This window comes from Ignavibacteriota bacterium (assembly GCA_016713565.1).
GTDB lineage: Bacteria > Bacteroidota > Ignavibacteria > Ignavibacteriales > Melioribacteraceae.
The window spans coordinates 57,672-173,014 of sequence record JADJOX010000006.1; the positions used below are offsets into that span (position 1 = coordinate 57,672).

The 115,343-nt window shown below is 31.5% G+C and carries 114 protein-coding genes and 2 pseudogenes (2 of these 116 cut by a window edge); 55 read left to right on the forward strand and 61 right to left on the reverse strand.

Annotated features, from left to right (window positions below; translation table 11 throughout):
* From IPK06_06465 to IPK06_06530, 14 genes are all read left to right on the forward strand, one after another.
* A protein-coding gene (locus IPK06_06465) for a S41 family peptidase (protein MBK7979636.1) crosses the window boundary here: on the forward strand, positions 1-1,386 show its 3' portion. 219 nt of this gene lie to the left of the window's left edge; 1,386 of the gene's 1,605 nt are visible here — the last part of the coding sequence; its start codon lies off the left edge, out of view; it ends in the stop codon at positions 1,384-1,386.
* Positions 1,387-1,411: 25 nt separating this feature from the next.
* Positions 1,412-1,945, forward strand: a complete 534-nt coding sequence (locus IPK06_06470) for a gamma carbonic anhydrase family protein (protein MBK7979637.1) — start codon at positions 1,412-1,414, stop codon at positions 1,943-1,945.
* A 2-nt stretch (positions 1,946-1,947) separates the two neighbouring features.
* Positions 1,948-2,403, forward strand: coding sequence for an rRNA maturation RNase YbeY (gene ybeY, locus IPK06_06475; protein ID MBK7979638.1), 456 nt, complete (start codon positions 1,948-1,950; stop codon positions 2,401-2,403).
* Positions 2,393-2,851: a DUF494 family protein gene (locus IPK06_06480; GenBank protein ID MBK7979639.1), complete on the forward strand. Its 459-nt coding sequence runs from the start codon at positions 2,393-2,395 to the stop codon at positions 2,849-2,851. The genes ybeY and IPK06_06480 overlap by 11 nt, the downstream gene beginning before the upstream one ends.
* Positions 2,852-2,861: 10 nt before the next feature.
* A complete protein-coding gene (gene topA, locus IPK06_06485) occupies positions 2,862-5,072 on the forward strand; it encodes a type I DNA topoisomerase (protein ID MBK7979640.1) in 2,211 nt (736 codons plus the stop codon).
* Between the two features lie 12 nt (positions 5,073-5,084).
* A complete protein-coding gene (locus IPK06_06490) occupies positions 5,085-5,975 on the forward strand; it encodes a tyrosine-type recombinase/integrase (protein ID MBK7979641.1) in 891 nt (296 codons plus the stop codon).
* Between the two features lie 9 nt (positions 5,976-5,984).
* Complete coding sequence (gene raiA / locus IPK06_06495) at positions 5,985-6,287, forward strand: ribosome-associated translation inhibitor RaiA (GenBank protein ID MBK7979642.1); 303 nt, start codon at positions 5,985-5,987, stop codon at positions 6,285-6,287.
* A complete protein-coding gene (locus IPK06_06500; GenBank protein MBK7979643.1) occupies positions 6,288-7,298 on the forward strand; it encodes an HPr kinase/phosphorylase in 1,011 nt (336 codons plus the stop codon).
* 178 nt (positions 7,299-7,476) lie between these two features.
* Positions 7,477-8,337: a peptidoglycan DD-metalloendopeptidase family protein gene (locus IPK06_06505; protein MBK7979644.1), complete on the forward strand. Its 861-nt coding sequence runs from the start codon at positions 7,477-7,479 to the stop codon at positions 8,335-8,337.
* A 15-nt stretch (positions 8,338-8,352) separates the two neighbouring features.
* On the forward strand, positions 8,353-8,583 hold the full coding sequence (locus tag IPK06_06510; protein MBK7979645.1) for a DUF2795 domain-containing protein: 231 nt from the start codon (positions 8,353-8,355) through the stop codon (positions 8,581-8,583).
* A 17-nt stretch (positions 8,584-8,600) separates the two neighbouring features.
* Positions 8,601-9,713, forward strand: coding sequence for a hypothetical protein (locus IPK06_06515; GenBank protein MBK7979646.1), 1,113 nt, complete (start codon positions 8,601-8,603; stop codon positions 9,711-9,713).
* Entirely contained in the window at positions 9,710-10,183 is a 474-nt protein-coding gene (locus IPK06_06520; GenBank protein ID MBK7979647.1) for a hypothetical protein, read from the forward strand. Before IPK06_06515 ends, IPK06_06520 begins: the two co-directional genes overlap by 4 nt.
* Positions 10,184-10,194: 11 nt before the next feature.
* The gene (locus IPK06_06525; GenBank protein MBK7979648.1) at positions 10,195-10,536 is read left to right on the forward strand and encodes a hypothetical protein; all 342 of its coding nucleotides are present in this window, start codon (positions 10,195-10,197) and stop codon (positions 10,534-10,536) included.
* A gap of 67 nt (positions 10,537-10,603) precedes the next feature.
* Positions 10,604-11,455 carry a 3-hydroxybutyryl-CoA dehydrogenase gene (locus IPK06_06530; protein ID MBK7979649.1) on the forward strand — a complete coding sequence of 284 codons (852 nt, stop codon included), beginning with the start codon at positions 10,604-10,606 and terminating at the stop codon, positions 11,453-11,455.
* 41 nt (positions 11,456-11,496) lie between these two features.
* Here IPK06_06530 and IPK06_06535 read toward each other — a convergent pair whose 3' ends face one another.
* The 19 genes from IPK06_06535 to IPK06_06625 all read right to left on the reverse strand — a co-directional run bounded on the left by IPK06_06535 (position 11,497) and on the right by IPK06_06625 (position 27,733).
* Positions 11,497-11,706 carry a hypothetical protein gene (locus IPK06_06535; protein MBK7979650.1) on the reverse strand — a complete coding sequence of 70 codons (210 nt, stop codon included), beginning with the start codon at positions 11,704-11,706 and terminating at the stop codon, positions 11,497-11,499.
* The gene (locus tag IPK06_06540) at positions 11,707-12,633 is read right to left on the reverse strand and encodes a hypothetical protein (protein MBK7979651.1); all 927 of its coding nucleotides are present in this window, start codon (positions 12,631-12,633) and stop codon (positions 11,707-11,709) included.
* Positions 12,634-12,688: 55 nt separating this feature from the next.
* Positions 12,689-13,069 (reverse strand): holo-ACP synthase, encoded by a 381-nt coding sequence (gene acpS / locus IPK06_06545; protein ID MBK7979652.1) that lies wholly within the window; start codon positions 13,067-13,069, stop codon positions 12,689-12,691.
* 15 nt (positions 13,070-13,084) lie between these two features.
* Positions 13,085-13,999, reverse strand: coding sequence for an MCE family protein (locus tag IPK06_06550; GenBank protein ID MBK7979653.1), 915 nt, complete (start codon positions 13,997-13,999; stop codon positions 13,085-13,087).
* The gene (locus IPK06_06555) at positions 13,992-14,348 is read right to left on the reverse strand and encodes a hypothetical protein (GenBank protein ID MBK7979654.1); all 357 of its coding nucleotides are present in this window, start codon (positions 14,346-14,348) and stop codon (positions 13,992-13,994) included. Before IPK06_06555 ends, IPK06_06550 begins: the two co-directional genes overlap by 8 nt.
* Positions 14,349-15,617, reverse strand: coding sequence for an HlyC/CorC family transporter (locus IPK06_06560; protein MBK7979655.1), 1,269 nt, complete (start codon positions 15,615-15,617; stop codon positions 14,349-14,351).
* Positions 15,618-15,648: 31 nt separating this feature from the next.
* Positions 15,649-16,089 (reverse strand): single-stranded DNA-binding protein, encoded by a 441-nt coding sequence (gene ssb, locus IPK06_06565; protein MBK7979656.1) that lies wholly within the window; start codon positions 16,087-16,089, stop codon positions 15,649-15,651.
* 19 nt (positions 16,090-16,108) lie between these two features.
* Complete coding sequence (locus IPK06_06570; protein MBK7979657.1) at positions 16,109-16,579, reverse strand: SPOR domain-containing protein; 471 nt, start codon at positions 16,577-16,579, stop codon at positions 16,109-16,111.
* Positions 16,580-16,638: 59 nt separating this feature from the next.
* Positions 16,639-18,027 carry a hypothetical protein gene (locus IPK06_06575; GenBank protein ID MBK7979658.1) on the reverse strand — a complete coding sequence of 463 codons (1,389 nt, stop codon included), beginning with the start codon at positions 18,025-18,027 and terminating at the stop codon, positions 16,639-16,641.
* A gap of 14 nt (positions 18,028-18,041) precedes the next feature.
* Complete coding sequence (locus IPK06_06580; protein MBK7979659.1) at positions 18,042-19,304, reverse strand: outer membrane protein transport protein; 1,263 nt, start codon at positions 19,302-19,304, stop codon at positions 18,042-18,044.
* A 29-nt stretch (positions 19,305-19,333) separates the two neighbouring features.
* Positions 19,334-19,834, reverse strand: coding sequence for an acetyl-CoA carboxylase biotin carboxyl carrier protein subunit (locus IPK06_06585; GenBank protein ID MBK7979660.1), 501 nt, complete (start codon positions 19,832-19,834; stop codon positions 19,334-19,336).
* Positions 19,827-21,329 (reverse strand): acetyl-CoA carboxylase biotin carboxylase subunit, encoded by a 1,503-nt coding sequence (locus tag IPK06_06590; protein ID MBK7979661.1) that lies wholly within the window; start codon positions 21,327-21,329, stop codon positions 19,827-19,829. Before IPK06_06590 ends, IPK06_06585 begins: the two co-directional genes overlap by 8 nt.
* 70 nt (positions 21,330-21,399) lie before the next feature.
* Complete coding sequence (locus tag IPK06_06595; GenBank protein MBK7979662.1) at positions 21,400-23,748, reverse strand: endonuclease MutS2; 2,349 nt, start codon at positions 23,746-23,748, stop codon at positions 21,400-21,402.
* Positions 23,738-24,310 (reverse strand): CvpA family protein, encoded by a 573-nt coding sequence (locus IPK06_06600; GenBank protein MBK7979663.1) that lies wholly within the window; start codon positions 24,308-24,310, stop codon positions 23,738-23,740. The genes IPK06_06595 and IPK06_06600 overlap by 11 nt, the downstream gene beginning before the upstream one ends.
* 12 nt (positions 24,311-24,322) lie before the next feature.
* Positions 24,323-24,769 (reverse strand): GatB/YqeY domain-containing protein, encoded by a 447-nt coding sequence (locus tag IPK06_06605; GenBank protein ID MBK7979664.1) that lies wholly within the window; start codon positions 24,767-24,769, stop codon positions 24,323-24,325.
* Between the two features lie 83 nt (positions 24,770-24,852).
* Positions 24,853-25,266, reverse strand: a complete 414-nt coding sequence (locus IPK06_06610) for a biopolymer transporter ExbD (protein MBK7979665.1) — start codon at positions 25,264-25,266, stop codon at positions 24,853-24,855.
* A gap of 23 nt (positions 25,267-25,289) precedes the next feature.
* Positions 25,290-25,829: a biopolymer transporter ExbD gene (locus tag IPK06_06615; GenBank protein MBK7979666.1), complete on the reverse strand. Its 540-nt coding sequence runs from the start codon at positions 25,827-25,829 to the stop codon at positions 25,290-25,292.
* Between the two features lie 24 nt (positions 25,830-25,853).
* Complete coding sequence (locus IPK06_06620) at positions 25,854-26,537, reverse strand: MotA/TolQ/ExbB proton channel family protein (protein MBK7979667.1); 684 nt, start codon at positions 26,535-26,537, stop codon at positions 25,854-25,856.
* 146 nt (positions 26,538-26,683) lie between these two features.
* Complete coding sequence (locus tag IPK06_06625; GenBank protein MBK7979668.1) at positions 26,684-27,733, reverse strand: endonuclease/exonuclease/phosphatase family protein; 1,050 nt, start codon at positions 27,731-27,733, stop codon at positions 26,684-26,686.
* Positions 27,734-27,807: 74 nt separating this feature from the next.
* Here IPK06_06625 and polA point away from each other — a divergent pair, with 74 nt between their 5' ends.
* Entirely contained in the window at positions 27,808-30,570 is a 2,763-nt protein-coding gene (gene polA / locus IPK06_06630) for a DNA polymerase I (GenBank protein MBK7979669.1), read from the forward strand.
* 202 nt (positions 30,571-30,772) lie between these two features.
* Here the strand turns inward: polA and IPK06_06635 are convergent, their stop codons facing one another.
* The gene (locus IPK06_06635; protein MBK7979670.1) at positions 30,773-31,414 is read right to left on the reverse strand and encodes a peptidylprolyl isomerase; all 642 of its coding nucleotides are present in this window, start codon (positions 31,412-31,414) and stop codon (positions 30,773-30,775) included.
* A 101-nt stretch (positions 31,415-31,515) separates the two neighbouring features.
* The gene (locus IPK06_06640) at positions 31,516-33,048 is read right to left on the reverse strand and encodes an aldehyde dehydrogenase family protein (protein MBK7979671.1); all 1,533 of its coding nucleotides are present in this window, start codon (positions 33,046-33,048) and stop codon (positions 31,516-31,518) included.
* A 195-nt stretch (positions 33,049-33,243) separates the two neighbouring features.
* On the opposite strand from IPK06_06640, the gene rsmI reads away from it, so the two are divergent.
* The 8 genes from rsmI (at position 33,244) to IPK06_06680 (ending at position 39,937) form a co-directional block, all read left to right on the forward strand.
* Positions 33,244-33,927 (forward strand): 16S rRNA (cytidine(1402)-2'-O)-methyltransferase, encoded by a 684-nt coding sequence (gene rsmI / locus IPK06_06645; GenBank protein MBK7979672.1) that lies wholly within the window; start codon positions 33,244-33,246, stop codon positions 33,925-33,927.
* Positions 33,928-34,062: 135 nt separating this feature from the next.
* Positions 34,063-34,227, forward strand: coding sequence for a lysine biosynthesis protein LysW (gene lysW / locus IPK06_06650; GenBank protein ID MBK7979673.1), 165 nt, complete (start codon positions 34,063-34,065; stop codon positions 34,225-34,227).
* On the forward strand, positions 34,228-35,397 hold the full coding sequence (locus tag IPK06_06655) for a 2-isopropylmalate synthase (GenBank protein ID MBK7979674.1): 1,170 nt from the start codon (positions 34,228-34,230) through the stop codon (positions 35,395-35,397). It begins immediately after the preceding gene.
* Between the two features lie 64 nt (positions 35,398-35,461).
* The gene (gene lysX / locus IPK06_06660; GenBank protein ID MBK7979675.1) at positions 35,462-36,307 is read left to right on the forward strand and encodes a lysine biosynthesis protein LysX; all 846 of its coding nucleotides are present in this window, start codon (positions 35,462-35,464) and stop codon (positions 36,305-36,307) included.
* 1 nt (position 36,308) lies between these two features.
* Positions 36,309-37,355, forward strand: coding sequence for an N-acetyl-gamma-glutamyl-phosphate reductase (locus IPK06_06665; GenBank protein MBK7979676.1), 1,047 nt, complete (start codon positions 36,309-36,311; stop codon positions 37,353-37,355).
* A 1-nt stretch (position 37,356) separates the two neighbouring features.
* Positions 37,357-37,995, forward strand: coding sequence for a class II glutamine amidotransferase (locus tag IPK06_06670; GenBank protein ID MBK7979677.1), 639 nt, complete (start codon positions 37,357-37,359; stop codon positions 37,993-37,995).
* The gene (locus tag IPK06_06675) at positions 37,995-38,786 is read left to right on the forward strand and encodes a [LysW]-aminoadipate kinase (GenBank protein MBK7979678.1); all 792 of its coding nucleotides are present in this window, start codon (positions 37,995-37,997) and stop codon (positions 38,784-38,786) included. Before IPK06_06670 ends, IPK06_06675 begins: the two co-directional genes overlap by 1 nt.
* Positions 38,783-39,937: an acetylornithine/succinylornithine family transaminase gene (locus IPK06_06680; protein ID MBK7979679.1), complete on the forward strand. Its 1,155-nt coding sequence runs from the start codon at positions 38,783-38,785 to the stop codon at positions 39,935-39,937. Before IPK06_06675 ends, IPK06_06680 begins: the two co-directional genes overlap by 4 nt.
* A gap of 5 nt (positions 39,938-39,942) precedes the next feature.
* Here the strand turns inward: IPK06_06680 and IPK06_06685 are convergent, their stop codons facing one another.
* Genes IPK06_06685 through IPK06_06710 form a run of 6 tightly spaced genes read right to left on the reverse strand, consistent with a single transcriptional unit; the run spans position 39,943 to position 44,808 of the window.
* Complete coding sequence (locus IPK06_06685) at positions 39,943-40,614, reverse strand: glycosyltransferase family 2 protein (GenBank protein MBK7979680.1); 672 nt, start codon at positions 40,612-40,614, stop codon at positions 39,943-39,945.
* Complete coding sequence (locus IPK06_06690) at positions 40,589-41,410, reverse strand: TIGR00159 family protein (GenBank protein MBK7979681.1); 822 nt, start codon at positions 41,408-41,410, stop codon at positions 40,589-40,591. The genes IPK06_06685 and IPK06_06690 overlap by 26 nt, the downstream gene beginning before the upstream one ends.
* A complete protein-coding gene (gene folP, locus IPK06_06695; protein MBK7979682.1) occupies positions 41,403-42,242 on the reverse strand; it encodes a dihydropteroate synthase in 840 nt (279 codons plus the stop codon). Before folP ends, IPK06_06690 begins: the two co-directional genes overlap by 8 nt.
* Positions 42,242-43,414, reverse strand: coding sequence for an N-acetylglucosamine-6-phosphate deacetylase (gene nagA, locus IPK06_06700; protein ID MBK7979683.1), 1,173 nt, complete (start codon positions 43,412-43,414; stop codon positions 42,242-42,244). The genes folP and nagA overlap by 1 nt, the downstream gene beginning before the upstream one ends.
* A gap of 3 nt (positions 43,415-43,417) precedes the next feature.
* The gene (locus IPK06_06705; protein MBK7979684.1) at positions 43,418-44,074 is read right to left on the reverse strand and encodes a ribulose-phosphate 3-epimerase; all 657 of its coding nucleotides are present in this window, start codon (positions 44,072-44,074) and stop codon (positions 43,418-43,420) included.
* Positions 44,075-44,076: 2 nt separating this feature from the next.
* Entirely contained in the window at positions 44,077-44,808 is a 732-nt protein-coding gene (locus tag IPK06_06710) for a PASTA domain-containing protein (protein MBK7979685.1), read from the reverse strand.
* Positions 44,809-44,936: 128 nt separating this feature from the next.
* On the opposite strand from IPK06_06710, the gene IPK06_06715 reads away from it, so the two are divergent.
* The 14 genes from IPK06_06715 to ispE all read left to right on the forward strand — a co-directional run bounded on the left by IPK06_06715 (position 44,937) and on the right by ispE (position 56,183).
* The gene (locus IPK06_06715) at positions 44,937-46,439 is read left to right on the forward strand and encodes a peptide MFS transporter (GenBank protein ID MBK7979686.1); all 1,503 of its coding nucleotides are present in this window, start codon (positions 44,937-44,939) and stop codon (positions 46,437-46,439) included.
* Positions 46,440-46,455: 16 nt separating this feature from the next.
* The gene (gene nagB / locus IPK06_06720; GenBank protein ID MBK7979687.1) at positions 46,456-47,220 is read left to right on the forward strand and encodes a glucosamine-6-phosphate deaminase; all 765 of its coding nucleotides are present in this window, start codon (positions 46,456-46,458) and stop codon (positions 47,218-47,220) included.
* 17 nt (positions 47,221-47,237) lie between these two features.
* Positions 47,238-48,491: a glucose-1-phosphate thymidylyltransferase gene (locus IPK06_06725; GenBank protein ID MBK7979688.1), complete on the forward strand. Its 1,254-nt coding sequence runs from the start codon at positions 47,238-47,240 to the stop codon at positions 48,489-48,491.
* Positions 48,492-48,509: 18 nt separating this feature from the next.
* Positions 48,510-50,129: a DUF814 domain-containing protein gene (locus tag IPK06_06730; GenBank protein MBK7979689.1), complete on the forward strand. Its 1,620-nt coding sequence runs from the start codon at positions 48,510-48,512 to the stop codon at positions 50,127-50,129.
* 18 nt (positions 50,130-50,147) lie between these two features.
* Positions 50,148-50,645, forward strand: coding sequence for a rhodanese-like domain-containing protein (locus tag IPK06_06735; GenBank protein ID MBK7979690.1), 498 nt, complete (start codon positions 50,148-50,150; stop codon positions 50,643-50,645).
* The gene (locus IPK06_06740; GenBank protein MBK7979691.1) at positions 50,638-51,084 is read left to right on the forward strand and encodes a DoxX family membrane protein; all 447 of its coding nucleotides are present in this window, start codon (positions 50,638-50,640) and stop codon (positions 51,082-51,084) included. The genes IPK06_06735 and IPK06_06740 overlap by 8 nt, the downstream gene beginning before the upstream one ends.
* 166 nt (positions 51,085-51,250) lie before the next feature.
* Complete coding sequence (locus IPK06_06745; protein MBK7979692.1) at positions 51,251-52,189, forward strand: glycosyltransferase family 9 protein; 939 nt, start codon at positions 51,251-51,253, stop codon at positions 52,187-52,189.
* Entirely contained in the window at positions 52,155-52,631 is a 477-nt protein-coding gene (locus IPK06_06750) for a hypothetical protein (protein MBK7979693.1), read from the forward strand. The genes IPK06_06745 and IPK06_06750 overlap by 35 nt, the downstream gene beginning before the upstream one ends.
* Before the next feature lie 41 nt (positions 52,632-52,672).
* Positions 52,673-53,047: a DUF393 domain-containing protein gene (locus tag IPK06_06755; protein ID MBK7979694.1), complete on the forward strand. Its 375-nt coding sequence runs from the start codon at positions 52,673-52,675 to the stop codon at positions 53,045-53,047.
* On the forward strand, positions 53,029-53,424 hold the full coding sequence (locus tag IPK06_06760) for a RidA family protein (GenBank protein MBK7979695.1): 396 nt from the start codon (positions 53,029-53,031) through the stop codon (positions 53,422-53,424). The genes IPK06_06755 and IPK06_06760 overlap by 19 nt, the downstream gene beginning before the upstream one ends.
* Before the next feature lie 15 nt (positions 53,425-53,439).
* The gene (locus tag IPK06_06765; GenBank protein MBK7979696.1) at positions 53,440-53,883 is read left to right on the forward strand and encodes a hypothetical protein; all 444 of its coding nucleotides are present in this window, start codon (positions 53,440-53,442) and stop codon (positions 53,881-53,883) included.
* Between the two features lie 15 nt (positions 53,884-53,898).
* Positions 53,899-54,489 (forward strand): hypothetical protein, encoded by a 591-nt coding sequence (locus IPK06_06770; protein MBK7979697.1) that lies wholly within the window; start codon positions 53,899-53,901, stop codon positions 54,487-54,489.
* Complete coding sequence (locus IPK06_06775; protein ID MBK7979698.1) at positions 54,479-55,366, forward strand: homocysteine S-methyltransferase family protein; 888 nt, start codon at positions 54,479-54,481, stop codon at positions 55,364-55,366. Before IPK06_06770 ends, IPK06_06775 begins: the two co-directional genes overlap by 11 nt.
* Positions 55,347-56,183, forward strand: a complete 837-nt coding sequence (gene ispE, locus IPK06_06780; protein MBK7979699.1) for a 4-(cytidine 5'-diphospho)-2-C-methyl-D-erythritol kinase — start codon at positions 55,347-55,349, stop codon at positions 56,181-56,183. Before IPK06_06775 ends, ispE begins: the two co-directional genes overlap by 20 nt.
* Positions 56,184-56,199: 16 nt before the next feature.
* On the opposite strand, the gene IPK06_06785 is transcribed toward ispE, so the two are convergent.
* The 14 genes and pseudogenes from IPK06_06785 to IPK06_06850 all read right to left on the reverse strand — a co-directional run bounded on the left by IPK06_06785 (position 56,200) and on the right by IPK06_06850 (position 74,654).
* Positions 56,200-57,075, reverse strand: a complete 876-nt coding sequence (locus IPK06_06785; protein MBK7979700.1) for an EamA family transporter — start codon at positions 57,073-57,075, stop codon at positions 56,200-56,202.
* Positions 57,076-59,364 (reverse strand): TonB-dependent receptor, encoded by a 2,289-nt coding sequence (locus tag IPK06_06790; GenBank protein ID MBK7979701.1) that lies wholly within the window; start codon positions 59,362-59,364, stop codon positions 57,076-57,078.
* Positions 59,365-59,378: 14 nt separating this feature from the next.
* Positions 59,379-60,764, reverse strand: coding sequence for a HAMP domain-containing histidine kinase (locus IPK06_06795; GenBank protein ID MBK7979702.1), 1,386 nt, complete (start codon positions 60,762-60,764; stop codon positions 59,379-59,381).
* 50 nt (positions 60,765-60,814) lie between these two features.
* Complete coding sequence (locus IPK06_06800) at positions 60,815-62,731, reverse strand: iron hydrogenase small subunit (protein ID MBK7979703.1); 1,917 nt, start codon at positions 62,729-62,731, stop codon at positions 60,815-60,817.
* Positions 62,718-64,410 (reverse strand): annotated as a pseudogene (locus tag IPK06_06805) (NAD(P)H-dependent oxidoreductase subunit E). Before IPK06_06805 ends, IPK06_06800 begins: the two are co-directional and overlap by 14 nt.
* Positions 64,411-64,430: 20 nt before the next feature.
* Positions 64,431-64,793, reverse strand: coding sequence for a response regulator (locus tag IPK06_06810; GenBank protein MBK7979704.1), 363 nt, complete (start codon positions 64,791-64,793; stop codon positions 64,431-64,433).
* A gap of 26 nt (positions 64,794-64,819) precedes the next feature.
* Positions 64,820-66,295: a response regulator gene (locus IPK06_06815; GenBank protein ID MBK7979705.1), complete on the reverse strand. Its 1,476-nt coding sequence runs from the start codon at positions 66,293-66,295 to the stop codon at positions 64,820-64,822.
* Between the two features lie 121 nt (positions 66,296-66,416).
* Complete coding sequence (locus IPK06_06820) at positions 66,417-66,824, reverse strand: response regulator (protein ID MBK7979706.1); 408 nt, start codon at positions 66,822-66,824, stop codon at positions 66,417-66,419.
* A complete protein-coding gene (locus IPK06_06825) occupies positions 66,815-68,827 on the reverse strand; it encodes a GHKL domain-containing protein (protein MBK7979707.1) in 2,013 nt (670 codons plus the stop codon). The genes IPK06_06820 and IPK06_06825 overlap by 10 nt, the downstream gene beginning before the upstream one ends.
* Positions 68,828-68,839: 12 nt before the next feature.
* Positions 68,840-70,567, reverse strand: coding sequence for an iron hydrogenase small subunit (locus IPK06_06830; GenBank protein MBK7979708.1), 1,728 nt, complete (start codon positions 70,565-70,567; stop codon positions 68,840-68,842).
* Positions 70,568-70,587: 20 nt separating this feature from the next.
* Positions 70,588-72,558: an NADH-quinone oxidoreductase subunit NuoF gene (locus IPK06_06835; GenBank protein ID MBK7979709.1), complete on the reverse strand. Its 1,971-nt coding sequence runs from the start codon at positions 72,556-72,558 to the stop codon at positions 70,588-70,590.
* Positions 72,555-73,094 carry an NADH-quinone oxidoreductase subunit NuoE gene (gene nuoE, locus IPK06_06840; GenBank protein MBK7979710.1) on the reverse strand — a complete coding sequence of 180 codons (540 nt, stop codon included), beginning with the start codon at positions 73,092-73,094 and terminating at the stop codon, positions 72,555-72,557. Before nuoE ends, IPK06_06835 begins: the two co-directional genes overlap by 4 nt.
* 334 nt (positions 73,095-73,428) lie before the next feature.
* Positions 73,429-73,920 (reverse strand): 5-(carboxyamino)imidazole ribonucleotide mutase, encoded by a 492-nt coding sequence (gene purE / locus IPK06_06845; protein ID MBK7979711.1) that lies wholly within the window; start codon positions 73,918-73,920, stop codon positions 73,429-73,431.
* An 89-nt stretch (positions 73,921-74,009) separates the two neighbouring features.
* Complete coding sequence (locus IPK06_06850) at positions 74,010-74,654, reverse strand: DUF2807 domain-containing protein (protein MBK7979712.1); 645 nt, start codon at positions 74,652-74,654, stop codon at positions 74,010-74,012.
* 134 nt (positions 74,655-74,788) lie between these two features.
* Between IPK06_06850 and IPK06_06855 the strand changes: the two genes are divergently transcribed.
* Entirely contained in the window at positions 74,789-75,400 is a 612-nt protein-coding gene (locus IPK06_06855) for an inorganic pyrophosphatase (protein ID MBK7979713.1), read from the forward strand.
* Between the two features lie 23 nt (positions 75,401-75,423).
* Positions 75,424-76,602: a TraB/GumN family protein gene (locus IPK06_06860; protein ID MBK7979714.1), complete on the forward strand. Its 1,179-nt coding sequence runs from the start codon at positions 75,424-75,426 to the stop codon at positions 76,600-76,602.
* A gap of 21 nt (positions 76,603-76,623) precedes the next feature.
* On the opposite strand, the gene IPK06_06865 is transcribed toward IPK06_06860, so the two are convergent.
* From IPK06_06865 to IPK06_06890, 6 genes and pseudogenes are all read right to left on the reverse strand, one after another.
* Positions 76,624-77,175 carry a BMC domain-containing protein gene (locus tag IPK06_06865; protein ID MBK7979715.1) on the reverse strand — a complete coding sequence of 184 codons (552 nt, stop codon included), beginning with the start codon at positions 77,173-77,175 and terminating at the stop codon, positions 76,624-76,626.
* A 37-nt stretch (positions 77,176-77,212) separates the two neighbouring features.
* A pseudogene (locus IPK06_06870) lies at positions 77,213-78,533 on the reverse strand (4Fe-4S dicluster domain-containing protein).
* A 2-nt stretch (positions 78,534-78,535) separates the two neighbouring features.
* Positions 78,536-79,768 (reverse strand): serine/threonine-protein phosphatase, encoded by a 1,233-nt coding sequence (locus tag IPK06_06875; protein ID MBK7979716.1) that lies wholly within the window; start codon positions 79,766-79,768, stop codon positions 78,536-78,538.
* Positions 79,769-79,780: 12 nt separating this feature from the next.
* Positions 79,781-81,055, reverse strand: a complete 1,275-nt coding sequence (locus tag IPK06_06880; GenBank protein ID MBK7979717.1) for a peptidase M64 — start codon at positions 81,053-81,055, stop codon at positions 79,781-79,783.
* A gap of 76 nt (positions 81,056-81,131) precedes the next feature.
* A complete protein-coding gene (locus IPK06_06885) occupies positions 81,132-81,704 on the reverse strand; it encodes an orotate phosphoribosyltransferase (protein ID MBK7979718.1) in 573 nt (190 codons plus the stop codon).
* A 38-nt stretch (positions 81,705-81,742) separates the two neighbouring features.
* A complete protein-coding gene (locus IPK06_06890; GenBank protein ID MBK7979719.1) occupies positions 81,743-84,250 on the reverse strand; it encodes an ATP-dependent Clp protease ATP-binding subunit in 2,508 nt (835 codons plus the stop codon).
* 282 nt (positions 84,251-84,532) lie between these two features.
* On the opposite strand from IPK06_06890, the gene floA reads away from it, so the two are divergent.
* The 11 genes from floA (at position 84,533) to IPK06_06945 (ending at position 97,355) form a co-directional block, all read left to right on the forward strand.
* Positions 84,533-85,498, forward strand: coding sequence for a flotillin-like protein FloA (floA, locus tag IPK06_06895; GenBank protein MBK7979720.1), 966 nt, complete (start codon positions 84,533-84,535; stop codon positions 85,496-85,498).
* Positions 85,499-86,032 (forward strand): hypothetical protein, encoded by a 534-nt coding sequence (locus IPK06_06900; protein ID MBK7979721.1) that lies wholly within the window; start codon positions 85,499-85,501, stop codon positions 86,030-86,032.
* Complete coding sequence (locus IPK06_06905) at positions 86,032-88,029, forward strand: ATP-dependent helicase (GenBank protein MBK7979722.1); 1,998 nt, start codon at positions 86,032-86,034, stop codon at positions 88,027-88,029. Before IPK06_06900 ends, IPK06_06905 begins: the two co-directional genes overlap by 1 nt.
* Positions 88,029-89,090, forward strand: coding sequence for a glycosyltransferase (locus tag IPK06_06910; protein ID MBK7979723.1), 1,062 nt, complete (start codon positions 88,029-88,031; stop codon positions 89,088-89,090). Before IPK06_06905 ends, IPK06_06910 begins: the two co-directional genes overlap by 1 nt.
* A gap of 59 nt (positions 89,091-89,149) precedes the next feature.
* A complete protein-coding gene (gene cdd / locus IPK06_06915) occupies positions 89,150-89,548 on the forward strand; it encodes a cytidine deaminase (protein MBK7979724.1) in 399 nt (132 codons plus the stop codon).
* Positions 89,548-90,123, forward strand: a complete 576-nt coding sequence (locus tag IPK06_06920; GenBank protein ID MBK7979725.1) for a thymidine kinase — start codon at positions 89,548-89,550, stop codon at positions 90,121-90,123. The genes cdd and IPK06_06920 overlap by 1 nt, the downstream gene beginning before the upstream one ends.
* Positions 90,124-90,125: 2 nt before the next feature.
* On the forward strand, positions 90,126-91,478 hold the full coding sequence (locus tag IPK06_06925; protein ID MBK7979726.1) for a NupC/NupG family nucleoside CNT transporter: 1,353 nt from the start codon (positions 90,126-90,128) through the stop codon (positions 91,476-91,478).
* Positions 91,478-92,299: a purine-nucleoside phosphorylase gene (locus IPK06_06930; protein MBK7979727.1), complete on the forward strand. Its 822-nt coding sequence runs from the start codon at positions 91,478-91,480 to the stop codon at positions 92,297-92,299. Before IPK06_06925 ends, IPK06_06930 begins: the two co-directional genes overlap by 1 nt.
* 100 nt (positions 92,300-92,399) lie before the next feature.
* Positions 92,400-92,840 (forward strand): hypothetical protein, encoded by a 441-nt coding sequence (locus tag IPK06_06935; GenBank protein MBK7979728.1) that lies wholly within the window; start codon positions 92,400-92,402, stop codon positions 92,838-92,840.
* A gap of 54 nt (positions 92,841-92,894) precedes the next feature.
* Positions 92,895-95,300 carry a TonB-dependent receptor gene (locus IPK06_06940; GenBank protein ID MBK7979729.1) on the forward strand — a complete coding sequence of 802 codons (2,406 nt, stop codon included), beginning with the start codon at positions 92,895-92,897 and terminating at the stop codon, positions 95,298-95,300.
* A gap of 102 nt (positions 95,301-95,402) precedes the next feature.
* Positions 95,403-97,355, forward strand: a complete 1,953-nt coding sequence (locus tag IPK06_06945) for a cation:proton antiporter (GenBank protein ID MBK7979730.1) — start codon at positions 95,403-95,405, stop codon at positions 97,353-97,355.
* On the opposite strand, the gene IPK06_06950 is transcribed toward IPK06_06945, so the two are convergent.
* The 14 genes from IPK06_06950 to IPK06_07015 form a co-directional block, all read right to left on the reverse strand.
* Positions 97,356-98,075 carry a 16S rRNA (uracil(1498)-N(3))-methyltransferase gene (locus tag IPK06_06950; protein MBK7979731.1) on the reverse strand — a complete coding sequence of 240 codons (720 nt, stop codon included), beginning with the start codon at positions 98,073-98,075 and terminating at the stop codon, positions 97,356-97,358.
* A gap of 5 nt (positions 98,076-98,080) precedes the next feature.
* Positions 98,081-98,389, reverse strand: coding sequence for an FUN14 domain-containing protein (locus tag IPK06_06955; GenBank protein MBK7979732.1), 309 nt, complete (start codon positions 98,387-98,389; stop codon positions 98,081-98,083).
* Positions 98,390-98,401: 12 nt separating this feature from the next.
* Complete coding sequence (locus tag IPK06_06960) at positions 98,402-99,721, reverse strand: hypothetical protein (protein MBK7979733.1); 1,320 nt, start codon at positions 99,719-99,721, stop codon at positions 98,402-98,404.
* A 16-nt stretch (positions 99,722-99,737) separates the two neighbouring features.
* Positions 99,738-100,136, reverse strand: coding sequence for a CoA-binding protein (locus IPK06_06965; protein MBK7979734.1), 399 nt, complete (start codon positions 100,134-100,136; stop codon positions 99,738-99,740).
* A 10-nt stretch (positions 100,137-100,146) separates the two neighbouring features.
* Complete coding sequence (gene gcvP / locus IPK06_06970) at positions 100,147-103,008, reverse strand: aminomethyl-transferring glycine dehydrogenase (GenBank protein ID MBK7979735.1); 2,862 nt, start codon at positions 103,006-103,008, stop codon at positions 100,147-100,149.
* A gap of 81 nt (positions 103,009-103,089) precedes the next feature.
* Entirely contained in the window at positions 103,090-103,836 is a 747-nt protein-coding gene (gene rnc, locus IPK06_06975) for a ribonuclease III (protein ID MBK7979736.1), read from the reverse strand.
* Between the two features lie 6 nt (positions 103,837-103,842).
* Positions 103,843-105,117 carry a beta-ketoacyl-ACP synthase II gene (gene fabF / locus IPK06_06980; GenBank protein MBK7979737.1) on the reverse strand — a complete coding sequence of 425 codons (1,275 nt, stop codon included), beginning with the start codon at positions 105,115-105,117 and terminating at the stop codon, positions 103,843-103,845.
* Positions 105,118-105,222: 105 nt separating this feature from the next.
* Positions 105,223-105,459: an acyl carrier protein gene (locus tag IPK06_06985; GenBank protein MBK7979738.1), complete on the reverse strand. Its 237-nt coding sequence runs from the start codon at positions 105,457-105,459 to the stop codon at positions 105,223-105,225.
* A 36-nt stretch (positions 105,460-105,495) separates the two neighbouring features.
* Positions 105,496-106,251: a 3-oxoacyl-[acyl-carrier-protein] reductase gene (fabG, locus tag IPK06_06990; protein MBK7979739.1), complete on the reverse strand. Its 756-nt coding sequence runs from the start codon at positions 106,249-106,251 to the stop codon at positions 105,496-105,498.
* Positions 106,252-106,296: 45 nt separating this feature from the next.
* On the reverse strand, positions 106,297-107,211 hold the full coding sequence (gene fabD, locus IPK06_06995) for an ACP S-malonyltransferase (protein ID MBK7979740.1): 915 nt from the start codon (positions 107,209-107,211) through the stop codon (positions 106,297-106,299).
* Positions 107,211-108,224 carry a ketoacyl-ACP synthase III gene (locus tag IPK06_07000; protein MBK7979741.1) on the reverse strand — a complete coding sequence of 338 codons (1,014 nt, stop codon included), beginning with the start codon at positions 108,222-108,224 and terminating at the stop codon, positions 107,211-107,213. The genes fabD and IPK06_07000 overlap by 1 nt, the downstream gene beginning before the upstream one ends.
* Complete coding sequence (plsX, locus tag IPK06_07005) at positions 108,211-109,233, reverse strand: phosphate acyltransferase PlsX (protein MBK7979742.1); 1,023 nt, start codon at positions 109,231-109,233, stop codon at positions 108,211-108,213. The genes IPK06_07000 and plsX overlap by 14 nt, the downstream gene beginning before the upstream one ends.
* 6 nt (positions 109,234-109,239) lie before the next feature.
* Positions 109,240-109,419 carry a 50S ribosomal protein L32 gene (gene rpmF / locus IPK06_07010; GenBank protein ID MBK7979743.1) on the reverse strand — a complete coding sequence of 60 codons (180 nt, stop codon included), beginning with the start codon at positions 109,417-109,419 and terminating at the stop codon, positions 109,240-109,242.
* Positions 109,420-109,433: 14 nt separating this feature from the next.
* Positions 109,434-109,931, reverse strand: coding sequence for a DUF177 domain-containing protein (locus IPK06_07015; protein MBK7979744.1), 498 nt, complete (start codon positions 109,929-109,931; stop codon positions 109,434-109,436).
* Between the two features lie 117 nt (positions 109,932-110,048).
* On the opposite strand from IPK06_07015, the gene IPK06_07020 reads away from it, so the two are divergent.
* The 5 genes from IPK06_07020 to IPK06_07040 all read left to right on the forward strand — a co-directional run.
* Positions 110,049-112,172, forward strand: coding sequence for an ABC transporter permease (locus IPK06_07020; GenBank protein MBK7979745.1), 2,124 nt, complete (start codon positions 110,049-110,051; stop codon positions 112,170-112,172).
* A gap of 1 nt (position 112,173) precedes the next feature.
* Complete coding sequence (locus IPK06_07025; protein MBK7979746.1) at positions 112,174-113,124, forward strand: PrsW family intramembrane metalloprotease; 951 nt, start codon at positions 112,174-112,176, stop codon at positions 113,122-113,124.
* 1 nt (position 113,125) lies between these two features.
* Positions 113,126-113,713 carry a nicotinate (nicotinamide) nucleotide adenylyltransferase gene (nadD, locus tag IPK06_07030; GenBank protein MBK7979747.1) on the forward strand — a complete coding sequence of 196 codons (588 nt, stop codon included), beginning with the start codon at positions 113,126-113,128 and terminating at the stop codon, positions 113,711-113,713.
* Positions 113,710-114,654 carry a methylmalonyl Co-A mutase-associated GTPase MeaB gene (gene meaB / locus IPK06_07035; protein ID MBK7979748.1) on the forward strand — a complete coding sequence of 315 codons (945 nt, stop codon included), beginning with the start codon at positions 113,710-113,712 and terminating at the stop codon, positions 114,652-114,654. The genes nadD and meaB overlap by 4 nt, the downstream gene beginning before the upstream one ends.
* 148 nt (positions 114,655-114,802) lie before the next feature.
* Positions 114,803-115,343, forward strand: the 5' portion of a protein-coding gene (locus tag IPK06_07040) for an arginine decarboxylase, pyruvoyl-dependent (GenBank protein MBK7979749.1). Its footprint extends 5 nt past the window's final position; the window shows 541 of its 546 coding nt (coding positions 1-541); it begins with the start codon at positions 114,803-114,805; its stop codon lies beyond the right edge, outside the window.

Sequence of the window (115,343 nt, forward strand, 5' to 3'; positions counted from 1 at the left end):
GATCCTCATTCGGTATATATTCCTCAAGTTGAACAAAAGGGCATAGAAGAAGAATTTAGAGGAAACTTTGAAGGAATCGGCATTGAATTTCAAATAAATAACGATACAATAAATGTTGTTTCCCCAATTACTGGCGGTCCAAGTGAGAGTGTTGGAGTTGAAGCCAGTGATAGAATTATTAAAATAAATGGTAAAAGTGCAATCGGGTTTACAAATAAAGATGTTGTTAAAAATCTTCGCGGTGAAAAGGGCACAAAGGTTGAAATTTCCGTTTATCGTCCTTACATTAAGAAAAAATTTGATTTCGAAATAATAAGAGATCAAATTCCAATTTACACAGTTGACGCCGCAATTATGGTCTCTGATTCAATCGGCTACATTTCTTTGTCAAAATTTGCGGAAACATCAACATTTGAAGTTAAACAGTCGCTTGAAAATTTGAATAAACTTGGGATGAAAAAATTAATTTTTGATTTAAGAAATAATCCCGGCGGATATTTAGATCAAGCATTTCAGATTGCCGATCTTTTTATCGATAAAAATAAATTAATTGTTTACACCAGAGGAAGAGTTTCATTACTTGATGAAAATTTCAACGCTGAAAAAGCTTATCCCTACGAAAAAATACCAATTGCGGTTTTAATTAACCGAGGCAGTGCTTCGGCAAGTGAAATTGTTTCCGGGGCAATTCAAGATTGGGACAGAGGAATTTTAGTTGGCGAAACTTCATTTGGCAAAGGACTGGTTCAACGTCCATTTATATTAGAAGACAGTTCTGCGGTAAGAATTACTATTTCAAAATATTATACTCCATCGGGAAGAGCAATTCAGAGAAAATTCAAGAATAAAGATGAATATTATAATGAAGTGTTAACTCGCGATGAAAGTGAAGGTGAAAACGTAAATCATACTTTGGAAGCAGATTCAACAAAAGAAATATATCACACAGCCGGCGGTAGACCTGTAATCGCTGGAGGTGGAATAACACCCGACTTTTTCGTAAAGAATAATGAAATTTCTGAATATTCAATTCATTTAAGAAGTAATAATTTATATTATAAATTTGCGAGAAAATTAATTGATTCTAACAAAGAATTAAATACTAAATTCAAAAATAACTTTCCACTATTTAAAAAAGAATTTTCTATAAATGAAGTTGAATTAAACTCTTTTATTAAATTTGCCGATGCAAATGGAGTGAAATATTCAGATGCAGATTTTATTAAAGATAAAGAATTTATTAAAACAATGATCAAAGCCCATATCGCTAAAAATTTCTGGAATAATAACGGATGGTATTCTGTATTGTTGGATGTTGACAGACAATATGAAAAAGCTAAAGAATTATTGAATGAAAATTATAAACTGGAAATTGTAAAAAAATAATTGAGTTTTAAACAAGATTATAAATATTGAAAATAAATTATTCCCTTATTTGAATTTGTTTCCTAAAATTCACGAAACTGTGTTTCTTGCCGAAGGCGTTAAAATAATCGGTGATGTAACGATAGGTGAAAATTCAAGTGTTTGGTATAATTGTGTTGTTAGAGGCGATGTTCATTACATTAAAATCGGACATGACACAAATGTTCAGGATTTGAGCATGCTGCATGTTACTAATCAAAGATTTCCGTTAAATATTGGGAATAGTGTAACTATTGGTCACAGCGTTAAACTGCACGGATGCACAATCAATGATCTTACATTAATTGGAATCGGATCGATAATTTTAGATGGAGCTGTTGTAGAAGAAAATTCTATGGTAGCCGCCGGATCAGTTGTGAAACCGAAATTTATTGTTCCAAGCGGAAAATTGGTGGGCGGTGTTCCCGCTAAAATAATTAGGGATTTGACGACCGAAGAAATTGAAGATTTTGCGGCATCTGCTAAGCGATATAAGAAATATACTGAATTAACTATTGCGTCATTAAAAAATAAGAGTTGAATTTGATTAAAAACTTAACAGTAAATTCTGATAGAAAAATCAAAATTAACAAGAATGCAATTCATAAAATTATTTCATTACTAAAATCTGAATTTTCATTTGATGTAATATCGCTTCCAATAAATTTTATTACCTCAGAACAAATAATTCCGATAAATACGCAGTATTTAGGGCATAATTTTTCTACTGATATTATTACCTTTAATTATTCTGGAGAAAATGATAGTTTTGACGGTGAAATTTTTATTTCTGTTGATGACGCATTTTCTAATTCGAAAAAATATAAAGTTTCACTCGATAATGAAATTATTAGATTGGTTATTCACGGAATTTTACATTTATTGGGATTTGACGATAAGAATAAATTTGATCTTAAAAAAATGAAAAAAGAAGAAAACAGATTAGTTTCTGAATTTGAAAAAAATACAATTAAAATAATTATAAAATATGACTGCTAAAATTGTTGAAGTTCTTGCAAAAATTTTAGAAGGACTCAAAAAGAAATACACTTTTGAGGAAGTTACTAAAAAACTTAAAACCAATAAAAATTTTGACGAACAGACTGTAAGTGCCGCTTTTGGATTAGTTTTTGATAAATTCTTAACCAACAGATTAGAACTTAGAAAAGATAGTCAACTGGTTAACAAAGGATTTAGAATTTTATCAAATGACGAAATAAATATTATTGGAACCGATAATTCGAAATATATATTGCATTTGGTTAACGTTGGACTTTTAGATCCAATCGATGTAGAATTACTTATTGAACACATGACGATGTTTCCGAATCAAAAAATTTCAAAAGATGATATTAATTGGATAATTTTATTTTCATTAGTTGATTTTGACTCAGAAATTTTACCCGGAAGCAGAGTTTTATTATACTCATCCGATACAATAAACTAAGGAATTTTAAATGGCAAAAAATCTTGTTTTGGTGGAATCTCCATCAAAAGCTAAGACTATTAATAAATATTTAGGAAAGAACTACATTGTTGAGGCAACTGTTGGTCATATTAAAAATTTGCCTAAAACTAAACTCGGTATTGATATTGAAGATGGATTCAAAGTTCAGCTCGTAAATATACGCGGGAAAGGCGATACAATAAAGAAAATTAGAAAACTTGCCGGCAAAGCCGAGAAAATATATGTCGCAACTGACCCTGATCGCGAAGGCGAAGCAATAGCTCAAGATATTGTTGAAGTTTTAGAAGGAAAAACGGAAGCTCACATTTACCGTGTTTTATTCAATGAAATAACCAAAAATGCGGTTAAAAAATCAATGGAAAACCCGCTTGAAATTGACGAGGCATTGGTTCAATCTCAGAGAGCAAGAAGAGTAATGGATAGAATTATTGGATACAGCATTAGTCCATTATTGTGGCGGTCGATTCTTGAAGCTTCTGGAAATTCACTTTCTGCCGGTAGAGTACAATCTGTTGCTTTAAGGCTAATCTGCGAACGCGAAGAATTGATTGACAATTTTATTCCTACAGAATATTGGACAATTAGCGCCGAATTGCAAACGGATAAAGGCGAAATTCTAAATGTTAAATTGTCTGAAAGAAACGGAAAACAATTAAAAATTCAGCCAAAACCTGAAATGACAGATTCTGATTGGGAAGATTTTTTAAAGAAGAATTTTGCGATTTCCAACATTGAAGATGCTGAAAAAATTCTTAATGAAATTAAGAATGCAGAAGAATTTGTAATTAACGATATTACCAAAAAGCAGTCAAAAAGAAATCCGCCGGCACCTTTTATAACCAGTACGCTTCAGGCGGAAGCTTCAAGAAAATTAGGATTTCGACCACGAAAAACCATGACTATTGCTCAAAGTTTATATGAAGGTATTAAACTTGACAAAGGTGAAATAACCGGTTTAATTACATATATGAGGACCGACTCGACACGATTAAGTGAAGAAATTGTTTCAACCGCACGAAATTTTATTGGTGAAAATTTTGGTGAAAATTATTTGCCAAAACATCCTAAATCATATGAAAAAAATAATAAGAAAAATGTTCAAGATGCGCATGAAGCAATTCGTCCTACTTCATTAGATTATTCGCCGCAGGATGTAAAAGATTTTTTAGATAAAGACCAGTTTAGATTATATCAATTGATTTGGCAGAGATTTGTTGCTTGTCAAATGGAATCTGCTGATGTTGAATCAACAAATGTTTCTGTAAAAGCAGATGAAAATATTTTAAAAGCTTCTGGCTCTGTAATAACATTCGACGGATTTCTAAAGGTTTATCAGGAAGATAAAGAAAACGGAAATGAGAGTGAAAACGGGGAAGCTTCTCAAATTCCTGCGGGTCTGGAAAATGACCAAAAATTAAATTTAATAAGCGCTGAAAAAAATCAGCAATTTACAAAACCTTTGCCGCGATATACAGAAAGTACTCTAATTAAAGAGCTTGAAAATAACGGAATTGGAAGACCAAGTACATATGCTTCAATAATTGGTACAATTCAAGATAGATATTACATTGACCAGAGTGAGAAAAAACTTATTCCAACTGACTTAGGTAAAAAAGTCAATTCAGTTCTTGTTCACAATTTCCCAAAAATATTAGATGTGAACTTTACTGCTAAAATGGAAGAAGAATTGGATATGGTTGCGTCAAAAACAAATAATTATTTACAGGTTCTTGAAGATTTCTATCACCCGTTTTCAAAGCAGTTGAACAAAGTTAAACATAATTTAGAAAAAGTAATTTGTGAAAAATGCGGTTCAGAGATGGAGATCAAAATAGGCAGATTCGGGAAATATTTTGCTTGTACGGCTTATCCGAATTGTAAGAATATTAAATCTGCAAATGAGATGAAAACAAAAAATAGTGAACCGGAATATACTGGTGATGAGTGTCCAAAATGTGGAAGTAAAACCGTATTTAGAAGCGGTCGCTTTGGAAAATTTATTGGCTGTGAAAATTATCCGACTTGTGATTTCACCAAGCAGATAACGCTAGGAATTAAATGTCCTGTTTGTAAAGACGGTGATGTAATAACCAGAAGATCAAAAAGCGGAAGATACTTTTACGGATGCAGCAATTATCCCAACTGTGATTATGTAAGTTGGAACAAACCGGTGGTAGAGCTAGTTAAATCTGAAAATTAAATCAAAAATTTAATGAGTTCGAAAACTTTAAATGAATTTCTTTCTGAATTTATTGCCAACAATTCGGCAATAAAAAGAGTATCTGAAAATACATTAATTTCTTATGAAAATGATGTTCGTCAATTCATTGGATATTTAGAAGTAAAAGAAATATCTCACCCAAAATCAATATCCGAAAGACTGGTTAGAGCATATATTCTTAAATTAGTTGAAGAAAATTATAACCGTTCATCAATTTCAAGAAAGCTTTCGGTTTTAAGGGGTTTTTTCAATTATTTATTACAAATTCAAGCCCTTAAAATTAATCCCATTGAAAACATAAAGAATCCAAAAATCAAAAGAAAACTTCCGGAAATAATAAATCTTGACTCTTATTTAAAAATTCTTAAAATTATAGATGAGGAACAAAAAGATAATAGAAACAATAAACTTGTATTTGAGTTGTTATACGGTTGTGCGCTTAGAGTTTCAGAACTCTGTAATCTAAACTTTGGAGATATTGATCTGAACCGTAAAAGTCTAAAAGTCTTTGGCAAAGGAAGTAAGACCAGATTAGTACCTATTGGCGAAAAATCTCAAACTATTTTGGAAGAATATTTATCTTCCAGACCGCATTTAATGAACAAAGATCCATTGATATTAACAGATTCAAAAGTTAGAATTTATCCTAAATATGTTGATCGTTTAGTAAAAAAATATTTTTCAAAAGTTTCCGGTATTGCAAAACAAAGCCCTCATATTCTCAGACATTCTGCCGCCACACATATGCTTGATAACGGCGCCGATTTAATGGGAGTTAAAGAATTATTGGGTCACGAAAATCTTTCAACAACGCAAATATATACTCACGTTAGCGTTGAAAGATTAAAACAATCATATAAAAACGCTCATCCAAAATCATAAGGAGTTTTTATGAATGTACAAATAACATCACGAAAGTTCAAAGCCAAAGAATCCTTAAAGGAAGAGATAACTTATCAATTAAAATCACTTGAAAAATATAGTGATGATATTATTGATGCCAATGTAATTTTAAGCTATACACATTCAAAAGACAGTATTAAAAGCGTAGAAATAAATTTAAATATACCCGGTAAAACATTATCGGCAAATGAATCAAGCGACGAATATGGCAAAGCTTTGTCGGCGACAATTCAAAAATTAACGAAACAATTAAAAACACTGAAATCTAAACGAATTTCCAAAGCAAGATAATTGAATATTAATAGTAAAAACATTTTTAGAAAAGAAAGTATTACGGTTGAATTCTTTTATAAGCATACAAAAGAAAGATTTAATATTGAATTATTAAATAAAGAAATAAATCTGAATCGACCGATTACCGAACAAAATTTACACAGACCTGGTTTGGCTTTAGCCGGGTTTGTTGATCTTTTTTCATATAAGCGTGTTCAAATAGTAGGCAACACCGAAGTTCAATATATGAAAAAATTGACATTGGAAAAAAGAAGAATAGCCATTGAAAAACTTTTTGGTTTTGATATTCCATGCGTAATATTTACTAATTTCAACAAACCTGATCCAGAAATAATTGAATTGGCCAATCAATTTAATGTTCCTATGTTCTTATCTAGTTTAACAACTACAAAACTTTCATTTTTAGTAAGTGATTTTCTTGATGATCAGTTTGCGCCGAGACTTTCCGTGCATGGCTCATTCATAGATGTTTACGGCATCGGAATGCTGATTGTAGGGAAATCAGGTATTGGTAAAAGTGAAGTTGCGTTAGATTTAATAGAAAGGGGACACCGACTTGTAGCCGATGATGTTGTTATTCTAACCAAAAAAGGCGAAGGCATTATTATGGGCGCAGGAACCGAATTAGTAAAGCATTTTATGGAAATTAGAGGGATTGGTATTCTTGATGTCAGAAGTCTATTTGGAATCAGAGCGATTCGTTTTCAAAAAAGATTGGAAGTAATTATTGAATTAGAAGTTTGGGATGAAAATAGTGAGTATACCAGAACAGGTTTAGATAATAAAACAACAAGTATTATGGATGTTGAAATTCAAACAGTAAAAATTCCAATTGTACCTGGAAAAAATATTACAGTTATTAGTGAAGTAATTGCCTTAAATTATGTTCTGAAACATTATGGTTACGATGCGGCTGAAGTTTTAAATCAAAGACTTAAATCAAAAATTAAATCTAAAACTGACGATACAAACAGATCGGTTAACTATTTTGAGCATGATTTCGAATAATTTAAAAATTTTATTTGATAGTTATAACAGGTTAAATTTGCTTGCTAAAAACAAGACCTTTTTGTATTTTCCAATCCAAATTAGACCAATTTGTGTATGAAGAAAAATCTGTATTATTATTCAGAAAAAAAAACTGCAGTTCATCGAGATTAAAAATTTTTATGCGAAATTTTTATCTTTGGTTGCTCTATTCGGGTTGCTTTCATCATTAATAATATTTGGCGGTTATTTATTCATTACCAGCATACTTAATCCATCTTTTGATATTGACGCAATAAAGGCTGAAAATAAAGCCCTGAAATCTAAGTTTAAAGACGTTAATAACGAATTGACAATATTGAGCAAAACAATAGATAATATTAGAAGCAAAGACGATGCTTTGAGGCTTTCCGTCAATTTAAAACCAATACCTGAAAGTGAAAAAAGTTTCGGTATAGGCGGATCTGAATTCACAGAAATATTGCCAACTTCAGTTTCTGAAGTAAACAATTTACTAAAAAATTTGGATAATTCTTTAAACTCGATTAAAGCAAAGATTAGTGTAACAGAACAGAATTATAAAGAAATTGAAACATCCTTAACTAATAATGTAAAGTTGTTCAAAGCAATTCCGGCAATACTTCCTGCAAATGGTCCAATTGGTGATCGTTTCGGAATGAGACTTCATCCAATTATTAGAGTTTACAGAATGCACACTGGAATTGATGTTGTTGTTGATACTGGAACAGAAGTTTTTGCTCCTGGTGATGGAAAAGTTGTTGGAGCAGGAATTCGTTACGGCTATGGCAATACAGTTGAAATTGACCATGGATTCGGATATACGACTTTATTTGCTCATTTATCAAAAATAAAAATTTCAGTTGGTCAAAAAGTTAAGAGAGGCGATTTATTGGGACTTTCAGGAAGTTCAGGAGAACTTGCTACGGGTCCTCACCTTCATTATGAAGTTTTTCATGATGGGGTAAATTTAAATCCAGAAAATTTTGTATATAGCGATATTAAAATATTTGACATTAATAATGAAAAAAGTTCAAAGTAGGGGAGTAATAGTATAATGATTTGGACTATAGAATTAGCATCTTATTTGGTAGATGCTCCATGGCCGGCAACAAAAGAAGAATTAATTGAATATGCTGATAGAATTGGAAGCCCGGTTGAAGTAATCGAGAATCTTAGCGAATTAGATGATGACGAAGAAATCTACGAAAGTATTGAGGATATTTGGCCGGATTACCCAAGTGACGAAGATTTCTTTTATTTTGACGATGAGGATGAATTTAATTAGAATTTTCGACTATTAAGATGCATGAATTGTTGCTTGACGTTAAAGGTCAATCTTCGGCGTCAAGCTTACTAAATAATATATATACTTCGCAAAGAATTCCTAACGCAATTTTATTAACCGGAACAGAAGGAGTAGGGAAATTCTACTCGGCTCTTCAGTTTTTAAAAATGATAAATGGCAATTCTGAAATAATAAATCAAAAAATTTCCAATTTAGCTGAACCGTATGTAAAACTAATTCAACCATTACCTCGAGGAAAATCAGAGACAAATTTTGACCTTCCGTTAGATAAATTATCTCAAGAGGACATTGATTCTATCAATGAACAAATTAAACAAAAATCGAAAAATCCTTATTATCAAATTAATATTAATAATGCGAACAATATCAAGATTAACAGTATTAGAGAAATAAATAAGTTCTTGGCATTAAATTATAATGAAATTAATTATAGGGGTATTATTTTAATTGATGCTCATAAAATGAGCACGGAGGCACAAAACGCTTTTTTGAAGAACCTTGAAGAACCGCCTGAAAATGCAATCTTTTTATTATTATCTGATCAGCCGGAACTTTTACTTTCCACAATTAAATCAAGATGCTGGACTGTAAATTTTGCGCCTTTATCAAATTTTGAATTAAAACAAATTCTATTAACGAAGTTCAATTATTCCGAAGAAACAGAAGATGCAATTGAAGAAATATTACCATTCTCAAACGGATCGGCAACTACGGCAGTTACATATCTAGAAACTAATTTTGAAAAAATTGTTCAAAAAACAATATCAGTTCTAAGGTATTCTTTAGCAGGAAAATATTTTACCGCAAGTAAAGAGTTTTCAAGTCTTTTGGAAAGCAGTTCGGAAATAGACATTAAAAATATTATTGATCTTATTATTATGTGGTTTAATGATACTTTAAAAATGAAATACAATATAAATGGAGTTAAATTTAAAAACTATACCGATACACTGGAAAAGTACAATAGTAGATTTTACTATTTTGATATTAACGAAATTGTGAATAATTTAAACAGAACGAAAAACGCAATTGATAATAACGTAAACCTAAATCTAATAATGATGAAAATTATATTTGATATATCTTCAATTGGAATGAAAACGAAATGACCGATAAATCGCAAACTAATTCAAATAACCAGCGTTCGGTATTAAATACATTAATTGACGGCAACTATTATAATTTATTACACGATAAAATTACTAAAGAACTTATAAAGCCTAACATCCCGGTTGAAGAAGTTTTAGTTAATAACTCGAACGAATCCGTAAATACTTATGGAACCGGAAAAATACTTTTGGCAAAATGCAAAGGTTTGCTTGGAATTCATTTCTGCGAGAATATTAATAGTATTCCATTAAAATTATTTGACGATATTATTGTTAAAATAGATGAAGAATATGAAATAGCTACAATTATTGAAACCGGACAAATTGTAGAATTTAAATTATCGAAGTCTGAACTTAGAAACACAAAATTGCCAGTAATTGATCGCGTAGTAAATGAAAAAGATATTGAGAAAAATATTAGTAATGTAATAAATTGCATTGAAGCAAAAAGGTTTTCTTTAAATATATAAATGAACTATCGTTGGAAATGAAACTTGTTGATATTCATTTTCAATTTGACAGGAAAAAATTATACTTTTTTTATACTTCCGAAGGAAGAGTTGATTTTAGAGAACTTGCTAAAAAACTTGCGGCTTCTTTTAAAACAAGAATTGAACTCCGCCAAATGGGAGTTAGAGACGAAGCCAAAAGAAAAGGCGGCTTAGCTACTTGCGGAAGAGAATTTTGCTGCACCACTTTCATTAATAATTTTAAAAGAATTACTACCGATATTGCCGAAGAAAATAACGTTGCCAACAGTATTTCTAAATATACCGGACCTTGCGGAAAACTTAAATGCTGTTTATCATTTGAATTAGAATAAATCAATTTTATTCTAAATCGTACCGGAGCACGCATATTTATTCATTAAGCGAGATATCATTATGAAGATAAAAAAAATTGGTGTTATTGGCGCCGGAACTATGGGAAATGGAATTGCCCATGTTTTTGCACAAAACAATTTTAGTGTAGAATTTATAGATATAAATGAAGAATTGCTTCAAAAAGGTCTATCTACAATTGAAAAAAATTTAGAAAGACAGCTTAAAAAAGAAATTATTAGCAAAGAAGTTGTTGAAATGACTTTAAGCAATATAATTCCCAAAGTAGGAATTGGAAATTTAGCACATAATGTAGATTTAGTTATAGAAGCTGTTATTGAGAACAAAGCAGTTAAAACACATATTTACAAAGATTTAAATAATTTACTTAATCCTAATTGTATCATTTCTTCAAATACTTCATCAATTTCGATTACTGAATTGGCTTCGTATTCACTTAATCCGGCAAAATTTATTGGTATGCATTTTATGAATCCGGTACCTGTAATGCGTTTGGTTGAAATAATTAGAGGTTATTCGACTTCTGATGAAACTTTCAATACGATTAAAGCACTTTCCGAATCAATTGGAAAAATACCAGTTGAAGTTAAAGATTACCCGGGTTTTATTTCCAACAGGATTTTAATGCCTATGATTAATGAAGCAATTTTTAGCTTATATGAAAATGTTGCCAGCGCGGAAGATATTGATAAAGTAATGAAACTCGGTATGGCTCATCCAATGGGACCTTTGGAATTAGCAGATTTTATTGGATTGGATGTTTGTCTCGCGATTATGAATGTTTTATACGAAGGATTTAATGATTCAAAATACAGACCGTGTCCGTTATTAAAGAATATGGTTGCCGCAAGGAAATTAGGTAGAAAAAGCGGTGAGGGATTTTACAAATATACAAAATAGAAATTGTCTTATAATGTATATTATGTAAACTAAATATTCTCCTATTTTATTAATCCTTGGTATTCTATTAGCAAATAAATTATTATAAGCAATAATATTACAAAAATTATTGGAGAACGCTTTTTAGATGATTTGTTTAGATTTGACCTAAATCCTAATTTTCTTTTTCTTATTTCTTCTTTATCATGCTCAGGTTTGTAATAACGCGGCTGATAATCAAAGGCTCTATTTTTTGGTTTTTTTATTAACATTTAAAAATTCTCAATTATTTTTATTTTCCCTTTTTGCAGTGAAATTTTAGCCGTCTTTAAATTGTCACTTATAATTTCACCATCGCAATGAAAATAATAAGGAGTATTTAATTTTGCAAATACATTTCCATCAGTGCAAAAAAAATCGGCTTCGGGTACATCTTCCAATTTATTTACCAAAGCTTTTGGAAGCGCTGATAACAATCTTTTTCTTTTAATTTCCTCAAAAACACTAATATCCAGAATCCCGTCGTCAATTTTCGCATTTGGAGTCAAATAAAATCCGCCTCCATGTGAAATACCGTTACCAAAAGTAATCATTAACTTATTGCCGGTAATCTCAACATTATTAAATTTTACTTCAACATTTATCATTTTATAATTGAACAATGCCTTAATTACAGATACTAAATATGCGGAAATTCCTCTTAGAACTTTATTTCTTTGAGTCAATGCTCCGACATAAGCATCAAATCCGATACCGGCTCCATTTATGAATTTGTGAGTAAATACCTCATTAGAATTTTCATTAGTAAATTCAATAGTCCCTACATCAATATTTCTAAAACTGAATTTACTTATTTGACAGATACTAGTTAAATTATCAATAATATTTTTTGATGAACTAATATTTTTTGAAAAATCATTTCCGGTGCCGATTTGGAGCACGCCTAAAATTACTTTATCTAAATAATTATCCGTGATTCCATTTACAACTTCATTAAGTGTTCCATCGCCGCCGACAGATACAATGATATTAAATTCTTGGCAATTATTTCTTAAATATTCAGTCGCATTTTTTGGATATTGGGTAATTAGGAATTTATAGTCAATACAATTAGACTTCAAATAATTTTCAATTATAGGTATTGAATCTTTACCTCTTCCCTTGCCGGAAATGGGATTTATTACAAAAAGATATTTCATTGAATTATACGTAAAAAAATTTATGAAAAGGAAAAGTAACTGCTAAAAATTAAATCTATTTTGAATTATTTGAATAAATTATGGCAAAACAAGTTACATAATTCTCCGAATGACTCATTGTAATTTTTAATTGTTTATCGGCATCTAAAAATTTTTGCAGATTTCCGGAAAGTCTAACGTTCGGCATTCCCGAAGCTTCATTGAAAATTTCGATATCTTTCCATTTAAAGCCTTTGCTCCAGCCAGTCGCCAACGCTTTTGATATCGCTTCTTTTGCCGCGAATCTTGCCGCAAAGTGTTGAAATTTATTTTTTTTCGATAAACAATATTCTACTTCGGTAGCCGTAAATATTTTATTAAGAAATACATCACCAAATTTCTCAATACTTTTTTTAATCCTGTCAATTTCTATTATATCAATGCCAATTCCAAATATCATATTCGTATAAAATTAAAACAGATCAACATCTGCTTTAACTTCCAATCCGCCGTTTTCTAATTGATCATTAATTGTTTTAGTAAGTTTTTTCAGCTGTTTCATTGATTCTTTAATATCACCGATCAAATTTTCATCATATAATAATTTGCCGATATTATTTTTTCCGTTTACGGTTTCATCGGTAAGTAAATTTAACTTTTGAATTAAAGAATCGGTGCTTGCCAAAGTTTTCTTTGAAATATGTATTATATCGTTAAGTTCAGTTTTGTTGCTGCTCAATAAAATTTTTGTATCGTTTGTAAGATTTTTTGTATTGGAAATTATTTCGGAAATATCTTTTTGATTTTTAACGAGCAGTTCGTTAAGGTTAGCAGAAAGTTTTTGTAGATTGGAAACGGATTGTGTTATATTTGTTTTAAATTCTTCATTGGAAAAATTTGAATTAATAAAATCCAAGGATAATTTTAAATCTTTTATCACTGAGATTAAATCGCCTTCAACGGAATTCAATGTTGCCATAACTGTTGAAATATCACCGGAAAACTTTCCTATATAAGTTTTGCCGTAATCCAAATTATTCTGCGAAATCCCATTAATAATTTCGATTTTCTTGCCGCCCATCAAATCAAGCATCATAATTGAAAAACTAGCGTCATCTTTTAGATTCGGATCTTCAGAAAAATTTATCTTCACTAATGCTGAATTTGGTTCGGATTCTATTAACTCGACATAACCTTTTCTAACTCCATTAACCGTAACAAGATCACCGACTTCCAATCCCGCAACTGAATTAAATTTCACGGAAAGTTTCATATCATGGGAAGTCAAGCTGTAATTTTTTGCCCAACCGAATATTAGAACAAAAATAATCAAAGCAATAAAAATTGTTATGCCAACTTTAATTTCTGTTTTCTTTTCTTCATTCATTTGATTTCAGAGTTTGTTTAATTAATTCGAACTCGGTTGAATCAATTTTATTATCTTTAACAATTATTTCAATATTTTGAGACAAAGGTTCCAAAGCATTTAATCTATCTTCAAGATTATCTTTATTAAATGTGTTGAAAAAATTATCAAGTTCAACCTTTAACGAATCGCCGTATTCTTGATCCTTTAATTTTTCCAAATCAGAAACTATTTTTGATTTTGTATATTCAAGTAACTTATCTTTTCCGAAACTCAATAATTCATCACCGTGAAATTTTATTAAATAGAATATGACTGCTAATAAAACAGTAAGTGTGACAATAACGGAAATAAAACAACCTTTTTTCATTTATTTTAGTTTTTCAATTTCTACTTTACTAATTCTATTGTTTTCTAAACCTATAACTTTAAAAGAATATCCATATTTTTCAAATTTATAACCAACTTCTGGAATTGTTCCAGCATGGCTGAAAATAAATCCGCCTAACGTTTCAAAATCTTCATTTGGTACTTCAATGTTTATATTAAGAATTTCTTCCAATTCGCTAATAGAAACCTTACCAAACATAACAAATTTATTTTCATTTATTTTAACAATTTCATCTTCTTCTGTATCATATTCGTCTCTAATTTCACCCACAATTTCTTCTAGTACATCTTCTAAACTTATAAGTCCGGCTGTTCCTCCGTATTCATCAACAACTAAACTTAAGTGCATATTTTTTTCTTGAAATTCTTTCAATAAAGTGCTCAGCAGTTTTGTTTCAGGTACAAAGAGACAATCTCGTATCACTTTTTTTATATCAAAAGTATTAGGACTACCTAAAAACTGAAGCAGATCTTTTGCGTGAATAACTCCAATTATTGAATCTAGATCATTTACATATACTGGAATTCTACTGTGACCAGAACTTTTAATTATTTCAATCAACTCGTTATATGGAATGTCTTTAGGAACAGCAATAATGTCCACTCTTGGCGTCATTACTTCCCGCGCAAAAGTAGATTTAAAAGATACCAATCCATGAATTAATTCATGTTCTTCCTCTTCAAGAGTTCCTTTTTCAATTCCAATATCAGCTAAATCCGCAATGTCTGAAGTTGACAATGCGGTTCTTGCTTTATCATACTTTACATTGGTAGTAAGTATCTTCATTAAAAAAGTAAGAATTTTTGTAATTGGACTAAGAACTATTCCAATTAAATAAAGTGGAATTGAGATAATTTTTGAAATATAGACTGGATGTTTATTGGCCCAAACTTTAGGCGTGACTTCGCAAAATATTATAACAATAATTGTTAAAATAATTATTTGAGTTATTAACGAGTAATCAACAGAAAAACCGTTAACTTTTGCAATATCTAATGCTAAAGTAACAGCGATAATTGAAGCACCGACATTGCTTATCGTATTCCCAATTAAAATTGTTATAAGGAGTTTCTGCGGTGCCGAAATTAATTCTGAAATATATTTTGCAAGATTCTTTGAGCTTCTGTTTATTTCTTCTATTTTTTTATCATCTAATGAAAGAAGCGCCACTTCAGAACTTGAAAATAAAGCAGACAAAATTAAAAGTATTACAAGTAAAATTGTTCTAAAAAGCCAATCAATATCCAAATATAAAATTAACCTATATTATTATAATTAACTAAAATGGTAAATCATCATCTTCACTGCGATTATCGGTAGATTCCGATTGAACAAAATTATTTGTATCATTGGATGAAGAAGAGAACTGCGAACCTCCGCCTTCAGAGCCGTCTAATGGAATAATACTAAATTTATCCGCAACTATTTCAGTAACATAAATTTTTTGACCTTCTTTATTTTCATAGTCGCGTTTATTCAGTCTGCCTTCAACATAAAATTTTCTGCCTTTTTTCAAATTTGATTTTAAGTAATCAGAAGCGCCAAATAAAACAATATTATGCCAAGTAGTTTCATTAACCCAGTTCCCATCCTTACCTTTATAGCTGTACGATGTGGCTAATGAGAAAGTGGTTATTTCCGTATTATTTGTTGTAAATCTGTGTTCAGCATCCTGACCTAAATTTCCAATCAGCATCACTTTATTTAATGAAAAAGCCATTATAATTTTCTCCCCTTTTTTATTCGGTTACAATAAATGCGTCCTTAAACATATTTTGTTTCCAAAAACCTTCCCTAACCATTTGAGCTTCTGATTTAGTATTATAAGCCGAGCTTCTAACAGTATACAGCGAATTTACATTATTGTATACAATTGATAACTTAAATGGCACTTTGGATTCATTTTCCTTTATATATTGTTCAGCCCTTGACTTTGTTGAAAATGCACCTAATTGCAAAAAATATCCATGTTGAGTTGTAGGTTTTATATCTGTTTTTTCATTATCGTCACTGTCGTCGTCAAAAGTATTATCTACATCTTTTTTAACATCGTCAATGTCTTTCGATTTTTTAGCATTGTCAACTTCGTCAAAAACATAAACCTCTTCGGCATCTGCTTTTGCCTTTTCATCTTCATCATCTGAAGACTGAAAAATTGAACATGCGGAAAGCGATAATAATAAAACAAGGATTAATAATATATTTTTCATTTTAACACTTTGATTTGTTGGTAATATGCAAAAATAATTAGTGAAATCTTAATTATCAATTAATAAAAAATATTATCAAAAGTTCCTATCTCAAATATCGGCAAATTGAATTTTTCGAAAGTAACTTTTTTTGCTAATTCCAAACTGCCCGGAACTTGAGAAACATTGATTTTTTCAATCTTCGCGCCAAAATCGGCATTAATTTTTTCGATGAATTGATTTGCAATTATAGCATAACCTTGACTTGTAGGATGAACACCATCCAGACTAAAAATACCACCTGAAATATATTGGGTAGTAAATTCAACTCCGTCTGATTCATAACCGTCTGCCGCAACTTCATTGAAGAAATTATTTATATCAACAAGATGAAAATTATATTTATCTGAAATACTTTTTATTGAAGAATTAAAACTGCTGACAACATTTTGTACTTCTATTTGTTCGAGCGGATCTAAAACTAAACTATTTGGAAACGGATTTTCGGCCGTTAATCCAAATGGATATGCAGTATTTACACCCTCAGGAACTGTAATTGAATTTGTTGAATAATATAATCCTTTAGTATCACCTAAAAATTGTGCCGCGCCAGATCCTTTTAATGTTACCATTGTTTTGTTGTTTAACAAATCAAATATAGTTGCTAATCCTACTGGAATATCGGTTGATGAAGTTGAATAAACTAAACCTTGAATCTGCGGATTTTGACTTTGCGCTGCTTGCAGAGATTGTCCGATACTTGGAGCAACAGTCGTAAAAAACGGAATAGCGCTTACATTGGGAATATTTGCTAAAATTACGGGAATTCCTGCTTGAGCAAGTGCACCGCATAATTGATCATATAAATATGCAAAAGTTTCAACAGGTGTATGAGGAATTATTCCTCCGCTAGTAGCGTATCCTAAAATATCATTGTTTCCAATCCAAAGACTTACCAATGTTGGCTGTGCTGACAATGCCATTTCAAGCGGAGTTTTATCTTGATTTCTCAAAACAATATCAAAAAATACGTTGCTTTTATCTATTGCCGTTGATGTGTTTTTTGCCGTCAAAATATCCGGCAGTAATGCTCCGGGAATTCCTAAATTATTATAAATTCCGTTAAAATTCAAATTTGTTGGAGAACCTGCATTAATAGACGCGGTTTTTGTTGAGAAAGGAACAATTGATTTAACTTCAATTCTTCCGCCTATTCCTGGGTCACTTATTGTGGGTTGTACGAATTCAACCCCGACTTGATTAGCTATCTGTTTGCTGAAAGAATATTCTTGCGCACTTTCATATAATGCGCTTGATTGATATCCCGCTGTTAAACTGTTGCCGATTGCAACAAACTTTGTGAAATTGGCAGTTCCCGTATTTGGTTTTGACGGCTCAGTTAATTCGGTTCTATCTTCACATGCAAGAAGTACTAATCCTAACATTAATAATTTTAATAAACTTTTCATTTTATAAACTCCGATTAAAATTTATATCCAAGTGTAATTGACATTAAATTTGCCGTAGAATTATAAACTCCATTCATTGGAGAATTACTATTTTCAATTCCGCTGTAGTTTTCTAATGATTTTGTGATTGTTCTTTCAGCGAATCTTAAAAACATATATGCAGCTTCAACCGAAATGTTTTCACTCAGATTATATGTCCCTCCGATATTTAATCCCATACGGTCTGCATCAGGAAGTGTAGGATCAAGTCTTTCATCCGGTACCGGATTACGATCATAAAGAAAACCGGCTCTGGCTGTAATAGTTTTATTTAATTCAAATTCGGTTCCTACTCTGGCAATAAACGAATTTACATAATTTCGATCCGATGAAGAAACAAGTAGTTCTCCCGTTTCAGAATCGATAAAATCTTTAAATTTAACTTCTAATTTATCATAACTGTCCCAGCCGACATACTGATAATCAGCCGTTAGTGTAAAACTCTTTAACGGTCTTATTGCAACGCCTAAAGTAATATTTTCAGGAGTTGTCAATGGAGCCGTAATTGCTCCGCTCGGGAGCATATCTTTAAATTGTGATGAATAATTTTTGGGAGTTGCATCTCCTTCAAAATCAAATTTAACCTGACTTCTGAATGATAACCCTAAAGAAACAGCCGGAATTGGATGGATGAATATTCCGGCAATAAATCCTGATCCGTAACCAGTTCCTTCCAAATTTAATGATGGTTCGCTATTAAATGGCGCTAAATTTAATTTCCTATTTATTAAAACATCTCCGTACCCAAAAACATATCCGAAACCGACAGATACTTCATTCATAATTCTATATGACGCAACAGCATTAAAGAAAAATGTTCTAATTTCGGTTTTAACTGTCATGAATCTACCTACCCATTCATCATCCCATTCGGTTCCTAATCCATAATTATTGCCAACTCCAAGACCTATAAAAAGTTTATCCAGAATTTGATGAGTTCCATATAAATGCACCGGGTTAAAAACTTGCGACTTCATAGCTGATTCTGTGATTGAGGGAAAAGGTCCTCGAAAAGTTGAACTTGGTATAATGAGAGTTGCTCCGCCAATCAAATGCGTACCGCAAAGTTGAGTTATTCCGGCTGGATTAAAGTAAATTGCGGAAGGATCATTTGCCAATCCGGCAAACGCGCCGCCTAATCCCATTGCTCTTGAGCCTTGCTCATTAATTTGAAATCCGCTTCCAAATATATTTTTAAGTACAAATAAAAAGATGAATAAAGATAAATATTTTTTCACAGACCCTCCTTTAAGTTCAATTCCTTTCTTTATTTAATGCTCATAAGCAGTTGATTTTTTTCTACCGATATTCCGATTTTAACGTGTATATTAGTAATAATTCCGGATTTAGGAGCGTGAATTTCATTTTCCATTTTCATCGCCTCCAATAATATTATTGGGTCTCCTTGTTTTACTTCATCATCAATATTTTTATAATACTTTAAAATTAAGCCCGGCATGGGTGAATAAACTTGTTCTATTGAAGTAGTTGATTCTTTATTTCTTAGATAATTTTCAGCTTTTTCTTCCAGTAAAGTTTTAATTGAGGTTTCAATATATTTGCCGTCAATTAAAAATAACATTGATTCTTTATTTTTTTGAACAACCGTTGTATGAAAAATCTTATTATTAATTTCAACTTTAAACGTATACTGTGATAATTTCGAAATATCACAGTTGAATTCAAAATCATTTATTAAGACCTTTTTAAAATCTTCGGTTCTAATAATAATTTTTTTTGAATTGACCGACGCGACAAATTCATTCATAAAGTTGGCCTATCCAATTATTTTTTTGATTAATACAATTTTTTGCGGGGGAAACTACATTTTTGGCAAATTTTAAATATGCTCCCAAAATTGCAGAAATTTCATTGTAAGATATTTCTTCGTTTTTGGAATTTACGTTCAAAGAATCATTCTTAAACTGATTTTCCAAAAAATTATTGTCAAATGAAGAGTCTAAAAATATATCATTTGTTAAAACCCAAAAGAAAAAATTCAAATTTGTTTTAATACCGGCAATTTGATAATCACCTAAAGCACGTTTCATTTTTGAAATCGCTTCATTTCTATCCGCTCCCCAAGTGATTAATTTTGAAAGCATGGAATCATAATATATTGATATTTCGGACAAAACGTCTATTCCCCTGTCGATTCTAATTCCATTACCTGAAGGCAATCTATGATGAAGGATTTTTCCAGTCGATGGCGAAAAATTATTTTCAGCATCTTCCGCGTAAATTCTGCATTCAATTGCGTGCCCGTTAATTTTAATATCAGTTTGTTTTATAGCTAATTTTTCTCCGTTTGCAATTTTAATCTGCTCTTTAACAATATCAATTCCGGTAATCATTTCAGTGACCGGATGTTCAACCTGAAGTCTAGTATTCATTTCCAAGAAATAAAAATTTTTATTTTGATCATATAAAAATTCAATTGTACCGGCATTTGTATACTCAGCAGCTTTTGCAGCGGCAATTGCAATTGTTGTAACTTTATTTCTTAATTCATCATTGATTGAACTAGACGGAGCTTCCTCCAATAATTTTTGGTGCCTTCTTTGAACGGAACACTCTCTTTCGTACAAATGCAAATAATTTCCAAATTCATCCGCTAAAATTTGAACTTCAATATGCTTCGGATTTTCTATAAATTTCTCAATATATACAGATGAATTACCAAACGCTTTTTGTGATTCGTTTTTTGAATGGTCAATTCCCTTTTTTAATTCAGCCAAATTGGAAATTTTTCTCATTCCTTTCCCACCTCCGCCGGCAGTTGCTTTAATCATTATTGGGAAACCAATTTGCTTGGCAATATTTTCGGCTTCTTCATAATTTTCAATTGGTTCAATTGTCCCGGGAACAATTGGAATTCCAAAATTATTCATTAATTTTCTTGCGGATGTTTTGTTTCCCATAATTTGAACTGACTTATAACTTGGACCAATAAATTTAATTCCGGCTTCGTTTACATTTTTAATAAAATCTCCATTTTCAGATAAGAAGCCGTAACCGGGGTGAATTGCATCAGCATTTATTTCAATAGCTTTTTGAATAATTTTTTCGATGTTCAAGTAAGATTCAGAACTTTGAGAGTTGCCTATGTAATATGCCTCATCCGCGGATCTTACATGAAGAGAATTTTTATCTGCATCAGAATAGATTGCAGCAGAAACAATTCCAAGTTCACTGCATGCATTAATAATTCTTACTGCAACTTCTCCACGATTAGCAATTAAAATTTTTTTAAATAATTGCAATTTTGAGGCTCAATTTAAATTGTGGATTCAAGATATAAAAAAGAAATGAATAAAATATGAGAAATCTTATTTATTTTAGTTTTACCAATGTTGCACCTGCTCCTCCGAAATCTGCATTTGCAAATTCAAACGATGCAACCATTTCATGATTTTTTAGAATTGTATGGACAGTTTCTCTTAAAACTCCTGTTCCTTTTCCATGAATTATTTCGATATTCTTTAAATTACTTAAAGCGGCGGAATCAATAAATTTTATTAATTCAAATTCTATTTCTTCCGGTTTTCTTCCGCGAATGTCAATTCTGGAACTAACGAAATCGACATTGCTATATTTGTTTCCATAATAAGTTTCGGCTTGATTATTTTTTTTTGCATGAACTAGGTTATTTATTTTAACTTTAATTTTAAACTTTCCGGTATCAATAGTGAAGATATCTTTTGCTTTGTCAATTTCGACAATCTCTCCTGAAGTCCCGGAATCCTTAATTTTCACATAATCATTAATTTCAAACGAATCTTTCTGAATATTTTCATCTTTCGGTACCTGATAATTTACTTCAATTTGTTTTTTAATCTCCTCAATTTTTTGCTTTTCTTCTTTTATAGTATTTTTATCAGCTTTGGTTTCTCTAATATTTTTTATTGTGTTTTCAAATTTACTGTTTAAGTCAACTAAGAATTCTTCGGCTTTCCTTTTTGTTTCGCCTATAATCTTATCTTTTTGTTCTTTTAATTTTTTATTTTCTTTTTCATATAAATTTGTAAGTCCCTGCAGACGCGAATTCTCGATTTCCATCTGATTTAATTTTTTGTTTAATTCAACTGATTTTGTTTCAAGTTCAGAAATAAATTTTTCAACTTTAAATTTATTTGTATCCAAATGCTGTTTTGCTGAATCAATAATAAATTTATTGAGTCCAATTTTTGAAGCGACTTCAAAAGCGTAGCTTGATCCCGGAATTCCCTGACGAAATTTATACGTCGGGATTAAATTTTCAATATCGAATTCCATTGAAGCGTTTTGAAATTTTTCATATTCTGAAGCAATAATTTTTAAATTTCCATGGTGAGTAGTTGTGATAACAATTGAATTTATTTCGGAAATTTTTAGAAGAAATGCCGTTGCAAGCGCTGCTCCTTCACTTGGATCAGTGCCAGTTCCTATTTCATCAATTAGTATTAAAGAATTTTCATCGGCATTTTCTAAAATTTCTTTAATATTCTTCAGATGAGAACTGAATGTGGATAAATCGTCTTCAAGCGATTGTTCGTCACCTATATCAATCATTATGTTACTAAAAAACATAAATTCTGAATCGGGTTGTACCGGAATATGAATTCCGCTTTGCACAAGCAAAGATAATAAGCCAATTGTTTTAAGAACTACAGTTTTTCCGCCTGCGTTTGGGCCGGTTATAATTGTAACATTATTTTTGTCAAAATTAAAATTTAAAGGAATTGATTTTTCTCTTCCAATTTTTTTTAGTAAAATTGGGTGTCGTCCTTCAATAATTTTAATTTTCCTATTGTCATTGATTTGCGGAAACGCACCAATTATCTCCAGTGAATATTTGGCATTCGCGAAAATATCATCTAATTCAGTAATAGTTTCAAAAGCTAACATTAATATTTCGGAATTCTTTCCAATTATGATTGTCAGCTCACGCAAAATTCTTTCAATTTCTCTTTTTTCCGCAAAAGTTAACGAAAGTATATCGTTGTTTAATTCCAGCGTTTGTTCTGGTTCAATATAAACTGTTTGTCCGGTATTTGATTCAGAATGTATAAATCCTTTAACATGTCTTTTGTGTTCGGCTTTAATTGGAATTACAAGTCTGCCGTCGCGCTGTGTGAAATATTCTTCTTGAACAAGATAAGAATCGCTTAGATTTTTAAGAATTTTATCTATCACATTACCGAGAGATGATTTCTTTTTAATAATTTCTTTTCTTATATCACTCAATTTTGCGCTAGCGGAATCTCTTATCTCACCTTTTTCATTAAATATTTTTGAAAAAAGCGACTCAAAATTCTTATCTACAAAAAATGAATTGGAGTAAATACTAAATAATTCTGTATTTGCCGCATTTAGTTTGAAAAAGGAAAAAATTCTTCTGGATATCTGAGAAAGTTCGAATACTTTTAAAATTTCTTCTTGGTTTAGTACAATGCCGTTAACTCTGCTCTGAATTAATGTTTTTTGAAGATTTGGTAAATAATTAATCGGCGGGTATTCAAAATTTATTAAAATTTCTTTTGCTTCGGAAACCAATTTCCCTTTCAATGCGGCTTGTTCTTTTTTCTCAAATGGTTTTTGAGAAATGATTTTAAATTTAGCTAAATCTGTAATTGCATAATTAGAAATATAATTTAAAACTTTATTGTACTCTATTTTATCTAAAACTAAATTACTTATCATTTTTTGTATTCAGCGTATCTAAATCAATAGGAGTTGTAAATTCTTCGGGGACTTCTTCACTGTTTTTATTTTCGATATAGTCTTTTAAAAATCCTTCAGTTTTAAAATTTGAACCCATTAAAAGATCAATAATACCGGGTGTAACATTGTAAATTGGTTTATATAACAGCGAATTATCTTTCACGTCCTGCCTTGGAATACTAATAACATTTAGCAGTAATAAAAACACGCTAGAAAAAAAAATAATTTGAACTGTTCCGGCTATTCCTCCAAGCAATTGGTTTAAGAATTTATTTACTTTATCAACAGGGTGAATGAGTCGTTTTACAATGGATGCAAATAAAATTGTGCTTAAAAATATTATAAGACCGCCAACAAGTTTTGCCAAATATGATTCGTTGTTAAATAATGGAGAAAGCTGATCACCAAGTTTTGAGGCGTATGTTATTGAAAGGTAAATACCCAAAATTAAACCGGCAAGTCCAATAATTTTTCTTACTAACCCGTCTTTATAACCTAAAATAAATCCGATTCCAAAAACAATAAGAAGAATTATATCCATGTAATTCAAAATTTAACCTAAAATATTTTCAACTATTTTTCTTATTTCATTTCCGTCAGCTAAACCTTTTAAATTCTTCATGGATTCTGACATAAGTTTACCAAAATCAGCTTTTGTCGCGGCGCCTATTTCTTGTGCAATAGATTTTACTTTATTTGTTATTTCTTCAACAGATAACTGTTTAGGAAGATATGTTTGAAGAATTTCCAATTCTTGTTTTTCTTTTTCTTCAAGGTCTGTTCTACCCGCTTTTGCAAACTGTTCTATAGAATCTTTTCTCTTTTTGGCGGCAGATGTTAATAATTTTATTTCATCTTCTGCCGAAAGTTCTTTGCCTATTCCACTTTTTTCAAACTCCAAAATGAGAGCTCTGATTGATCTAATAGTATTTAACTTAACCTTATCCTGCGATTTCATCGCTTCTTTTAAATCTTCATTAATCTTTTCTTTGAGCGACATAGTGTTCCTATAGTTTAAGTTTATTTAAAAAAAAAGCAGATTATAATCATTACAATCTGCTTAAAAATACAAAAAAAAAGTTTTTACAATTTACTAGAAGCTGAATAATTTATTCTTCTTGCGTCAGCTTTTCTCAATGCTTGTTGAATATCCATAACTAAACCCATGCTGGAATTTTTATCAATTCTCAAAGATACAATTACTTTTGGTATATCTACTCTTTTCTTATACATAATATCTTGAATATCAGCTAATTGAACTATATTATCGTCAATCTGAATTCTTTCATTATCTCCAATCCAAATATATGATACAAGTCTTTTATCTTCAATTTTTTGAACCGCTTTAGCTTCCGGAAGAACAAATTTAACAAATATTTCTTGCTCTCTCATGGTTGTAGCAACCATAAAAAATAAAAGTAGCATAAAAATAATGTCTGGCAAAGACGCTGTTGAAACTTCTGTTTTTGCTTTTGCTCGTGATTTTTCAAATTTCATTTTCTTTCCTTCAAATATTTTTACTACTTCTTAATTGATTCCGGTTCAGCAAATGAAACAACTTTGTATACTTTCTCTTTTAATTCATCATCTTCTTCTTCAGTTAAATCTTTAAGTTTTTTGCCCCATCTTCCCATAGCATATTCTTCTCTAACTTCAGAGAAAGCCAATTCAACCTGATCAAGAGTCTGAATAAAAATATTATAGTTCGTTTGCCTATCCGTTTTAATTGAAACAACTAATTTTTTATTTTTTGGTAATTCGATTTTACTTTTAATTCTTTCCTTTAGTAAATCTTTAATCTGCGGAATAGCAATTATTTCATTATTTAACAGAACATCACCATTTTCGTTTACAAGAATTGCAACCAATCTATCCTTTGATATAGGCATTTCTATTCTTTCTGTTTCCGGTACATATTCCGGAAGAACCATTCCAATACCTGTATCAACGTCAATGTTGGTTGTTACAAGGAAGAAAAGTAGAAGTAAGAATGTAATATCTGCCATAGATGCGGCAGAAAATTCTCCACCTGGTCTTGTTTTTTTCTTATCTGCAATCATTATTTTATTCTCAATTTTATTTGATTACTTTTTCATTTCATACAAAGCGTCGATAAGTTCAATTGAACTTTCTTCCATGTCGCCAACAATTTTATCAATTCTTGAAATAAAATAGTTATAGAAAAATTGCAAAGTCATAGCAACAACTAATCCAAACAATGTAGTTAATAAAGCTACAGAAATACCGGTAGCAACAATTGCGGGTGACATTGAATTTGCCGCAGCAATATCATCAAATGACATAATCATTCCCTGTACTGTTCCAGTAAAACCAAGCATTGGAGCCAAGCTAATGAAAAGAGAAATCCAAATAAGACCTCTTTCAAGAAAACTCATTTCAATAGCGCCATATGTCATAATTGCTTTTTCAGCAGCTTCTACGCCTTCATCTGCTCTTAAAAGACCTGCATGAAAAACGGATGCAATTGAACCTCTTGTGTTTTCACACAATTTCATTGCTTCGTTAATTCCGCCTTTTTTCAACGCATCTTTAACGGCAACAATGAATTTTTTTGTATTGGTGCTAGATCTTGTAAGTGTCCACATTCTTTCAAATGAAAATGCCAAGCCTAAAATCAAGCAACCTAGAATCGGCCACATGAATCCTCCACCAGCGATAAATTTTTCTTGTAAATAAGTAAGTATGCTGGTAGATTCTGCTTGAGCCAATATGTAAGTAATTGATCCAAATAATTCAGTGAAATGCATGAGAAATATCCTCCAATATTATTTTTTATTATTCTTTAGTTTATTTGCAAAATTAAGTTGGTTAACGTTAAGTATTTAGTAAAAAAAAGTCAATAATTAAATTTTGGTTACGTTTTCATCGATTTCAAAAATATTATTTTGATTATTTATTTTTTTACAGTAAATTTTGCGCCAACTGGAAAATGATCGCTAAATCCACCCAAATATTTTTTCCCGCCGTAAGTCGGGAAAGGATTTCCATCGAACTTCCCTCCTTTTTCAATCATAAATTCAGGTTTAATAATTTTGAATGAATCGCAAATATAATCAAGGTTTTTGTTATCTGTTAATGACTTTGATACTATTATTTGATCAAGCATATTCCAGTGATCTTTATATTTATAGCTTCCTTCACCTTTTTGAAATAAATTGTATGATAAATTAAACAATTCTGAATCATCATTTTTTGAATCATTACAATCAAAAGATGCAGCTTTAAGAGTTTTGCTAATGGAAATATTAGCAGGCATATCGTTAAAATCACCTAAAATAATTACATTCGCGTTTTGATCATCTTCTAAAATTTCTGAAATTTTTGCATTTAAAGCCTCAGCGGCATTTATTCTGAATTTTTCGGATTCTTTTAACCCTTCTCTTCTACTTGGCCAATGATTAACAAAAACATTAATTATTTCATTTGTGATTATATAATTTAATTTCACAAATAATATATCACGTGAAGATTTTGGTTCATCAAATTTTATTTTAACTGATTCAACTTTTTTTAATTGAAATTTTCTAGAATTATAAATAAGTCCAACATCAATTCCTCTTTCATCAGGTGATTCGGAATAAGCAGTTTTATAATAGTCACTTTTCAAATAATTATTGATCAAACTTTTTAACAACTCTTCATTTTCAACTTCTTCAATTCCTAAAATATCAGGTCCGTTCCCATAGTTCATATATTTAATAACTTTTGACAAATTTTCCAATTTTGTATTTAGCCGCTTATTATCCCAGTTTCTATCACCGTTTGGTAAAAATTCTTCGTCATTTTTATTTGGGTCATCTACGGTATCAAATAAATTTTCAACATTCCAATTTGCGATAAATAATTCATTTTCTGTTTGTGCTATTGTCTTATGATTCTGTGTACAAGAACTACTGAGTATAAAAAGTAATATAAGTAAATAGAAGTTAAGATTTTTTTTCATATTTCAAAAATTATAGTTATTGTTATAAAGTTTTTTATATAAAAGTTAATTTAGCAAAATTATTGGAAAAAATAATGGCAAAGAAAAAGTTTGTAATTATAGATGCAATGGCTATGGCTTATAAAGCCTATTTCGCTTTTATGAATAGACCTCTTCTAACTTCATCTGGAGAACCGACATCTGCAGTTTATGGTTTTCTCGTTCAGTTGATTAGAATTTTAGAAGAAACAAAGCCCGATATTATTGCAGTTGCTTTTGATTCTAAAGAAAAAACTTTCCGACATGAAATATTTAAAGGATATAAGGCAAGTAGAGCCGCAATGCCAGAAGATATGATACCGCAAATACATAGAATTAAAGAAATAATTGAGGCTTTCAAAATTCCGTTGTATATAAAACCAGGATTTGAAGCGGATGATATAATTGGAACCGCGGTTAAAATTGCCGAGCAAAAAAAAATGGAAGTTTTCGCTGTAACTCCCGATAAAGATTATGTCCAACTAATTACTGAAAATGTAAAGCTTATCAAATCCGGCAAATCAAATGAGGATTTAATTATAACCGATATTGTGAAAGCTAAAGAAGACTATGGTTTTGAACCGAAATTTATGATTGATTATTTGGCGCTCGTTGGAGATTCTTCCGATGATATTCCCGGAGTTGCCGGAATTGGACCAAAATCAGCTCAGCCGCTAATTCTTCAGTTTGGACATCTTGAAGACATTTATAATAATATAGATATGATTGAGAAAAAAGGTATTAAATCCAAATTGGAAGAGAATAAAGAGAACGCGTTTCTTTCAAAAAAATTGGCAACAATTGTGACTGATGTAGAAATTGAATTTGATTTCGACCAAAATGCAAAAATTCCTGATTTCGAAAAAATACAATCACTTTTTACTCAGCTAGAGTTTAAGTCACTTTATGAAAAGGTAAAGAAAATATATGATTCTGATAAACATGAAGCTACTGAGAATCAAATTGTTAGCGATAAACAAAACTTTGATAAAGCAAAAGTTAATTATCATTTAATTAAAACTGAAAAAGGCGCAAAAAACTTAGCCTCAATTTTAGCAAAAAGTAAAGAATTTGTTTTTGATACTGAAACTGATTCACTAGATACAATAGATCTTAATATTGCCGGTGCTTCGTTCAGCGTACAAAAAGGTGAAGCGTTTTTTATATCGATTGATCCAAAATTAAAGAACTCAAATTTATTTGAGGTTGATCTGAGTGACCGCTTGGATGTTGATCTTTTTATTGAAATATTCAAACCGATTTTTGAAAATGCTTCAATTAAAAAGATTTGTCAAAACGGTAAATATGATATAAGCGTTTTAAGAAGATATGGAATAAATTTAAAAGGATTTTATTTTGATACAATGCTGGCAAGCTATTTAATTGATCCGGATCAAAAACACGGTATGGACGCTCTTGCGGAAAAATATTTGAATTATGAAACAATTCATCTTAAAGATCTTTATGATGTAGATAAAGATCCTACTCAAATTTTCAACGTTGATCAAGAAAAGCTTAATGATTATTCCAGTGAAGATGCCGATGTTACTTATCAGCTTTATGAAAAATTCAAAAAAGAGTTAAATGAAAATGATCTTGATGAAGTAGCTTACTCAATTGAGTTTCCGCTTGTTCCAGTCTTAGAAAAAATGGAAAGAACAGGCGTTAGAATTGATAAAAAAGGACTCAATGAATTCAGCAAAGATCTTGAAAGAATGATAAATGTAACTTCTGATAATATTTTTAAGCAGGCAGGAGAAGAATTTAATATAAATTCTACGAAACAGCTTCAATCAATTTTGTTTGATAAATTGAAAATTCAGCCAGGTAAAAAAACTAAAACCGGATTTTCAACGGACGCAAAATCTTTAGAAATGATGCAAGGCGAACACGAGATAATTGATGAAATTTTAAATTACCGACAGTTATCAAAATTAAAATCCACTTATGCCGACGCTTTGCCGAAACTGATACATCCGAAAACCGGAAAAATACATACCACTTTTAATCAAACTGTTGCGTCAACAGGACGACTTTCAAGTTTAAATCCAAATTTGCAGAATATTCCAATAAGAACTGAGTTAGGAAAAGAAATTAGAAAAGCTTTTATTCCATCCGACGAAAATTATTTAATATTAAGCGCAGATTATAGTCAAATTGAATTGAGAATTATGGCGCATTTAAGCAATGACGAAGCATTAATAAATGCTTTCAGTCACGGAGAAGACATTCATAGATCAACAGCGGCGCATGTTTTTCAAGTAAAGCCAGAAGAAGTTACAGCCGATATGAGACGAAAAGCCAAAGAAGTAAATTTTGGAATTCTCTACGGAATTGGAGCTTTTGGTTTGGCTGGAAGATTGGGAATTCCAAGATCACATGCTCAAGAAGTTATAGATACATATTTTAAGACATTTAAAAATGTTAAAGGTTTGATGGATGAATTAATAGAAGAAGCAAAAAAAGCCGGTTATGCAAAAACAATAATCGGAAGGAGAAGATTTCTAAGAAACATTAATTCAAAGAATAGGGTTGTTCGCCAATTTGAAGAACGAGTTGCCATAAATATGCCCATTCAAGGAACTGCAGCTGATTTGATAAAATTAGCGATGATAAATATTCACAATGAATTGGAAAAAAGAAAAGTCGAAACTAAAATGGTTCTGCAGGTACATGATGAATTATTATTCGAAGTAAAAAAAGATGAACTTGATGAACTGCGTCCTGTAATTAAAGAAATTATGGAAAACGCTATGAAGTTTAAAGTCCCGATTTTAGTTGAAACAGGCGTCGGTGAAAATTGGCTTGAAGCACACTAAAAAATTAAAAATACAAAAGTTATAGTATTCTTACATCATTCGTTAATATTTATGCTGAAAATCTTTTGGTAATTATAAATCTAGGCAATGTGCTTTACTATTATTTAAGCTTTAGCAATATGCAATGTAAAGTATTAGTTCTGAATCATTCTAAAAATCCAGAATTAAAATAGAGATTAATTTTCATTTGTGAGTTAAATTACTAATTAAAAATAATTTTTGTAGAAATTATATAATCTAAATTTGGAAAATTTTTATTTAAGTAATCATTCCCTGTTGTTGAAATTGAATCTTGATTCGGTTCTTGCAAATATTCAGAATTTATGGCTTCGACAATTTCTATACCTTTAATCACTTTGCCAAAAGCAGGAAATCCTTTTACACCATTAAAATCAGATTCATCGAGTCTTTTGTTGTCGGCTAAATTAATAAATAATTGATTTGATCTTGTATTAGGTCCGCCTCTTGCAAATGAAATTGAGCCTTTTTCGTTACTTAATTTTACCGGCTCATCTGCAACTCCCAAATCTTGCCAAACTTTATCAATTTCTGGTATTCCTTTCATTCCCCATTGAACAACAAAATTAGGAAGCACTCTAAAAAATCTATTTTCACTATAGTAGTTGTTTTTTACCAAGTAATAAAATCTATCAACTGCCAAAGGAGAATATTCTCTTTTAGCTTCAACAATAAAATTCCCTTTAGAAGTAACAAATTCAACCTTAAATATATCCGGAGATTTTTCTTTTATTTCACTTTTATCTGGTTCTAATAATGGATTTGATGCTGAGCACGATAAAAGTGATAAAAAAGTTAAAATTAATATCACAATTCTAAATTTCATTAGTTTCCTTTTAAAATAATAAAAAAATACAAAACCATAGTCTAAATATCTTAAATCCTACGGTTTATTAATCTCTAAATTAAATAACAACAATTACAGCATTATATGTCAAACTTAATTCCTTGGGCTAACGGAAGAGTTTTTCCGTAATTAATGGTGTTTGTTTGTCGTCTCATATATGCTTTCCATGCATCGGAACCGGATTCGCGTCCGCCGCCGGTTTCTTTTTCACCGCCGAAAGCACCGCCGATTTCCGCGCCGGATGTTCCAATATTTACATTGGCGATTCCGCAATCAGAACCTGATGTTGATAGAAATTCCTCAGCCTCTTGTATATTATTTGTAAATATTGCAGATGATAATCCTTGAACAACTCCGTTATGAATTTCAATTGCATTTTCCACAGAACCTTTATATTTGATCAAATATAAAATTGGCGCAAACGTTTCTTCCTGAACAATTTTATAATGATTTTCAGCTTCAACTATTGCTGGCATTACGTAACAACCTGATTCATATCCAGATCCTTGAAGAACTTGACCGCCGTATATTATTTTGCCGCCTTGCTGTTTTGCCAAATTTAAAGCATTTGAAAAATCGGCGACTGCGGATTTATCAATTAACGGACCGACATGATTTTTTTCATCTAATGGATCACCAATTTTTAAACTTTTATATGCTTTTATTAATGAAGACTTCATTTGATCATAAATTGATTCATGAACAATTAAACGTCTTGTAGTTGTACATCTTTGTCCAGCTGTTCCAACCGCGCCAAAAACAATTGCAGGTAAAGCCATTTTAAGATCGGCTTCAGGTGTTAAAATAATTGCGTTATTGCCGCCTAGTTCTAATATTGCTTTTCCGAATCTTTTAGCAATTACTTCGGCGCCGTGTCTTCCAACATAAGTTGAACCAGTTATTGAAATAAGCGGTACTTTATTATCATTAAGCATTTTTTCGCCGACTGAAGATCCTTTGCCGATTACGAGTGTGAATATTCCTTCGGGCAAATTATTTTCTTTGATTACTTCGCCAACAATATTTTGAACTGCAATTGCCGACAAAGGAACTTTTGAAGAAGGTTTCCATAAATTTGTATCGCCGCATACGGTTGCAAGCATAGCGTTCCAAGACCAAACAGCGACAGGAAAATTGAACGCGGAAATTGTTCCCACAACGCCGAGTGGATGATATTGATCATACATTCTGTGATTAGGTCTTTCCGATTTCATTGTATAGCCGTATAACTGTCTTGATTGACCAACGGCAAAATCACAAATATCAATCATTTCTTGAACTTCACCCAAACCTTCTTGTAATGATTTTCCCATTTCGTATGAAACTAAATGTCCGAGAGGATCTTTATATTTTCTAAATTTATCTCCAAGCTGTCTTACTATATCACCTCTTTTGGGTGCTGGAATATTTCTCCAATTTAAATATGCTTCATGAGCGGTTGACGTAACTTTTTCATAATCTTCAATTGAAGCTTGATAAACTGAAGCAATAAATTTGCCATCAACGGGAGAATATATTTTAAGTTCGCCTTGATTTTTTGTCGTGTTCCAGTTTAATCCGGTCGAAGAACCATAATTATTTTTTTTTATTCCAAGCTTTTTTAAGAAATCCATAATGCACCTTTGTTTGATTAAATTTTAATACTATTAAATTAGTAAGATTTTTTTTGAAATGACTCAACATTTTTGATGTTTTTTTTACAAATCAATTTTGTTTGTTTGATGATATTCTTTTATTTTTAAGTGCATTAATAACATAAGGTAACACTACTTGCATGATTCGGCTCCATATGGAGCCGTAATCGTTTTATGAAAACTGGAAAATTATATATTGCGGCAACACCAATTGGAAATCTTTCCGATATTACAATTCGTTCGATAGAAACATTGAAATCTGTTGAGTTTATTATTTGCGAAGATACTCGTGTTACAAAAATTCTTTTGGATAAATATGGCATTACGAAAGAAATGATTTCACTCAATGCGCAATCCGAAATAAAAAAAATAGAATATCTCATAGGTAGAATAAATTCAGGAGAAACTTGTGCTTTAGTTTCAGATGCCGGCACTCCATGTATTTCCGATCCTGGTGTTCGATTTGTTAACGCCGCAATTCAAAATGATATTAGTGTTTCAGGAATCCCTGGTCCTAATGCAGCAATATTAGCATTAAGCATTTCCGGACTTCCAACCGATTCGTTTGTATTCGAAGGCTTTCTTCCTCAAAAAAAAGGTAGACAAAAAAAATTATTACAATTGTCAAAAGAAGAAAGAACGATTATTCTTTATGAATCAATGTATAGAATAGAAAAACTTTTGAATGAATTAAATCTTTATATGCCAGAACGATATGTTGTTGTGCAGCGTGAATTAACGAAAATGTTTGAAGAATCATGGCGCGGTTTGCCTTCGGAAATTATTTCGAATCTTTCAAATAAAACAATTAAAGGTGAATTTGTTATAATAATTTCTCCAATAAATTGGAAATCGTGAATATTCATTCACTTTTATATTGATATTATCTAAAATATTTTTTTATAATTCAACAGTTAATTAAAGTGCTTTGTTAATTTAAATGTAATCAATAACTTTGCACGATTTTTTAAACCAAATACAAGGAATAAAAAAATGTCAGAATGTCCAGTATGTGGTGCAGAGATAGTTTTAGAACGCGGCACCGTAAAAGGTGAAATAATAGAATGCACTGATTGTGGTACTGAACTCGAAGTTGTTAGTGTAAATCCGATTATTGTTACTGAAGCGCCTCAAGAAGAAGAAGATTGGGGAGAATAATTGCTTCAAATTCTTGATACTACATTACGCGAAGGAGAACAAACTCCCGGCGTTTATTTTAATAGACATATAAAGCTCGCTATTGCAAGAATGCTAGATGAAATCGGGATTAATATTATTGAAACCGGTCATCCGGCAGTTACGTCCGAGATTTACGATTCAGTAAAGACAATCGCTCACAGCGGATTTAAATCTATAATTGGTGCCCATTCACGGTCAATTAAGAGTGACGTTGAACTTGCATTGGAATGCGGCGTAAATTTTCTTGGGATTTTCTATTGTGTATCCGATGAAAGATTGGATACGGTTTTTAAGAAAGATTTAGATGAAGCGATATTTCAAATTACTTCGGTTATCGAATTTGCTAAATCTAAAAATCCTAATTTACTCATAAGATATACGCCTGAAGATACGGTAAGATCGCAGTTTGAAAATGTAATTAAAGCGGCCAAAGCAGCGGTTATTGCAGGCGCGGATATAATTTCAGTCGCTGATACTACCGGATATATGGTTCCCGGAACCGATCGAAGTATGTTTGATTATATTTCAAAACTAAAAGGTGAATTGGCTTTAAGTAACCTATTTCCAAAAATTGCTGTTCACTGCCATAATGATAGAGGATTTGCTTTAGCAAACGCAATGGACGCATATAGAGCCGGTGCAGAAATAATTGACGCTTCCGTATTAGGTTTGGGAGAACGCGCTGGTATTGTTGATCTTGCTCAGCTATTAACTGTACTTACAACAGATTATAATTTAGCTAATTGGGATTTAACGAAATTGGATGAGCTTTATCAATTCGTAAGTAAACATTCAGGAATTCCAATCCCCGTTCATTTTCCGGTAATGGGTAAAAATGCATTTACACATTGTGCGGGAGTTCATACTCATGCGGCTTCTGTTAATCCAACTCATTATGAAAGTTTAAATCCCGAATTATTCGGCAAGGAAAGACACTTCTCACTTGATCATATGTCAGGCATTGCGTCATTAAAATACGCATTAAAATTATTAAATTTGGATAACATTGATCAGGAAACTCAAAATGCGGTACTAAGCGAAGTTAAAGCGCTTGGACAAAAAGGTAAAGTTGTAGAACTTAGCGAACTTCCTCATATTATTGAATTTACGCTGCAAAATTATAAACATAACCCAATAAAGACTAAGTGATCCCACTTGGTCTTTTCAGTTTAAATCAATTACTAATTGAAAAGAACAAATAAAAGGACCCAAAATGGAAATTGGCTTTTTACATTCTGTTATGAGAAAAGACGAAAAACTTCTTCTCGATGAATTCAGCAAAAAGAGAAATGTTAATATTACAATGATTGATGATCGTGAATTAAAATTTGATCTTAAGAAAAATAAATTTCCGTTTGATGCCGTAATTGAAAGATCAATAAATCATTCAAGAGCTTTGCACGCGTTAAGATTATTTGAAAGCGCTGGTGTTAAATGTGTCAATACATTTAAAGTCGCATCAACCTGCGGTGATAAACTTTTAACTTCAGCAGCTTTACAAGACGCAGGCATTCCTCAGCCTGATGTTAAAATCGCTTTCACCGAAGAATCTGCAATCGCCGCTATTGAAGAAATGGGTTATCCCGTCGTTCTCAAACCGGCTGTTGGATCTTGGGGCAGATTGCTTTCTAAAATAAATGATAGAGACGCAGCCGAATCTATTTTGGAACACAAAACAGTTTTGGGCTCTTATCATCATTCAATATTTTATATTCAGAAATATGTTGAAAAAAGTGGTAGAGATATAAGAAGTTTTGTCGTTGGTGACGAATGCATAGCCGCAATTTACAGAACTTCCCCACATTGGATAACTAATACGGCGCGCGGAGGTGTAGCTTCAAAATGTGAAATGACAAATGAAATCGCGGAACTTTCGTTAAAAGCCGCTAAAGCCGTCGGCAGCGGTGTTGTAGCTTTGGATATATTTGAAACCGAAGAAGGATTTCAAATCAATGAAGTTAACTATACTATGGAATTTAAAAATAGTATTACTACAACAGGCGTAAATATTCCGGAGCATATTGTTAATTATGTTTTAAAAGTTGCCGAAGGTAAATAGCATGGATAAAATTAAAGTTTCGGTCGCGGGCGCTTCCGGTTACACCGGCGGCGAACTATTGCGTTTATTATTATTTCACCCAAATGTAGAAATTCAGCAAGTTACATCAGAAAGTAATTATGGCAAACAAATTTCAAAAGTTCATCCTAATTTAAGAGGACTTACAAATATAAAATTTACCGGACTTTCAGAACTCGAAAAATGTGATCTGTTGTTTCTTTGTTTACCGCATGGATCTTCAATGAAAAACATTGATAAATTTATTAGCGTTGGTAAAAAAATAATAGACTTATCCGGCGATTTTAGATTGAATGATAAAAGTGAATTTGAAAAATGGTATAAAGAAGAGCACGTTAAACCTGAATTGTTAGGTAAATTTGTTTATGGTATTCCTGAGCTTCACCGTGAAGAAATGAAGACTGCACAATATATTTCAAGCGCGGGATGCAATGCAACAACAACAATTTTAGCTCTTTATCCCCTTTTCAAAAATAATACTATTGATGAAAGTAAAACTGTAGTTGAAGTTAAAGTCGGTTCCAGTGAAGGCGGAAAAAAATCTTCCCCTTCATCACATCACCCGGAAAGAAGCGGTTCTTTAAGATCTTACAAACCAACAGGACATAGGCATGTAGCTGAAATGATTCAGGAATTGTCATTCGGTAAAAATATATCAATTCATTTTTCTGCTACTACAACTGATCAAGTTAGAGGAATTTTAGCTACAAGTCACGTTTTCTTAAAAGAGGATTTAGACGAAAAAGAAATTTGGAAAATTTACAGAAAGGAATATTCCAATGAGCATTTTGTACGAATTATAAAAGAAAAAGAAGGAAATTACAGATATCCTGAACCGAAACTTTTATATGGTACTAACTTTTGTGATATAGGATTTGAAAAAGATATCCATTCAAACCGTTTAGTTGTAATTAGCGCAATAGATAATTTAATGAAAGGCGCCGCGGGACAAGCACTGCAGGCATTCAATATTATGCATGGCTTTGATGAAAAATTAGGTTTGCAATTTCCGGGATTATTTCCAATTTAATATGTGCAGACTATTATTTGTTAAATCAGAACATGAATTTGAGATTGAATTTCACCTCAATAAATTTGCCGAAGTCTGTAAATTGAGCAAGGAATTCCAAGGTCATGGATGGGGTTGTGCGTATCTTGACAATGAAAACAATTGGCAATATTACAAAAACATAAATCCCATTTGGGAAGATGATTTTTCAAATTTTCCAAAGTCAATTCGATTGATTGTCCACGCCAGAAGCGCTTTTGAAGACAAAGATATTTTTATCGAAAACAATATGCCTTTCTATGACAATAATTTTATTTTCATTTTTAACGGTGAGCTTAGAGGAGTTAAAATAAATGCCGAAGGAAGAATTGGCGCTGAGAAGATTTTCAATTTTATTAAGAGATTCCACAACGATGATATGAAATCCGCGATGGAAAAGTCAATTAATATTATTGTAAATCGTTCAAAATATATACGTGCAATGAACATCATAATAATTGATAAAATAAACGGCTACGTGTCTTCCCTTTTTAATGAAGATCAAGATTATTTTCAAATGTCTTATAAAAAATTAAACGATGAATTAATTATTTGTTCGCAAAATTATATAGGCGAAGATAATTGGACTAAAATAAGTAATAAAAGTATAGAGGTATTTTAATGTACATTGTTAAGATAGGCGGCGGAAAAAATTTAAATTTGAAAGCGATTATTGCTGATCTAAAAAATCTAAATGATAAATTTATTATTATCCACGGAGCAAATGCGTTAAGAGATGAATTAGCCGAACAATTAAATAAACAAAAAAAAGTAATAACTTCAGCTTCAGGCTATGCGAGTGTGTTTACCGATGAAGATTCATTAGACATTATGATGATGGCGTATTCAGGATTAAAAAACAAACGAATTGTTGAACTCTGTCAGCAAAATGGAATAAACGCAGTTGGGCTTTCTGGAATTGACGGAAAAGTTATTCAAGGAAAAAGAAATAGCGGCATAAGAGTTAAAGAAAACGGTAAATTAAAAATTGTGCATGATTTTTCAGGCAAACCCAAATCAATAAATGTGAATTTATTAAATTTACTTTTAGATAACGGTTATACTCCTGTTTTATCGGTTCCTATTATTGATGAAAATAATTTTGCTATAAATTCCGAAAATGATGATATTGTTGCGGTACTGAAACGTGAACTTCAAGCGGATAAAATTATTCAGTTAATTGAAGCTCCAGGTTTCTTAGACGATCCGAAAGATTATAATTCGCTAATTGATTTTATTTCAAAAGACGAACTTGAAAGACGTGAAAATCAAGTTGAAGGAAGAATGAAAAGAAAAATTCTCGCGATACGAAAACTTTTTGAGAATGGCGATGCAACGGTTTTTATTGGTGATGGTAGGACTGAAACTCCAATTACAGATGTAATAAATGGCAAAGGAACAATAATAAAATGAGCAATTTCAAAGAATTAATTGACAAATATGAAGTAAATGTTTATCCCAAACGTGATGTTGTAATTGTAAAAGGAAAAGACGCAAAACTTTGGGATGAAAACGGGAAAACATATATAGACTGCGCAGCGGGAATTGGAGTTGCAACAATTGGACATTGCAATGAAAAAGTCGCATATGCAATTTCAGAACAAGCGCGAACGTTGATCACAAATCCCGCGATTTTTTACAACGACAAAAGAGCTCAAATTTTAGAGAAACTTGTTTCAATTTCTCCAAAAAGTTTAACAAAAGCATTTTTAACAAATTCAGGGACTGAAGCGATTGAAGCTGCCATAAAATTTGCGAGAGTTTCAACAGGAAAGACAGATTTTATTACTGCAATGAAAGGTTTTCACGGAAGAACATTGGGCGCTTTAAGCGGAACTTATAAATCCGAATATAGAGAACCATTTGAACCGCTCGTGCCGGGATTTAGTTTTGTACCGTTCAATAATTTGGAAAAATTGGAAAGCGCGATTACAGATAAAACCGCGGGAATTATTTTGGAAGTTGTTCAAGGTGAAGGCGGAATAAATATTGGTTCTAAAGATTATTTTGAGGGCGTTAGAAAAATTTGTGATGAAAAAAATATTTTAATGATAATTGATGAAATTCAAACCGGTTTCTGCAGAACCGGCAAAATGTTCGCTTGTGAACATTTCGAAATTCAGCCTGATATTATGACCGTCGCAAAAGCAATTGCCGGAGGTTTTCCAATGGGCGCAGCTTTATGTTCGGAAAAAGTAAATATTTCGGTTGGAAAACATGGAACTACATTTGGAGGTAATCCATTAGCTTCAGCAGCTTCACTTGCAGCAATTGAATTTATGCTCGAAAATAATTTGGCTGGTCAAGCAAATGAAAAAGGAAATTATTTTGTTTCAAAAATTGATTTGGAAAATTTATCTAAGGTTAGATCGGTTAGGAATCTTGGTTTAATGATAGGAATTGAATTGAAAGAAAAAGTTCAGCCTTATATTATAGATCTTATGAATAAAGGAGTTTTGGCAATGCCTGCTGGAACAACGGTTTTACGTTTACTTCCGCCCGCAGTAATAAGTCATGAGGAATTAGATAAAGTAGCAGAGATATTGAACGAAATGCTTAAGTAATAAAATTAACTTTTGAACAATACTTTTAGAAATCCAAGAATTGTTGGAATTGCTTTCATTTTAGAATCATCGTTTCCGTATATTGTGGGAATTTCAAAATAACCGATTGTATAATTTTTTTTGCAGCATTTTACTATCATTTCGCTTTCCGCTTCAAATCCTGAAAAAGTTGGAAGAATTTCTTTTAATATTTCTGTTTTAAAACCTCTAAATCCTGATTGACTGTCTAAAATATTTTTACCGGTTTTTATACTTAATAATTTCGAAGTTAAATAATTACTCATTCTTCTGTGAAAAGGCATTTCAGATTTAAGTATATTTCTTTTTCCAATAACCATATCAAATTTTATTAACCCATTTAATAGATTAGGTATGTACTTGGGATCATGCTGTAAATCCGCGTCAAGTGTTATTGTATAGAAATTATTTTGTTCTATACTTTTGATAAATCCGGTTTTTAGAGCTTCTCCTTTTCCTAAATTTTTTTCATGTGAAATTAAAAATATATTTCCGTTTTCAGGAATTTCTGAATTCCAAGAATCGGTAGATCCATCGTTTACAATAATTATTGAATCTACAAATTTCGAAGTTTCTGAAATTATTTTTTTTAGTGTGTTTTTTTCGTTATAGAAAGGAATAATTGCACAGCAATTATTTTTGTTTTTTGAAATATTCAAATATGTTCTTAATTCCTCTATCCTTTGATAAAACCATACTCTTTATGATTTGATTCTTCAAACCTTCTTTAGATAACCCAGAAATAAGTTTCCCTTTATCCGCAACGGAAATTCCGCCTGTCTCTTCAGAAACAATGATACTGATTACATCTGCTGTTTCAGTTATACCAATACCGGCTCTGTGCCGCATTCCTAAAATTCTACCGTCGATTGATGTTCTTTCCGTTAATGGCAGTGTACATCTTGCGGCTTCAATAATGTTATTGTTAACAATCACCGCACCATCGTGCAAAGGACTTCTCGGGAAAAAAATAGAACGCAGCATGTTTTTATTTAATTTCGCGTTCAATATTTCCCCGCTTTCAATAACGCTTCTCAAGCCGGTTGATTTTAGATAAACAATTAAAGCTCCGTGCTGATGCTGCGCGAGTTCAAAAGCGGCTTCAGTAATAATATCTGCTGCTGAATTTATTTCGTCATTCTTTACAAAAATATTAAATAGCGGATTTTTACCAAGAATTACCAAAAGTCTTCTGATTTCAGGTTGGAATAAAACAATAAAAGCTATTACCCAAATATCAGTTATTAAATTTAATAACCAACCTAAAGCTCTGAAATTTACTGCTTGAGCAACAAACGAAAGGAATAAAATAATAACCAATCCAATAAATATTTGCGCGGCAATTGTACCTCTGATCTTTTTGTAGAGTTTATAAATAATAAACGTAACAAGAAGAATATCTATAAGATCAACGAGTGTGAAGGGTAAAAAACCTATTTTAAATATTTCAAACATTCAATAGTTCAGGTTCTGTAATAAAATTAAATATTTTTTTTAATTCAACCGTATTTTTAACATTGTGTGTTCTAATAATTTTTGCACCTTTTAATGCCGCTATGGTTTCACTAATTATCGTAGAATTATCTCTTTCCGTAACATCAATATTTAATGATTTACCAAGAAAAGATTTTTTAGATAATCCAATTAAAAGAGGTTTACTCAATTTCTTAAAATTATCAAGTTTATTTAGAATTTGGAAATTATCTTTTACCCTTTTTCCAAATCCAATTCCCGGATCAACAATTATTTTTTGAATTCCTTGTTCGAACAATTCGATAATTTTCAATTCAAAAAAATCATAAAGTTCTTTAACAACGTCATGGTAATTGGGATTGACCTGCATATTCTTTGGTGTTCCTTTCATATGCATTAGTACATAAGTCAATTTATTATTTTTTACGATTTCAAAAATATTATTATCAAACATTCCGGCGCTGATATCATTAACAATTTCAATTCCAAATTCCAATGACCGCTCAATTATTTTAGATTTGAAAGAATCGATGGAAATTATAATTTGTTTATCAATTTTCCTAATGTCTCTTAAAACAGGAATAACTCTGTTAAATTCTTCTTCTGCGGAAATAATATCTGATCCTGGTCGTGTGGATTCACCACCAATGTCAATAATATCAGCTCCTGAATCAATCATTTTTAATGCGTGATCAACAGCTGAATTTTTATCTGAAAACTTACCTCCATCTGAAAATGAATCAGGTGTTACATTTAAAATTCCCATTACCAAAGGAACTTTTGAATTTAGTAATTGATTATAAAAATCACCCATTAAAATTTCACATTTTCAGAAATATATCTTATTTCACCATTCATAATTGTCATTTCAACATTAAGATCTTTATCCAAAACAACAAAATCCGCGGGTTTTCCACTGGATATAATTCCGCTGTCCAATTTGATAACTTTAGCGGGATTAACAGTTGCCATTCTAACTGCTTCAGGCAATTTTGCTCCGGTAGTATCACAAATATTTTTAATTGCTCTATTTAATGTAAGTGTACTTCCCGCAATTGTTCCGTCTTCCATTACAGCTTTATTACCGGACAGAGTAACGCTCTGATCGGAAAATTGGGTCTTTTCGCCTTCGTGCATTCCTCCTACTCGAATAGAATCGGTAATTAAAATTATTCCTTTTGAAGTTTTTGATTTCAACAGAAATTCCATAGTTGCAGGATGGACATGATAAGTATCGGCAATTAATTGAACTTTAAGTTCATCCCTTAAAAGCGCCGCAATTGCAACTCCGGGATTTCGATGATTTATTGGTTTCATGGCGTTGAACATATGTGTTATATGTGCTGCACCGTGATCAATTGCAAGATCAACTTGTTCATAAGTCGCTGTAGAATGACCAATTGAACAAACAACACCGTTAAAAGACGCTTCTCTAATTACATCCAAAGCTCCGTCCAATTCCGGTGAAATTGTCATCATTTTCATTAAGCCTAAAGACGCTTCCCACATTTCTTTAAAAGATTCAATGGATGGTTTCCATAAATAATTTTCATTCATCGCTCCTTTTAATTCGGGATTCAAATACGGACCTTCCATATGAATTCCGACAATGTTTGTTTTTGGATTTGATTTAATATATTTAGCAACTCTATTTAAATCATCCAGAACAGCTTTTTTCGGTTTTGCGTGAAGACTAGCAAGAATTGATGTTGAACCTTTTGTTATAAAATATTCACTGATTTTTTTTATGCTTTCGTCAGACTCATCGGAAAAACCGTAACCGCCGGCTCCGCCATGAACGAGAAGATCAATAAATCCGGGGAAAATATATTTTCCGCTTACATCGTAAGCTTTTATTCCTGCAGGAATTTGAGATTTTGATTCAGGACCAACTTGATAAAACATTCCGTTTTTGGTTGTAATTGTTCCCTTTTTTAATATTCTAAACGGTGTCACAATATCCGCACCGATAAATGCTAATTCCATAATTTAATCCATTATTAAGTTCTTTAATTCAACAGTTGATTCGGTAATATTTTCATTTTTAAATACAGCGGTTCCTGCAACAATAACATTGCAACCTGCGTCTTTAACTTTTTTAATATTTTCCTTTGTAATTCCGCCATCAACTTCTATTAAAAAATTATAATTTTTTGACTTTTTAATTCTATTAAGATTAACAATTTTATCCAAAGTATAATCAATAAAAAATTGACCTCCAAAACCGGGATTGACCGACATAATTAAAACCAAATCCACAATTGGCAAAACCGGCAATAACATTTCAATTGGCGTTGCAGGATTGACAGCAACACCTGCTTTTACGTCAAACTCCTTAATAAGCTGAATGGTTCTGTCCAAATGTTCATTATTTTCTTGATGGATAGTTAAAATATTTGCACCAGCTTCTGCAAATTCTTTAATAAGATTTTGAGGATTATTAATCATTAAGTGCACATCAAGAGGAATTTTAGTCAATTTTTTTACCGCTGAAATTACAATTGGTCCAAATGTAAAATTCGGAACGAAATGTCCGTCCATCACATCGCAATGAATAAAATCTGCATTGCCTAATTCAACGGCTCTTATTTGATTGGATAATTTTGTAAAATCTGCAGCAAGTATTGAAGGTGCTAATAATGCCATTTTTAATCTTGACTTTTAGTTATAAACAAATCTATTGAGTCCCCAACAGCAACTAAAGTATTTTTACTAGGAAATTGTGAAATTACAGTATTTGGAAGTAAGTTTTTTGATACTTCATAAGTAATTGTTCCAACCGAAAGCGAATTTGTCTCAAGTGTTGAAGTTGCTTCTTTATACGACATTCCCAAAATATCTGGAACTCGGACCATCCCAATATTTGGACCAACACTTACAAATAATTTTATTTTTGATCCATTCGATAAATTTAAACCCGAAATTGGAAATTGTTCTACAACCGTATTAATGGAAAATTCAGAATTAACTTGCTCAACTTCTGAAATTTCAAAACCAAGTCTTTGTAAAGTTATTTGTGCATCTCTAACAGATTTTCCTACGAGATCAGGCATAACTTTAAGAGGATTGCCGCTGCTGATATGAAGATGAATTGTTCTATTTTTTTTAACTAAACTTCCGGCTTCCGGTTTCTGAAAAATTACGTGGTCTTTTGGTATTTTCTCACTATATCTTGGACCTTCAAATGCGGCAACTAAACCATTGTCATCCAATATTTCGGCAGCTTCTTCCTGCGATAATCCGATTACATCAGGGACTTCTATTTCATCTCCTTCAACATATAAAGGCATAATTATAACATCAAAAATAAAGGCTAAAATTGCAATAAAAGATGCGGCAATTGCAAATATGGTTAATATTTTCTTATACGATTCTTTCATAAATTCAAATATATCAAATGGCTTTTTTTATAACAACTTATAATTTTTTATTCTAATTAAAATATTGTAATTTTACTATTATTAGGCTATTTAAGTAGAAATCATCAATTATAAGACAAGAGGTTTGCGTGTTTAAAAATCATCCCAAAGGACTTGCTGTACTCTTTTTTACGGAAATGTGGGAAAGATTTGGATTTTATACAATGATCGCAATTTTTGTGTATTATCTTCAAGAAAATTTTAAATGGGACCAAGCAACTGTAACAAATATTTATGGAATTTTCATGGCAGGAGTATATTTTACTCCAATTTTGGGCGGCTGGATTGCCGATAATGTTTTAGGTTATGGTAAAACAATTATATTTGGCGCAATTGTAATGGGTATCGGCTACGCAATAATGGCAATACCTACCGATAATTCTTATTTAGTATTTGCCGGTTTGTTTGTTATTGCAATTGGCAATGGTATGTTTAAGGCAAATATTTCTGTTTTGGTTGGAAACTTGTACGGTCATTCTGAAATTTCTTTAAAGGATGCCGGATATAATATTTTTTATATGGGAATAAATGTGGGAGCATTTTATGCTCCATTTGCCGCAGCCGGAATAAAAAGTTTTTTAATGAATAATTTTGGCGCAACATTAGCCCAAGGTTATAATGCCGGATTTGGAATTGCATCAATTGGAATGATCTTTTCACTAATAATATTTACAGCTTTTAGAAAATATTATCAACAAGCCGATTACCAATCAAAAAAAGAAGTAAAAGTAGAAAAAGATGTTGTTTTAACTAAGCAGCAGGAAAAAGAAAGAATAATCGCTTTGTTAACAGTTTTCGGAATAGTAATATTTTTCTGGATGGCATTTCATCAAAACGGCGCCGCATTATCTTTATTTGCAAGAGATTATACTCACCAGTTTGTTGGGAAATTCACATATTTACTTTTTGATGTTGTTAGTCTGCATGCAATACTTTTTGCGATTTTCGGTTTAGCTGCTTTGTTGAAAAAATCTAATTCTTCTAAAATAAAATCTTTTGGCGGAATATTTACATTAGCTGGATTATCCCTACTCATATATAAAATCTCATCTTTACCAGAATCAGGAAAAATTTCACCAGAACAGTTTCAAGCATTTAATCCAATGTTTATAGTTTTAATTACACCAATAATTATAAATTATTTTTCAAAATTAAATAAAAAAGGTAAAGAACCGTCTTCTCCCGCAAAAATTGGAATTGGAATGTTAATTACGGCAATAGCCTACGTAATTATGATTATTGCGTCTCTGGGTTTAGCACCGGTTTATACGTTAAATGGTTCCACATCCGCTATTACAGTCAGTCCTTTTTATTTAATAGGTACTTATTTTACGCTTACAATTGCTGAACTGCATTTAAGTCCAATGGGACTTTCGTTTGTATCAAAAGTTGCCCCGCCAAAAATGAAGGGACTTTTAATGGGCGGCTGGTTTGGAGCTACAGCGACAGGAAATTATTTAGCCGGTTTTGTTGGAAGGTTTTATCAGGAATGGGAATTGTGGCAATTTTTCCTAATTTTAATTGTTTGTGCGGCATTAGCTTCATTAATGGTTGTTTTTACGTTGAAAAAATTAAAAAGTGCAACATCATAAATTTTAAGGAATATATATGTTAGTTATTATTAAAAATGATTATGAATCATTAAGTCAAGAAGCCGCAAAAGTTATTGCGGATCGTTTAAAGAAAAAGCCGAATTTAGTAATTGGTTTGGCAACCGGGAGCACACCTTTGGGTTTGTATAAAGAATTAATAAGACTGCACAAATACGAAGGATTGGATTTTTCTAAAGTTGTAACTTTTAACTTAGACGAATATATCGGTCTTCCGCCATCGCATGATCAAAGTTATCATTATTTTATGCAGAAGAATTTCTTTTCGGAAATTAATTTGGATCCAAGGTTTATTCATGTTCCGCAAGGAATGGCGAACGATATAAAATTATTTTGCAATTGGTATGAGGACAGAATAAAAAGTTTCGGCGGAATTGATATTCAAGTATTAGGAATTGGCGCAAACGGACATATAGCATTTAATGAACCCGGTTCATCATTAGGTTCAAGGACAAGGATTAAAACATTAACTCCAACCACAAGAGACGATAATAAAAGATTTTTTGAAAAAGGCGAAGATGTTCCGAAATACGCGATAACAATGGGAGTAGGAACAATTATGGATGCAAAGGAATTACTGCTTGTCGCTTCAGGTGAAGGGAAAGCCGAAGCAATAAAAGCTGCTGTGGAAGGACCGATTACTGCTATGTGCCCTGCTTCAATAATCCAAATGCACAAAGAAGCTTTTGTAATTATTGATAAATCCGCATCTTCTCAATTAAAAGGTAATTATGTCGATACTTGGGAATCACTTATTCTCTAATAAATAAAAGGTTAACTTTGAAAAGTTTATGCATATTTGAAGATGAAGAATATAAACAACTTCAGCCGTTGACTTTAATCAGGCCTTCTTACCATTTGAAATGCGGGATTTTATCTTTACACAGAAAGATTAGAAGAAATTATCCGAATGTAAGAGTAGAGCTTAATACTCGCGGTTATCTAAGCAATTTAATAAAGCAAAATCATCCGGCAGAAATTGTAAATCATGTGATGTCCGATATGATGCTTTTTCTTAACGGAAGAATTCTTACTGACGATACTTTGGTAAATCAAATACCGTTCGAAGGTAAAGACGAATTATTTATTTCGAATAACAATTTTATCGGAGCTCGTGTAAGCGGTAAAAATTTGGAAAAAATAAGCAATTCGTTAAAAGATGTTCTATCTAAAAATGATTTCCCGAACTTACCTGTTAAAGAAGTCGATGTAACAATAATAAATTATCCTTGGGATTTGATTACTTACAATCATCAAGAGCTTATTAAAGATTATAAAAAATTAACTAGTGAACAGGAAAATTTCATTAAAGAATTTCCAGGAGTGTATTTACTCAATAAGAAAGATATTTTCTTGGGTAAAAATGTGGTTATAAAACCGGGAGCAATTTTAGATGCGGAAGATGGACCCATTTTTATTGGAGATAACGTTACAATTATGCATAATGCTTCTATTCAAGGACCAGTTTTTATTGGTGAAGAATCAATTGTTAAAATGAGCGCAACAATATACCATAATACCAGCGTTGGGAAAGTGAGTAAAATAGGCGGAGAAATTGAAAATACGATTATTCACAGTTATTCCAATAAACAGCATAATGGATTTTTAGGAAATTCATATTTGGGTTCATGGGTAAATCTTGGAGCCGGAACAACCAACAGCGATTTAAAGAATAATTACGGAACTATAAAAGTTCTTATTAACAATCAATTGATTGACAGCGGTAAGCAGTTTATTGGTTTAACTATGGGCGATCATTCAAAAGCGGCAATTAATACATCATTTAATACCGGAGCGGTAGTTGGTGTTTCAAGCAATATTTTCGGCGGAACTTTTCCACCAAGATATATTCCTTCATTCAGCTGGGGCGGATCGGAAGCATTGACAACTTATGATATAGATAGAAGTATAGAAGTTGCCGAAAGAGTTATGCAAAGAAGAAATGTTGAACTGACCGAAATAGATAAAGAATTATTTAGAACAGTATTTAAATTAACCGAGAAAGAACGAAGAGATAAAGGATTCCCTAAATAAGTAAGAAACTTACGCTTAATGTATAGAAATTATTTTTATTTACTAAGGTCCGTCAACGATATTTCTCCTGAATTGATTGGAGCCAGAATTACGGATGTTTACTCCCAGGAAAAAGATAAACTTTTCTTAAAAATTCCTAGTAATGAATTCCCGAACAGACATTTAATAATTGATACAAATCCTCATTCAACATCAATATTTTTAAAAGATGTTCATTTCAAAGCAAAGAAAAATTTTATGCAGTTTTTTGATAATGCTCTTAATAAAAAAGTGCATAATGTTGAAATTGCAGAAAACGACAGAATAGTAAAGTTTAATTTGGGCGAGACTTTTATTCTGTTTTCAATTAAAGGTAATAAGACAAATATTTTTTATTCTGAAAATTTAAATGAAGTACAAAGTTTTAAAAAATCAAATAATGATGATATAAATAAAGATTTAAAACAAATTTTCTTTAGCGGTTCAAATCATCCTAGCATACTTAACCGGGACAATGCAATCAGTGATTTAAATGAATTGAAAAAATTATTTCCGATGCTCTCCAACGAAATAAAAATTGAAATTGATTTCAGAATTTCTGAAAACGAAAATTCAATTTGGAATATTTTTCAAAATATTGTTAGAGAATTTTTGAACGAAGATATTAGAGTTGGTTTTAGCATAGATCTTCAAAAAATGATGTTCTTCCCTTCTACATTTAAAACAATAATTACTGAAGATAATTATAAAGATTTTTCAAATTTTAATGATGCTTTGCAATATTATTCTGCTTCATTCTATAGATTAAACGCAAAATCAAATTTTAAAAATGAATTAGAGAAATATTTCGATACAGAAATTTCAAATCTCTCGGCAAAATTAAATAATTTAAAAATCCGGATTGAAAATGGTTCAAACGAAAGCCTATATTATTCATATGGAAATACATTATTGTCAAATATGGATTCACTTAAAAAAGGCATGAAAGAAATAATTCTAAAATCAAATGAAGAAACTGATGAACTTAAGATAAAACTTGATCCGAAATTAAATCCGAACGAAAATATCAATAAATACTTTGAAAAAGCTAAAGATGAAAAAATAAATTTTAACAAATCTGTAGAATTATTTGAATCCGCAAAACAAAAATATAATACACTTTTAACGGAATATGATTATTTTAAAAATGCCGATACGATTGATAAAATTGAATATTTATATAATAAACTAATTACAAAAAAAGAAAATATTATTAAGATGGATTCCGGAGAAAAATTTAAATATTGGCTTTACTTGATAGACGATAAATATTCTGTTTACATAGGAAGAGACAGTAAAAGCAATGATTACCTTTCTGTTAAATTCGCGAAACAAAATGATTATTGGTTTCACGCTAGAGGTTTACCGGGTTCGCACGTTGTGCTTAGAGTTGAAAATTTGAAAGAAGTTATGCCAAAGGAAATAATTAAAAAAACAGCTTCGCTTGCCGCGTATTACAGTAAGGCAAAAACTGCCGGCACCGCACCGGTTTCATATACTTTCGCTAAATTTGTGCATAAGAAAAAAGGAATGGAGCCTGGAAAAGTTTTACTTCAAAAAGAATATACGATTTTGGTTAAACCTGAAATTCCGCAAAATTGTGTTTTAGTTAACGAATAATTTAATTAACATTATTTTATGCTAAAAAACATAAACATAAAAGCAGTACTCGGGATTCTACTTCTCTCAATTTTCATGGGAATTTTTTATAATTCATTTTCGTCAGACGGAATAGATTTTATAAGAAATGAAGTAATAATAAATTATGTGAAACTTGGTGAAAATATTACGGAAAATAATCTTAGAGGAATCGATTTAGCGCAGACCATTAAACTGTTTAATGAAAAATCCGCGTTATTCATAGACGCAAGAGACCAATGGGATTTTAAAAAAAATCATATTACGGGAGCAATAAATATTCCGGAATTCAGCTTTTCAAGCAACGATCCAAAATTATCAAACATTTCAAAAGATCAACTTATCATTGTTTACTGCAGCGGTGATGACTGCGATATAAGTAAACGTTTGGCTGTGCAAATGTCGGAAATCGGCTACAATAATCTTTACGTTTTTGTTGGTGGAATAACAGCTTGGACTGAAGCCGAACTTCCAACAATCAAGGGTAAAGATGAATAAGCAAAAGACCATAAATTATATAATTGCAATCACAAGGTTATATCTTGCGGTTTATTTTATTTTAAGCGGATTGGGCAAAATTAATAATTTAGAGTACTTTGCAAATTCAATAGAATATTACAGACTCTTCCCGCTTGTATTAATAAATATTTTAGCAATAACAATTCCTTGGATTGAATTAATTTCCGGATCACTTTTGCTGCTCGGCGTTTTTGTAAAAGAAAATTCTATTATTATTGCCACTCTCCTATTTTTATTTACGATTGCTGTTTTTTCTGCGGTTATCAGAAATTTAAATATCGATTGCGGATGCCACGGAACAGTCGACGGTCAAAAAGTTGGTTTGTTAAAAATTATTGAAAATGTTTTTTTATTTATTTTAGCTTTGGTCAGCATTAAATTTCCTTCTCAAGTTATGAGATTCGTAAAGTATTTCTAAATCATACAGCGAAATAATTTTGAACTACCTAAAGAAATATCTAAAAATAATAACCACCAAAGTCATAACTAATCTAGTTTCAAAAAAAAAATCAAACAAAAAAATATCATTAAATGAAAATTCTAATGTTTTAATAATTATCTTAAAAAACAAATCTGAATCTCTTATGATTACTCCGCTTCCTCAATTAATTTATGAAAACACAAAAGCGAATATTTCTGTTTTAGCAAACGAGAATAATGAAATAATATTTAAAAATAATCCATATGTAAATTCTATCATTGTTTGCGAAAAGGATTTCAGCAAGCAAATATTTCAATCATTTTTATTAAGAAAAAATAAATTTGATGTATTGATAAATTGCAGTGAAAATATTAACGAAACTGAAATTTTATTTTCTTCTTTGGTAAGTTCAAAATATAAGATAGGATTCAATAATATCAGTGATAAAACATTCAGTCATATTGTTGATAAACTAAATATCATTTCAAATCATTATGTTGATAGAATTCTTCAATTGTGCGAAGTATTTGAATTCACTGTTGATAAATCACGATTAAACATTTTATACAAAACTAATAAAGTACACGACGAAGATATTGGCAGATATATTTTGTCGCAATTCAGTTATACCAAACTTTTAGCAATTATTAATATTTCAGGTGAAGTAAACAATACTTTTTGGGGAATAGACAATTATAAAAAATTGATAAAATATCTAAAAAATTATGAAGTAAATATTATAGTTGCGTTTGAGCAGAACAATATCGAGGAAGCGGAAAAAATTTCCGATGGCAAAGAAAATATTTTCTTAACAAACGAATTCGATAAATATGCGTCACTAATTTCAAAATCCAATTTTGTTTTTACGGTCGATTCCTTTACACTGCAGTTAGCGGCTTCTTACAAAAAACGCGTTTTCTGCCTTTTTCCAAAACAAAAAAGTAACGAACTGATTAGAGTTCCATATATTTCCGATTTTGATTTTGTAACAAGTGAAAAAGACGATTTAAGCAATTTGCATTATGGAAAAGTTTTAAATAGTTTTATTCCCTATTTTGATTTTGTCTATGAAGATTTTCAACTGCATAAATATAAAAATTAACGGTAAGTCGTTAAGAAATATTTTTATTATTATAGTTTTTATTTTCGCGTTTAATTTTTGCGGAAATAAAATACTTGAACCTGAATTTGATCCGATTAAAGTAAATGTAAGAATGGAAGTTCAAGTCTTGGATTCAACTTATCATTTATATAAAAGACCTTTCACACAGATATATTTTACAACCTATAAACTTACATCTAATAATAAAAAAGTTGATTTTAGTCAATCAGATACTACTTCTTGTCCAAACGGCTGGGGAGTAAAATTACTAAAATTCACACTTAATAATATGGATGAAAAAATAATATTAGCCGCGTCAAATGAAAATTACAATGGAGTAAACTACAGAGAAATTGAAATAAATTACGATGAATTGGAATTCAGAATTGATTCATTAAAAAACGTTAATATTACCAAAACTTTTGCAATTTATTATAAATGAATTATTGGTTATGTTGTGATAAATAATTTTAATTTATAGTTATGGATAAAATAATTTTGTTCGACGGCGTATGTTCGCTTTGTAATTCTTCTGTCAATTTTCTAAAGAAAAATATCAATTCAAATGAATACAATTACATTCCGTCAAATTCTTTAACCGGAAAAAATCTTGTTGAAAAATATGAATTGGGAAATATTCCGGATCATACAATTGTTTTATTAAAAAATGACAAAAAATATATTAAGTCCACCGCAATTCTTGAGCTAATTTCCGACTTGCCTAAAATTTACAAATTATTAAAAATTATCAAAATTGTGCCGGTATCCATAAGAGATTTTTGTTATGATATTATTTCAAAACATAGATATAAATTATTTGGAAAGAAGGATAATCAATCATGCAGTCTGATCGAATAAATATTTCATCGAATGCTGTTTGGGAAGATATTGTCGGATATTCCAGAGCTGTTAAAGTTGGTCCGCACATTTACATTTCCGGAACAACTGCGTTAAATGAAAATGGAAATTTAATTGGAATTAACGATCCTTACCTTCAAACAATTCAAACAATAAAAAATATTGAGCTTGCTCTAAATAAATTTGGCGCCGCTTTAGAAAATATTGTACGAACAAGAATCTACGTTAAAAATATTTCCGATTGGCAAATTATAGGTGAAGCCCATGGCGAATATTTTAGAAATATAAAACCGGCAACATCTATGGTAGAAATTAAAAATTTAATTATGCCTGAAATGCTTGTTGAGATTGAAGCGGACGCAGTTTATTTTGAATGAAATTTGTGAGGAATTATGAAATCGATTTTAACTGTTTTTCTTTTTTTATTATTAAATTTTCTTTTGCTATCTTCATGCAGAGAAGATAATAATAATAATTTTTTAGATTCACTAATTGATATTGACCTTCCGGAATATGATAATATTCCCGTAATTGCGAATGTTGAGAATAGTTTTGTCTATACTTTGAACGCTAATAAATTTACTTACAATTTTGCTGAATTTGTTGATTTCAATTCCGATTCAATTGTTATTTCTCTTACGGCTACAAAAATTAGTTCATCGAAAAGTTTTTTCACAATTTTTGATGATCAAAACGAGGAAATATTTACAACAGATTTAAATACAAACAAAGTTTTGGTAAAAGATAATATCGGCGGGAAAATTCCTTCATACATAAGAGTTAAATTAGAAGATTTTACTGGCATTTTAAATATTGCCGTCGCGGTTAAAAAATAAAAGACTGGAAATAATTTGAAATTATCGGAATATGAAAATAACATAATAAACGACAAATTATTTTTAAAGGCAAAGATCAAAATTATTGAAAAGATGCAGCTTCACTTTGAAGAAGTAAGAAAGGAAATTCAAAATAAAATAACTTCATCTAATTTTAATTTTCATAAAGATATTGATATTACTTACGGTAAAATATTTAAAGGAGAAAATTATCTTCAACTTCCCTACGTAGTTTTGGATTATCCAAAATTATTTTCTCAAGATAAAATATTTAATTTTAGAACAATGTTTTGGTGGGGAAATTTCTTTAGTTCAACTCTTCATTTAGATGGAATTTTTCTCGATAAATATTATCCGTTTATTTTAAATAATTACAATAAATTTCAAAAACGGAAAGTTTTTTTTTCAATTTCAGATTCACCTTGGGATTATCATTTTAGCCGATCAAACTATATTCTTTTTAATAATAACAATTTAGTAAAATTTACCAAAAGAGATTTCGTTAAAATCAGCTGCAAATTTGAATTAAATAAATATGATGAACTTCCCAATTTAGTTTCCGAATATTTTTCATTTTTGCTTAGTGTACTTTCAAATGAAATGTAATAATATTAGTGAGAAATTTTCAAATCTTAATAAGCCGTTATTACTTGACGGCGCTGTCGGCAGTTTACTTCAGCAGTTGGGATATAAATCCGATAAGTATTTGTGGACAAGTTATTTGAATTTCAAATTGCCGAATAAAGTTAAAGAAATTCATCAAGAGTATATTCAATCCGGCGCCGATATTATTACAGCAAATACATTTAGAACAAATCCGGTTTCCTTAAAAAAATCAAACCCGGAATTCAGTCAGGAAAAAGCAATTGAGATAAGTCTAAATATTGCAAAAGATGCCAGACAAGATCATGATATTTTAATTGCGGGTTCAAATCCTCCGGCTGAAGACAGTTATCAATTAAAAAGAACAATAACAGAAAAAGATCTCAAAGAAAATCATGAATTGCATATTGATTTACTTTATAAATACGGCGCCGATTTAATACTTAATGAAACACAAAGTCATTTTGATGAAATTAAAATAATTTGTCAACATTGTTCAAAAAATAATATACCTTTTATAATAAGTATCTTGGTAACAGAAGATCTAAAAATATTAAGCGGCGAAAATCTAATTGAAGTAATAAATTTCGTTGAACATTATAATCCTTTGTTAATTAGTTTGAATTGCATTTCCCCGAAAGTATTTCGAAATTTTATAAATTCAAAATTTATAATTAACAATTGGGGTTTTTACTTGAACTGCGGAAGCGGAGATTATAATGATTCTGACATTACTTGCGGTGTTTCGCCCAAAGAATATTTGGAAATTGTAAAATCATCTTTAAGTTTACAACCAAAATTAATTGGAGCATGCTGCGGCTCAACTCCAGCACATATAAAAATTTTAAGAGAATATATTGATGGAAAAATTAGTACTTAATTCACCTGCAAAAATTAATATAGGTTTGAATATAACAAAAAAACGAGCTGACGGTTATCACGATTTAAAAACATTTTTTTATCCAATATATGATCTTTGCGATATATTAACTTTTGAGCATTCAAAAAATTTTATATTTGATTCAAATAACATTGATTTGGTTAAAGATCCCTCAAATCTTATTCTAAGGGCAGTTACCGAAATAGAAAAAATTATAAATAGAAAAATAAGTGTAAAAATATTCTTAGAAAAAATTATTCCAATAGGAGCCGGAATGGGCGGCGGAAGTTCAAACGCGGCTTCTACTTTAATGGGATTAAATGAAATGTTTGATTTAAAGATCAGTTCGGAGAAATTAAAAACAGCGGCATTAAATTTAGGCTCGGATGTTCCTTTTTTTATAGATTCAAAACCGTCTGTCGGTTCATCGCGCGGTGAAATTTTAGAATTAAGCAAAATGTATTTAGAATTCCCGATTTTAATTGTAAATCCCGGAATTCATATATCAACAAAAGAAGCTTTTTTAAATATTATTCCTAAATCACCAAATTTTAATTATGAATATTTTTTAAAAAACGAAGAGCCGGATTTTACATTCTTAAAAAATAATTTGCAAAATGATTTTGAGACTTATGTGTTTTCGAAATATTCTGAAATTAAGGCGATTAAGGAAATTCTTTATAAAAACGGCGCGGTTTTTTCTTTAATGAGCGGAAGCGGTTCAACTGTTTATGGAATTTTTAATGATTTAAAAGAAGCGGAATACGTTTGTGAACTTTTACCAAAGAAATATTTTAAGTTTGTTTCAAATCCTTAATGAATTTGTTACAACTTTAACTTAAAATATAAGCGCCGACAAGAATCAGAATAATTGCAATTCCCTTTTGAAGCAATTTTTTTTCTTTAAATATTTTTCCACCCAACATTGATGCTATAAATACCGAAGTTCTTTTTACCGTAAGCACCAACGCGACCGGAGCAATTTTTACGGCTTCAATTTGTGTATAACGGTAACCAATTGTCAGAAAAGCAATTAATAATATCCAAAGGAAATTGCTTTTGTCTACTTTCTTAAAAATGATGATAGGATCATTTTTTCTAAGTAAAATTATAAATGTAAAATTTATGGCAAGAAATATCTGCTGAAAAACAACGAAATTGAACGGAGATAACTTAAGATCAACAACTATGAGTTTGTCAATTACAGATGATACAGATAATAAAATTAAAGCATAAAAAATATATTTATGATATTGAGTTTTTACTAAAGTCTTAATTGGATCAAGAAATTTATCTTTTGACTTCAGCTCTAAAATATATGTACCGACTAAAAATATTAGCATCCCAAGAAATTCTAATTCTGTAATTTTTTCACCTAGAATAATGAAAGAAAGCAGTGTAACTATTACCGGAGTTAAAGTCATTAATGGCAGCGCGCTGCTTATTTCCAAATTTTTAATTGCAAGCATAATATTTAGAAAAGCAATTGATCCTATAATTGTTTTCAAATATAGAACAACCAAACCGACAGCAGTAATTTTGGAAAAATCCATTGATGGGAAAAGTGCTAGCGCAATTAACAAGTTAAAAATTGAAAGCAAGAATGAAAATTCAAGCGCTGAAAAATTGAACAGTACTTTTTTTTGAAAAATAGCCGCAAATGCCGAGAATAGCGCAGAGACTAAGGCGATATAAAACCAAGTTTCCATTTATCTGAATTCTATATTTATTTTTGCGAACAGATTTCTTCCGGGTTCAATTAAATTAACTCCTCTGAATGTTGATAAGTGATTTCTATAAGCTTTATCAAATATGTTATCAACTCCAATAATTAATTGAAAATATGTCTTTAAAATATAATACTGATCTGAATTTAATCTTAAATCAAAAGTTGTATAGCCGCCCGTTCTCTTTTCATCAAAAGATATTTTATTTTGATCAGAAACAATCCTCATTGATAAATCGAATATTATTTCATCGATAAATTTATAATTTACGCCTAGATTTAAGGTCAAAGGCGGAATTTGCGGTAAGTATGAATCTTCAGTCTTATCTTTACCAATAACATATGAAGCGGTGGCGTACAGATAATTATTTTTATAGAAAATATATTCACTGCTAAAATCAAAACCATATAGTTCGGCTTTCCCTACATTATCTTTTTTGTACAAACTATCTGGTGCGACTTCTTTGTCAATAACCAAATTTGAAAGTTCATTCAAAAATGTATTTAACCTAAAATGAAAATCATCATTCCAAACTCTAAATCCCGCATCTAATGATATTCCCTTTTCCGGTTTTAAATTAGGATTGCCGAAATATTTAATGCCTCCCAAATCAATATATTGATAACGTTCCTCAAGCGAAGGTGATCTGAAAGTATAAGCAGAGTTAAATGTAAAATCCCAATTATGCATTACTTTATAAAGCAGTCCCAAACTTCCGCTGAATGAATTATTCTTTTCATCATAAGCAGAATAAGATGCGTCATTGTTTCTGGTGTTTGTATTAGTAACGCCATTATTAATTACATATAACGGATTTTTGGTTTCTTCATTTGAAATTTTTATTAAATCATATCTTCCGCCTAATGAAAGAGCTAGATCATTTTCAAATAAATAAATTTCATCACTTGCAAAAAATCCAAGATTTGCGAATTTTGAATCTGGAACAGGTTTATCAACAGTAATTATATTTGCTTTTTTATTTGTTGTAGTTCTAATTCCTTCGTATTTTCTCTGCCAATAATCTATTCCAGTTATTAAATTATTATTATCAGTAATTAGCCAATTGTTTTGAATACTCAATCCATCCATTGAATGCTGAGCATTTGGATTTGATACGGCATTTGCGTTTGGTCTTACTTCCACATTTCTATCAATTTTTTGATGATAATATTTAAGCTGTGTTCTTAAGGAATAATTTGACAAATTATAGAAATTTACTTCTCCGCTGTAAAGTTCTCTTTTAGCATAAATATATTTTGCCGTTGCGGTTTCGGGAAAAGGATCACCGCCCGGCAAACCAACATCGTATGCCGAATATTTACTATAAGTTAAATCAACTTCAACATTATGAATTGGCATGAGTTTAAGTTTTCCGTTTAAGCTTTCGTCCTGAAAGGAGCTGTTTTCCATAGTACCGTTTGGAGTTCTAACGTTATCTGCGTCTCTATATAATCCGCTGATTAAAAATGACCAATATTGTCCACCCGTATTTAAACTAAGGCTGTTGTTAAAATTTTTATTTGCTGAATTATAAGACGTACTTAATCTTGGATTAATGAAAAAATTATTACCGTATTTAGGTTCTTTGCTTTTAATATTTATAATACCGCCGGTTGCCCCGCTTCCGTACAAAGATGAGATTCCGCCTTTTACAATTTCTATATTTTCAGTATTGTTAAGATCAATTAACGATAATCCGGCAGATAAATTTGTTGACGTTTCAATTCTATTTCCATCGATCATATAAACAAGATTTTGCTTACTTAATCCTCTTATATTGATTGTTGTTGCCCAAGGAGCGTCTGTAATTAAATTTATTCCGGCATTTTTACTTACTAAATCCGAGATAGTAAGAGCGTTGCTAGTTTCAATTTTTGTTTGAGAAGTGTATTCAATCGGGATAATTGATTCCTTTAGCAATTTATCATTCTTTGAACTGCTTACAACTACTTCACCAATGTTAAGATCATTTGGTTCCAAAGAAATATTCAATTCAATATCCTTAAATGAATTTACTTCTATTTTCTTTGTAAGGTTTTTAAATCCGATGTGTGAAAATTGGATTGCATAGTTACCGAGTTTATCTATTTCAAATTCATAATATCCATTTTTATTAGAAATTTTATGACTATCATTTTCAAGTAAATATATATTTACGTTTTCAATAAACTTATTAAAAGCTTTTATATTACCATAAATTTTAATAGTTTGAGCATTAAATGTATTAAAGGATATAAAGATTGCTAGCATTAGTTTGAAAGTAGTTTTCATATAATTTATCTTTTTTATGATTCTTGAATTATTGGAAATTTAACTATAACGCTTGTACCCGGGAATTCATTATTCCCGATTTTTGAAGGACTTAAAATACTAATTGTTCCGTTCAATATTTCAACAATTTCTTTTACTAAAGAAAGACCTAAACCGCTTCCTTCTATGTATTTGCTTGGTAAATTTGTAGCTCTGTAAAACTGCTGGAATATTTTATCAATTTCATTTTTAGGAATACCGATGCCGCTATCTGAAATATCAATTTTAATAAATTTATTTTCTTCATAAAGATCTATATTAACCTTTTGATTTTCTTTGGAATATTTTATCGCATTACCGATAATATTAGATAAAACCAATTCAATCATAACGGGATCACTGTCAATCTCATGTTTTTCATTTCTAAAATCGTTTACTTTTAATTCAATATGTTTGCTGATTAATAAATCGCTCTTTTGTGATAAAACGAGCTTTAATATCTGCATTAGGTCAATTTTTACGTATGAGATATCATTCAATAATTTTAATTTCGAAATTCGTAATATATTATTTATCAGTTTTAGCGCTTCATCTGTTCTGTTTACCGTCCGCTTAAGTTTTCGTTTCATTTGGTCATTTACTTCGCCCACGTAACCATTTATTATTAACTCAATGATTGATTGAGCGGCAACTATCGGGCTTTTAATTTCATGAACAACCGCCATAATGTATTTTTGTTTTGCTTCTTCGGCATTATTTAATTCTTCAAGAGTTTCCTTCAATTGCTGTTCACGTTTATATAGTTTTTTCGCAATTCTGCTTGTAATTCCTATTGTTGTATAAATTATAAAGATAAATATGCCAAGAGAAAATATTATAAATTTTACGTTATGAACATTTTCGCAAATGTAAATTTCACTAATATGATGATGAATAATATTTCCGAAATACTCTAACGCAACAATTGACGAAAATGTAGTAACCAGCAAAGTAGCCATTATAAACATTACATGAATTGGAAGAATTAAACTTCCTATTATCATGTGAAATATGTAAAGCATATAAATTGGTGTTTCAATGGTTCCTGTAAAATAAACCAAAAGCGTAAGGGCAATTAAATCAAAAATCATTTGAAGCAGTGAATAGTGCAGCACATTAAATTTGCCGGGCGTGCTTTTTATTTTGTTTCTGAATAAGAATAAAATAGTATTGTAAATGGCAATACTAATAGAAATTGCAGTAAACCAATTCTTTTGATTTGCAGAAAAAGTTAATCCGAAAATTTGCTGGGCAATAAAGTACAAAAATATTAACATTATTACAGCGCCAAATCGAAGCTGAATAAACCAAACATTCCTGGATTTAATTGATTTCCAGTATTCCTCGTAATTATATGCCCATTTAGGTACTAGTTTAAACATAGTTTTATTTAACCAGACTCACCCAAAAGTGAGTCTGATTTGTAATTAATTTATGCAATATATTTTCCGCGTTTAACATAAGTCGTGTGTAATAGTTTATGTGATAAGTGTCCGCAAGGTCCTTCAGTTAGGAAATTCTCATAAATAAAATTTACATGTGGGTTTTCATGAGATTTTCTAATAGGCAATCCTGCTTCTTCTTGATAAATCGCTTCGGCTCTTTTCTTTCTAATTTCCGCACTTGTCGGAATTGGCTGACCGCCGCCACCTAAACATCCACCAGGACAACCCATAAATTCAATAAAATGACATTCACTGAATTTACCTCCGGCTTTTATATCTTCCATAACCTTTTTGGCATTGGCGGTTCCATGTGCAACTGCAACTTTTAATGTCGCTCCTTTTAACCAATCCCAACTGGTAAAATACTTCTTGTAGATTTCCGGAACTTCACCGACTTTATCAATTGGTAATTCCACATACTTAATTCCGTCAAAACCTCTTAACGGAATAATGTTGGCATTCTCAAATATATCTTCAACTTTTAATCCGGTTACCAATTCAACAACTGTTCTTAATGCGGCTTCCATTACACCGCCCGATGCACCAAATATCAAACCTGCTCCTGACGCATTTCCAAACGGATCATCAAAATCGGATTTTGGCATTTCCGGTAAAAATATTCCCGCTTCTTTGATCATTTGAGCTAGTTCTCTTGTTGTTAAACCATAATCGACATCCTTAAAGCCAGAATCAACCATTTCAGGTCTGTTGCATTCAAACTTTTTAGCCGAACAAGGCATGAGCGCAACCGTAACAATATCTTTTGGATCGACCTCGGCTTTTTGAGCGTAAAAGGTTTTTATTACCGCTCCGAACATTTGCTGTGGTGATTTAGCAGAACTTAAATTATCGATATAGTCCGTATAGAAATGTTCCAGATATTTTACCCAACCTGGTGAACACGAAGTAAATTGAGGCAATACTGCATTTGGATCTTTTTTCACAAGAGCGTTGTAAAGTCTTAAAATTAATTCGGTACCTTCTTCCATAATTGTAAGATCTGCTGTAAAATCTGTATCAAATACTTTATCAAATCCAATTCTTTTTAATGCTGTGTTCAATTCTCCTGTTAATGAATGTCCCGCTTCTAATCCAAATTCCTCTCCTATAGCAGCTCTTGGAGAAGGCGCGGTTTGAATTACCACATGCTTTTTCGGATCATCAATAGCGGCCCAAATTTCATCTCTCGGATCATTTGCTCTTAATGCTCCGGTTGGGCATCTGTTTATGCACTGACCGCAATTAATACAAATTACATCAGAAAGTTGCTTTTCAAAGAACGTTCCGATATGAGTTTCTGCCCCTCTGTCAATTGCTTCAAGAACACCGACTTCCTGTAAATCAATACAAGTTCTAACGCATCTTTTGCAAAGAACGCATTTATCCATATCTCTTACTACTGAGTATGAAGAATTATCAATTTCAAATTTCGGCACGGATTTATGTCCAAAATTATAATGATCAACACCATACTCTTTTGCTAAAGACTGAAGTTCACAATTATTATTTCTAAAGCATGAATAACATTCACCGTAATGTTCGCTTAACAAAAGATCAATAATATGTTTTCTGGCTTTTCTAACCATTGGTGTAGATGTGTGAATTTTAATAGTTGACGTTATAGGAAACGCGCATGAAGCTTGAAGCGTTCTCATTCCTTCAATTTCAACAACGCATAAACGGCAAACACCAGCTACGCATAAATCAGGATGGTGGCATAATGTTGGAATATGAATATTATTATCGCGGCACGCTTCAAGAATTGTTGTACCCATAGGGACAGTTAATTGTTTTTCATTAATTTGAATTTTAACCGATCCGCCAATATATTCCGGATTTTTAGGTTTTTCAATAATATGAGGTTTTTGACTTATCGGCGCTCTATCATGTTTAAAATCTTCCATCACCGCCTCCGTTTGGGTAATTTAACACTTCATCTTTAAAGTTTTCTAAAATTGATATAAATGAGTTCGGACTTGATTGACCCAAACCGCATTTTGAGGCAACCTGCATTGTTTTTCCAAGATCTTTAAGCTTATTTAAATAAGTGAATGTAAGCTCGCCCTTTTCAATTAGTTTTACACCTTCTAAAAGTTTAACATTCCCAATTCTGCACGGCGTACATTGACCGCAAGATTCTTCAACAAAAAACTCCATAAAATTTTTCAAAACTTTAAGCATATTTCTTGATTCATTAAAAATAATTATCGATCCGCCCGTTGCGATATCCTCATAAGAAAGTTTTCGATGGAATTGTGATTTTGGTAAGCAAGTTCCGGATGCTCCGCCTATTTGTACCGCTTTTGTATTCTTTGCGTTAACTAAATCGAGAACTTCATTGATCGTTGTTCCCCAAGGCAATTCATAAACTCCGGGTTTTTCACAATCTCCGGAAACAGAAAACAATTTAGATCCGGTTGATTTATCAGTGCCTACATTTAAAAACCAATCGGCACCTTTTAAAATAATGTGAGGAATTGTAGCTAAAGTTTCAACATTATTTACGGATGTAGGTTTTCCGTTATAGCCTGTATTTACGGGATAAGGCGGTCTATTTCTTGCTTCACCTCTATTTCCCTCCAATGATTCTATTAAAGCCGTTTCTTCTCCGCAAACATAAGCGCCTGAACCCAAAAATATTTCAATATCAAAATCAAATCCTTCCCTTCCTAAAATATTTTTCCCAAGTAAATTATCTTTTCTCATTTCATTTAAATAGTCTGTAAGCGATTTCAATAAATATTCATATTCGCCGCGTAAATAAATAATTCCTTTTTTTGCGCCAATTGTGTAACCGGCAATGACCATTCCATCCATAACTAATTCTGGATATTCAACCAAAAGTACTCGGTCTTTAAATGTTCCCGGTTCGCCTTCATCTGCATTGCATATAATATACTTTACATCACTGATAGAAGCCGCTGTCAGCATCCATTTCGTTGAAGTTGGAAATCCAGCACCGCCTCTACCCTTTAATTTAGAAGTTTTTAATTCATATAAAATATCTTCTCTTTTTAATGATAATGCTTTTATTATTCCTTCCCCTCTGGTGTAAGGAGAAAAAATGACTTTACCATCTCTAACTTTTTTTGTAGTCTCCATTTTCTCCTCACTTTACCTCATTTAAAATTTGAATTGCTTTTTCCGGAGTTAGTTTTGTATAAACTCTATCGTTTACAGTCATAGCCGGCGATTCATCACATAATCCTAAACAATTTGCAAATTCTACAGTAAACTTGTTATCTTTTGTTGTCTCACCGATCTTTACTTTTAATTCACGTTCAACTGCTTTAACTAATGCGTCTTTACCTTTCATATCACATGATATAGTTTGACAAATTCTTACAATATTTCTTCCCTTGGGTTTTGAATTCAAAAAAGAGTAAAAAGAAATAACGCTGTACACTTCAACCGGATGTATATTTAAATGACGGGCAATTTCTTGCTGTGCATAGTCGGAAATGTAACGGTGTTTTTTTTGAATTTCATGTAAAATGGTTAATAATGCTGATCTTTCCTTTCCATACCTATTAACCAAAGTATCAATTTCTTCGGCAAGCGAAGTTTTTTCTTCAATCAACATATCTAAATCTCCAAAATTTCTTAAAGTAGATTTTTAACTTTTCTAATTAATTCTTCAGGCGAAATTGGTTTTTCTACAAAATCATCGACAGGAACAAGATCATTTGCTCCAAACTGCAATCCTATTGCTTTGGAAATTGAAGTATACATCAAAATCGGAGTTTTAATTTTATCCTTTCTTAGTCTTTGAGCCAGAAAAAATCCGTCATCGGCTTCATCCATCATCACATCAAGAATAATTAAATCAGGTTTTTCTGATACTACAACTTCATAACCTGTTGTCGGATTACTTGCAGTAATAACTTTATGCCCATTCGCTTCAAGTATTAAAGTACTTGCTTCAAGAATATCTGGATCATCATCAATTACAGCGATTAGTGCCATATTTATCTCCTAGGTTAAGTGTAAATTTATTTAAAAGGGAATTGTACCGTAAATGTACTTCCTTCATTGTACACACTTTCAACCGAAATTTTTCCATTATTTATTTCAATCAATTTTTTCACAATAGATAAACCCAAGCCAGTGCCGCTGATTTCTCTTGTGTATTTATTTTTTACCCTAAAAAATTGTTGGAACAAAGAATTTTGGTCTTCAGGCTTCAACCCAATACCGGTATCATTAATAGATACCGAAACAAAATTTTTATTTATTGCATACTCAATATTAATTTTACCTTCATCTTTATTATACTTTACCGCATTACTTAAAAGATTGGAAAATATTTTTGTTATATCGTTTCTATCTATTTTAATCGTTGGAAGATTTGAAATTGAGTTAATATTAACAATTATCTTTTTCTTTTTTATTTCTAATTCTAAAACATCCAGACAATTATTTATTATTTCCGATAAATCAATAATTTCTGTTTGTTTAATTACTGAGGTAGTTTCTAGTCTTGATATATCCAGCAGATCATTAACTAAATTCAGTGAACTTTTTAATCTTAAAAGCGATCTGTTCAAATATTGTTTTTGTTTGTCTTCTGCGACTAAAATTGAAGTATTTGTTAATATCTCTAAATATCCTAAAACGGCGGCTAAAGGTGTTTTCAACTCATGTGCAACCATAGATACAAATTGCGATTTCAAAACTTCAATTTGCTTAAGTCCGGTTATGTTTTTTAACACAACAACAACGCCGGCAAAAGTACCGTCGGGATGCGGCACTCTTGAACAAGTTGCTTCAATAACAAATTCATTATTGGGTAAAATTTCAACTTCTGTATTATATGATTTTTCTGAGGGATTTGGCGTATTCAATATTTCATTAACTAAATCTCCAATTTGAGGAGGAAGTTTATCAATTATAGGTTCTTCAATTACCAGCTCATCTATATTTAGTTTTTGAAGACAAGCTTTGTTAAAATAAACTAACTTTCTTTCTTTATTGATTAGTAAAACACCGCTGCTGATTGATTCGATAATTGTGTTGAGTCGACTTTTTTCATGTGCAATTTCTAATAAATTTTTCTGTCTTTCGCGTCTGAGTTCTTCGGCTTCTAATAAAAGTATCCTTTGTTTATAACCTTTTTCTATCTCATGAATTAAATCGTCGGGCGTGAATGGTTTTAAAATATAATTAAATGCGCCTAGACGCGTTGCTTCAATTGCGGTTTCGTAACTTGCGTAAGCCGTTACAATAAAGCAAACTGTGGAAGGTTTTTTTTCTTTGATTTCCTTAAGTACATCAAGTCCGTCAATATCAGGCATTTTTAAATCGATTAAAACAATATCAAAATCTGTTTCCAGACTTTTTCTAATGCCTTCTGTACCGTTTTCCGCGGTTGATACAATAAAACTTTTTCTTGAAAGTAGTTTTTCTGTACCAAGTCGAAGACCTTTTTCATCTTCTACTATTAATATTTTTGGATAATGAATATCCATAAAATTTAGAGATTACTCTCTATTTAATTTTGAATTTATAATAAAAACAACAAGAATTACTATGCGAATGATGTTTCTTCAAAACCATTAAATTCAAATATTTAGTTTTTATCAAAACGAATTAAACTTCATAATATTTATTTATCTTTGAGACTAATTCTTCAATTACAACAGGTTTATTTATTAACCCGTCGCATTTGATCCATTTTTTCTCTTCTTTTGTAACGGCACTGAATTTAAAACCAGTTTCATAAGTAGCCGAAGTAAGAATAAATACCGGTATCTTTTTACCTTGTTCGGTTTTTTTAATTTTATTGCAAAGAACAAAACCGCTGTCATGTTCTTCCATAATTAAATCAACTATTGCCGCGTCAGGATTTATTTCATTAAATTTATTTATCCCGTCCTTTGTGTTTTCAGCTGTATAAACAGTTACATTATACGCTTCCAATAAAATTTTATTTTGCTCAAGCAAATCAATATCATCATCTACCAGCAAAATATTTTTTACTTTTTCATTTAATTGCATATTAATAATTCCTTACTCATATTCATTTTTAATTCTTGTTGAATTGGAAGTTGAACGGTAAATGTCGATCCCTCATTGATTTTACTTTTCACCTCAATATTTCCTTTGTGCATTTTTACAATTCCGTAACTAATTGCTAAGCCTAGTCCTGTACCTTTTCCAATTTTTTTTGTGGTGAAAAATGGAACGAACAACTTACTTTTATTATCTTCTTCAATGCCGGTTCCGGTATCGTTTATTTCAATATTTAATTTATTATTTGATATGAAAACTTTTATTTTTACTTCCTTTGTGCTTGAGTCTTCGGTTGATTCGCACGCGTTGGTTATCAAGTTTATTAAAACTTGTTTTATCTGATCTCTGTCGAAATTAAATTTTTCTTCCGGCAAGGTTGATGCAAATGATAATTTAACATCACTGAACTTGGGATTAACTTTAATTGACTTTATTACATCGTTTATAGTTTTACAAATATTTATTTTTTCAATATTTAAAGAACCTTGCCGCGCAAAATTCAGAAGATTAGAAACTATTTTCTTGCAACGGTCGGTTTCATCTATTATCATTTTTACGTCTTCAACATTTGAAATCTTAGTCGTTTTATTTTCGATGTCTTCTTTTAGGATAGAAGCAAATAATAAAATTGTTCCAAGCGGATTATTTATTTCATGAGCAACGCCGGCTGCAAGCTGACCAATGGAAGCTAATTTTTCCGCATTTTGAAGCTGAGCTTGAGTGTCTTTTAATTCATCGTATGCTTTTTCCATTTTGTCAATTAAGAATGGAAGACACATATCTTTTTCCGCAATTCCTTTAGCTATATTTACCGCATATTCTCTGCATGTTTTATAACCGCAAGCTCCACAGTTTAATTCGTCTTGCTTTGTTATTTTATTGGTTGAAGATAATATTTGCTTTATACTGGCTTCATTCGGCATTGGAATGCGCTGAGATTTACTTTTAAAATTTCTTTTTAAATTCAGATTGCGGCTATTATATATTTCGCTTTTCCAAATATTTTTATCAACATGAGTAATGTTTTCTTCAATATATTCAATTACTTTTTCTCTTCGGACATAATAATTCATATCTGTTTCAATAGCCGGTCCACTGATGCAACCTTCACAAAATAATATATCGACAAATGATGATTTGATCTTTCCTTCTGAAATATCTTGAATCAATTCTTCAACTTTTTGTTTTCCATCAACAACAATTATCTTTTTCCCAAGAACATCACTTTCTAAACTTGCTGTTTTTAGCAATCCGCCTGAAAGCGCATAAGATTTTCCCATATTAGCGTAAGGAGGATCAAAAAATGAATCTTCGTAATCATTCAGATTAATATTTTTTAACGCAAATATTTTCTTTAATTCGGTAAATGTTAATACTCCGTCAATAGCATCATTAACTTCTTCATCGGTATATTCACTTTTTTTTGCAACACATGGTCCAATAAAAATAACTTTAGTTTCGTTGCCAAATTTATCTTTTAAATATCTGCCTGTGGCAACCATTGGTGAAACTATTTTAGCTAAATTGTCTACCAAATCCGCATAATATTTTTCAATAAAATTTACAATTGCGGGACAAGGTGATGATATTACAACTTTATCATGATGTCCTTCCCAATAATTATTATATTCTTGGCTTATAAGATCGGCGCCAAATGCAGTTTCAATTACTTTGGAAAATCCTATTGCTTTTAGCGCATTTGGAATTTTAAAATAATTATCGGGAAAAGCTGCCGCAAATGCGGGAGCTATAATTGCTATTGTGTTGAAGTTCGGTATCAGAAAATCCAAAACATTATCAATATCACTGACTATTTTTTTTGCTTCCTGCGAACAAACTTTTACGCAATGACCGCAGCTAATACATCTATTAGACAACACAATTGCCTGTCCTTCAAAAACTTTGATGGCTTTTTCTGGACATTCTCTTACGCAAGAGTAGCATCTTTTACATTTATGCGAAATTGTGCTGACTATTCCGTTGTTCATCTAATTTAATTTTTAATTCTTTAAAATATCTTTTCTGTTTACAAATGTTGTGTGCAATATTTCATGCGCTTTATGACTATTCGGTTGTTCTAAATAATCATCATATATTTTTTTTACTGATTCATTTTCATGCGAACGTCGGTGTTTCATCTTTTCATCAATTTCATAAAGTACTTTTATTCGTTTTTTAATTTTATCGGTTTTTTGATGAATAGGCTGTCCTCCGCCATTTATACATCCGCCGGGACAAGCCATTACTTCAATAAAATGATATTTAGATTCTCCGTTCTGGATTTGATCTAAAATTGGTTTTACATTTCCGATTCCATTAACTACGGCAACATTTATTTCCAAGCCATTAATGTTTATTGTACTTTCTTTAATTCCTTCTAAACCTCGTATCTCTGTAAGGTTTAGGTTTTGCAGATCTTCTCCGGTAATATTAAAATAAGCAGTTCTTAACGCGGCTTCCATAACGCCGCCTGATGTTCCAAATATTGCCGCGGCTCCCGTTGATTCGCCCAATGGATTATCAAAATTACTTTCAGGAATATCTTCAAATTCAATTCCGCCAATTCTGAACATTCTAACGAGTTCTCTTGTTGTTAAAACTGCATCTACATCTTGCAGTTTATTTTCTGAAAGTTCTGGTCTATCCGATTCAAATTTTTTAACAGTGCAAGGCATAATTGAAACAACAAAAATATCTTCCGGTTTAAGCCCGGTTTTTTCTGCAAAATATGTTTTTAATACCGCACCTTCCATTTCGTGAGGAGATTTGCAAGTTGAGACATGATCCAATAAATTCGGTCTGTTTTGCTCAATGTATTTTACCCAGCCGGGGCAGCAGCTTGTAAACATAGGCAAAGTTTTACTGTTAACAATTCTATCTTGAAGTTCAGCGGCTTCTTCAATAATTGTTAAATCAGCCGCAAAGTTTGTGTCAAATACATATTTAAATCCCAACCTTTTTAACGCGGTAACCAATTGACCAGTTACATTTGTTCCTAATGGAAGATTATATTCTTCGCCTAATGATGCGCGAACTGCAGGAGCAATTTGCACAACCGGAATTTTCGTTTTATCGTTCAATGCATTTGTAACTTCTTTTAATGAGCTTTTTTCTCTTAAAGCTGCAGTTGGACAAACTAAAATACATTGTCCGCAAAGAATACAGTCGCTTACATTTAGACCCTTATTATATGGAGTTGTAACGTTGCTCTTAAAGCCGCGGAATGTAAAATCTATTGCGCCGATTTTTTGTACTTCATTACAAGTTCTGACACATCTTCCGCACAAAATACATTTTGCTGGATCTCTTTCCATTGAAGCGCTTGAAATATCAATTGCGTGACATTTACTTTCTCCTAAAAATCTATGCTCCCTAATACTGTATTGCTCAGAGAAATTTTGAAGTTCACAATTTTTATTTCTTACGCATACCAAACAATCTTGAGGATGATTTTCAATCAGTAATTCTACGATAGTTTTTCTTGCTCTTCGTACTCTTGGTGAATTTGTTTCAACAACCATTCCATTACTAACAGGATAGGCACAGCTTGGAATTAATCCTCTTGTTCCAGTAACTTCCACAACACACATTCTGCAAGCTCCGGTAGGCATCATATTACTTAAATGGCAAAGTGTAGGGATTTTTATTCCAACTGATTTTGCCGCGTCTAAAATTGTCATGCCTTCGTTTGCTTGTACTTTCAAATTATTTATTGTTAACTCGATCATTATTACTCCAAATCAAAATTTTAATTGGCTTCAACAGCTTCAAATCTGCATGTCTCTATACACATACCGCATTTTATACATTTAGATTCAACAATTGTATACGGATGTTTTGGCTCTCCGACAATAGCTTCCGACGGACATTTTCTTGCGCACAAACCGCAGCCGTTGCAAATTTCTGTTATAACTTTATATGTTAATAATTCCTTACAAACACCGGCAGGACATTCTCTATCAAATAAGTGGCTTTCATATTCATCTTTGAAATAACGCAGTCCGGATAAAACCGGATTTGGCGCCGATTGTCCCAAACCGCAAAGTGAAGTATCTTGAATTACTTCCGCTAATCTTTCAAGGTGAATAATTCCTTTAAATCTTTGAAGCTGATCTAACTTATTTGCGGTGCCTTTATAGCTCATTGGAATTCTTTCAATTATTTCCAACATTCTTTTTGTTCCTTCACGGCACGGGACACATTTTCCGCAAGATTCATTTTGAATAAAAGTCAAAAAGAATTTTGCTACGTCAACCATGCAAGTCCCTTCATCCATAACAACAAATCCGCCAGAGCCCATCATTGCGCCAACTTGTTTAAGTGATTCATAATCAACTTTGGTATCTAAAACGCTGTCGGGTAAACAACCGCCGGAAGGACCGCCAATTTGAACCGCTTTGAAATTTTTACCATTCGGAATACCTCCGCCAATATCGAAAACAACTTCGCGTAAAGTAATCCCCATCGGCACTTCAACTAATCCGCTGAATTCTACCATTCCGCTTAACGCGAAAACTTTTGTTCCTTTGCTTGATTCTGTTCCAATGTTTGCGAACCAATCGCTTCCATTATTAATTATTGAAGAAATATTTGCAAAAGTTTCAACATTATTTATAACTGTAGGTTTGCCCCAAAGACCTGAAACAACCGGATAAGGCGGACGAACTTTCGGCATTCCTCTTTTACCTTCAATTGAGGCAATTAAGGCGGTTTCTTCACCGCAAACAAAAGCGCCGGCACCTTTTTTAATTTTTATTTTAAAGCTGAAATCACTTCCCAGAATATTTTCACCGAGTAAACCGTAAGCTTCACAAAGTTTAATTGTATTTTCAAGTCTTTCAATTGCTAATGGATATTCAGCACGGCAATATATATAACCAAAACATGCACCAATTGCGTATGCTCCTATTATCATCCCTTCTATTAATTTGAAAGGATCACTTTCCAATACCGAACGATCCATAAATGCGCCTGGATCGCCTTCATCAGCATTACAAATTATATATTTAATTTCAGAATTTTGATTATAGGCAAATTCCCATTTTTTACCTGTAGGGAAACCGCCGCCGCCTCTTCCGCGTAGTCCACTTTTGATAATATTGTCTACAACATCTTTTCTGGAATATGATTTAAGAATTTTATCTATCGCCGTAAAACCGCCATTTGCGATGTATTCATCAATTGAAAGAGGTGAAATTATTCCGCAGTTTTCCAAAACAATTTTTTTCTGACGTCTGAAAAATGGTAAATCATTAATATTCTTAATCCCTTCTATTCCATTACCAAAGCTTCCTAAAACTTTTTCTCTATAAATATCTTGTTCCACTATTGTTTTTCTAATAAACTTTGGAATTTCATTAGGCGTTATTTCACCGTAGGATACCCTTAGACAACCGGGTAGCTTTATATCAACAATTACTTCCTTAGCGCAATATCCAATACAGCCGGTTGGAATTATTTGAGCATTTAAATTTAGTTTTTGCAATTCCTTTTCAATAGCGATTTTTACTTTATCGGCGCCTGAAGCTAAACCGCACGTACCCATACCAATAAAGATCAAAGGAAGTTCATGAAGCTCATACTTTAATCTTTTATTTAATTCAATGATTTCATTTTTTACGGCTTCAGAAATATTTTGATCATAAGGTTTTGTGCAAATATTAATGAAATTCTTTTTATCAATTTCATTTGAACTGAGTAATTCTAAAAATGAATTCATACAGCACTCTCAATTAATTTTTCTTCGTCTAATTTTGCCATATTCTTATACTTTTTAATGATCTTTGGAATTTCTTTAATTGTAACTCTTCCAAAATATTCTTCATTAACATTTATTACCGGCGCAATACTGCAAGCTCCAATACATGCTACGGTTTCTAAAGTAAACATCTTATCTCTTGTAGTTTGTCCGGCTTTAATATTCAATTCAGTTTCAAGCGCTATTAAAATATTTGCGGAATTTTTAACATGACAAGCTGTTCCGCGACAGACTCTAATTACATTTTTACCAAGAGGTTTTAATCTGAATTGATTATAAAATGTTGCCACTCCATAAACACTTGCAAAAGATATATTAATATGTTCTGCAACTTCGGCTAAAATTTTTTCGGGTAAGTATCCATATTCTTGCTGAATGTCTTGTAAGATTGGTATCAAAATACTTCTGTCATTTGGGGGATAATTTTTTAATATTTTTTCCACAATTCGAATGTCCACAACTTTGAAATTAAAGTACATTGACAATTTGCATGCCATAGTCAAAAGTGAATAATAATTTATAATTACTAATAATAATTTTATTTTAATAAAAGATTAACATGTCCATTTCTTATGAGTGGGAAATTGCGATATTCAATTTCTAAAATTTGATATTTATAAAATAATTTTAAAATTGAATGAATTTGGAAAATTTATTGAAAGGTTTTTTAAATTATTGAAAGAATATTCAATTTCTTTCTTATTTATTATACTAAATATTTTGCTCCAAATAAATGAGTGTGAAAAAATTTGGATAATTTAGAAAATAATTACATCTCCCAAGCTCAATTATATATTGGGGAAAACTTCGGAATAATAAAAAGATAGAATGTCAAAGATTTAGCTTATTATTTTTGCTTATAGATTCTTCTGCCATTTTAACTTTATATTTGGCTAATTTTTGTTTAAGGCTTTCATCTCCGGTAGAAAGAATTTGTACGGCTAATAAAGCTGCATTTTTCGCGCCATCGATTGCTACTGTCGCGACCGGAATTCCGGGAGGCATTTGCACAATTGAAAGAAGTGAATCAAGACCGTCTTGAAATTTTGATTTAATTGGAACGCCTATAACCGGAAGAATTGTATTTCCTGCGGTCACTCCGGGTAGATGAGCCGCCATTCCTGCCGCCGCAATAATAACTTTCAATCCTCTATCAACCGCAGATTTTGAATATTCTGCATGTTCTTCAGGTGTTCTATGTGCTGATAAAATTCTAACTTCAAACGGTATTTCAAATTCTTTACAAATATCAAATGCTTTTTCCATTATCGGCAAATCTGAATCACTACCCATTATAATTCCAATTAAGGGATTTTTATTCATAATTTCGTGTTTTTCGTATTGTTTTTAAAAAATAAAATTACTTAAGTAAAATTTAATGTAATTTGAGGAGAAATTAAAACAGTATTTAATTATTTCCTTTCTAATGAACCAACTCCAGAAATATCTGTTGAAACGTTGCTTGGCTCACCGTATAATTCAACATTACCTGCTCCCGAAATGTCAGCTTTTATAGAATTTACGGCATAAACTTGGGCATTTGCCGCACCTGAAATATCTACATTAACATTTTCGGATATAAAGTCCTTAGCGATTAAATCAGCAGCACCGGATAAGTCAATAAAGGTGTTTATAGATTTGCCGTCAATTTTAACGGAACCGGCACCGCTAAGATCAATATTAAAATCCTTACTTTGAATATCTTTAGCTGTGACATTATTAGCACCGGAACAATTTATACCAACTAATTTTGGTAATTTAATTGAAATTAACATTTCTTTTGTAGGGCGTAAATTTTCCTGCGAATAAATAAAAAGCGTATTTTTTTTAACCACAGTTTTAATATGATCAATTAAGTTGGTCTCGGAAATAACATCCACGTCTTGATTATTACTTGACTCAACTATTACATCAAAATTTCCTGAAACGTCAATTTTTTCAAATGAACCTAAATCACGATTTTCCGTTATTTCATTACCATTACCTTTTATTCCGCCAATTTTACAAGAAATTAGTGAAATTGAAATTATTATGGATAGAATTATTGTTTTTGACATTTCATTACCATTTTTTTTATTAAGACGTAAACCTATGGATATATGTTCCCTAATTATTAAAAAAATATTATAAAAACTAATTTACTTTTAATTTTATTCACTATATTTATTCAATAAAAATTATAGGAAAGCTTATGTCATTCCCAACTCCTTTTTTTAAGTGGCGCCCTCATCCTTGGCACGGTGTTGAATTAGGTAAGAATCCTCCATATGTTATAAATGCGTATATAGAAATTACCCCATTTGATTTTGTTAAATATGAAGTTGAAAAAATAACGGGTTATTTAAGAGTTGACAGACCTCATAGAACTTCGTCTCAGCCTCCTTCACTTTATGGCTTTATTCCAAAAACTTACTGTGGGAATCGAGTTAAAGAATTGTCCCCTAATTCTAAAAAAGGCGATGGCGATCCGCTTGATATTTGCATAATTACAGAAAGACCAATCAATAAATCTGAAATAATCTTAGAAGCAAAAGTTGTCGGCGGAATTCAAATGATAGACCACAAAGAAGCCGATGATAAAATAATAGCAGTATTGCACAATGATAACGTTTGGCAGGGTGCGGAAAATATAACTGATCTTCCTAAAGTTATGATTGATAGATTGCGTCATTATTTTCTGACTTATAAATTAGTGCCAGATGAAAAACCGGATGTTAAAATCGACAAAATTTATGATCGGGAGCATGCATTAAAAGTTGTTGAAGCTGCTATCTTAGATTATAAAGATGAATATGGAGATTAAAATTTTTCAAAGGTATTTCTTTTATGAGTTATATTGATTCTGAAGATGTCCATATTATTCAATTTGAGGACAAAAATATTTTCCTTATCGGCACCGCTCATATTTCTAAAAAATCTGCCGACTTAGTAAAAGACGTTGTTATTGGAGAGAATCCTGATACAGTTTGTATTGAATTAGATGAAAATAGATTGGATTCTTTATTAAACAAAAACAGATGGGATAATTTAGATCTTAAAACAATTATTAAGAATAAACAGTTAACTACTTTAATTATTAGTATTTTACTCTCTTCATTTCAAAAAAGACTTGGCAGTAAAATTGGGGTTAATCCGGGTGTTGAATTACTGGAAGCATATAATATCTCAAAAGAAAAGAATATAAATACAAATCTAATTGATAGAGACGTAAAAATTACTTTAAAAAGAGCCTGGCGAAAGATGAATCTATACCAACAGGCAAAATTCATTTCTATAACAATAGCCAGTATATTCACAAATGAAGAAATATCAGAAACTCAATTGGAAGAGTTAAAGAATAAAGATATTCTTACAGAATTAATGGAAGAACTTGGGAAAGAAATGCCAATGCTGAAAACTGTTCTTATTGATGAAAGAGATAGTTTTTTAGCTGAGAAAATTAGAAATGCTCCCGGTCCTAAAATTGTTGCGGTTGTCGGCGCCGGACATGTAAAAGGTATAAAAGAGAAAATATTTTCTAAAGAGCCGATAGATTTGGTTGAAATTTCCCAAATTCCCAACCCTTCATTAACAAATAGAATATTAGCTTGGCTGATTCCAATTTCAATAGTTGGTTCAATCTTCATTATTGGATTTGAAAAAGGAATAGCTGAAGCAGGAAATACGGCATTAATTTGGATATTAGCAAGCGGTCTTCCCGGGGCTATTGGAACAATTTTAGCATTTGGACATCCTTTATCTGTTATTTCAGTTTTCTTTGCTGCGCCAATAACAACCTTATCACCTTTGATCGGAGTCGGTTATGTTGCGGCATTCGTGCAAACATATTTTAAACCTCCCAAAGTATTTGAAATTACAAATGTAAGCAATGAATTAACTAAAGTTAGTAACTGGTGGAAAAACAAATTCTTACGCATTTTACTTGTTTTTATTTTTTCAAGTATAGGCAGCGCATTTGGAGCATATTTTGGAGCTTATAAAATTTTTTCTAATCTATTTAATTAGTTAAAAATTGACTACAATAAATTAAATCATTTCACTAAGTAATTCTTTTCTCGGCTGAGGAATAACAACTTTATTGACCAAAAGACCTTTCGCGCCAATTAAACTCGCGCCTGAATCAACTGCGGATTGAACTGCCGAAACTTCTCCGGTCAAAGTGCAAAAAGCTTTCCCGCCCAAAGCCATCGCTAATCTTATTTCAATTATTTTAACATTTGAAGATTTCACTGCTGCATCCGCCCCTTCAATTAATGAAGAAACAGAAAAAGATTCCAAAATTCCCAATGCTTGCAAATTTTCTACTGAAGAATGTCCAGATAAAGCCGGAAAAATATCCTGATGCACATTTGGAATTACAAAAGTATCTATTACGGCAAAATCAACTTGAGAAGACGCGGAATCTACTGCGGATTGGACTGCCGCAACGTCTCCGCCTATCAATACCATATATTTACCGGAGCATATTGTTCTTGATAAAATCAATTCTACTTCTGAAGTTTTTAGCATTATATCTGCCGCCTGCATTCCGGCTGCAATGCTTGTCAATTCTATTAAACCTATTGAATTTTTATTCATTATATTTCCTTTACATAGTATAAATGAAATCAGATTTTCATTTATTGCTTTCAATAATTATAAATTCTTGATGTATTTGTTTAACTTTTCCGTCAATTGATGAATGAATTTTTGCACCCAATTTCCCTTCCGGAATATCTCCAATCAGCTCACCGCATTTAATCATATCACCTTCTTTAATAACGGGATTTGCCGACATTCCAACATGCTGCTTCAAGCTTATTTTAACAATTTTGGGAACTGGAAAATTTTCCACATAGGGAGTTTCGTGATTATAGTTTTCAATATTCAATCTTTTCATTAATTGTTTTATGGGAACTCGTCTGCCTTCTTTAATAGGATGAACTTTTAAAGGCTTGCTTTGAACAAATTTTATTGAATTTTCCTTTAAATAATTTTTTCCTTGATCACAAGCTTCGCGAGGATAAAGATCTTCCGGACATGCATAAAGTGAGCATAATCCGCAAGAGCAGCAAAGATCAGCATATTGATTCCACACTTTCTCGCCGGAAGTTGAAAATCCTAATGAACGCATTACTTTATGAGGCTGAACATCATAACCAAGTAAATATCTTGGACAAAATTCTGTACAGTAAGAACATTGGTCGCAAGCTGATTTACCAATCCTGTTCATACTTTCTTTTGGTCTGTTCATTCTGTTTATTAAATAATGATCATCGGGTAAAAATATCAATCCGGCAATTGTTTTAGTTACAACTTCATCTAAATTGAAAGTTAATTTGCCCATCATAATACCCGATACAAATATTCCAAAATTTGAAGTTGTCGCGCCTCCTACAAATTTTAAAATTTCTCTAAAAGTTGTACCAATTGGAACAAAAAAAGATGAAGGATTTTTAACTGCTCCCGTTACGCAAATAAATTTTTTGGTTACTGGAATTCCTTTTGAAGCATTAAAAATGTTATAATAGGTTTCAACATTATTAACAACACATCCGACATCCAAAGGCAATCCTTTAGGCGGAATCAGTCTTTTAGTCGCATGATAAACTAATTCGTATTCGTCACCCGAAGGATAAAAGTCTCCAAGTAAACTCATTTTAATATTTGAATCTTTTAGCTGAGCATCAATCTTTGAAATTGCTTTTGAATTTTTCGACTTAATCCCAAAATAACCGATTTTTTGCATTTGTACTTTGGTACATTAATTTCATTCCCTCAACAATTTCTTCAGCATGATTTACCATAATCTCAAAATCTTTATGGAGAAGCGGTTCACATTCTGCTCCGTTTGCTAAAATTATATCTACATTTGATTTTGCTTTTATATGTGTAGGAAAACCAGCACCGCCGGCACCGACAACACCTGCATTGAATATTTGTTCAGCTAAGTTCAAATTTAATTCCTTTTAATAACAACAATTGTTTTATCATCCTGATACTTGCTATCAGCGGTTGAAAATTTTTGAACATCATCTATAATTAAAGCAGCAAGCTGTTTGGGCGTTTTTGTTTTATTTGTAATTATCAAATTCGCAAGCCTGTTTTCTTCATAAAATTCATAAGCATTATTTGCGGCTTCAGTAATTCCATCTGAATATATTACTAAAATATCTCCCGAATCGAAATTTAAACTATCTGTTTCATATTTTGAGTTTGGCGCCGGTCCCAATAATGGACCGGTTGGTTCAAGAAAAGAAATTTTTGAAGTTTTGCTGCTATAAAACATTGGCGGGTTATGGCCCGCGTTAGCGTAAAGAAATAAACCTTTTTTATCGTTTGAGAGTTCTCCGTAAAATAAAGATGAAAATCTATCGTCGCTGAAAATTTTATTAACAAGTTTATTCATTCTATTCATCATTGGGGAAATTTTAATTTGGAAATTACCTGCCATTCTTATTGCGCCTGAAATGTACATTGCTTCTGCAGAAGCGCTAAATCCTTTAGACGCGGCGTCACCTACAACAATTCCGAGACGTTCTTCATCATCACCAATTTTAATATAATCATAAAAGTCGCCACCTACAATTTCCGCCGGAATTGTAACGCCAAAAATATCATAACCATGATATTTGTATTCGTGTTCCGGTAAAATACTTCTTTGCAATTGTTTGGCTTTATCTAAATCCGCAATAAGATTTTTTCTGGATGAAGATAATCTGCGCTCCCTAATTTTGGAAGTTAATACCGTTGCGACAATATTTAATATATAGCGTAATTCATCTTTTATATCATCACTGTTTACGGCAAGTAAATATTCGTAATAATAATTTTCGCCTATTTTTTTCTTAAGACCAATTCCGGATGCAGAATATTTGAATATTCCCTTTTTAAGAAGAACTTCATTAGTTTCATTCGCCAGAATTGTTCTATACTTTGTAACAACACTAAGAATAGGATTTTCATTTAATGTAAGTTTAAAATCTTTTTTTATTCTTTGAACTTTACCCATTTGGTGCATAAGATAATATGCTTTTTCTTCAACATTTAAAATCCAGATTCTTCCGCCGGATATATTAATATCCGTATTTTCAATTAACTGTTTAAGAACTTCATGTAAAAGTTCACTTTCAGATTCAAAGTGTTTTGACGCTAGAGCGTCAATCGTTTTAAATAGTCGCTTTTGTTCCATTAATTATTTTTATTATTTTGAATAAAATTTTAAAACTCTTTCAATAGCAATTTTAGATACTTCGTTAAACTCATCAATGTCAAAAGCTTTCATTAAACTGTTTGGGGTTGAGCGGTAAACTCCTTTTGCAACATAACCGCCGCCTTCATAAACTCCATTTTCAAGTTCGCTTTTTCCTTCAGGGTTGGTAGGAATTTCAACATTTGGTTTAATTAAATTTTTCCATTTGTTTTCAAAATTTACAAGAGTTGTAATATTCGGCTCCCACGGTTCAACATCCAAAGGATAAAAATCTTGATAAGAAACATCCGAAGTATAATATTCATCGGCTAATCCAACTAAACCATGACCGAATTCGTGAATAAAGATTTTTTTAGATCTTTCATTATCAACAACTGTAGTAGAGTAATAATTGTAAATTGATCCCCCGCCGTATTTTTCAGAGTTAACTAATATATATATCTGATCATACGGAACATTTGACGCATAATTTCTAACTTTTTTATTATCCATAGTCATTATATAACGTTCACTGCCGAAAGTATAATAACTTGAATTAACTATTGTTGATCTCCAAATTGTATCTGCCGGAATGTCAATACCGGAGTCATTTGACGCTGCCAATATTGCCCAAATATTAATATTATTTTTATACTTGCTATATGGATCATATTCAAATAAATAATTTGCAAATTTTTCCGCATCGCTTTTGAATTTCTCCATTTCTTCTTTTGTATAACCGTCGGGGATAAATACTATATCCAAATTTTCTGTTTGATTTCCGGAATAATGAACTTTTAGTGTTTCGCTTTTGTTTAATTTTTCTTTTTTAACAAAATATGAATTTGGGTCAATTACAAACTCATATCTTTTTTGAAATTTATTTTTATTGTCTCTGTCATGAATTTCTACTTTTACAGAATCCTTTGGAAAAGGAAATACTAACGATTCGGAGAATGATCTATCAATTTTTTTTGATTCTTCAGTTGTTTGCCATTCTTGAAACAATGTAGAAAAACCATGGGAATAAATTAGACGATTACTTTTTATATCATACACAAAAAACATAAAATTGCCATAACCCAATGTATCAATCAAATTTGTTTTTGATCCGCCCCAATAAGGTTCTTCAATCAATTCTTCAAATGAATAAAAATCACTTTTGGAATTACCTGAATGAAAATAGTCCAACCTTAGCTGCTTATCTAAAAAATAATCATCAAAGTTTACTTGAGAAAAAATTGACGTTGATAAAATTATTAAAAATATTGCCAAATACTTTTTCATAATTACCCATTTAATTATTACGATTGGTAAAGTAGAAATATAAAAACAATTATCAAAATTTAATTTTAAATTTAGATTAAATTTTTCTAGAGCCGGGTTTAATTAATGGTTTATCAGTTTTGCAAATTGGACATTCTTCCGGCAAATATGACACTACTTCTAATTGAATTGTACTGACTTGAGGAACATTAAAATTTATCTTACCGTTGCTTCTATCCACAATCATTCCTACGCCCACTACATTGGCATTTGACTGTTTAACTATTTCAATAACTTCAAAAACAGAACCGCCTGTTGTAACAACGTCTTCACAAACCAAAACATTTTCATTTTCTTTAATTTCAAAACCTCTGCGTAATCTAAGGCTTTTATCTTCTCGTTCGGCAAAAATGAACTTTTTATTAAGTTGTCTGGCAACCTCCTGACCAACAACAATTCCCCCGATTGCAGGTGAAATAACTAAGTCAATTTTAAAATTTTTAAAATAGTCGGCAATTACTTTACATATTTTCTCGGTAAACATTGGGTATTGAAGTACTTTTGCACATTGAAAATATTGATTGCTGTGTCTTCCTGAAGTTAATAAAAAATGCCCTTCTAAAAGGGCATCGCTTTTATAAAACATTGCTAATAATTCTTCGTTCTTCATTATAATAATCCCAAATTTTTATTTTCAAATTTACAAAACTAATTTGGATTATTCTCCTCCTCAGGTTTATTTTCTTTAACTTCATTTTCACGTTCTTTTGCTATAAAATAAAGTTCATCCGATTGAGGTTTGTGTTTAACAATTATAGTATCGCCTTCTTTGAATACTTCTCGTAAAATTTCTTCAGCTAAAGGATCTTCAATATACTGCTGAATAGCGCGTCTTAGCGGTCGTGCTCCGTATTTTGGGTCGAAACCTTTTTCCGAGATAAATTCTTCGGCAGTTTCATCCAAAATTATTTTCATTTTATTTTCTTTTAGATTGCTAACTAAATCTTTCATTTCTACAGAAGCAATTTTCTTTATATCATCTTTTTCTAAATTTCTGAATACTATGGTTTCGTCCAACCTATTTAAAAATTCAGGATTGAATAAATTCTTCATTGCATCCTGTACAGTGCTTTTTAAATTAGAATATTTATCCGCGGAAGTTTCACTTGTAAAACCGTAACCGCCGGTATCTTTAATATTTTTCGTTCCGACGTTTGACGTCATAATTATAATTGTATTTTTAAAGTCAACTTTTCTTCCCAAGCTATCTGTAAGTATACCGTCATCTAAAACTTGAAGTAAAATATTAAACACATCCGGATGGGCTTTTTCAATTTCGTCAAATAGTACAACTGAATAAGGTTTTCTTCTTACTTTTTCAGTTAACTGACCGCCTTCTTCATATCCCACATATCCTGGAGGCGCACCAACCAATCTTGACACGGCAAATTTTTCCATATATTCGCTCATGTCAATTCTAATTAAAGAATCTTCCGAATCGAATAAATATTTTGCAAGTTCTTTTGCAAGTTGAGTTTTACCAACGCCTGTAGGACCTAGAAATATAAATGTTCCTATTGGTTTATTCGGATTTTTCAACCCTGCGCGAGTTCGTCTTATTGCTTTGGATAAACGAGTAATTGCTTCATCTTGTCCCACAATTTTTTTCTTAATTACTTCTTCCATCTTCATAATCTTTTCAGATTCGGCTTGAACTACTCTCTTAACCGGAATACCTGTCATCATAGAAACTACTGTTCCAATTACTTCTTCATTAACGTCATAAACTTCATTTTTAGTCTTTTCTTCCCATTCATTTTTCGCAGTTTCCAATTCAATTTGTAATTGTCTTTCCTGATCTCGCAGTCTTGCAGCTTGTTCGTAATCCTGCTGTTTTACAACGTCAATTTTTTCTTGTTTTATTTTCTCGACTTTTTGTTCAAGTGACAAAACTTCAGCCGAAACCGTAAAATTACCCATATGAACGCGTGAACCTGCCTCATCCAAAACGTCTATTGCTTTATCTGGCAAATATCTGTCTGTAATATATCTTTCGCTTAATTTTACAGAAGCGACAATCGCTTCATCAGAATATTTAACATGGTGATGCTGTTCATATTTGAATTTGATAAAATCAAGAATTTTAATTGTTTCATCTACTGTTGGAGGTTCAACCATTACCTTTTGGAATCTTCTATCCAGTGCTCCGTCAGTTTCAATATATTTTCTATACTCGTCAAGTGTAGTTGCTCCAATACATTGAATATCACCTCTCGCCAGAGCCGGTTTAAACATATTTGAAGCGTCTAATGATCCCGATGCTCCGCCTGCTCCTACAATTGTATGTAGTTCATCTATAAAAAGAATTACGTCGTGAGCTTTTTCAAGTTCATTCATTAGCGCTTTCATTCTTTCCTCAAATTGTCCGCGGTATTTTGTTCCGGCTACCAATCCGGCTAAATCCAAAGTAACAACTCGTTTTTCCTGCAAAATTCTCGGCACTTTTCTCTGTTCTATTCTAAGTGCTAATCCTTCCGCAATTGCGGTTTTTCCCACTCCCGGTTCACCAATCAAAACGGGATTATTCTTTTTTCTTCGGCTTAAAACTTGAGCGACTCTTTCAATTTCCTTTTCTCTGCCGACTACTGGATCTAACTTATCCTCGGCGGCTAATTTTGTAAGGTCACGACCAAAATTATCCAATACAGGAGTTTTGGTCTTTTCGGGTTTTTTGCTTTGCTGAAAAGGAGTCTGAGGTTTATCCTGCTGCTGAAAACTTTTTCCGCTTAAAATATTGTTTAATTCAGCTCTAGCGGTTTCATAAGTCACGCTGAATTGATTCAAAATTTGTGTGGCTACGTTATCTTCATCTCTAAGCAAAGATAATAAAATATGCTCCGTTCCGATAACATCTGATTTATATATTTTTGATTCAATTTGAGTAATCTTAAGTACTTTTTCAGCTTGTTTTGTTAAAGGTATATTTCCTATAGTTAAAGTTCCGCCTGTCGACTTAACCGTTTCTTCAATTGTTTTCTTTAGATGAGCCATATCAACGCCGAGATTAACCATAATTTTTACGGCAACGCCATGGCTTTCTCTAATTATTCCTAAAAGAAGATGTTCGGTACCAATATAATCATGACCTAACCTAAGCGCTTCTTCTCTGCTAAGTCTAATTACTTCTTGAACTCTTTCTGAAAAATTTCCGTCCATTTGATTTCCTAATCTTAACTTTATTAAAAATTATTAACTATTTATAAATATATACATTGAACTTTGTGTAATCAAGGTAAACAATTTTATAAATAATTATCGTCTTTTTAAACAATTAGTTCAAAAGTAATTTTAGTTTATGAAAAGTTCTTATAACTATTTTTTTAATACAAAAAATCACTATTTTATTAATAATTGTGCATTTATATTTCTTTAATAATAATGATTTACTAAATTACATATCAAATAAATAGATTAGATTATGAATAGCAAGGAGTAAACATGGAAGCATTTACTGGTCTTTCAGTAGTTGTAATTGTTGCAATTGTATTTTTACTTATTCTTTTTACCTATTTTGTACCAATTGGACTTTTTATAACCGCATATTTTTCTGGCGTTAAACTTAAAATTTTTAGAGATTTAGTTGGTATGAGACTTAGAAAAGTTTCTCCGGTTACTATAGTTAGAAATCTAGTTGCCGCAACAAAAGCCGGGTTAATATTGGAACCTTCCGCATTAGAAGCTCATTATCTTGCCGGAGGAAACGTAACAAAAGTTGTTAATGCCTTAATATCTGCCAACAAAGCTAATTTAGACTTATCTTTTGAAAAAGCTGCGGCAATTGATCTTGCCGGAAGAGATGTTTTAGAAGCGGTCAAAATGTCAGTTGTTCCTAAAGTTATTGAAACTCCTTTAGTTGCGGCTGTTGCAAAAGACGGTATCCAATTAAAGGCAATTGCTAGAGTTACGGTAAGGGCTAATATAGAAAGACTTGTTGGAGGTGCCGGTGAAGCAACCGTTTTAGCCAGAGTTGGCGAAGGAATTGTTTCAACAATTGGTTCAAGTCAGACACATAAAGTTGTTTTAGAAAATCCGGACAATATTTCTAAATCTGTTCTTGCAAAAGGTTTGGATGCCGGAACCGCATTTGAGATTCTATCAATTGATATTGCAGATGTTGATGTTGGTACAAACATCGGCGCAATATTACAAGCGGATCAAGCTGAAGCTGATTTAAAAGTTGCCAGAGCCAAAGCAGAAGAAAGGCGCGCTGCTGCTGTTGCTTTAGAACAAGAAATGCGCGCTAAAGTAGTTGAAGCTGAAGCTGAAATTCCTATGGCAATGGCTGAGGCGTTCAGAAGCGGGAATATGGGAATTATGGATTATTATAACCTTAAAAATGTTCAATCTGATACAAGTATGAGAAATTCAATAGCAAAAGGCGACTCAGAAACAGAGAAAAAATAAATGGAAGATTATATTCAAATCATAATAATAATTATTTTTATTCTTAGCGCTTTATCTTCTAAAAAGAAAAAGGATAAAAGTAAGATTCCTCCATTGGTTAAGCCAATGAAAATGCCCCAAAGTGTAAATAAAAACATAGATTATCAAAATACAGGCACAAAAATTCTAGAAAATATTCTTGGTTTTAAATTAGAATTGCCGGAACCTCAGAAAACTCAGGTTCCGGTAAATTATTCTGAAAATTTGCCATCTTTAGATAATAAAAAAGTTGAGTATGAAGATTATGATGATGAAAAAGGACTTGAAGAAATTAACGAAGGGACTGAAGAAAACTATACCGAAAAATATTTAGCCCATAAAACTCAAATAAATTCGGCAAAAGAAAAAAGGCAATTATTTAAAGGTCAAAACATTAGTATTCATGAACAGAAAAAAATAAATCGTTTCGCAAAATTGTTGGAAGACAAAAACAGTTTGAAAAATTATATTATTATTCAAGAAATTTTAAGTAAGCCAAAAGCTCTCCGTAAATAATGCAAAAAAAATATCGATTAACGAAAATCAACAAACTTGAAATTCAAAAACCTAAATTTGATGAAAGCAAGTTTGAAATTGATTATGTCAATGAATTAAATCCAGCGCAATATGAAGCGGTAAGTTCAACAGAAGGAGCGTTTTTGGTTATTGCCGGAGCCGGCACCGGAAAGACCAGAACTTTGGTTTACAGAGTTGCGCGTTTAGTGGAAATGGGAATTGACCCAAAATCAATTTTACTGTTAACGTTTACGAGAAAAGCTGCAAAAGAAATGATGAACAGAGCCGCGGTACTGCTCGATTCACGATGTTCTAAGATAAACGGAGGAACTTTTCATTCTTTCGCAAATATTACATTAAGAAAATTTGCGAAATTAATTAATCTTGATCCGAATTTTACGATACTTGATCAAAGCGACAGTGAAGACGTAATAAATTTAATAAGAGCTCAGCTTGACCTTATTAAGCTTAAAAAAAGATTTCCGAACAAACAAACAATCGCAAAAATCATAAGTTTAAATGTTAATACCGGAAAGTCTATTGAAGAAATATTAATCGAAGAATTCCCGCATTTTTCAGATACTCTAGATAAATTAACCGAAATTTCCAACTTATATAAAAGTTATAAAAAAAGAAGTTTACTTTTAGATTATGATGATCTTCTCGTTTACCTGAAAGAATTCCTTAATGATAAAATAAAATCTCAAGTTTTAACAAATACCATAAAATATGTTATGGTGGATGAATATCAAGATACAAATAAACTGCAAGCTGATATTATTCTTGGTCTTGCTCAACATAATAATAATATTATGGTAGTCGGCGATGATTCGCAATCAATTTATTCTTTCAGAGGAGCAAATTTTAAAAATATAATGCAGTTCCCGAAATTATTTAAAGATGTAAAGATCATCATGCTAGAAGAAAATTTCAGAAGTACTCAAGAAATTTTGGATTTTGGAAATCACATTATCGAATTCGCGATCGAAAAATATCCAAAGCAGCTTTTTACTCATAAAAGCGGCGGCGAACTGCCTGCTATAATTGCGTCCTCAACGGAAAACATGCAGTCGAAATTCATCGTTGACCGAATTTTGGAATTACGTGAAGAAAATATTCCTTTAAATGATATTGCGGTTTTATTTCGTTCATCCTTCAGTTCTTTTGATTTAGAGATTGAATTAAATAAAGCAAACATTCCTTATCAAAAATTCGGCGGTATGAAATTTATTGAGACGGCTCATATTAAAGATGTACTTGCGTTTTTAAGAATTGCCGAGAATCCAAAAGATGTAATTAGCTGGTATCGTGTGCTGCTTCTGCATGAAGGAATTGGACCAAAGAAAGCTCAAGAAATTATTGAGAAAGTTAACTCCGGAGAAATTAACATTAAATCACATCCTGAAAAAACTTTGAATAAAAGCTACAAAGAAAATATTTACAATTTATTCTTAACTTTGCATAGAATTCATTCAAGCAGACAATTGCCAACAGAATTGGCCGAAATTGTTTTGGATTATTATGAACCTATATTTAAAAGTATTTATGATGATTTTAATAAACGAAAAAAGGATTTGGAAATTTTCATAAATATTACGGAAAATTATAAATCGCTCAATTCCCTTTTAACCGATATGGCGCTCGAACCACCGTTAGAAAGTTTGGCTGATGTATCTGAAGAAGATAAAGAAAAAGAGATTCTATCATTATCAACAATCCATTCCGCAAAAGGTTTGGAATGGCATACTGTTTTTATTATACACGCGGTTGAAGGATTTTTCCCTTCGAGTATGAGTTATGATAAAATTGAAAGTCTTGAGGAAGAAAGAAGACTAATGTACGTTGCCGCAACAAGAGCAAAACAAAATCTGTATATTTCTTATCCGATGAACATTTTTGACAGACACAACGGCATGACTTTATCAAAGCCTTCTCGTTTTATTGCGGAAGTAAGCGAAGAACTTGCAGAGGAATGGTTATTAGAAGAGGATTTCTAATGTTATTCTTTTTACTATTTTTATTTTTCATTTATATTGTAATATTTTTTGATTTCAAATCTTCTGTACAAATAAAAAATAATTTCAATGAATTAAAGATCAGCGTTGTAATTGCCGCGAAAAATGAAGAAAAAAATATTTGCCAAATAATTAAAAGCCTATCAAATCAAAATTATGGTAAAAATAATTTTGAGGTTATAATTATTGACGACAATTCCGATGACGACACTCTTAAAATAGCTCAAAGCGAAATATCCGAAAGAAACAATTTTTCAATTTATAAAGCGAAAAATAAAATATTTGAAGGAAAACGCGGAGCCATTCAATTCGGAATTGATCGCTCAGTATTTCCATACATTTTGATAACAGACGCTGATTGCAAACCTTTAGATAATTGGCTAAAATCTTTTTCAAATAAGTTCAATGAAGGGTATGATTTTGTTTTCGGTAAAGCGCCATATTATCAAACAAATACAATGGCAAATAAAATTTCTTGTTTTGATAATTTGTGGACGCATATTCTGACGTTTTCATTTGCGCATTCCGGATTTCCCTATTCTGCGGCATCGAGAAGTTTTGGGTTTAAGAAAGATTCGTTTTTCAATATTTCGGGATTTGAAAATCAAACAAAAACATTAAGCGGCGATGACGATTTGCTTTTACAAAAAGCAATTAAAAATAAAATGAAGATTGGAATTGTAACAGATAATGGCGCAATTGTTTATTCCGATTCAAAACAAAATATCACTGATTATATTTTACAAAAATCCCGTCATACTTCAACTTCAATTTACTATTCTTCCAAAACAAAATATTTGCTTGGCACATGGCATTTTTTGAATTTATTATTTTTGTCGCTTCCATTCTTTTATTTTTACAACTCAAATTTTATATATCCATTTTTAATTAAAATTGTTACAGATATTTTTATTATTATTTCATTTTCGAAGGATTTTTCATATAAATTCAGTGTTTTCGAAATAATCTATCTTCAAATTATTTATGAAATATTATTAGTTATTAATTTTGTTTTTAGTTTTACCAGAAGAAATAAATGGTAAAAGTAAACTTTGTTTTAATATTCTTTAAAACTATTTTTAACAATTAATTTAAGTGAATTATGAACTACATAGAATTAATTCAATTAGCAAATGAAGCAAAATTAAAAGCTTATGCACCTTATTCTCATTTTAGAGTTGGAGCCGCGCTGCTAAGTGAAAGCGGCGAAATTTATACCGGCGTTAATGTTGAAAATGCTTCTTACGGATTAACAAATTGCGCAGAACGAACCGCAGTATTCAAAGCCGTTTCTGAAGGTGAAACTAAATTTAAAACAATTGCCATAACAAGCGATTCCGATGATTTCATTTCACCTTGCGGAGCATGTCGTCAAGTTCTGATAGAAATATGCGGAAAAAATTTGGAAGTCATTTTGACCAACAAAAATAATGAGATTAGGATTCTAACTATGGAAGAACTTTTACCATTTTCATTCAATAAGGAATCATTAACAAAATGATGGAATTTACACCTCACTCATCACCGGTTAATACTGGCTGGATTGAAGTTATCGCCGGATGCATGTTCAGCGGAAAAACAGAAGAATTAATAAGAAGATTAAGAAGAGCAAAAATTGCAAAGTTAAATGTAATTGTGTTCAAACCAAAAATCGATGATCGATATTCTAAAGATGAAATAGTTTCGCACAGCGAACAATCTCTTGCTTCCAAAGTTGTAGAAACACCTAATGAAATATTGGAATTTTCAAAAGAAGCACATGTTGTCGGAATTGATGAAGCACAATTTTTTTCTGATGATCTTGTAAATGTATGCAATAAATTGGCAAATGAAGGAAAAAGAGTTATTGTCGCCGGTCTTGATCAAGATTACAGAGGCATTCCTTTTGAACCAATTCCACAGCTGCTTGCTCATGCTGAATATATTACAAAAACTTTAGCAATTTGTGTTAAATGCGGTAATCCCGCCGACAAAACACAAAGAACCATAAAAACAAAAGAAAGAGTTGTTGTAGGAGCTTCTGACAGTTATGAAGCCCGCTGCAGAAAATGTCATTATATACCAACCGAGGAATAATTATGGATATTATTTCTGTTTTAAGAGGGCTGCTCGGAATCATTGTAATTCTTTTAATTGCTTTTTTATTTTCAAACAATAAGAAAAAAATCAATTGGAGACTAGTAGCGTCCGGTTTAATTATGCAAATTGTTTTTGCCATTTTTATAATTAAAGGAAGTTATTTAGGAACAATTTTCGCTCCATTAGGATGGCCTAAATTACTCTTTAAATGGATAAGCAGCTTTTTTGTACTTATCCTTAATTTCACAACAGACGGAGCGACATTTGTTTTCGGCAATTTGGCAAAATCTCCCGGCTCTGAAGGCTCACTTGGTTTCTTCTTTGCGTTTCAAGTGCTGCCGACCATTATATTCTTTGCAACACTTATGGGCGTTCTTTATCATCTTGGAATAATGCAAAAAGTAGTTCAAATTATGGCTGTTATTATGTCAAAATTAATGGGTACAAGCGGAGCCGAATCACTTTCTGTTTCTGCGAATATTTTTGTGGGACAAACTGAAGCGCCATTAATGATTAAGCCATATTTAAAAGGTTTAACAAAAAGTGAACTTCTTACAATAATGACAGGCGGAATGGCTACTATTGCGGGCGGAGTAATGGCGGCGTATATTCAAATGCTGAGTCAATCTTATGGTGAAGCAATGGGTCTTGAAATTACACAGGCTCAATTATTATTCGCGTCACATTTATTGGGTGCAAGTATTATGGCGGCGCCGGCATCGCTTTTAATTTCAAAAATAATATTTCCGGAAACTGAAGAACCCGAAACTAAAGGTACAGTAAAAGTTTCTGTTGAAAAAACCGCTTCAAATACAATTGAAGCAGCAGCATTGGGTGCTTCCGACGGACTTCAATTAGCATTAAACGTTGCGGGAATGTTATTGGCTTTTATAGCATTGATCGCGTTGACAAATTATTTCCTAGAATTCATCGGCGGAATAACAGGGCTCAATTCAATTTTAATGGAAACGTATAATAAACCTTTAAATCTTCAATTGATTTTCGGAATTGTTCTACAATATTTGGCATTGGCAATCGGTGTTCCGAGCGAAAGCGCTTTGCAGTTTGGAAGTTTGATTGGTTCAAAAGTAGTTCTTAACGAATTTGTTGCTTACTTTGACTTAACCAACTTAATTAAAATGAAAGAAATGGTTAATGAGAAAGCAATTATTATGGCGACTTACGCGCTTTGCGGTTTTGCCAATTTCAGTTCTATTGCAATTCAAATTGGCGGCATTTCGCCTATTGCTCCTAATCAAAGAACAGCTTTGGCAAGTCTTGGATTAAAAGCAGTTTTAGCAGGTTCCCTTTCAACATTAATGACGGCAACTTTAGCGGGAATTTTATTTTAATGATCGATCTTGCATTCAAATATAAAAATCTTATTAACTATTTAAATTCTGAAATTCCGTTTAAACCTGAAGTAACATTAATTCTTGGAAGCGGACTCGGTGATTTTGCGAATAAAATTGAAATAATTAAATCAATTCCAACAAATATAATTCCGGATTATCCCCTTTCAACGGTTGAAGGTCACAAAGGATACTTACACTTTGCTGAATTATACGGTAAAAAGGTTTTGATCTTTCAAGGCAGAATACATTTTTATGAAGGCTATACAATTGATAAATGTATTATTCCTTCTTTCATATCGTGCAGTCTTGTAGTCAAAAAACTATTGGCGACAAATGCCGCGGGCGGAATAAATTCCAATTTCGTTCCAGGTGATTTAATGCTTTGTTCCGGTTTTATTTCCAATAACATTCTAAAAGAAATTTCGGATGTTCTTAGCATTCCATCAATTGAGCAAAAAAATAACCTGTATAATTTACCTTCAAAATCTTTTAACGAAATTATTAAGAAATCTTCTCTCGAGGAAAATATATTTTTAAAAGAAGGCACTTACTGGTATAATAAAGGTCCTACTTATGAAACTCCTGCTGAGATAATTATGCAGAGGAAACTAGGCGCGGATGCCGTTGGAATGTCTACTGTTCATGAAGCGATTTTTGCCGCTTATTATGGAATTGAAGTTTCCTCAATATCTTTAATTACTAATTACGCTGCGGGAATTTCACCTCAAAAACTTTCTCATAAAGAAGTAATGGAAACTGCTGATCTAGCAAAGGAAAAATTTGAAAAATTGGTTAAAAGAATTATTTATAATATTTAATTAGTTTGTAACCTTGAAAAAAACGATTTCCATACTTTTGATATTTATTCTGCTTTTACCTTTTTGGTTATCGTTTACGTTGTATCAATTAGAAAGGATTATGATACAAAAAAATGTAAAAAAAATGCTGATAACAAAACTAGATGAAGAAGATTTTACATTATTAAAATTTAGTAAGGATGAAATTTCTACGAAATTGGAATGGGAACACTCAAAAGAATTTGAATTTAACCAAAAGATGTATGATGTTGTGGAAACTCGAATTTCGGAAGATTCAGTTTATTATTTGTGCTGGATGGATGAAGAAGAAACTGAACTAAATAAAAGATTATTTACATTATTGTTAAATTCACTTGAAGAAAATAATAAATCTAGCAAATCATTTAATCAGCTTGTAGCAAGCGCTTCAAATTATTATCTTATTCAGCAAATCTTTTATTTTAATATCAAATCAAAACGTTTAGAAAAATATTTCCATTCTTTGATAAATCCATATGAAAGTTTAAATATTTCTCCAAACTATCCTCCTCCTAAAGTTTAATATTCCGCATTATTTATCTATAGCAAATATTAACAATTCATGAAAGGATAAGGAATGAAAGCATTTTTTCTATTCTCTTTTCTATTTGTGATTTCATGTGTATTAAACGCACAAGTAATTACTGTGATGGATGGAGAAACTTCTGAAGCTTTGTCTTCAGTTATAATAAAAACAAAAAACGGCAGTTCATATATTACGACAAATAATAATGGAAATGCCGAAATAAGTAATCTTAAGAATTCGGAAGGAATTATTTTCTCACACATAGGTTATGAAACTCTTCGCAAATCATATAATGAAATTGAAGGACAAAATTATATAATTAAGCTAATCCCGACTAAAATTTCATTAGACCAAGTTGTTGTTTCCGCGACCAGATGGAATCAACCAATGAATGAAGTTCCTTCAAAGATAATTAATATTTCCGCGATGGATATAGAATTTCAAAATACACAAACAACAGCGGATTTATTAAATTCTACAAATGAGGTTTTCATTCAAAAAAGTCAGCAAGGCGGCGGAAGTCCAATGATAAGAGGATTTGCAACCAACCGGCTTTTAATTTCTGTGGATGGAATTAGAATGAACACCGCCATCTTCAGAAGCGGAAATCTTCAAAATGTTATTTCATTAGATAATTTTGCGCTGCAAAATGTTGAAATAATGTTTGGTCCGGGATCAGTAATTTATGGAAGCGACGCGATTGGCGGAGTAATGAGCTTTTACACACTTCAGCCTCATTTTAGTTTGAATGATGAAATCTTTGTTAATGGAACTGCTGTAATTCGAAACTCATCCGCGAATAATGAAAACACCGGACATTTTAATTTTAACTTAGGCTGGAAAAATTTTGCGGCGCTTACAAGCGTAACATTTTCCGATTTCGGCAATGTTAAAATGGGTGAATTCGGACCTAAGGAATATTTACGTGAAGAATATGTACAAAGAATAAATGGCAATGATGCCGTTTTTACAAATAATGATCCGTTAATACAAAGATCCGTAGAATATTCTCAAGTAAATTTGATGCAGAAATTTAGTTTTGCCTTAAATGATAATCTTAAATTTGATTACGGATTTCATTATTCAACAACATCAAATTATTCCAGATATGACAGGCTTTTAAGATATAAAAATGGTATACCGAGAAGCGCCGAATGGTATTACGGTCCGCAAGTATGGATGATGAACAATTTAAGCATAACCAATAATGAACCAAATGCTTTGTATAACAATTTAGTATTGCGTTTGGCGCATCAAAAATTTGAAGAAAGCAGACATGACAGAGATTTAAATAAAATTACGCGATTTGATAAATATGAAAAAGTAAACGCGCTGTCAGTCAATCTTGATATGATAAAAGATCTTTCTGATAATTCAGTTTTGATTTATGGATTGGAAGAAGTTTTTAACGACGTTCAATCTACAGGAGAGGATTTCGATATTTCTCAAAAAAAATCTATCAAAGGTGCTTCAAGATATCCTCAAGCAAAATGGAATTCTATTGCCGCATATTTGAATTATAAAAATAATTTTACTGGTAAATTAATTTTTGAAACTGGAATTAGATACAGCTATTTCAAATTGAACGCGGATTTTGACACAACATTTTACCCATTCCCCTTCACTACTGCTGATTTAAATGAAGGAGCTTTTTCTGGAAGTATTGGATTAGTTTATAATCCGGATCAATCAACATCTTTTAATATTAATCTTTCATCCGGTTTCCGTTCTCCAAATGTTGATGATCTGGGTAAAGTGTTTGATTCTGAACCTGGATCAGTTATTGTCCCGAATCCAAATCTGAAAGCAGAATTCGCCTATAATTTAGATGCGGGAATTTCAAAAGTAATTAATAATTTCTGTAAAATTGATTTTACAGCTTATTATACTTATTTAGATAATGCAATAGTTAGAAGAGATTTCACGCTTAACGGATTGGACAGCATACTTTATTCAGGTGAAATGAGTAAAGTTCAAGCAATTCAAAATGCGGCAAACGCAAATATTTGGGGAATTCAAGCGGGAGTTGAGTTCAAAATTCCACACGGTTTCGGATCTTCAATTTTCGCGAATTATCAAAAAGGTGAAGAAGTTTTAGATGACGGAAGTAAAAGTCCTTTGCGGCATGCCGCACCACTTAACGGTGCAGTGCATTTAACTTATTTATCAAAAGATATTAAACTGGATTTCTTTACTATTGCCAATGGTGAAATATCTTATAAAAATATGCCGGAGGAAGAAAAAACTAAAAATTATATTTATGCCATTGATAAAGACGGCAATCCGTTTTCGCCAAGTTGGTATACTTTAAATTTTAAAATTGATTATAAAGTATTAAAAAACATTTCTGTCGGCGGCGGTATTGAAAATATTACCGATCAAAGATACAGACCTTACAGTTCGGGATTGGTTTCGCCGGGCAGAAATTTTATCTGGTCTTTTAGATATAAAATATAATAATTTTGTTGAGATAGAGTAAAATCTATCTCAATTATTAAAATTTATTTACATAACTATCTTACTTTATTTAAATTGCGATAAAAGTAATTATTATTAAATATGTCTCTACTCACAGATGTTATCGTACTATTGTCACTCGCAATTTTTATTATACTAATTGCTACAAAATTAAAAATTCCGGTATTGATTGGATTTTTGATTACCGGAATTTTAATTGGCCCTTCGGCTTTAAGTCTTGTCAGCAATATTTCGGCGATAGAAATTTTAGCCGAAATCGGAATAATTCTATTAATGTTTACTATCGGCTTGGAATTTTCTTTAGATAAAATAAATCAAGTTAAAAAAGATTTTTTTATTTTCGGGGGTTTGCAGGTAATTGTAACGCTTTTTGTGTTGGGAATAATAAGTTACTTTTTTGGATTGGCAATTTCACAATCGTTGTTTATCGGATTTACTTTATCGCTAAGCAGTACGGCAATAATATTAAAAAATCTAAAAGATACCGATAAGTTAAATACACCTTCAGGATTAAAGATAATTAGTATTTTGTTATTTCAAGACGCAGTGTTAATTCCGTTTTTAATTTTTATGCCTATCTTAACTACATCCACGGGATTTTCATTAAATCTTTTTTACGATGTTATTATTTCTGTTATAAGTTTAACCGCATTGCTATTATTAAGTAAATATTTTATTCCAAAACTTTTTAAAATCATTATAAATCTTAGACTAGCAGAATTATTTATTGTAACTATTTTTGTAATTATTTTTGGTGTTTCATTAGCCGCCTACAAACTTGGCGCTTCACTTGCGATGGGTGCATTTATAGCTGGATTGTCTATCTCAGATACAGAACATGCGCATCATGTAAACACAGAATTAATACCGTCCAGAAATTTATTTAACTCAATATTTTTTATTTCAATTGGAATGTTTATTGACCTGAAATTTCTTGCGAATAACTATTTCCCAATTTTAATTGTCGCGCTAATAATAATTTTAGTAAAAGGAATGATCATATTAGGAATTTTTAAATTTCTGAAAAATCCAATGAGCATTGGAATATTTACAGCGCTTAGTTTGGCTCATGTTGGTGAATTTTCATTCATCTTGCTTCGAATGTCAAATCAGTCGAAACTTTTTTCTGATTTTACTTATCAGCTTTTGCTGTCATCTTCAATATTAAGCATGTTTTTCATTCCGCTTTTAATTTCAATTGCCGATAATATTTCTAAAAAAAATATATTAAAAACAAAAGTCGTTGGTCATGAATCTATTGAAAAAATAAATCTGAAAAACCATACAATAATTGCCGGATTCGGAGTTAACGGGAAAAACATTTCCAACGTATTAAAGTTAATGGGAATTCCATTTATTATAATTGAATCAAATCCGAATACTGTAAGCAAATTCAAAAAATTAAATTACCCAATTTATTTCGGTGAACTTGACCGACGAGATAATTTAATTTCCATGGGAATAAACAATGCGGCATTGTTGGTTATCGCAATTTCTGATATTGAAGCTACTCAACGCTCTATTAAAATAGCGAAATCAATTAATCCGAAAATAAAATTAATTGTAAGAGCAAATTATATTACTCAAGTTGAGCAGATGTATAAACTTGGCGGTGATTTGGTTATTTCACAAGACTTGGAAACATCTCTTACTTTTATAAATCATATTTTAGATTATTATAATTTACCAAGAAACATAACAAGGCTTCAAACGAATCTTCTAAAAAAAGAACATTATAAATTTTTCACCACAGAAAATAAAAATTACGAATGGAATATTTTCGAGACCGATATTATTCAAAAAGATAATGAGATGTTCTTTATAAGTTCAAGTTCAAAATTAATTGATAAAGATATTTTGACGATTGAGCCAGTTAAGAATGATCTGATAAAAGTTATAGGAATAGTTAGAGATAATAGAATTATTTCGGAAAATATTGAATTGGAAAAAGTTCGAAAATTTGACACTTTGATTTTATTGGGAACCCACAGAAATCTTGAGACGGCATTAAATTGGTTTGAATCTAATAATTAACTAATCCAAAATATTTGTAATTAACGAAGCCGCGGTAATTATTGCAGTTTCCGATCTTAAACGATTATCGTTCATTTTAACAAAAACAGGATTAGCGATTTTATCAATATCTGATTTTATTAAACCTGCTTCCGGTCCGAAAAATAAATTTATATTCTCACTTTTACTTAGCTTTCCTTTTAGCTCTAACAAGAAATTAGAAAAACTTAAATCTGCTTTTTGTTCAAAAATTATATTTCGATCGTTATCAATATTTTGGTTTTTCAATTCAATAAATTCAACTTTCGGGATAAATGACTGAAGACTTTGTTTCATCGCTGATATTAAAATATTTTGCCATCTGTCAATTTTTACACCGCGATTATGACTTTTATCGGCAGAAAATATTTTATAATTCTTTATTCCTAATTCGGCGCTTTTTTCTAAAGCAAATTCAAATCTATCAGCAAATTTTAATATTGGGATATAAAACGTAATGCTGGAGAATTTGTTTTGTAATGTATAATTATCAATTAGTTTCAGCAAAATTTCGTTTTTATTTATCGAAGTAATTCTGCATTTAAATACTTTTCCGTTTCCATTGGTAACATAAATCTCATCATCAACTTTATGCCGCATTACGGCAGAAATATGTTTTGCTTCTTCACCAATAATTTTTATTTGTTCATTCGAATTAATTTGAAAAGACGAATAATAAAATTCAGTATCTGAAAAGGTCATATTAATCATCCCTTCTTAAATCCGAAAATAAATCCAAGTACTGAGCCGACAGCAAAAGGAACGTTTCTATAAATCAAGTTTTCTATTGAACTTGTCGGAATTTCAGCGTCTTTAACATAGTTGATCGCTTTATGTCCCCACGAAATCCAATCGAATTGAAAATAACCATTGTAAACTGCGACTTGTATTAATATAAAAGCTGCGGCAATAAAAAAAACTAAAATCTTAGAGACTTTCTTTGAAATAAACCCGACAGCGATTCCGGAAATTAAACCTATCCCGCCTGATTTTACTATAAAGCTCAATTCATTCATGATAAAAAATTATTAAAATGAAAATCCAGATTCCAATATAAATTCACCTTTACCATATTCATTGAAAGAATACTCGAATCTAAACGCATTATAAGGCAAAACCAACATTGTTACGCCAAATCCCCAACCTGAATCAAAGTTCTTAAGGATAAGCGGCTCGCCGTTATTATAAGTCGTGCCGGTATCAAAAAATATATTTGTATAAATTCCAATTCTTGCAGAGGTTAATCTTGTAGGTAAATAAGGAACAGATAAGGACAGATCCCATGATTTTATTATTGGATAATTTACCTCAGCCGATCCAAGAATATAATTATTCCCTTCTCGTCTATCATATTTATGTCCCCGTATAAATTCGAAATCTCCTAAAACAGAAAGTTCATAAAAAGGAACATTTTTACCGAAAGTATGTCTGTAAAATCCTCGCCACTTTGCCGCAAGATCGCCGAATAATTTTCTATATTCTCTGAAATCAACGGAAAGAATATTGAAATTTACATTATTGATTCCAAATCCCTTTTTTGCGAAACTTGTTGTGGCAAATATTCCGTCATCTGAAAATTGCTTAAGATTTCTGTTGTCAAATTCATAACGCAATATTGCCGAATAAACTCTGTCAATATTTGTTTTTGATGCTGAAACACTCGAAACCGAAGGCGGCAGTTCAAAATATTCGAACGAAGGCGACAGCGATAAATAATTAAAAAGATTTAATCTGTATCCTAAAGTTAAATTCGAATATAAGTAATCAAATTCAAAATTCTTACCGGCAAGATTTTTTGAAATTAATGTTCTGTTCAAAATACTTGTATAGCCGAAACTCATTCCAAAAGTTAAATTTTCGCCGGAAATTAATACAGGATTAAAATAAGAAAGTGAATAACTAGGATTGTATCCAAATGTAGCCAACCCAGTTAATGTTTCATTTCTTCCTCTAAAATTTTTGTAAATGAGCATTAAACCATAAGACGCTCTTGAAATTCTATTGTCGCGGATAGTTAAATAAGGCAAAGGATAAATATACCAGCTTTCAAAAACTTCTATTTCTAAAATCTGTAATTCTTTTTCCTCAAGTACATTTAATTCAACTTTGTTGAAAAGTCCTAAACTGAAAATTCTTTCTTTATTAAATTCTAACTGCGAATTTGTAACTTTTTGACCGGCTTTAAAATCCAATTCACGTAAAATTATTTCTTCTTCTGTTATTTCATTTCCGGAAATTCTAATTGAATCAATTTGTATTAAAGTTTCCTTAGTATTTTCAGTCGGCGTATTTTGACCTAAAATATTGGAAAACGAAATTACTATGAAAATTAAAAAAAATCGTGTCAAATTAAATACTTTCAATTTAAAAGCAATATGAGTGTTCAATTTTTATACAAGAATCTTGAATCACGGTAATTCCTTTTTCAATAGAACTTTTTACTGCCTTATCGTTTCTAATACCCAATTGAAGCCATAATACTTTCGGATTAATTTCATTTATCTCTTCAATAATTTGCGGAATATCTTCAGATTTTCTGAACACATCAACAATATCAATTTTATGCGGAATGTCTTTTAACGAATTGTAGACTTTGATTCCGTCAGCATCAATAAAATTTTTGTTAGGGTTCACACCAACAACATCATAACCATTTTGAACTAAATACTCGGCAATATAACGGCTTGTCTTTGATGGATTACTTGAAATTCCAACAACTGCAATTGTTTTTGAATTTTTTAAAATTTCACAAGTATCTTTCATTATTTCCTAATTATTTATATGACTCAATTGGTTCACAACTGCAAACAAGATTTCTATCGCCGTAAGCATTATCTACTCTGTTAACTGTCGGCCAAAATTTATTCTTCGCAACCCAATCTACTGGCGCTACAGCTTTTTGAATAGAATAAGAATGATTCCATTCGGAAATTACATCGTTCAAAGTATGCGGCGCATTTTTTAATACGTTATCTTCTTTTGAATATTCACCTTTTTCAATTTCTTGAATTTCACTAAATATTATTTCCATCGCGTTACAGAATTTATCAAGTTCATATTTTGATTCACTTTCAGTAGGTTCGATCATTAATGTTCCGGCAACCGGAAATGAAACAGTCGGAGCATGATAACCGTAATCCATTAATCTTTTTGCAATATCTTCAACTTCAACGTTTGCTCTAACTTTAAACTCTCTTGTATCCAAAATCATTTCATGAGCGACAAATCCTTTTCCGCCTTTATACAAAGTCTTACAGTATTTACTCAATTTTTCTTTAATATAGTTTGCGTTAAGTATCGCAATTTCCGTCGCTCTTTTTAATCCTTCTGCTCCCATCATTCTTATGTAAGCATAAGATATTGTTAAAACGCTCGCACTGCCGTACGGAGCTGAAGCAACGGCATGAATTGGTTTTTCGTAATTAAGATTTACAACAGAATGACCAGGTAAATATTTTTTCAATTCCTCGGAAACAGCAATTGGTCCAACACCAGGACCGCCGCCTCCATGCGGAATAGCAAAAGTTTTGTGAAGATTTAAATGACAAACATCAGCGCCAATTTTTGCGGGATTAGTTAAGCAAAGCTGCGCATTTAAATTTGCGCCGTCCATATAAACGAGACCGCCGTTTTCGTGAATAACATTTGTTATATCAATAATATTTTCTTCAAAAACTCCGTGTGTTGAAGGATAAGTTACCATTAAGCCGGCTAACTCATTTTTATTTTGTTCTGCTTTAATTTTCAGATCATCCAAATCAATGTTTCCTTTTTCGTCGCACTTTACGATTACAACTTTATTTCCTGCTAAAACAGCGCTTGCAGGATTTGTACCATGCGCGGAAGAAGGAATTAACATAACTTTTTTATGAAAATCACCTTTGTCATCATGAAATGCTTTAATTACCAAAAGTCCGGTATATTCTCCCTGAGCACCTGAATTAGGCTGTAATGAAACTCCTGGCAATCCGGTCAATTCTGCAATTTGATTTTGCAATTTTTCAATCATAAGCAAATAACCTTCAACCTGATCTTTAGGAGCAAACGGATGAATATTGGCAAAATGAGAGTTTGAAAGTGAGTATAATTCTGTTGCCGCATTTAATTTCATAGTGCATGAACCTAATGGTATCATTGAAGAAGTTAAGGAAAGATCTTTCTTTTCCAAACTTTTAATGTATCTCATCATTTCTGATTCTGAATGATATTTTTCAAATACCTGTTGTTTTAGATAATCAGTCGTTCTTTGTAACTGCTGAGGAATGCTTGCAAATTGTTTATTATTCGTTTCAAATGATTTGTTTACAGAAGAAGAAATCAATGTCAATAACTTGGTCAAGTCATCAACAGTACAATCTTCACCAATTGAAACGCTGACATGATTATTTTCATTCCAATAAAGGTTAATCTCATTTTCAAGCATTAATTCTTTTAAAGTATTATATTCATTTGGTTTCAGCACAAAAGTAATTGTATCAAAGAAATATTCCGAAACAATTTCAATTCCCATTGATTTTAATCCGGCATATAAAAACTTAGCCAATCCATTTATTTGTTCGGAAATTTTTTGTATTCCATTTTTACCATGATAAACGGCGTACATTCCGGCCATTATTGCCAAAAGAACTTGAGCTGTACAAATATTACTTGTAGCGCGTTCTCTTTTAATATGCTGTTCACGTGTCTGCAAAGCCATACGCAAAGCTCGGTTGCCTTTAGAATCAATTGAAACTCCGATAATTCTTCCAGGAATGGAACGTTTAAATTCTTCATTGGTTGCAAAATAAGCCGCATGAGGTCCGCCGAATCCCATTGGAATTCCAAATCTTTGTGTTGAGCCAACAACAACATCAGCGCCAAATTCACCCGGAGGTTTCAGCAATGATAAACTTAAAAGATCAGCTGCGACTATTTTATAAATTCCTTTTTCCTTTGCTTCGGAAAATAACTGCGTATAATCGATTACGCTTCCGTCTTCATTCGGATATTGAACTAAAACGGCAAATATGTTTTCTTCAAATTTGAAATTTTTTATATCATCAACTCTAATTTTAATACCAAGTGGAATTGCTCTTGTCTTTAATACATCGATTGTTTGAACAAATACTTTATCGGAGACAAATAATGTATCCGCATTCTTTCTGTTTCCTTTTCTTAAATTGAAAAGCATATTCATTGCTTCGGCGGCAGAAGTTCCTTCGTCTAACAGTGAAGCATTTGCTATCGGCATTGCCGTAAGCTCTTCAACCATGGTCTGAAAATTCAGCAAAGCTTCCAATCTGCCTTGTGAAATCTCTGCTTGGTAAGGTGTATACTGCGTATACCAGCCCGGATTTTCCAAAATATTTCTTTTTATTACCGAAGGTGTTAGCGTACCATAATAACCGCGTCCAATGTAGCTTTTAAATACTTTGTTTTTCTCTCCAAGTTTTTGCATTTCGTAAAGAAGCTCATTTTCACTAATTGGTTCATCAAGTTTTGGTAAGTAATTTAATCTTATTGAATTAGGAACAGTTTTTTCAATTAATTCATTAATTGATTTAATTCCAATAGTCTGCAGCATTTCAGAAATTTCATTTTCGGAATGTGCAATATGTCGATTAACAAATCGATCATAATGTTGAAATACTTTCATAAATTTTACTCGTGTTATATGGAAAAGATTTTAGTAAAGAAATTTAAGGAAATGTCTTAACAAATCGAATATATTATTAAATTAATTAAGAATATCATTAGGTTTTAAACTATTTATTAAATCAAGCGCGTGCTTGGCAGCTTCTTGTTCCGCAGTTTTTTTGTTTGGTCCGGTTCCAATTCCAAATATATCCTTTTCAACATCGACTCTTATTTTATATATCTTATTATGCTGTGGTCCTAATTGCTCAACTATTGTATAAGTTGGCTGATTCAATTTCATTGCGTGTGCAAATTCTAATAATTTACCTTTGTAATTTTTATCGTCTTTAATATCGTCATTTTTTATTTGCGGAATAATTATGAAGTTATCTACAAATTTTTTTGTTGTAACTTCGCCAAATTCTAAATAAACGGCTCCAATTAATGCTTCTAAACAATCCGCAACAATATTGCCGATTTTCTTTTTATCTTTTGATAAATATTTTTCATTGATAAAAATTAAATCATGCAAATTAAGATTAAAGCCAATTAATTCGAGGGAATTTTTGTTTACGATTTGAGCTCTTGTTTTGGTTAGGAAACCTTCGTCGGCATCTGGGAAATAATGAAATAAAAATTCCGCGGTAATTTTACCAAGAATTGAATCTCCGAAAAATTCTAATCTTTCATTAGATTTTATATTTTCTTTTGCGAGTTCAAGATAAGATCTGTGAGTAAACGCTTTTAAAAAATACTCTTCTTTTATTGGAACTTGTCCAGTAATTTCTTTTATCTTTAGAATAATCTTCTCTTTTCTGAGCAAATCATAATTGTCAGAACTAGACAATACTTTTTACTGAAAAGACGGAAAAGTTTCTTTAGCATTAACCTTCAAATTTTTAAATAATAACGACGCGTTATGTCCGCCAAAACCAAAAGTATTGCTTATTGCAAATTTAATATCTTTCTTAACCGCAATTTTTGGAGTATAGTTCAAATCACATTCGGGACTTGGTTCATCCAAATTAATTGTTGGAGGAATAATTCCTTCCTTAAGCGCTAAAACAGTGGCAATACTTTCAACTGCGCCAGCCGCTCCAAGCAAGTGACCGGTCATTGATTTTGTAGAACTAACAGCAAGTTTATAAGCATGATCGCCGAATAAATTTTTTATTGCTTGAGTTTCATTTTTATCATTCAATTCTGTAGAAGTTCCATGAGCGTTTATATAATCTATATCAGTTTTGCTGATTCCCGCATCATTAATTGCATCTCTCATTGATCTGTTTGCGCCTTCGCCTTCTTCGGCAGGAGCTGTAACGTGAAATGCGTCAGCGGTTAATCCAACACCAATAATTTCTCCATATATTTTTGCGCCGCGGTTAACAGCGTGTTCATATTCTTCAAGAATAACTGTCCCAGAACCTTCGCCCATTACAAATCCGTTTCTATCTTTGTCAAACGGTCTAGATGCTTCTTCAATTCTATCGTTCCATGTCGATAATGCTCGTGCGGCATTAAAACCTCCGATTGACATTGGAGTAATTGCGGCTTCTGATCCGCCCGAAACCATCAAATCGGCAGAACCTCTTTGAACCAAAATAAATGCATCTGCAATTGCGTGTGAAGATGTTGCGCATGCGGAAGTTGTCGCATAATTTGGACCTTTTAATCCGTACTTAATCGAAATATGACCTGCCGCGATATCAGAGATCATCATTGGAATAAAAAACGGGCTAATTCTTTTCGGACCGCCGTTTATGTAATTGGTATGCTGGTTTTCCCAAGTATCCATTCCTCCAATTCCACTACCGTAAATTACGCCGAATCTTTCTTTGTTTACTTTTTCCAAATTAATTCCGGAATCTTCCATTGCCATTGTTGCAGTTGCCAATGCGTAATGCGTAAATGGATCCATCCTTTTAAGGGCTTTAATATCAATAAAGTTGCCGGCATCAAAGTTTTTCAATTCGCACGCAAATTTTGTTACGAATTCAGTAGTGTCAAATTTTGTGATAAGTGCAGCACCGCCTTTACCGGTGATTAGTGAATTCCAGAATTCAGTTAAATTGTTTCCAATTGGAGTCAATGCTCCCATTCCGGTAATTACAACTCGTCTTTTATTCATATTAAATCCAAATGTTATAAAAAGGATAAGGTTTATTAAAACAAAATCAAATTCCGCAACTGATCAAAATGACCAATGCGGAATAAAATTAATTAGGATTTGAAATTATTTTGCTAATTTCTCTGATAAATATTTTGTCGCATCCCCAACAGTTGTTATTTTTTCTGCGTCTTCATCAGGTATAGAAATATCAAATTCCGATTCGAAACCCATAACTAACTCAACTATATCTAAAGAATCTGCGCCTAAATCATTTGTAAAAGAAGCTGCAGGTGTAATTTGAGAATCTTCAACACCTAATTTGTCCATTATTATTTCTTTTACTTTTGCTTCAACATCCATATTATACTCCTTTAATTTATGAAATTGAAATTGTGGTTACATTACCATTCCGCCGTCAACGGAAATTACTTGCCCGGTTATATAATCTGCTTTATCGCTGCAAAGAAATTTAACTAAATTTGCAACATCTTCGCCTTTGCCCATTCTTTTAAGTGGAATATTTTGCAGCAAAGTTTCTCTTTGCTTTTCATTAAGTTCAGCGGTCATTTCGGTTTCTATAAAACCTGGAGTAACCGCATTTACATTGATATTCCTCGAGGCAAATTCTTTTGCCGTTGATTTGGTGAATCCAATAATTCCAGCTTTTGAAGCCGCGTAATTTGCTTGTCCGGCATTTCCTATTAAGCCAACAATTGAACTAATATTAACAATTCTTCCGAATTTTTGTTTCATCATTGGTTTAAAAGCAGCTTTTGTAAGATTAAAAACACTTTTTAAATTTATATTTATTACGTCGTCAAAATCCTTTTCACTCATTCTTAACAATAAATTATCTTTTGTTATTCCCGCATTATTAATAAGAAAATCTATTCTTCCAAATTTATTAACTATTTCATCAATAACTTTTTGAGAATCTTCGGTAGATGATATATTAACTTTATATCCGATTACACTGATTCCAAAATTCCTGTAATGGTCTTCAATTTGTTTGGCAATAGCCTCGCTGCTATTATAAATAAAAGCTATATCTGTTTGAAAACCTAAATTATTTTTATCTGAAAAAGCAGTTAAAATTGCCCTGCCAATTCCGCGTGTTCCGCCCGATATAACTGCAATTTTATTTTCTGACATATTTTGTTACTTTTTTGTGGTAATAATTTATAAAAAAAAATGATTTTATAAAATTTTATTTATATCATCAAATTTATCAATTCCAACAACTGAAACTTTTGGATCTATTCTTTTTACCAATCCTTGAAGAACTTTTCCCGGTCCAATCTCAATAAAATCGGTGATTCCATCAGAAATCATATTAACAATTGATTCTTCCCACCTTACAGGCGCAGAAAGCTGTTCTAATAATTGCCTTTTAATAACTGAACTTTCCAACGTTGGTTTTGCCGTAACATTGGAATAAACCGGAATATCAGTATTTCTAAATTCCGTATTATTTAAACTTTCTTCTAATTCGGATGCGGCAGATACCATTAACGGCGAATGAAAAGCACCGCTTACTACAAGTTCTTTAACAATTTTTGCTCCGGCGTTTTTAGATAATTCCATTGCCTTTTTAACGCCTAAAACTGAACCTGAAATTACAATTTGTCCCGGCGAATTAAAATTAGCACATTGAACAATTCCTTCCTCTGAAGCGGAGTTACAAATTTCCACTAATTTATCTGAATTCAATCCTACTACCGCCGCCATTGTACCTGGAGATTTTAAGCCTGCCGATAACATGGCTTCTCCCCTTTTTCTAACTAATTTAAATGCATCTAAGCTATTTAAACACTTATTAGCAACAAGAGCCGTATATTCACCTAACGAATGTCCAGCAACCGCGTCAAAGTTTAAACTTGAAATTTCATTTAACAATAAAACACTATGCAGAAAAATTGACGGTTGAGTAATATTAGTTAATTTTAAATCTTCTTCCGGTCCGTTAAACATTACTTCAGAAATTTTAAATTTAATTGCTTCTTCAGCAGATTCCACAAATGCTTTTGCATTTACGGAATTTTCAAAAATATCCTTTGCCATTCCAACATATTGAGAACCTTGACCGGGAAAAATTAATGCCTTTTTACTCATTAATCGATTCCCCAAGTCAAATAAATTGAACCCCAAGTAAAGCCGGCGCCGAATGCGGCAAGAATTAAATTATCGCCTTTTTTCAATTTTCCTTCGCGGTAATATTCTGTTAAACAAAGTGGAATTGTTGCGGCTGTCGTATTTCCGAATTTGTGAATGTTCACCATGGCTTTTTCTTTTGGAATTCCCATTCTATTTGCGGTCGCGTCAATAATTCTTAAATTTGCTTGATGCGGAACCAAATATGAAATGTCATCAGATGAAAGATTATTTTTTTCCATAATTTCAGCAGAAATATCAGCCATTCCTTTAACTGCTTCTTTAAAAACTGTTTTTCCGTCTTGATATAAAGTATGATATCCTAAATCTACTGTTTCGTGAGTCGGAGGATTTAAACTACCTCCGCCTTTCATATATAAATATTCTGAGCCTGCTCCATCGCAATGCAATATTGAATCTTTAACTCCGTAATTTAAATCTTCTGAAGGTTCCAATAATACGGCCGAAGCGCCATCACCAAATAAAAGACACGTATTTCTATCTTTATAATTAATAATCGTACTCATTTTATCAGCGCCAATTACCAAAACTTTTTTATACGTCCCGCCTTCAATTAATCCGGCACCGGTTTGAAGAGCGAATAAAAATCCTGAGCATGCAGCTGAAAGGTCAAATCCCCACGCATTTTTAGCGCCGATTTTATCTTGAACCAAACAAGCTGTTGCAGGAAAAAACATATCCGGTGTAACAGTTGCAACAATTATTACATCTATTTCTTCAGGCGATAATTTCTTAGAATTTAACAGATCCATAGCCGCTCTTGCCGCCATGTCGCTTGTAGCGCCGTTCTCTTCTTTTCTTCTTTCCTTAATACCGGTTCTTGAAACAATCCATTCATCACTAGTTTCAACAATCTTTTCAAAGTAATGGTTATCTAAAATTCTTTCGGGCAAATACATGCCTACCGCTGTAATATTCGCGTTAAATAGTTTTTTTCTTTTAGAGGTTTCCATAAATTTCCTTGCCCTCCTTTAATTTATTTAATAAATCTTTTTCAAACATTTCGTTAGCTTTTAAAATCATATTTTTTATTGCCGTAGGAGAACTTGATCCATGACCAATAATACTGATTCCGTCAACACCTAATAACGGAACTCCGCCATGGTTTTCATAATCCATATCTTTTAAGGAAGCTTTAAATACGTTTTTAGTAATTAATGCTTTAATTTTATTTGCAAAAGAATTTTCGGCATATTTCTTTACTCTTATCTTTAAAAAGGAAATAAAACTTTCGCCAAACTTCAATAATATATTTCCGATAAATCCATCGACAACAATAATATCAGCTTTACCTTTTAAAATATCTCTGCCCTCAACATTACCAATGAAATTCAACTTTGATTTTTTGAGCATTTCAAAAGCCTCAAATGTAACAGAATTTCCTTTGGATTCTTCTTCCCCAACATTTAACAGCCCTATTGATGGATTTTTTATACCGTCAATTTCTTTTGCGTAAATAGTTCCCATTATCGCGTATTCGAGTAAATGATTTGGTTTGCTGTCAACGCTTGCGCCAACATCATAAACCGTACAAACTTTTTTATCAATCGTAGGAAATTGAGCTCCTATCGTCGGTCTTCCAAAGCCTTTAATTCTGCCAATAATAAGCGTTGAAGCCGCCATCATCGCCCCGGTATTTCCGGCGCTAACAAATGCGTGAGCAAATTTATCTCTCACCAATTCAGCGCCTTTTACAATTGATGAATCTTTTTTCTGTTTCAGCGCGATAGTCGGAGTATCGTGCATCGTAATTACTTCATTTGTATGAATAATTTTTGAAGGATTAAAAGTTAGATTTTTCTCCTTCAGCACTTTTTCAATTTCAGACGTAATTCCAATAAGATAAACATCAATGTTAGGATTTTGCCGAATTGCCTCAATAGCACCAATAACCGGATTTTGGGGAGTAAAATCACCCCCCATTGCATCAACAATTATTTTGCACTTATTATTTTCTGACATTTTTAATTATGATTCTGGCACAAATAAAGAACGACCAGCATAATAACCACAGCTTGGGCAAGCACGGTGACTTAGTTTAATTTCACCACAATTTGAGCAGGTACTTAAGGAAGAAGCGGTAGCTTTATAATGTGTTCTTCTTTTATCCCTTCTACTTTTCGATAGTTTTCTTTTCGGGTGCGGCATTTTTTATTAACCTCTTAATTTAATTTATCTTTTAATTTCAGCAGCGGTTCCCATTCGGGTTCCGTTTTTTCAATTTTACAATTACAGCTTCCAGTGTTTAAATTTGTTCCGCATCTATAACATAAACCTTTACAATCCTCTGAACACAATTTTTTTAGAGGAATAGTTAGATTCGCATAATCAATCACATCATTAGTTATATCTATTTTATCTTCTTTTGCGGAAATAAAATAAACATTCGCATTATCAGTTAATTCTTTTTTCTCAAATAAATAAACCAAAGAAAAAATTGATTTTAACTGGGTTTTATATTCTGAATTGCATCTATCGCAATTAAATTGCGCAAAAATACTTAAATTACAATTCAAAATAATTTGATGCACTGATTTATCCATAGTGCAGTCCAAATTCAATTTATCAACGAACGGTTCACCAAGTTTGAGTTCACTTACCGATTTTTCGAATTCTACTTTGTGAACGCCGACTGGATAATTGGTGATTTTTATTATCATACAATTTCAAAAAAATATAGTTTTAAAATATATAAAGTGTATTTTTGATAAGCAAGATATGAAATCTTCATAATTTAGGATTTTTTTATAACATTTTACTTCAATAATTTAACTTTTATGCTCGAAATTAAGAATATTTCTAAACATTTTCGCTCTAAATTAGTTGTTGATAATGTTTCTTTTGACGTAAAAATCAACAGAATCTTTGGTTTGATTGGTCCGAACGGCGCCGGAAAAACAACAACAATTAGAATGATTTTAAATATTTTAATTCCTGAAAAAGGTGAAATTCTTTTTAACGGTAAAAAATTAGATCAAGATTTTTTAAATATTACCGGTTATTTACCCGAAGAACGCGGATTATATCCAAAAAGCTCTGTAGCAAATATTTTGACATATTTGGCAAATCTTAAAGGAGTTTCCAATTTTGACGCTAAAAAGGTAATAAGCTACTGGCTTGAAAGATTAAATTTACTTGAAGTTAAAAATGCTCATCTTGAAGAACTTTCTAAAGGCAATCAGCAAAAAATCCAGTTCATTGCGGCAATTCAGCATAATCCGAAAATTTTAATTTTAGATGAACCGTTTTCCGGTTTTGATCCGCTTAATCAATCAATTTTTACTGAAATAATAAATGAAATAAAAAACGATAAATTTATTATTCTGTCGACTCATCAAATGGATTTGGCGGAAAAATTATGTAACGATTTTATTCTTATTAATAAAGGGAAAGAAGTTTTAAAGGGCGATTTAAATTCCGTTCTTAATTCATCTAACCAAAATGTTTATGAAATAACTTATAATTCTTTGAATTTTGAGTCTATTAATAGTTTAACTAATATTGAAATTTTGGAATCTTATTACAATAAAGTCAAAATTTTAATAAAAAATAATGACGCCGATAACTTTTTAAAAACTATAGTAAATGAAAATTCAATTGTTGAATTTAAAAAAAATAATCCCTTCACTTCACCAGCTTTTTATGTCCAATGTTGGAGGGAATTAAAATTGACAAAATTTATTACAATTGCCAAGTGGGAATTTTTTGAAAAAATTAAAAGAAAAAGTTTTTTTCTTTCACTTTTTATTATGCCCGTTATTATAATTATTTTCAGTCTGCTTCCCTCTTTGCTTGTTAGCAAAGGAAATGATTTTCCACTGCCAATAGGAATTTTGGATTTTACAAATAATTATGAAAAGGTATTTTCCGATGAATTGATGAAAAATGATTTGTCCAACTACCAACCTGCTTTTTTCGCATTTGAATTAAACAAAGCTTCTAATAATAAATCCGAAATTCTTAAAAACGCCGACGAAAAAGTTTTGAGTAACTTTATAATAGGTTATGTTATTATTGAAAAAAACGACGGATTAAAATTAACATTTAGGACTAACGATTTATTCAATCAGGAAAAAATCAATTTAATCGAAAATTCGTTTATAAAGACTTTGTTGAAAGTCGATGGTTCGAATCTTAATTTGGAAGAAGGAAAAATTAATTTGATAATTTCTCAGATTCCAACTATTCAAAAAAGCTATATAAACGCGAACAGCGAAGAAGAGATATTCAGAAAATTTATTAATTCCTATTTATTTATAATTCTTCTCGTTACAATGATATTGTTTTCCGGCGGTATGTTTGTTAGAAGTTTGGTTTTGGAAAAATCAAACAGAATTATAGAACTGATTCTTTCAAGCTGCAAAACAAAAGATTTACTATTCGGCAAAGTTTTGGGATTAAGTTTTTTCGGTTTTTTCCAATTTGCAGTTTGGATGCTAATTGGAATTATTTTACATAGTTCTAATGTTTTAAATTTCAATTCAATAAATAATTTGGGTTACCAATTTTTATTTTTTGTTTTAGGATACATATTATATTCCGCAATTTTTATCGGTATAGGTTCTATTGTTTCACTTGATCACGAAGCTCAGCAGTTAACGGGTTATTTGAGTATATTTTTGGTTTTCCCAATATTATTGGCAGTTGAAATAATAAGAGCGCCAAATTCAATTTTGTCATTAATATTGTCTTATTTCCCTTTAACTTCCTCGCCAGTAATGCTTCTAAGACTGAATACTGCAAATCCTAAAATAGAGGAAATTGTTTCCGTTGTTCTCGTTTTAATTTTCAGCATTTATTTGGTAATTGTTTTTTCTTCCAAATTATTTAGAGTTGGAGTTTTAAATTTCAGCAAGAAACCGAATTTAAAGGAAATTATAACTTGGATGAAATTAAAATAATATGACATTATTCGCATCATTTTTAGCGGCGTCAATTCCAATGTTTCTTTATCTGATTTTCCTTTGGAGATTGGATAAAAACGAACGAGAATCGTTTTTTAGCATTTTACGATATTTTGTTTGGGGAGCTTTCGGCGCAATTTTATTGGGAATAATTTTTTCATTATCGGTTCAGCAGATTTTTCAAATTTTCATAACAAATGAAAATCAACTTACGTTTATCGGTGCCGTTTTTATAGCGCCTTTGATTGAAGAATCCACAAAAGGAATTTATTTACTATTTACCGTAAAAAAGAAAAATTTCGATAATATTACGGATGGATTAGTTTACGGCGGAGCAATCGGGTTGGGTTTTGGTATGACTGAAAATCTAATGTATTTCTTAAACTTTAACGAAAATGTTTTTCAATGGGCTTCAATGGTTTTTATCAGATCCGTATTTTCTGCGGTTATGCATGGAATTGCTACCGCAACTTTCGGCGCTTTTTTGGCAAAATGGAAATTTACTAACTCAAGAATTAAGAATATTTATCCATTTATCGGATTATCGCTCGCAATGTTCTTTCATTTTATATGGAATTTTTCAGTAACGTTTCAATTTACTTTTGGTTTTGGAATATTATTCATGATTTTTTTAATTATTATTTTTTTGATATTATTTAAGCAATCGATAAATTCAGAACGAAAATTAATAAAGGAAGAACTCGCAGAGGAATCCGAGATTCTTAATTTGCCCGTACTTAAAGAATTAAATTTTTCATCAAAGTATTTAAATGTTTTTGATGAAAGAAGCAGCAACAAACTGTTAAAGAATCTTTCGGCAAAGCTTGCTTTCAGAAAATTTCAAGTAAAAAATACAAACGGCGATTTAAGAGAAAATTATATTGCGGATATAGAACTTTACAGAAAGAAAATTTTGGAATTATTTTTAGCTGAAAAACAATTGGGATAAAATATTGGAAACTGTTGGAATTTTTGGCGGAACATTCGACCCTATTCATTTTGGTCATTTAATAACGGCGCAAATGGTTCTTGAAAAAAGAAATTTATCGAAAATTATTTTTGTACCGAGTTATATCTCTCCGCATAAAATGAATTATAATTATTCCGATCCTTTGCACAGATTGGAAATGACCAAACTCGCGGTTGAATCAAATCCAAATTTTGAAGTTTCGGATTTTGAGATAAATCGTGACGAAATTTCTTATTCTTACAATACGCTTTTGGAATTTTCTAAAACGTTTGAAAATATAGAATTAATAATCGGTTTTGATAATTTGGTGACATTTGATACTTGGTATAAAGCGGAAGAGATAATTAAAATTGCAAAACTTGTTGTACTAAAAAGAGTTTATAATAAAGAAATTAAAAGTAGTCATAAATTTTTTGGCGAAGCCGAATTTATTGATACACCAACTATAGAAATTTCTTCCACAGATATTAGAAAGAGAATTTCGCAAAAATCTACCGTAGATTATTTTCTTCCAAAATGCGTCTTGGAATACATAAAAAATAATAATTTATATTTCTCGGTTAAATGATAAAATTTGATAATCTTATATCGGAAATAGCAAAGCGAAATAAGCGGGCAATTTCCAAGGCAATTTCATTGATTGAAAATGAAAATCCAAACGCGGAAATATTTCTGAAAGAAATTCATTCATTTATTGGAGACTCTTATAAAATTGGAATTACAGGTCCACCGGGAGCCGGAAAATCAACTGTAACAAATGAAATTATTAAGAAAATTTTAAATGAAAACAAATCCGTAGGAATTATTGCGGTTGATCCGACAAGTCCATTTACGGGCGGAGCGGTTTTGGGCGATAGAATAAGAATGAACGAAACCGGCATCAATTCCAAAGTTTTTATAAGAAGCATGGCAACACGAGGTAGTCTTGGCGGATTAAATAAAAAAGCCGTTGATGCCGCGGATGTTTTAGACTGCGCAAAATTCGACTATATAATTTTCGAAACTGTTGGTGTCGGACAATCGGAACTTGACATTGCCAAAGCCGCCGATACTACATTGGTTGTACTTGTTCCGGAATCCGGAGATTCGGTTCAGGCCATGAAAGCAGGGTTAATGGAAATTGCCGATATTTTTGTAATGAACAAATGTGACAGACCCGGTTCGGAAAATGCGGTAAATTCTTTGCAAACCATATTGAATTTGAAAGATCATAATGAATTTTCTTATCTTCCAAAAATTTTAAAATGCATTGCGACACAATCTGTCGGCATAAATGAAATATTTACGGAAATAGAAAATCACAAAAACTATTTAATGAAATTTGATAAGCTGAAAAAAAAGAGAATTGTAAACTTAATTGATAGAATTAAAGACATTACCGAAAACAGCATATCCTCAAAAATTTGGAATGACACAGAAACAATTGAATTATTAGATTCTTTAATACAAAAAAATGAATCTCCATATCACATTGCAGATTTAATTTTACAGAAGATTAAATTCCAATAAATTAAACTTTACTTAAATAAATCCACTTTCTTGAAATTTTCAATATTATCAAAATTTGAAAAAAATTTTATAATCTAAAAAAATGAATATTATATAAGTTAGATTTTTTTTAATTTTTGCACGTCAATATTAAAAAATGGAGTAAAAATTGTACGTACCTAAAGAAATATTTTTTACAAAAGGAGTTGGAGTTCATAAAGAATACTTAGCGTCTTTTGAGCTCGCTTTACGTAACGCACATATTGAAAAATATAACATCGTTACAGTTAGCAGTATTTATCCGGTAGGAGTTAAAAAAGTTACAATTAAAAACGGAGTTAGAAAATTAAGCCCCGGACAAATTATACACGCTGTAATGGCAAGAAATGCTACAAATGAACCCAACAGATTAATTGCCGCTTCTTTAGGAATCGCAATTCCAGCAGATTCTTCAATGTATGGTTATTTATCGGAACACCATCCGTTCGGAGAGTCAGCAAAAAAATCCGGAGATTATGCCGAAGATCTTGCGGCATCTATGCTTGCTACAACGCTTGGAATTGATTTTAATCCCGATACCGCTTGGAACGAAAGAGAACAAGTATTTAAAATGTCAGGTCAAATTGTAAATACATCGAATATTACTCAATCTGCTGAAGGCAATAAAGACGGATTATGGACAACAGTAATTGCGTGCGCAATACTTTTAC

Excerpts from the sequence above, each read along its gene's own strand:
- IPK06_06800 (MBK7979703.1), bottom strand. The coding sequence starts at position 62,731 with ATGGAAGATTTTAAACATGATAGAGCGCCGATAAGTCAAAAACCTCAT.
- IPK06_06795 (MBK7979702.1), bottom strand. The coding sequence starts at position 60,764 with ATGTTTAAACTAGTACCTAAATGGGCATATAATTACGAGGAATACTGG.
- IPK06_06765 (MBK7979696.1), top strand. The coding sequence starts at position 53,440 with ATGAAATCGATTTTAACTGTTTTTCTTTTTTTATTATTAAATTTTCTT.
- IPK06_06985 (MBK7979738.1), bottom strand. The coding sequence starts at position 105,459 with ATGGATGTTGAAGCAAAAGTAAAAGAAATAATAATGGACAAATTAGGT.
- IPK06_06620 (MBK7979667.1), bottom strand. The coding sequence starts at position 26,537 with ATGCATTTCACTGAATTATTTGGATCAATTACTTACATATTGGCTCAA.
- lysW (MBK7979673.1), top strand. The coding sequence starts at position 34,063 with ATGTCAGAATGTCCAGTATGTGGTGCAGAGATAGTTTTAGAACGCGGC.
- rpmF (MBK7979743.1), bottom strand. The coding sequence starts at position 109,419 with ATGCCGCACCCGAAAAGAAAACTATCGAAAAGTAGAAGGGATAAAAGA.
- IPK06_06595 (MBK7979662.1), bottom strand. The coding sequence starts at position 23,748 with ATGATAAGTAATTTAGTTTTAGATAAAATAGAGTACAATAAAGTTTTA.
- polA (MBK7979669.1), top strand. The coding sequence starts at position 27,808 with ATGGCAAAGAAAAAGTTTGTAATTATAGATGCAATGGCTATGGCTTAT.
- ispE (MBK7979699.1), top strand. The coding sequence starts at position 55,347 with ATGGAAAAATTAGTACTTAATTCACCTGCAAAAATTAATATAGGTTTG.
- IPK06_06640 (MBK7979671.1), bottom strand. The coding sequence starts at position 33,048 with ATGGATTTCTTAAAAAAGCTTGGAATAAAAAAAAATAATTATGGTTCT.
- IPK06_06480 (MBK7979639.1), top strand. The coding sequence starts at position 2,393 with ATGACTGCTAAAATTGTTGAAGTTCTTGCAAAAATTTTAGAAGGACTC.
- IPK06_06920 (MBK7979725.1), top strand. The coding sequence starts at position 89,548 with ATGGAATTTACACCTCACTCATCACCGGTTAATACTGGCTGGATTGAA.
- IPK06_06755 (MBK7979694.1), top strand. The coding sequence starts at position 52,673 with ATGGATAAAATAATTTTGTTCGACGGCGTATGTTCGCTTTGTAATTCT.
- folP (MBK7979682.1), bottom strand. The coding sequence starts at position 42,242 with ATGGGTGATTTTTATAATCAATTACTAAATTCAAAAGTTCCTTTGGTA.
- IPK06_06680 (MBK7979679.1), top strand. The coding sequence starts at position 38,783 with ATGAGCAATTTCAAAGAATTAATTGACAAATATGAAGTAAATGTTTAT.
- IPK06_06670 (MBK7979677.1), top strand. The coding sequence starts at position 37,357 with ATGTGCAGACTATTATTTGTTAAATCAGAACATGAATTTGAGATTGAA.
- IPK06_06555 (MBK7979654.1), bottom strand. The coding sequence starts at position 14,348 with ATGAAAAAAGGTTGTTTTATTTCCGTTATTGTCACACTTACTGTTTTA.
- IPK06_06745 (MBK7979692.1), top strand. The coding sequence starts at position 51,251 with ATGATTACTCCGCTTCCTCAATTAATTTATGAAAACACAAAAGCGAAT.
- gcvP (MBK7979735.1), bottom strand. The coding sequence starts at position 103,008 with ATGAAAGTATTTCAACATTATGATCGATTTGTTAATCGACATATTGCA.
- topA (MBK7979640.1), top strand. The coding sequence starts at position 2,862 with ATGGCAAAAAATCTTGTTTTGGTGGAATCTCCATCAAAAGCTAAGACT.
- IPK06_06760 (MBK7979695.1), top strand. The coding sequence starts at position 53,029 with ATGCAGTCTGATCGAATAAATATTTCATCGAATGCTGTTTGGGAAGAT.
- IPK06_06830 (MBK7979708.1), bottom strand. The coding sequence starts at position 70,567 with ATGATCGAGTTAACAATAAATAATTTGAAAGTACAAGCAAACGAAGGC.
- IPK06_06550 (MBK7979653.1), bottom strand. The coding sequence starts at position 13,999 with ATGAATGAAGAAAAGAAAACAGAAATTAAAGTTGGCATAACAATTTTT.
- IPK06_06665 (MBK7979676.1), top strand. The coding sequence starts at position 36,309 with ATGGATAAAATTAAAGTTTCGGTCGCGGGCGCTTCCGGTTACACCGGC.
- IPK06_06605 (MBK7979664.1), bottom strand. The coding sequence starts at position 24,769 with ATGTCGCTCAAAGAAAAGATTAATGAAGATTTAAAAGAAGCGATGAAA.
- IPK06_06820 (MBK7979706.1), bottom strand. The coding sequence starts at position 66,824 with ATGCAATTAAATGAAAAAGTAAAAAATATTTTGCTGGTAGATGATGAT.
- IPK06_06875 (MBK7979716.1), bottom strand. The coding sequence starts at position 79,768 with ATGGAACAAAAGCGACTATTTAAAACGATTGACGCTCTAGCGTCAAAA.
- IPK06_06935 (MBK7979728.1), top strand. The coding sequence starts at position 92,400 with ATGATACAAAAAAATGTAAAAAAAATGCTGATAACAAAACTAGATGAA.
- IPK06_06850 (MBK7979712.1), bottom strand. The coding sequence starts at position 74,654 with ATGTCAAAAACAATAATTCTATCCATAATAATTTCAATTTCACTAATT.
- IPK06_06785 (MBK7979700.1), bottom strand. The coding sequence starts at position 57,075 with ATGGAAACTTGGTTTTATATCGCCTTAGTCTCTGCGCTATTCTCGGCA.
- IPK06_06825 (MBK7979707.1), bottom strand. The coding sequence starts at position 68,827 with ATGAACAACGGAATAGTCAGCACAATTTCGCATAAATGTAAAAGATGC.
- IPK06_06610 (MBK7979665.1), bottom strand. The coding sequence starts at position 25,266 with ATGAAATTTGAAAAATCACGAGCAAAAGCAAAAACAGAAGTTTCAACA.
- fabF (MBK7979737.1), bottom strand. The coding sequence starts at position 105,117 with ATGAATAAAAGACGAGTTGTAATTACCGGAATGGGAGCATTGACTCCA.
- IPK06_06600 (MBK7979663.1), bottom strand. The coding sequence starts at position 24,310 with ATGGATATAATTCTTCTTATTGTTTTTGGAATCGGATTTATTTTAGGT.
- IPK06_06625 (MBK7979668.1), bottom strand. The coding sequence starts at position 27,733 with ATGAAAAAAAATCTTAACTTCTATTTACTTATATTACTTTTTATACTC.
- IPK06_06955 (MBK7979732.1), bottom strand. The coding sequence starts at position 98,389 with ATGAATGAATTGAGCTTTATAGTAAAATCAGGCGGGATAGGTTTAATT.
- meaB (MBK7979748.1), top strand. The coding sequence starts at position 113,710 with ATGATAAAATTTGATAATCTTATATCGGAAATAGCAAAGCGAAATAAG.
- IPK06_07025 (MBK7979746.1), top strand. The coding sequence starts at position 112,174 with ATGACATTATTCGCATCATTTTTAGCGGCGTCAATTCCAATGTTTCTT.
- rsmI (MBK7979672.1), top strand. The coding sequence starts at position 33,244 with ATGAAAACTGGAAAATTATATATTGCGGCAACACCAATTGGAAATCTT.
- lysX (MBK7979675.1), top strand. The coding sequence starts at position 35,462 with ATGGAAATTGGCTTTTTACATTCTGTTATGAGAAAAGACGAAAAACTT.
- ssb (MBK7979656.1), bottom strand. The coding sequence starts at position 16,089 with ATGGCTTTTTCATTAAATAAAGTGATGCTGATTGGAAATTTAGGTCAG.
- IPK06_06635 (MBK7979670.1), bottom strand. The coding sequence starts at position 31,414 with ATGAAATTTAGAATTGTGATATTAATTTTAACTTTTTTATCACTTTTA.
- IPK06_06690 (MBK7979681.1), bottom strand. The coding sequence starts at position 41,410 with ATGTTTGAAATATTTAAAATAGGTTTTTTACCCTTCACACTCGTTGAT.
- fabD (MBK7979740.1), bottom strand. The coding sequence starts at position 107,211 with ATGAGTAAAAAGGCATTAATTTTTCCCGGTCAAGGTTCTCAATATGTT.
- IPK06_06735 (MBK7979690.1), top strand. The coding sequence starts at position 50,148 with ATGCTAAAAAACATAAACATAAAAGCAGTACTCGGGATTCTACTTCTC.
- IPK06_06710 (MBK7979685.1), bottom strand. The coding sequence starts at position 44,808 with ATGAAAGAATCGTATAAGAAAATATTAACCATATTTGCAATTGCCGCA.
- plsX (MBK7979742.1), bottom strand. The coding sequence starts at position 109,233 with ATGTCAGAAAATAATAAGTGCAAAATAATTGTTGATGCAATGGGGGGT.
- IPK06_06510 (MBK7979645.1), top strand. The coding sequence starts at position 8,353 with ATGATTTGGACTATAGAATTAGCATCTTATTTGGTAGATGCTCCATGG.
- IPK06_06740 (MBK7979691.1), top strand. The coding sequence starts at position 50,638 with ATGAATAAGCAAAAGACCATAAATTATATAATTGCAATCACAAGGTTA.
- IPK06_06905 (MBK7979722.1), top strand. The coding sequence starts at position 86,032 with ATGCAAAAAAAATATCGATTAACGAAAATCAACAAACTTGAAATTCAA.
- IPK06_06815 (MBK7979705.1), bottom strand. The coding sequence starts at position 66,295 with ATGGATATTCATTATCCAAAAATATTAATAGTAGAAGATGAAAAAGGT.
- IPK06_06910 (MBK7979723.1), top strand. The coding sequence starts at position 88,029 with ATGTTATTCTTTTTACTATTTTTATTTTTCATTTATATTGTAATATTT.
- IPK06_06925 (MBK7979726.1), top strand. The coding sequence starts at position 90,126 with ATGGATATTATTTCTGTTTTAAGAGGGCTGCTCGGAATCATTGTAATT.
- IPK06_06615 (MBK7979666.1), bottom strand. The coding sequence starts at position 25,829 with ATGATTGCAGATAAGAAAAAAACAAGACCAGGTGGAGAATTTTCTGCC.
- IPK06_06965 (MBK7979734.1), bottom strand. The coding sequence starts at position 100,136 with ATGAAAGATACTTGTGAAATTTTAAAAAATTCAAAAACAATTGCAGTT.
- IPK06_06945 (MBK7979730.1), top strand. The coding sequence starts at position 95,403 with ATGTCTCTACTCACAGATGTTATCGTACTATTGTCACTCGCAATTTTT.
- cdd (MBK7979724.1), top strand. The coding sequence starts at position 89,150 with ATGAACTACATAGAATTAATTCAATTAGCAAATGAAGCAAAATTAAAA.
- IPK06_06890 (MBK7979719.1), bottom strand. The coding sequence starts at position 84,250 with ATGGACGGAAATTTTTCAGAAAGAGTTCAAGAAGTAATTAGACTTAGC.
- IPK06_06535 (MBK7979650.1), bottom strand. The coding sequence starts at position 11,706 with ATGTTAATAAAAAAACCAAAAAATAGAGCCTTTGATTATCAGCCGCGT.
- IPK06_07020 (MBK7979745.1), top strand. The coding sequence starts at position 110,049 with ATGCTCGAAATTAAGAATATTTCTAAACATTTTCGCTCTAAATTAGTT.
- floA (MBK7979720.1), top strand. The coding sequence starts at position 84,533 with ATGGAAGCATTTACTGGTCTTTCAGTAGTTGTAATTGTTGCAATTGTA.
- IPK06_06515 (MBK7979646.1), top strand. The coding sequence starts at position 8,601 with ATGCATGAATTGTTGCTTGACGTTAAAGGTCAATCTTCGGCGTCAAGC.
- IPK06_06705 (MBK7979684.1), bottom strand. The coding sequence starts at position 44,074 with ATGGCATTATTAGCACCTTCAATACTTGCTGCAGATTTTACAAAATTA.
- IPK06_06855 (MBK7979713.1), top strand. The coding sequence starts at position 74,789 with ATGTCATTCCCAACTCCTTTTTTTAAGTGGCGCCCTCATCCTTGGCAC.
- IPK06_06520 (MBK7979647.1), top strand. The coding sequence starts at position 9,710 with ATGACCGATAAATCGCAAACTAATTCAAATAACCAGCGTTCGGTATTA.
- fabG (MBK7979739.1), bottom strand. The coding sequence starts at position 106,251 with ATGTCAGAAAATAAAATTGCAGTTATATCGGGCGGAACACGCGGAATT.
- nagB (MBK7979687.1), top strand. The coding sequence starts at position 46,456 with ATGTTAGTTATTATTAAAAATGATTATGAATCATTAAGTCAAGAAGCC.
- IPK06_06930 (MBK7979727.1), top strand. The coding sequence starts at position 91,478 with ATGATCGATCTTGCATTCAAATATAAAAATCTTATTAACTATTTAAAT.
- IPK06_06570 (MBK7979657.1), bottom strand. The coding sequence starts at position 16,579 with ATGAAAAATATATTATTAATCCTTGTTTTATTATTATCGCTTTCCGCA.
- IPK06_06575 (MBK7979658.1), bottom strand. The coding sequence starts at position 18,027 with ATGAAAAGTTTATTAAAATTATTAATGTTAGGATTAGTACTTCTTGCA.
- nuoE (MBK7979710.1), bottom strand. The coding sequence starts at position 73,094 with ATGGCATGCAAATTGTCAATGTACTTTAATTTCAAAGTTGTGGACATT.
- IPK06_06865 (MBK7979715.1), bottom strand. The coding sequence starts at position 77,175 with ATGAATAAAAATTCAATAGGTTTAATAGAATTGACAAGCATTGCAGCC.
- IPK06_06885 (MBK7979718.1), bottom strand. The coding sequence starts at position 81,704 with ATGAAGAACGAAGAATTATTAGCAATGTTTTATAAAAGCGATGCCCTT.
- IPK06_06880 (MBK7979717.1), bottom strand. The coding sequence starts at position 81,055 with ATGAAAAAGTATTTGGCAATATTTTTAATAATTTTATCAACGTCAATT.
- IPK06_06940 (MBK7979729.1), top strand. The coding sequence starts at position 92,895 with ATGAAAGCATTTTTTCTATTCTCTTTTCTATTTGTGATTTCATGTGTA.
- IPK06_06730 (MBK7979689.1), top strand. The coding sequence starts at position 48,510 with ATGTATAGAAATTATTTTTATTTACTAAGGTCCGTCAACGATATTTCT.
- IPK06_06835 (MBK7979709.1), bottom strand. The coding sequence starts at position 72,558 with ATGAATTCATTTTTAGAATTACTCAGTTCAAATGAAATTGATAAAAAG.
- IPK06_07000 (MBK7979741.1), bottom strand. The coding sequence starts at position 108,224 with ATGGAAACCTCTAAAAGAAAAAAACTATTTAACGCGAATATTACAGCG.
- purE (MBK7979711.1), bottom strand. The coding sequence starts at position 73,920 with ATGAATAAAAATCCCTTAATTGGAATTATAATGGGTAGTGATTCAGAT.
- IPK06_06810 (MBK7979704.1), bottom strand. The coding sequence starts at position 64,793 with ATGGCACTAATCGCTGTAATTGATGATGATCCAGATATTCTTGAAGCA.
- IPK06_07015 (MBK7979744.1), bottom strand. The coding sequence starts at position 109,931 with ATGATAATAAAAATCACCAATTATCCAGTCGGCGTTCACAAAGTAGAA.
- raiA (MBK7979642.1), top strand. The coding sequence starts at position 5,985 with ATGAATGTACAAATAACATCACGAAAGTTCAAAGCCAAAGAATCCTTA.
- IPK06_06900 (MBK7979721.1), top strand. The coding sequence starts at position 85,499 with ATGGAAGATTATATTCAAATCATAATAATAATTATTTTTATTCTTAGC.
- IPK06_06540 (MBK7979651.1), bottom strand. The coding sequence starts at position 12,633 with ATGAAATATCTTTTTGTAATAAATCCCATTTCCGGCAAGGGAAGAGGT.
- IPK06_06775 (MBK7979698.1), top strand. The coding sequence starts at position 54,479 with ATGAAATGTAATAATATTAGTGAGAAATTTTCAAATCTTAATAAGCCG.
- nagA (MBK7979683.1), bottom strand. The coding sequence starts at position 43,414 with ATGGAATTAGCATTTATCGGTGCGGATATTGTGACACCGTTTAGAATA.
- IPK06_06750 (MBK7979693.1), top strand. The coding sequence starts at position 52,155 with ATGAAGATTTTCAACTGCATAAATATAAAAATTAACGGTAAGTCGTTA.
- IPK06_06860 (MBK7979714.1), top strand. The coding sequence starts at position 75,424 with ATGAGTTATATTGATTCTGAAGATGTCCATATTATTCAATTTGAGGAC.
- IPK06_06490 (MBK7979641.1), top strand. The coding sequence starts at position 5,085 with ATGAGTTCGAAAACTTTAAATGAATTTCTTTCTGAATTTATTGCCAAC.
- IPK06_06585 (MBK7979660.1), bottom strand. The coding sequence starts at position 19,834 with ATGAATGAATTTGTCGCGTCGGTCAATTCAAAAAAAATTATTATTAGA.
- IPK06_06790 (MBK7979701.1), bottom strand. The coding sequence starts at position 59,364 with ATGAAAACTACTTTCAAACTAATGCTAGCAATCTTTATATCCTTTAAT.
- IPK06_06950 (MBK7979731.1), bottom strand. The coding sequence starts at position 98,075 with ATGACCTTTTCAGATACTGAATTTTATTATTCGTCTTTTCAAATTAAT.
- IPK06_06675 (MBK7979678.1), top strand. The coding sequence starts at position 37,995 with ATGTACATTGTTAAGATAGGCGGCGGAAAAAATTTAAATTTGAAAGCG.